General features: G+C 55.9%; 108 protein-coding genes and 1 riboswitch (1 of these 109 running past the window's edge). Of the genes, 44 read left to right on the top strand and 64 right to left on the bottom strand.

The genetic code is table 11. The features are described 5' to 3' along the window. Window positions 1-13: 13 nt before the first annotated feature. Window positions 14-352: a hypothetical protein gene (locus U2949_RS13870; protein WP_321288354.1), complete on the bottom strand. Its 339-nt coding sequence runs from the start codon at window positions 350-352 to the stop codon at window positions 14-16. Between the two features lie 149 nt (window positions 353-501). Here U2949_RS13870 and U2949_RS13865 point away from each other — a divergent pair, with 149 nt between their 5' ends. Both U2949_RS13865 and U2949_RS13860 read left to right on the top strand, forming a co-directional pair. Next, window positions 502-1377, top strand: coding sequence for an alpha/beta hydrolase family protein (locus U2949_RS13865; RefSeq protein WP_321288352.1), 876 nt, complete (start codon window positions 502-504; stop codon window positions 1375-1377). A 33-nt stretch (window positions 1378-1410) separates the two neighbouring features. Then, a complete protein-coding gene (locus U2949_RS13860; protein ID WP_086068311.1) occupies window positions 1411-1881 on the top strand; it encodes a MarR family winged helix-turn-helix transcriptional regulator in 471 nt (156 codons plus the stop codon). A 195-nt stretch (window positions 1882-2076) separates the two neighbouring features. Here U2949_RS13860 and U2949_RS13855 read toward each other — a convergent pair whose 3' ends face one another. Continuing rightward, window positions 2077-3747: a 2-isopropylmalate synthase gene (locus U2949_RS13855; protein ID WP_321288403.1), complete on the bottom strand. Its 1671-nt coding sequence runs from the start codon at window positions 3745-3747 to the stop codon at window positions 2077-2079. Between the two features lie 285 nt (window positions 3748-4032). Here U2949_RS13855 and U2949_RS13850 point away from each other — a divergent pair, with 285 nt between their 5' ends. Then, a complete protein-coding gene (locus tag U2949_RS13850) occupies window positions 4033-4869 on the top strand; it encodes an AraC family transcriptional regulator (RefSeq protein WP_321288349.1) in 837 nt (278 codons plus the stop codon). A gap of 221 nt (window positions 4870-5090) precedes the next feature. Here U2949_RS13850 and U2949_RS13845 read toward each other — a convergent pair whose 3' ends face one another. The 4 genes from U2949_RS13845 to U2949_RS13830 form a co-directional block, all read right to left on the bottom strand. Continuing rightward, window positions 5091-5279 (bottom strand): hypothetical protein, encoded by a 189-nt coding sequence (locus U2949_RS13845; RefSeq protein WP_009454580.1) that lies wholly within the window; start codon window positions 5277-5279, stop codon window positions 5091-5093. Continuing rightward, window positions 5272-5820 (bottom strand): zeta toxin family protein, encoded by a 549-nt coding sequence (locus U2949_RS13840; protein ID WP_009454582.1) that lies wholly within the window; start codon window positions 5818-5820, stop codon window positions 5272-5274. Before U2949_RS13840 ends, U2949_RS13845 begins: the two co-directional genes overlap by 8 nt. A gap of 197 nt (window positions 5821-6017) precedes the next feature. Further along, the gene (locus U2949_RS13835; protein WP_009454584.1) at window positions 6018-6215 is read right to left on the bottom strand and encodes a YgaP family membrane protein; all 198 of its coding nucleotides are present in this window, start codon (window positions 6213-6215) and stop codon (window positions 6018-6020) included. An 88-nt stretch (window positions 6216-6303) separates the two neighbouring features. Continuing rightward, on the bottom strand, window positions 6304-6615 hold the full coding sequence (locus tag U2949_RS13830) for an ArsR/SmtB family transcription factor (RefSeq protein WP_026482752.1): 312 nt from the start codon (window positions 6613-6615) through the stop codon (window positions 6304-6306). A 119-nt stretch (window positions 6616-6734) separates the two neighbouring features. On the opposite strand from U2949_RS13830, the gene U2949_RS13825 reads away from it, so the two are divergent. Both U2949_RS13825 and U2949_RS13820 read left to right on the top strand, forming a co-directional pair. Further along, window positions 6735-7079 carry a carboxymuconolactone decarboxylase family protein gene (locus U2949_RS13825; protein WP_009454588.1) on the top strand — a complete coding sequence of 115 codons (345 nt, stop codon included), beginning with the start codon at window positions 6735-6737 and terminating at the stop codon, window positions 7077-7079. A 21-nt stretch (window positions 7080-7100) separates the two neighbouring features. Continuing rightward, entirely contained in the window at window positions 7101-7475 is a 375-nt protein-coding gene (locus U2949_RS13820) for a DsrE family protein (protein WP_321288343.1), read from the top strand. A 114-nt stretch (window positions 7476-7589) separates the two neighbouring features. Here the strand turns inward: U2949_RS13820 and U2949_RS13815 are convergent, their stop codons facing one another. The 11 genes from U2949_RS13815 to U2949_RS13765 form a co-directional block, all read right to left on the bottom strand. Next, entirely contained in the window at window positions 7590-8630 is a 1041-nt protein-coding gene (locus tag U2949_RS13815) for a hypothetical protein (protein WP_321288341.1), read from the bottom strand. A 4-nt stretch (window positions 8631-8634) separates the two neighbouring features. Further along, a complete protein-coding gene (locus U2949_RS13810) occupies window positions 8635-9825 on the bottom strand; it encodes an MFS transporter (protein ID WP_321288338.1) in 1191 nt (396 codons plus the stop codon). Next, window positions 9822-11015: an acyl-CoA dehydrogenase family protein gene (locus U2949_RS13805; protein WP_321288337.1), complete on the bottom strand. Its 1194-nt coding sequence runs from the start codon at window positions 11013-11015 to the stop codon at window positions 9822-9824. Before U2949_RS13805 ends, U2949_RS13810 begins: the two co-directional genes overlap by 4 nt. Beyond that, window positions 11012-12673 (bottom strand): class I adenylate-forming enzyme family protein, encoded by a 1662-nt coding sequence (locus U2949_RS13800; protein ID WP_321288335.1) that lies wholly within the window; start codon window positions 12671-12673, stop codon window positions 11012-11014. The genes U2949_RS13805 and U2949_RS13800 overlap by 4 nt, the downstream gene beginning before the upstream one ends. After that, window positions 12670-12933, bottom strand: coding sequence for a hypothetical protein (locus tag U2949_RS13795; RefSeq protein ID WP_321288333.1), 264 nt, complete (start codon window positions 12931-12933; stop codon window positions 12670-12672). Before U2949_RS13795 ends, U2949_RS13800 begins: the two co-directional genes overlap by 4 nt. Further along, entirely contained in the window at window positions 12879-14468 is a 1590-nt protein-coding gene (locus U2949_RS13790; protein WP_321288331.1) for a CoA transferase, read from the bottom strand. The genes U2949_RS13795 and U2949_RS13790 overlap by 55 nt, the downstream gene beginning before the upstream one ends. An 83-nt stretch (window positions 14469-14551) precedes the next feature. Next, window positions 14552-14824 (bottom strand): MoaD/ThiS family protein, encoded by a 273-nt coding sequence (locus U2949_RS13785; protein ID WP_003801260.1) that lies wholly within the window; start codon window positions 14822-14824, stop codon window positions 14552-14554. A 73-nt stretch (window positions 14825-14897) separates the two neighbouring features. Then, window positions 14898-15305, bottom strand: a complete 408-nt coding sequence (locus tag U2949_RS13780; protein WP_257723098.1) for a M67 family metallopeptidase — start codon at window positions 15303-15305, stop codon at window positions 14898-14900. 19 nt (window positions 15306-15324) lie between these two features. Next, window positions 15325-16497, bottom strand: coding sequence for a molybdopterin-synthase adenylyltransferase MoeB (gene moeB, locus U2949_RS13775; protein WP_257723099.1), 1173 nt, complete (start codon window positions 16495-16497; stop codon window positions 15325-15327). Window positions 16498-16657: 160 nt separating this feature from the next. Next, on the bottom strand, window positions 16658-17893 hold the full coding sequence (locus tag U2949_RS13770) for an MFS transporter (protein WP_321288329.1): 1236 nt from the start codon (window positions 17891-17893) through the stop codon (window positions 16658-16660). 5 nt (window positions 17894-17898) lie between these two features. Further along, the gene (locus U2949_RS13765) at window positions 17899-18933 is read right to left on the bottom strand and encodes a class I SAM-dependent methyltransferase (RefSeq protein WP_321288328.1); all 1035 of its coding nucleotides are present in this window, start codon (window positions 18931-18933) and stop codon (window positions 17899-17901) included. A 175-nt stretch (window positions 18934-19108) separates the two neighbouring features. On the opposite strand from U2949_RS13765, the gene U2949_RS13760 reads away from it, so the two are divergent. The 10 genes from U2949_RS13760 (at window position 19109) to U2949_RS13715 (ending at window position 31220) form a co-directional block, all read left to right on the top strand. Next, window positions 19109-20086 (top strand): helix-turn-helix domain-containing protein, encoded by a 978-nt coding sequence (locus U2949_RS13760; RefSeq protein ID WP_321288326.1) that lies wholly within the window; start codon window positions 19109-19111, stop codon window positions 20084-20086. Between the two features lie 315 nt (window positions 20087-20401). Further along, a complete protein-coding gene (locus tag U2949_RS13755; RefSeq protein WP_321288323.1) occupies window positions 20402-23584 on the top strand; it encodes a TonB-dependent receptor domain-containing protein in 3183 nt (1060 codons plus the stop codon). Between the two features lie 64 nt (window positions 23585-23648). Next, on the top strand, window positions 23649-24530 hold the full coding sequence (locus tag U2949_RS13750; protein WP_321288321.1) for a Slam-dependent surface lipoprotein: 882 nt from the start codon (window positions 23649-23651) through the stop codon (window positions 24528-24530). A gap of 115 nt (window positions 24531-24645) precedes the next feature. Beyond that, window positions 24646-26133, top strand: a complete 1488-nt coding sequence (locus U2949_RS13745) for a surface lipoprotein assembly modifier (protein WP_321288318.1) — start codon at window positions 24646-24648, stop codon at window positions 26131-26133. Window positions 26134-26589: 456 nt separating this feature from the next. Continuing rightward, entirely contained in the window at window positions 26590-27192 is a 603-nt protein-coding gene (locus tag U2949_RS13740) for an ATP-dependent Clp protease proteolytic subunit (protein WP_042479978.1), read from the top strand. Window positions 27193-27213: 21 nt separating this feature from the next. Continuing rightward, window positions 27214-27834: a glutathione S-transferase family protein gene (locus U2949_RS13735; RefSeq protein ID WP_257723106.1), complete on the top strand. Its 621-nt coding sequence runs from the start codon at window positions 27214-27216 to the stop codon at window positions 27832-27834. Window positions 27835-27936: 102 nt separating this feature from the next. Further along, window positions 27937-28344, top strand: coding sequence for an NUDIX hydrolase (locus U2949_RS13730; RefSeq protein WP_257723107.1), 408 nt, complete (start codon window positions 27937-27939; stop codon window positions 28342-28344). A gap of 191 nt (window positions 28345-28535) precedes the next feature. Continuing rightward, window positions 28536-28961, top strand: a complete 426-nt coding sequence (locus tag U2949_RS13725) for a DUF2946 family protein (RefSeq protein WP_257723108.1) — start codon at window positions 28536-28538, stop codon at window positions 28959-28961. 52 nt (window positions 28962-29013) lie between these two features. Further along, a complete protein-coding gene (locus tag U2949_RS13720; protein WP_083053694.1) occupies window positions 29014-29550 on the top strand; it encodes a YcnI family copper-binding membrane protein in 537 nt (178 codons plus the stop codon). 47 nt (window positions 29551-29597) lie between these two features. Next, complete coding sequence (locus tag U2949_RS13715; protein WP_321288314.1) at window positions 29598-31220, top strand: copper resistance CopC/CopD family protein; 1623 nt, start codon at window positions 29598-29600, stop codon at window positions 31218-31220. Window positions 31221-31236: 16 nt separating this feature from the next. On the opposite strand, the gene U2949_RS13710 is transcribed toward U2949_RS13715, so the two are convergent. Beyond that, the gene (locus U2949_RS13710; RefSeq protein WP_257723110.1) at window positions 31237-32118 is read right to left on the bottom strand and encodes a LysR family transcriptional regulator; all 882 of its coding nucleotides are present in this window, start codon (window positions 32116-32118) and stop codon (window positions 31237-31239) included. Window positions 32119-32239: 121 nt separating this feature from the next. Here U2949_RS13710 and U2949_RS13705 point away from each other — a divergent pair, with 121 nt between their 5' ends. Together U2949_RS13705 and U2949_RS13700 are read left to right on the top strand one after the other, a co-directional pair. Beyond that, on the top strand, window positions 32240-32854 hold the full coding sequence (locus U2949_RS13705) for a glutathione S-transferase family protein (RefSeq protein ID WP_109089615.1): 615 nt from the start codon (window positions 32240-32242) through the stop codon (window positions 32852-32854). A 26-nt stretch (window positions 32855-32880) separates the two neighbouring features. Then, on the top strand, window positions 32881-33291 hold the full coding sequence (locus U2949_RS13700) for a VOC family protein (protein ID WP_257723111.1): 411 nt from the start codon (window positions 32881-32883) through the stop codon (window positions 33289-33291). Between the two features lie 224 nt (window positions 33292-33515). Here the strand turns inward: U2949_RS13700 and U2949_RS13695 are convergent, their stop codons facing one another. Continuing rightward, window positions 33516-34745, bottom strand: a complete 1230-nt coding sequence (locus tag U2949_RS13695) for a glycosyltransferase (RefSeq protein WP_321288308.1) — start codon at window positions 34743-34745, stop codon at window positions 33516-33518. Window positions 34746-34833: 88 nt separating this feature from the next. Between U2949_RS13695 and U2949_RS13690 the strand changes: the two genes are divergently transcribed. Then, complete coding sequence (locus U2949_RS13690) at window positions 34834-35439, top strand: TetR/AcrR family transcriptional regulator (protein WP_257723113.1); 606 nt, start codon at window positions 34834-34836, stop codon at window positions 35437-35439. Between the two features lie 241 nt (window positions 35440-35680). On the opposite strand, the gene U2949_RS13685 is transcribed toward U2949_RS13690, so the two are convergent. From U2949_RS13685 to U2949_RS13665, 5 genes are all read right to left on the bottom strand, one after another. Beyond that, on the bottom strand, window positions 35681-36223 hold the full coding sequence (locus U2949_RS13685) for a TetR/AcrR family transcriptional regulator (RefSeq protein WP_257723114.1): 543 nt from the start codon (window positions 36221-36223) through the stop codon (window positions 35681-35683). After that, complete coding sequence (locus tag U2949_RS13680) at window positions 36220-36756, bottom strand: dihydrofolate reductase family protein (RefSeq protein WP_257723115.1); 537 nt, start codon at window positions 36754-36756, stop codon at window positions 36220-36222. Before U2949_RS13680 ends, U2949_RS13685 begins: the two co-directional genes overlap by 4 nt. A 192-nt stretch (window positions 36757-36948) precedes the next feature. Further along, window positions 36949-37335 (bottom strand): hypothetical protein, encoded by a 387-nt coding sequence (locus U2949_RS13675; protein ID WP_257723116.1) that lies wholly within the window; start codon window positions 37333-37335, stop codon window positions 36949-36951. A 16-nt stretch (window positions 37336-37351) separates the two neighbouring features. Further along, on the bottom strand, window positions 37352-37495 hold the full coding sequence (locus tag U2949_RS13670; protein WP_321288305.1) for a hypothetical protein: 144 nt from the start codon (window positions 37493-37495) through the stop codon (window positions 37352-37354). After that, window positions 37492-37746 carry a hypothetical protein gene (locus U2949_RS13665; RefSeq protein ID WP_321288303.1) on the bottom strand — a complete coding sequence of 85 codons (255 nt, stop codon included), beginning with the start codon at window positions 37744-37746 and terminating at the stop codon, window positions 37492-37494. The genes U2949_RS13670 and U2949_RS13665 overlap by 4 nt, the downstream gene beginning before the upstream one ends. Window positions 37747-37839: 93 nt before the next feature. Between U2949_RS13665 and U2949_RS13660 the strand changes: the two genes are divergently transcribed. Together U2949_RS13660 and U2949_RS13655 are read left to right on the top strand one after the other, a co-directional pair. After that, window positions 37840-38628, top strand: coding sequence for an AraC family transcriptional regulator (locus U2949_RS13660; protein ID WP_321288301.1), 789 nt, complete (start codon window positions 37840-37842; stop codon window positions 38626-38628). Between the two features lie 85 nt (window positions 38629-38713). Further along, the gene (locus U2949_RS13655; RefSeq protein ID WP_321288299.1) at window positions 38714-39637 is read left to right on the top strand and encodes a LysR family transcriptional regulator; all 924 of its coding nucleotides are present in this window, start codon (window positions 38714-38716) and stop codon (window positions 39635-39637) included. 57 nt (window positions 39638-39694) lie between these two features. On the opposite strand, the gene U2949_RS13650 is transcribed toward U2949_RS13655, so the two are convergent. Together U2949_RS13650 and U2949_RS13645 are read right to left on the bottom strand one after the other, a co-directional pair. After that, on the bottom strand, window positions 39695-40627 hold the full coding sequence (locus U2949_RS13650; RefSeq protein ID WP_321288297.1) for an NAD(P)H-dependent flavin oxidoreductase: 933 nt from the start codon (window positions 40625-40627) through the stop codon (window positions 39695-39697). Between the two features lie 3 nt (window positions 40628-40630). Further along, window positions 40631-41176, bottom strand: coding sequence for a cytochrome b (locus U2949_RS13645; protein ID WP_321288296.1), 546 nt, complete (start codon window positions 41174-41176; stop codon window positions 40631-40633). A 590-nt stretch (window positions 41177-41766) separates the two neighbouring features. Here U2949_RS13645 and U2949_RS13640 point away from each other — a divergent pair. The 8 genes from U2949_RS13640 to U2949_RS13605 all read left to right on the top strand — a co-directional run bounded on the left by U2949_RS13640 (window position 41767) and on the right by U2949_RS13605 (window position 48608). After that, window positions 41767-42144 carry a globin family protein gene (locus U2949_RS13640; protein WP_257723121.1) on the top strand — a complete coding sequence of 126 codons (378 nt, stop codon included), beginning with the start codon at window positions 41767-41769 and terminating at the stop codon, window positions 42142-42144. Between the two features lie 6 nt (window positions 42145-42150). Beyond that, on the top strand, window positions 42151-42540 hold the full coding sequence (locus tag U2949_RS13635) for a tautomerase family protein (RefSeq protein WP_257723122.1): 390 nt from the start codon (window positions 42151-42153) through the stop codon (window positions 42538-42540). A gap of 45 nt (window positions 42541-42585) precedes the next feature. Beyond that, a riboswitch (TPP riboswitch) is annotated at window positions 42586-42704 on the top strand. Between the two features lie 44 nt (window positions 42705-42748). Beyond that, on the top strand, window positions 42749-43222 hold the full coding sequence (locus U2949_RS13630; protein ID WP_257723123.1) for an NUDIX hydrolase: 474 nt from the start codon (window positions 42749-42751) through the stop codon (window positions 43220-43222). After that, window positions 43219-44043 (top strand): bifunctional hydroxymethylpyrimidine kinase/phosphomethylpyrimidine kinase, encoded by an 825-nt coding sequence (thiD, locus tag U2949_RS13625; RefSeq protein WP_321288293.1) that lies wholly within the window; start codon window positions 43219-43221, stop codon window positions 44041-44043. Before U2949_RS13630 ends, thiD begins: the two co-directional genes overlap by 4 nt. Window positions 44044-44416: 373 nt before the next feature. Next, window positions 44417-45136, top strand: coding sequence for a response regulator transcription factor (locus U2949_RS13620; RefSeq protein ID WP_035274335.1), 720 nt, complete (start codon window positions 44417-44419; stop codon window positions 45134-45136). Continuing rightward, window positions 45129-46493 (top strand): sensor histidine kinase, encoded by a 1365-nt coding sequence (locus U2949_RS13615; protein ID WP_321288290.1) that lies wholly within the window; start codon window positions 45129-45131, stop codon window positions 46491-46493. Before U2949_RS13620 ends, U2949_RS13615 begins: the two co-directional genes overlap by 8 nt. 141 nt (window positions 46494-46634) lie before the next feature. Further along, entirely contained in the window at window positions 46635-47084 is a 450-nt protein-coding gene (locus U2949_RS13610) for a tripartite tricarboxylate transporter TctB family protein (protein ID WP_321288289.1), read from the top strand. A gap of 3 nt (window positions 47085-47087) precedes the next feature. Continuing rightward, window positions 47088-48608: a tripartite tricarboxylate transporter permease gene (locus tag U2949_RS13605; protein ID WP_026482782.1), complete on the top strand. Its 1521-nt coding sequence runs from the start codon at window positions 47088-47090 to the stop codon at window positions 48606-48608. Window positions 48609-48952: 344 nt separating this feature from the next. Here U2949_RS13605 and hisI read toward each other — a convergent pair whose 3' ends face one another. The 7 genes from hisI to zigA form a co-directional block, all read right to left on the bottom strand. Further along, the gene (gene hisI, locus U2949_RS13600) at window positions 48953-49468 is read right to left on the bottom strand and encodes a phosphoribosyl-AMP cyclohydrolase (protein WP_321288285.1); all 516 of its coding nucleotides are present in this window, start codon (window positions 49466-49468) and stop codon (window positions 48953-48955) included. Then, complete coding sequence (fur, locus tag U2949_RS13595; protein WP_026482784.1) at window positions 49458-49916, bottom strand: ferric iron uptake transcriptional regulator; 459 nt, start codon at window positions 49914-49916, stop codon at window positions 49458-49460. The genes hisI and fur overlap by 11 nt, the downstream gene beginning before the upstream one ends. Window positions 49917-49941: 25 nt before the next feature. Beyond that, window positions 49942-51336 (bottom strand): dihydroorotase, encoded by a 1395-nt coding sequence (locus U2949_RS13590; RefSeq protein ID WP_321288283.1) that lies wholly within the window; start codon window positions 51334-51336, stop codon window positions 49942-49944. After that, a complete protein-coding gene (locus U2949_RS13585) occupies window positions 51333-51791 on the bottom strand; it encodes a SufE family protein (RefSeq protein ID WP_257723128.1) in 459 nt (152 codons plus the stop codon). Before U2949_RS13585 ends, U2949_RS13590 begins: the two co-directional genes overlap by 4 nt. After that, entirely contained in the window at window positions 51784-52059 is a 276-nt protein-coding gene (gene yidD / locus U2949_RS13580; RefSeq protein WP_257723129.1) for a membrane protein insertion efficiency factor YidD, read from the bottom strand. The genes U2949_RS13585 and yidD overlap by 8 nt, the downstream gene beginning before the upstream one ends. 149 nt (window positions 52060-52208) lie before the next feature. Beyond that, the gene (gene folE2 / locus U2949_RS13575; RefSeq protein ID WP_321288281.1) at window positions 52209-53126 is read right to left on the bottom strand and encodes a GTP cyclohydrolase FolE2; all 918 of its coding nucleotides are present in this window, start codon (window positions 53124-53126) and stop codon (window positions 52209-52211) included. 63 nt (window positions 53127-53189) lie between these two features. Further along, entirely contained in the window at window positions 53190-54407 is a 1218-nt protein-coding gene (gene zigA, locus U2949_RS13570) for a zinc metallochaperone GTPase ZigA (RefSeq protein ID WP_321288279.1), read from the bottom strand. Between the two features lie 919 nt (window positions 54408-55326). Here zigA and U2949_RS13565 point away from each other — a divergent pair. Next, window positions 55327-55992 carry an EcsC family protein gene (locus U2949_RS13565; protein WP_257723132.1) on the top strand — a complete coding sequence of 222 codons (666 nt, stop codon included), beginning with the start codon at window positions 55327-55329 and terminating at the stop codon, window positions 55990-55992. Between the two features lie 12 nt (window positions 55993-56004). Further along, window positions 56005-56727: a hypothetical protein gene (locus tag U2949_RS13560; protein WP_257723133.1), complete on the top strand. Its 723-nt coding sequence runs from the start codon at window positions 56005-56007 to the stop codon at window positions 56725-56727. Between the two features lie 412 nt (window positions 56728-57139). Here the strand turns inward: U2949_RS13560 and U2949_RS13555 are convergent, their stop codons facing one another. The 5 genes from U2949_RS13555 to metE all read right to left on the bottom strand — a co-directional run bounded on the left by U2949_RS13555 (window position 57140) and on the right by metE (window position 64337). Beyond that, window positions 57140-58852 carry an acyl-CoA dehydrogenase family protein gene (locus U2949_RS13555; RefSeq protein ID WP_321288275.1) on the bottom strand — a complete coding sequence of 571 codons (1713 nt, stop codon included), beginning with the start codon at window positions 58850-58852 and terminating at the stop codon, window positions 57140-57142. Between the two features lie 21 nt (window positions 58853-58873). Then, window positions 58874-59521 (bottom strand): TetR/AcrR family transcriptional regulator, encoded by a 648-nt coding sequence (locus U2949_RS13550; RefSeq protein ID WP_045931542.1) that lies wholly within the window; start codon window positions 59519-59521, stop codon window positions 58874-58876. 251 nt (window positions 59522-59772) lie between these two features. Continuing rightward, window positions 59773-60801: a methionine synthase gene (locus U2949_RS13545; protein ID WP_026482793.1), complete on the bottom strand. Its 1029-nt coding sequence runs from the start codon at window positions 60799-60801 to the stop codon at window positions 59773-59775. A gap of 28 nt (window positions 60802-60829) precedes the next feature. After that, window positions 60830-61807, bottom strand: coding sequence for a DUF1852 domain-containing protein (locus U2949_RS13540; RefSeq protein WP_026482794.1), 978 nt, complete (start codon window positions 61805-61807; stop codon window positions 60830-60832). Between the two features lie 238 nt (window positions 61808-62045). Then, window positions 62046-64337, bottom strand: a complete 2292-nt coding sequence (metE, locus tag U2949_RS13535; RefSeq protein ID WP_321288271.1) for a 5-methyltetrahydropteroyltriglutamate--homocysteine S-methyltransferase — start codon at window positions 64335-64337, stop codon at window positions 62046-62048. A gap of 111 nt (window positions 64338-64448) precedes the next feature. On the opposite strand from metE, the gene U2949_RS13530 reads away from it, so the two are divergent. Further along, window positions 64449-65390 (top strand): LysR family transcriptional regulator, encoded by a 942-nt coding sequence (locus U2949_RS13530; RefSeq protein WP_026482796.1) that lies wholly within the window; start codon window positions 64449-64451, stop codon window positions 65388-65390. On the opposite strand, the gene U2949_RS13525 is transcribed toward U2949_RS13530, so the two are convergent. The 3 genes from U2949_RS13525 to guaA form a co-directional block, all read right to left on the bottom strand. After that, a complete protein-coding gene (locus U2949_RS13525) occupies window positions 65387-65905 on the bottom strand; it encodes a MepB family protein (protein WP_035274339.1) in 519 nt (172 codons plus the stop codon). The genes U2949_RS13530 and U2949_RS13525 overlap by 4 nt on opposite strands. 138 nt (window positions 65906-66043) lie before the next feature. Continuing rightward, window positions 66044-66838, bottom strand: a complete 795-nt coding sequence (locus U2949_RS13520; RefSeq protein ID WP_026482798.1) for a TenA family transcriptional regulator — start codon at window positions 66836-66838, stop codon at window positions 66044-66046. A 644-nt stretch (window positions 66839-67482) separates the two neighbouring features. Further along, the gene (gene guaA, locus U2949_RS13510; RefSeq protein ID WP_321288268.1) at window positions 67483-69069 is read right to left on the bottom strand and encodes a glutamine-hydrolyzing GMP synthase; all 1587 of its coding nucleotides are present in this window, start codon (window positions 69067-69069) and stop codon (window positions 67483-67485) included. Between the two features lie 161 nt (window positions 69070-69230). On the opposite strand from guaA, the gene U2949_RS13505 reads away from it, so the two are divergent. Next, window positions 69231-70121, top strand: a complete 891-nt coding sequence (locus U2949_RS13505) for an alpha/beta fold hydrolase (RefSeq protein ID WP_321288266.1) — start codon at window positions 69231-69233, stop codon at window positions 70119-70121. Here the strand turns inward: U2949_RS13505 and U2949_RS13500 are convergent. After that, window positions 70118-70924 (bottom strand): AraC family transcriptional regulator, encoded by an 807-nt coding sequence (locus U2949_RS13500; RefSeq protein ID WP_321288263.1) that lies wholly within the window; start codon window positions 70922-70924, stop codon window positions 70118-70120. The two genes, U2949_RS13505 and U2949_RS13500, sit on opposite strands and share 4 nt — an antisense overlap. An 85-nt stretch (window positions 70925-71009) precedes the next feature. On the opposite strand from U2949_RS13500, the gene U2949_RS13495 reads away from it, so the two are divergent. Then, window positions 71010-71915, top strand: coding sequence for a DMT family transporter (locus tag U2949_RS13495; protein WP_321288261.1), 906 nt, complete (start codon window positions 71010-71012; stop codon window positions 71913-71915). A 956-nt stretch (window positions 71916-72871) separates the two neighbouring features. On the opposite strand, the gene guaB is transcribed toward U2949_RS13495, so the two are convergent. From guaB to U2949_RS13450, 9 genes are all read right to left on the bottom strand, one after another. After that, complete coding sequence (gene guaB / locus U2949_RS13490; protein WP_009457979.1) at window positions 72872-74332, bottom strand: IMP dehydrogenase; 1461 nt, start codon at window positions 74330-74332, stop codon at window positions 72872-72874. Window positions 74333-74375: 43 nt separating this feature from the next. Then, the gene (purL, locus tag U2949_RS13485; RefSeq protein ID WP_321288258.1) at window positions 74376-78437 is read right to left on the bottom strand and encodes a phosphoribosylformylglycinamidine synthase; all 4062 of its coding nucleotides are present in this window, start codon (window positions 78435-78437) and stop codon (window positions 74376-74378) included. Between the two features lie 232 nt (window positions 78438-78669). After that, window positions 78670-79263, bottom strand: a complete 594-nt coding sequence (gene greB, locus U2949_RS13480) for a transcription elongation factor GreB (RefSeq protein ID WP_009457980.1) — start codon at window positions 79261-79263, stop codon at window positions 78670-78672. A gap of 17 nt (window positions 79264-79280) precedes the next feature. Then, on the bottom strand, window positions 79281-80129 hold the full coding sequence (locus U2949_RS13475; protein ID WP_321288254.1) for a PHP domain-containing protein: 849 nt from the start codon (window positions 80127-80129) through the stop codon (window positions 79281-79283). 6 nt (window positions 80130-80135) lie between these two features. Next, entirely contained in the window at window positions 80136-81032 is an 897-nt protein-coding gene (locus U2949_RS13470) for an alpha/beta fold hydrolase (protein ID WP_257723264.1), read from the bottom strand. 121 nt (window positions 81033-81153) lie between these two features. Then, entirely contained in the window at window positions 81154-83622 is a 2469-nt protein-coding gene (locus U2949_RS13465) for a DNA internalization-related competence protein ComEC/Rec2 (RefSeq protein ID WP_321288252.1), read from the bottom strand. 202 nt (window positions 83623-83824) lie between these two features. Beyond that, complete coding sequence (locus U2949_RS13460) at window positions 83825-84658, bottom strand: TatD family hydrolase (protein ID WP_321288250.1); 834 nt, start codon at window positions 84656-84658, stop codon at window positions 83825-83827. Between the two features lie 73 nt (window positions 84659-84731). Beyond that, window positions 84732-85445: an ABC transporter ATP-binding protein gene (locus U2949_RS13455; protein ID WP_026482826.1), complete on the bottom strand. Its 714-nt coding sequence runs from the start codon at window positions 85443-85445 to the stop codon at window positions 84732-84734. Beyond that, entirely contained in the window at window positions 85438-86712 is a 1275-nt protein-coding gene (locus U2949_RS13450) for a lipoprotein-releasing ABC transporter permease subunit (RefSeq protein WP_009457991.1), read from the bottom strand. The genes U2949_RS13455 and U2949_RS13450 overlap by 8 nt, the downstream gene beginning before the upstream one ends. Before the next feature lie 42 nt (window positions 86713-86754). Between U2949_RS13450 and U2949_RS13445 the strand changes: the two genes are divergently transcribed. Then, the gene (locus U2949_RS13445) at window positions 86755-87702 is read left to right on the top strand and encodes a hypothetical protein (RefSeq protein ID WP_257723145.1); all 948 of its coding nucleotides are present in this window, start codon (window positions 86755-86757) and stop codon (window positions 87700-87702) included. Continuing rightward, window positions 87684-89393, top strand: a complete 1710-nt coding sequence (gene recJ, locus U2949_RS13440; protein WP_026482829.1) for a single-stranded-DNA-specific exonuclease RecJ — start codon at window positions 87684-87686, stop codon at window positions 89391-89393. Before U2949_RS13445 ends, recJ begins: the two co-directional genes overlap by 19 nt. 189 nt (window positions 89394-89582) lie before the next feature. Here the strand turns inward: recJ and U2949_RS13435 are convergent, their stop codons facing one another. Further along, entirely contained in the window at window positions 89583-90506 is a 924-nt protein-coding gene (locus U2949_RS13435) for a DMT family transporter (protein WP_257723146.1), read from the bottom strand. Window positions 90507-90853: 347 nt separating this feature from the next. Between U2949_RS13435 and U2949_RS13430 the strand changes: the two genes are divergently transcribed. Further along, window positions 90854-91786, top strand: coding sequence for a bile acid:sodium symporter family protein (locus tag U2949_RS13430; RefSeq protein ID WP_321288246.1), 933 nt, complete (start codon window positions 90854-90856; stop codon window positions 91784-91786). Between the two features lie 119 nt (window positions 91787-91905). On the opposite strand, the gene U2949_RS13425 is transcribed toward U2949_RS13430, so the two are convergent. Continuing rightward, window positions 91906-92817 carry a DMT family transporter gene (locus U2949_RS13425; RefSeq protein WP_021446707.1) on the bottom strand — a complete coding sequence of 304 codons (912 nt, stop codon included), beginning with the start codon at window positions 92815-92817 and terminating at the stop codon, window positions 91906-91908. 694 nt (window positions 92818-93511) lie between these two features. Between U2949_RS13425 and infA the strand changes: the two genes are divergently transcribed. From infA to lysS, 5 genes are all read left to right on the top strand, one after another. After that, window positions 93512-93784, top strand: coding sequence for a translation initiation factor IF-1 (infA, locus tag U2949_RS13420; protein ID WP_009458008.1), 273 nt, complete (start codon window positions 93512-93514; stop codon window positions 93782-93784). Between the two features lie 111 nt (window positions 93785-93895). Beyond that, window positions 93896-95605, top strand: coding sequence for a methyl-accepting chemotaxis protein (locus tag U2949_RS13415; RefSeq protein ID WP_321288243.1), 1710 nt, complete (start codon window positions 93896-93898; stop codon window positions 95603-95605). 111 nt (window positions 95606-95716) lie between these two features. Further along, window positions 95717-96821 (top strand): peptide chain release factor 2 gene (gene prfB, locus U2949_RS13410; RefSeq protein WP_321288241.1). Its coding sequence is split into 2 segments (ribosomal slippage): window positions 95717-95797 and window positions 95799-96821, totalling 1104 coding nucleotides; the frame shifts between segments, so codons are not numbered across the junction. 1 nt (window position 96822) lies between these two features. Continuing rightward, entirely contained in the window at window positions 96823-97560 is a 738-nt protein-coding gene (locus tag U2949_RS13405) for an SDR family NAD(P)-dependent oxidoreductase (RefSeq protein ID WP_026482834.1), read from the top strand. 11 nt (window positions 97561-97571) lie between these two features. Continuing rightward, on the top strand, window positions 97572-99095 hold the full coding sequence (gene lysS / locus U2949_RS13400; RefSeq protein ID WP_321288238.1) for a lysine--tRNA ligase: 1524 nt from the start codon (window positions 97572-97574) through the stop codon (window positions 99093-99095). A 163-nt stretch (window positions 99096-99258) separates the two neighbouring features. Here the strand turns inward: lysS and U2949_RS13395 are convergent, their stop codons facing one another. The 8 genes from U2949_RS13395 to uvrB all read right to left on the bottom strand — a co-directional run bounded on the left by U2949_RS13395 (window position 99259) and on the right by uvrB (window position 107118). After that, window positions 99259-100275 carry a Bug family tripartite tricarboxylate transporter substrate binding protein gene (locus U2949_RS13395; protein ID WP_321288236.1) on the bottom strand — a complete coding sequence of 339 codons (1017 nt, stop codon included), beginning with the start codon at window positions 100273-100275 and terminating at the stop codon, window positions 99259-99261. Between the two features lie 371 nt (window positions 100276-100646). Continuing rightward, complete coding sequence (locus U2949_RS13390) at window positions 100647-101525, bottom strand: methylglyoxal synthase (RefSeq protein WP_026482837.1); 879 nt, start codon at window positions 101523-101525, stop codon at window positions 100647-100649. Between the two features lie 6 nt (window positions 101526-101531). After that, window positions 101532-101855, bottom strand: coding sequence for a HesB/IscA family protein (locus U2949_RS13385; RefSeq protein WP_003801383.1), 324 nt, complete (start codon window positions 101853-101855; stop codon window positions 101532-101534). 54 nt (window positions 101856-101909) lie between these two features. Continuing rightward, on the bottom strand, window positions 101910-102293 hold the full coding sequence (locus U2949_RS13380) for an iron-sulfur cluster assembly scaffold protein (protein ID WP_321288234.1): 384 nt from the start codon (window positions 102291-102293) through the stop codon (window positions 101910-101912). Further along, window positions 102290-103483 (bottom strand): IscS subfamily cysteine desulfurase, encoded by a 1194-nt coding sequence (locus U2949_RS13375; RefSeq protein WP_086061378.1) that lies wholly within the window; start codon window positions 103481-103483, stop codon window positions 102290-102292. Before U2949_RS13375 ends, U2949_RS13380 begins: the two co-directional genes overlap by 4 nt. A gap of 33 nt (window positions 103484-103516) precedes the next feature. Beyond that, the gene (gene iscR, locus U2949_RS13370) at window positions 103517-103993 is read right to left on the bottom strand and encodes a Fe-S cluster assembly transcriptional regulator IscR (RefSeq protein WP_021446710.1); all 477 of its coding nucleotides are present in this window, start codon (window positions 103991-103993) and stop codon (window positions 103517-103519) included. 141 nt (window positions 103994-104134) lie between these two features. Further along, entirely contained in the window at window positions 104135-104626 is a 492-nt protein-coding gene (locus U2949_RS13365; RefSeq protein WP_026482840.1) for a low molecular weight protein-tyrosine-phosphatase, read from the bottom strand. 470 nt (window positions 104627-105096) lie between these two features. Continuing rightward, window positions 105097-107118, bottom strand: coding sequence for an excinuclease ABC subunit UvrB (uvrB, locus tag U2949_RS13360; protein WP_026482841.1), 2022 nt, complete (start codon window positions 107116-107118; stop codon window positions 105097-105099). Window positions 107119-107202: 84 nt separating this feature from the next. Here uvrB and U2949_RS13355 point away from each other — a divergent pair, with 84 nt between their 5' ends. From U2949_RS13355 to lexA, 3 genes are all read left to right on the top strand, one after another. Beyond that, entirely contained in the window at window positions 107203-108405 is a 1203-nt protein-coding gene (locus U2949_RS13355; RefSeq protein WP_009459106.1) for an amino acid aminotransferase, read from the top strand. A 71-nt stretch (window positions 108406-108476) separates the two neighbouring features. Beyond that, entirely contained in the window at window positions 108477-109037 is a 561-nt protein-coding gene (locus U2949_RS13350) for a GNAT family N-acetyltransferase (protein ID WP_026482843.1), read from the top strand. Between the two features lie 105 nt (window positions 109038-109142). Continuing rightward, window positions 109143-109802, top strand: coding sequence for a transcriptional repressor LexA (lexA, locus tag U2949_RS13345; RefSeq protein WP_026482844.1), 660 nt, complete (start codon window positions 109143-109145; stop codon window positions 109800-109802). 460 nt (window positions 109803-110262) lie between these two features. On the opposite strand, the gene lon is transcribed toward lexA, so the two are convergent. From lon to clpP, 3 genes are all read right to left on the bottom strand, one after another. Further along, window positions 110263-112728: an endopeptidase La gene (gene lon / locus U2949_RS13340; protein WP_026482845.1), complete on the bottom strand. Its 2466-nt coding sequence runs from the start codon at window positions 112726-112728 to the stop codon at window positions 110263-110265. Between the two features lie 273 nt (window positions 112729-113001). Beyond that, window positions 113002-114303: an ATP-dependent Clp protease ATP-binding subunit ClpX gene (gene clpX, locus U2949_RS13335; RefSeq protein ID WP_026482846.1), complete on the bottom strand. Its 1302-nt coding sequence runs from the start codon at window positions 114301-114303 to the stop codon at window positions 113002-113004. Between the two features lie 100 nt (window positions 114304-114403). Then, a protein-coding gene (gene clpP, locus U2949_RS13330; RefSeq protein WP_021446711.1) for an ATP-dependent Clp endopeptidase proteolytic subunit ClpP crosses the window boundary here: on the bottom strand, window positions 114404-114931 show its 3' portion. It continues 126 nt past the right edge of the window; only the last 528 of its 654 coding nucleotides appear in the window; its start codon lies beyond the right edge, outside the window — the gene reads right to left on this strand; the stop codon is at window positions 114404-114406.

The raw sequence follows: 114931 nt of genomic DNA, 5'->3' as shown, positions 1-114931 counted from the left end.
TCCTTTAATTTCCCTATATCCTTTCCCAACCATTTCCAGGTTCATCCGCGACTATTCCAGAAATCATTTCTATTACTTCCGAACGACTGACATTTTGCCCCTTCACCAAAGGGGATTCTGTCAAACGACTATTAAAATAGAGACGCCCAACATCTGTTAGCGAGTAAAAGCCATCACTATCTTTCAACAACCTAGAGTTTTCAAGATGCGTTCTATAGTTTTCCATAAATAACGAAATTTTGTATTTCTCTCCTGCCAGCAAACCAGTGACTTCTAATATTGCCTGAAAATAAGCCCTCATCTCTCTACTGTTTGATTTTGGAACACTAATCAATCTATTCAGTCGTCTCATGTAGTTCCCCTTTATCGAATAAGTCTGCTTTAGCTTATATTCAACTCCCTACTTTAACCACTCCTTATTATCCGTACCATAAAATAAGTTGACGTAAATATAACGCTCTAATAGCATCATTAACACGTTAACTATAATTAGAGACAAGCATGCAACAGGTGACGATTCAGCAGGCTGGCAAGGACCCGATCAGTGCGACGCTATGGCCTGCTGCTGATGCCAAAGCGAGCATCATCATCCACCCCGCCACAGCCGTTCCACAGGATTTTTATCATCCTTTTGCTGAGCATCTGAACAGCCTGGGTTTTATTGTTCTGAGCTACGACTACCGGGGCATAGGCCGATCTCGTCAGAAGGACATACGGCAATGCGATGTCTCCATGTCCGACTGGATGCTGGAGGATGCGGTTTACGTCACGGATTGGCTTACTCATCATTTTGAAGGTCTGCCCATTTTGGCCATTGGTCATAGCGTTGGTGGGCATGCGATTGCTATCTCCCCCGCGACACGTTCCGTGAAAGCGGCCGTCATGATTGCATCTCATGCGGGGATCACCGATTTGATCGAAAAGCCCATGGAGCGCTTTCGGGTGGGCTTGATCATGCGGGTGCTCACTCCTGTGCTGTGTGGTCTTTGCGGCTATATGCCGACTCGTCGTTTGGGCTTTGGCGAGGACCTTCCACGTGGCGTCATGCAGCAATGGAGCCGCTGGACGCAAAAGCCTCATTATTTTTATGACGACCCGCAGCTGGATGCCAAACAACGCGCCAGTCAGCTTGATATTCCTTTGCTGGTTATGGGTTTTGATGATGACCCCTGGGCCAATCCGCGAGCTATTTCCAGGCTGTTGGAACCACTAGGCAAGGCCCGTATAGAAAGGCATCAAATAGAGCACAAGCAGCTGGGTTTGGCGCATATTGGTCACATGGGCTTCTTTCGTAAACGCAACGCCGAGGCACTTTGGCCTATAGTGGTCGACTGGCTGATCGCACAAAGCGAATCCGGCCCTGCATCGAATTCCTGACGTCTAACCGATATCTATCCAGCCATCGCCACAATGAGCCAAAAATCACAGCCACGTTTTGTCTTTTTGTTGAACCATGCCCACAAGGCTTTGCAGCGCTGGATTCAGAAGCAGCCCTCGGCATGGACAGATATCAGCGCGGCCCAAGTTGGCATGCTGTTCCTGATTCGCTCTCAAGGCTCGGTCACGGTGGGAGAAGCGGCCAGCGCCTTGCAAGTGGCTCCGGCTGCGATTACAGGATTGTCCAAGCGCATGCAGGCAGCAGGCCTGATTCAACGCCTGACGGACGATGTAGATACGCGCAAAATTTGCCTGACGCTGACTCCCGCCGGAGAAGAAGCCAGCATCAAGGCCAAATCAACGTTGCAGGACTTGAATCAGCAACTATCCGACGGCTTTACGGAGGATGAACTGAAGGTGGTGGCACGCTGGTTAAGCCAGGTGGTGAATCTAGACCTGCCCACAGAAAAGAATGTTGATCAAAAAGACGAACTGCCTGCTTGATCGCATTTACTTGAATGTAAAGAGTGTCCGTTTTTCGTAAGCCAGGGACGTGAATGCGGTTTTATCCGCTCGCTATGTGAAGCATTCTTCAAGCAGAGTCGTCCCCTGACTCAGAGCCACTTACCCGTCAAAGGTGGCCCGCGCTGTTGTATTACACACAGAAGTTAGCGCGGCCCACCGCAGCTTGATGGCTGCTTATGCCTCCACCTCCTCGAAACGCGCCGCCGCATTCATCACCGCCATCACACTGGCCGTAATGATATTCGCGTGCTTGCCCACGCCAAATTTCGATCCAGGCACACCCGGCATGACCGCTTCCACAATCGCCATCGCATAAGCATCCGCACCAGAACCCAGGCTGCGCTCCTCGTAACTATCAATACGCAAAGGCAGGTTCAAGGCTGCCACCGTCGCCGCAATCGGCCCATTGCCCGTTCCGGTATAGGTTTCAGTCTCGCCATTGGCATTGACGCATTGCAGCTCTATACCCTGCTGCCCTTGTGCCTCATCGAACAGGCGATGCGCTCGGTAGCTATTGTTCCCCTGGCGCTGATTGGCTTGCAGATAGGTGGTCTCAAACAGTTCCCAAATCTGCTGGCTGTTCAGCTCCGTTTCGCTGGAATCGGCAATCTGCTGAACAATGGCACTGAACTCCACCTGCATGCGGCGCGGCATCACAATACCGTAGTCGCGTTGCAGCAGAAAAGCGATGCCTCCTTTGCCGGACTGGCTGTTGACACGCACGATGCTGTCGTAGGTGCGGCCCAAATCCTTGGGGTCGACTGGCAGATAAGGTACACGCCACAGGGCATCTTCTTTCTGCACCGCAAAACCCTTGGCAATCGCGTCCTGATGGGAACCGGAAAAGGCGGTAAAGACCAGATCGCCCACGTACGGGTGACGTGGGTGAATGGGCAAGGACGTAGCCTCTTCTGCGATACGCGCCACTGCCGAGATGTCAGAGAAATCCAGATTCGGAGAGACACCCTGGGTATACAGATTCAGGGCCAACGTCACCACATCCAGATTGCCACTGCGCTCGCCATTGCCAAACAGACCCCCCTCGACACGCTGTGCACCGGCCAGCATGGCTTGTTCAGCGCAAGCAACGCCCGTTCCGCGATCATTATGCGGGTGTACCGACAGGACGATATGTTCGCGCCTATCCAGATGGCGATCCATCCATTCAATCTGATCGGCAAAGACGTTCGCTGTCGTCACTTCCACCGTGGTGGGCAGATTGATAATCATGGGCCGCGCTGGACCCGCGTCCCAGGCATCAATAGCCGCATTGCAGACAGCCAGCGACACCTCCAGCTCTGCCATGCAGAACGTTTCAGGTGAGTATTGCAGCACCCACTCCGTTTCCGGGTGCTTGGCCGTCAGGCGCTTGAACACCTCCACATGGTGACGCACCATCTCGATGATTTGCGGCACCTCCATCTTGAAGACGATTTCCCGGAAAGCGGGAGCAATCGCATTGTAGAAATGCACAATCACACGACGCGCGCCCGCCACGCTGCGTACCGTGGTCTCGATCAAATCCTCACGCAGTTGGGTAATGACCATAGGCGTGACGTCGTTCGGGATCATGCCCTCGTCAATCAGTTGCCGGACGATATCAAAATCGGTTTGCGAGGCAGACGGAAAACCCACCTCGATTTCCTTGAAACCAATGCGGACCAGTTCCTGAAACAGGCGCAACTTACGGTCGCGATTCATGGGCTCGAACAGGGCCTGGTTACCGTCACGCAAATCAGTAGACAGCCACACGGGCGCTTGGCTCAGGGTACGCTGCGGCCACTGGCGATCGGGCAAATTGACGACAGGAAAGGGACGGTATTTGTGGGAAGGATCTGTCAGCATGGGAACCTCGAATATAGGGAATGACATACCTGGCTTCCCTACTCCAAGGAGCTGGCTACAGTCGGGGTCTGGGGAAACCAGGATAGGACCATTCGCGCACACAGGCGTACGGACCCCGACCGGATGTCAGGGCTAGTAGGCCTAGCGATAGCAAGTGCAAATGAGTCACGACAGGTTCAATCCCAAAGTGCTTGATGAAGACGATAAAAGCACTTTAGACTGCAAGACACTTGGCCTTCTATCAAAAAATAGTCATTTGTTTTATTTTTTTAGACATTCCTGAATATGGGCTACGCATCCCCTGAACGCGGTGGGCGGGCACTGGACTTGTCTCACTCCGATACCTCGCCCTTGCTGGTCAGCGGGGTAATCGAGCATTACCCGCCCGGGCATGAAGTGCCCCGCCATAGCCACCACCGTGGGCATCTTTTGTATGCCACTGAAGGCGTACTGCTGGTGCAGGCCGATACCGGTCAGTGGCTGGTGCCACCCACCACCGCCGTCTGGTTGCGACCCGGCGTGCCGCATCAGCTCAATGCCACCACCGCCGTGAATGTGCATGGTTTATTTATTGATGAGATTCTGGCCGCACAATTACCGGACCACGACTGCGTGATCCATGTCACACCACTGGTGCGTGAATTGATTGCAGCACTGGTGCGGGTGATTCCGCAAGAGAACCCGCCGTTACGAGACGCCTTACTGGGACAGCTATTGATAGAAGAGTTGCGCGTGCTGCATCCCCTGCCTTTTCATTTGCCCTGGCCGGAAGAGGAATTGATGCGACGGATTTGCGAAGACCTGGTGCGCTCGCCAGCCCAGCAAAAAACAATGGATGAGGTGGCGCGGCAATACGCCTTGACGCCGAAAACCTTGCATCGGCGTTTCCTGAAAAGCACGGGGATGAATCTGGGGAAATGGCGGCAACAGATGCGCTTGATGGCCTCGATCCAGTTTCTGCTGCAAGGCAGGTCCATCACGCAGGCGGCGCTGGAAAGTGGCTATGAAAGTTTGAGCGCTTATTCAGTAGCCTTTAAAAAGACCTTTACTTATCCACCTTCGGAGTTTCTGGCGACTTTGAGCCAGTACCCTGATACGGAGCATGATGTGGGCATGGTCTGAAGCCGATCTCGACGACAAGGATGTCTGGCAGATTGGAGTAACTACTTAGTCTGCCAGCCTGCTTTCTGGCTGATCCCATGCGCTATACGGATATTCATGCGGCCATCTTAGACTTGTCTACAAGACCCATCGCCCTCTTGAGTTCTTCACAAAACCAGCTGTTCAGCAGCAACAAAAGTACGGCGCGAGCAGGTCAGGGCCGCGATCGCAGCCCAGCGTCGTCAACTCTTGCAGACTTCCTGCCGCAGTTGCTCTGCCGAGAGCTTGATCATCTTGCCGTTCTCTACCAAGACCACCGAGGTATTGGTTTGCATGGCCACAAAACGTGCCGACTGCGCTGCACGCTCCAAGGCGGCCAACGAAGCACGCAAGTCCGGGTTTTTTGCTTTGGAAATATCTTCTTTATTCATCTTTCTCTCCCCACTCCAACAGGACTGGCACACTGCCTGCGTTATCGTACAAAACCCAATCATCCACGGTGTCCCGATAATGATGCAGGAAGTTCTTCATGCCAGCCGCAAAGCGGCGACGAATGACGGGTTCGGGGATGTTATGGCCACCCTGACGTACCCGTTCTGCCACCCGTGCGATCGCCATATCCGCATCGGGCAGACTTAAAAAATACAAGCTGACGCGATAGCCCTGCGCCTGCCATTTTTCAATATGGCGCACATAGCCTTGGCCAGACAAGGTCGTTTCCAGCGCGAAGCTCTCGCCCAGGCGAACCGCTTCTTTCAATTCGTCCAGCATCAAACGCCCCGCTTTGATGGCCGCGCTTTCTGGCGCAAAAGGCGACAAACCTGCAGCAATCAGATCTGCATTGATAAAACGCAGCACCTCCGCCTCGGCCGGGAGGAAAGAGCGCGCAAACGTCGTCTTGCCTGCCCCGTTTGGGCCAGCAATGATCAGAATCTTTTTGCTCTTGCCCGTGTCAGCGTTGTTGCCAGACATAAATACACCTAAACAATGTCCACATTGAACAGATTTGTATCATACATTGGCGAAAAGGCCAGCCAAGCGCCTTGCTTTGGCCGCCACGCATCCGCGAGACAAGGCGGGTTTTCAGGCAATAAAAAGGCTCCTTGAGCACAAGGAACCTTTTCAAGGAGCGGGCGGGAATGCCCCGCTACCAGGCCATAGCGACTGATCTATTGACGCTTTTTCAGCGGGCAGGTGCTCAGGCCCAGCATGGGGTACAGCGGGCAAAAACCGACCAGCCCCGTAATCAGAGGAATCAAGCCCAGCCAGCCCCACCAGCCGATGACGTTCGTGACTGCCAGCGCAATCAGCACCACACCCACAACGATACGAGCAATACGATCCAAACCACCTACATTGCTTTTCATGGCGAATCCTTTCAACAAAGAAGCAAGGGAAAAACGGGTCGGGCGATGGCTGGAAGGCGATGCGCCCTGCTCCCTGCGGCCTTCAGGCTCAGGGACAGAAAATATCTTTCAAGGTGCCAATCAACTTGGCGACGTTCGGGTCCTCAATGCGGTAATACAAGGTCTGCGCCTCGCGCCGGTAGCTGACCAGGCCTTCCTGGCGCATGCGCGCCAAATGCTGCGACAGGGCCGAGGGGCTTAACGCCACCATCTCGTTCAGTGCTCCCACACTCATCTCGCCTTGCTGAATCAAGAGACACAAAATCACCAGGCGTTTGGGATTGCCCACCGCCTGCAACAAAGCAGCCGCCTGATCAGCGCTCTCTTGCAACAGCTCGATGTCGGATTTGCTTTGGATCATGATTTATCCAGCTTTTCTTGCGCATTAATTTAGATAAATCTTAATTTAGCATATACTGAATTAATGCAGTCAACAATTTCAGCATTCCTTTGCTTTTGTTAATACGACAGGAGTTATGCATGAGTGAAACTAGCTACAAGCAACTGACCCAAGGCATTTCCAGCAATCTGGCGCAGCTACGTCAGACCCAGGCTGACGTGATGAAAGGGTTTGGAGATCTGGGCAAGGCCGCCATGACAGGCGGTGCCCTCGATGCCAAAACCAAAGAATTGATAGCCTTGGCAATTGGCGTAGCCACCCATTGCGAGGGCTGCATAGGCTTTCATAGCAAGGCCTTGGCGCAGATGGGAGCCAGTCTGGAGGAAGTACATGAAGCCTTGGGGGTTGCGATCTATATGGGCGGTGGTCCATCCGTGATGTACGCGGCCAATGCCGTTGCCGCATTCAATGAATTCAAGTCTTGAACCGAAACAAGGAGAATTGTGATGCCTAAACCCGCTGCTTTTGTATCGACGCTGTTCCATGCCCAGGGCAATCCCGACAAAGTAACCGTGGCCCTGACCATGGCTGTCAATGCGGTTCAGAAAGGACATAGCGCCTGCCTGATTCTGATGGCTGAAGGAGTCGCGCTGGGTGTACCCGGTGCCGCCGACCCCATCAATATTGGGGCCCCCTTTGAACCGGCAGCAGAGCTGTTGAAGAAATATCTGGAACAAGGCGGGCGCGTAGCCGTGTGCAAGTCCTGCATGCTACATAACGGCTTGAGCGCCGAGCAGATGGACCCACGTTTTGAGATCATTACCGCACCGGATGTGATCGACCTGTTGATGGGTGCGACCGGGTCTTTACAGATTTCCTGATACGCTGCATCGTCAAATGCAAAGCAGGCCAAAACCATCTCTTTGTTTTGGCCTGTTTGTTATCGACACGCCATACCCATATTCAGTAAAGCAAGCAACCGACCTGTAAGCGCATCAAGCCGAATGCGCCAGCAAAGCCTCCAGCAAAAAGAAGCTGGCGCATGCCGACTCCACCAGTTCAGTCTGCCCCGGCGCAACTTTATAAAGATGCCCCACAAAACGGCCGGTCTCAATTAACTCGGGAGTCAGCAAGGCATCCAGATACAGGCGCGATTGCTCCTGCAGCCATTCTTGTTCCGGCAGAATCTGCCACAGCTCATACATGGCCAAAGAAGCAATCGCCCAGGCCGAACGGTCTACCGGGCTTAACGGAGATCTCTGCGTCAAAAAGCCATGTGCAAACCTCCCCCAACGCTCATGCCAATATCGGCAGGCATTCAGGGCTGCTTGAGCATAGGACTTTCTGTCATACAAGCGCGTTGCGCTTGCCATGCCCAACATGGCCCAGGCCTGCCCTCGTTGCCAGGTTTCCGCACCCTGCTCGGCCAGCACATCATGCCCTCGCAACAAGACCGTATCGCGCCAGGCTCCGCTACGCTTTTGCAAGTAGCGCAGGCAAGCATCCACATGCCATTGTCCAAACTGACGTGCCACCGGCCCACCCTGCGCATCCAGCACCAAAAGCGTCGGAGCCAGAGCATCCACATTCAGCATGTGATTGCCTGCCTCCCCGCCCCCCATCCCGGACCCCAAGGGCCAGAAGCCGCTGGACGCATCAAAGCTGTTCAGCAAGGCTTGAGCAGCCTGATCCACATAGGCTTGCGCCTGTCTGTCACCATGCCAGAGGCTCCCAAGGCCAGAGCCATACCAGAACACGAAACTGCGATTGATGCTGGGCTCTTCCAGCCAGACTTGCAGCTTCTGACTCCAGTTCAGCGCCTGCTCCCTATCCTGCTCCTGACCACTGATCAAGGCACGTCGCCACCACAAGCCCGCCCAGAAGCCCCCCAACCAGGAGCCACGTCGCGACAAGGTCCATTGCTCGGACGAGGACTGTCTGAACAAGGGAAACTGCTCCCCACATTGCTCGGCAACCTGGTCCATATTCGCAAAAATGGACTCGATGCTGGCTGATCCCAATACCTCTACAGACATCCCATCATTCCCCTTTTGCCATACGACGAACCTGGTACAGAATCAGGCACAACAAGCTGGCACACACCAGAATGCCCATCAGGAAAGGCCAGGCAGCGGCAAAGCCTTCGGGCGAGCGCAGTAACACGCCAAACAGTGGCGGGCCAAAGGCAAAGCCGCCAAAGAACCCGACGGACAACAGCCCTGCCGTACGAGCCGGTGCCCCAAAGCGGACATCTCGCAGCAACATGCTCATGGCAATTGCATTGGTCGCCACCAGGGTCAGGCCAATGGCCAGCACCCCGGCTCCCAAGGGCCAAAGCCTGTCCGGCACGGCCATCATCATCAGCAACAAGGCCACAATCGGGATGACAAACAGGATGCCCAGCAACAAGGTTTCATCACCAAAGCGGGCAGCGATAGGCGTCAAGAGCACTCGGGACACAATCCCCATCACCCCAAAGCCACTGACCAGCATCCCTATCCAGTACGGCGACACGCCCAGCTGCTGCGCAAAAACACCCAGAAAAGTGATGAAGGACGACAGCACCAGACCCGCGCACAGCTGAATGGCCATCAACAGCCAAAGCTGTTGGCTGGGCCAGGGCAAGCGCCAGGACATGCTGCCAGCTGCGGTGCTGGCTCTGGCCGGCAAAAGCTGCAAGGCAAAATAGGACAGGCACAGCATGGCGGGCACCCACACCACAAACGCCCCCCGCCACCCCAGCTTGTAGGCCAGGGTGGGCAGGACCAGACCGGCCAGCAAGGCCGAAGCCTGCACGCCGGACTGCTTGATACCGACCAACCCGGCCTTGCGCTCTGCCGGTACCAACTGGGCAATGGCCTGATTGGTCACCGGGTTCGCCAAGGACTGCGCCAAGCCGCACAAGAGCAGAGCCGTCAGCACACCCCAGAAACCCGGCAACACCGCGATCAAACTAAAGGACATGGCCACCAGCAGGAACAGCAAAAACAAACCTTGCCGATTGCCCATGCGCTGCACCAAAGCCCCCGCCCACGGCGAGAGCAAGGCAGCCAGACCAAAGGTGCTGGTGGTCAACCAACCCAGTTGCTCGCGCGAGATGCCCAGATCCTGAATGATTTGCGGGCCCAAGACGCCGATTGCATAGAACACCATCATGGGCATGCCCATCGCCAGAGTCATCAAACTGGCCAGCACCCAAGGTGAACGACTTGCCCGTGTCGATAGCATCATGCGACTGCCTTGTTCATGTCTGCCGTCTCTTGAGTGGCGTAGTGGGCTTGCAGCAAGTGCTTGCCGACCGTGCTGATCAAGGCATCGTCCGCCCCATCCAGAATATGCGTGGTACGTGCTGTCCGGTAGATGCCAGACAAGGGACTCCAATCCGCCAGCCCTTCTGCCCCCATGATCTGGATAGCGGAATCTGCCGCCTCGCTGACCGCATCCGACGCCGCCAGCTTGGCCACATTCACCTCCACGGAATTGGGCAAGCCCGCATCGAACTTGACGGCGGCTTCACGCAGCAAGCACCGAGCCGAGGTAATGGCGCGATACACCTGATAGACCCGCGCCCGAACCAGTTGCTTGTCCGCCAGACGGGCCAGCTCGCCACGTTCCGAATGAATACGCTCGCACATGATTTCAAAGCTGCGTTGCGCCAAACCCAGCCATTGCACGGATCGCAAGATACGACCCAAAGCCAGGCGCTTCTGCATCAAGGCAATGCCCTGCCCGGCGCTGCCCAGAACATAGTCCTCCGGCACGGTCACATTGTTGAACAGCAGCTCGTTTTGCCCCTGATAACGTCCCAGCAAAGGCAAGGGACGCACGACCTTAAAGCCCGCCGCATCCGTGGGCACGATCACCATGGACAAGGACTCATTCACGGGACCGTCCGCGCTGCGCGCCACCACGGTCGCGAAGCTGGCCAGTTGCGCCCGGCAAATAAACCACTTGCGGCCATTCACATGCCATTGCCCGTCTTTCAGGCGAGCCTGACATTGCATGGTGGCCGGAATCGAACCAATGCTGTCCGGCTCGGACATGGCGTAGCTGGACACCGCATCGCCCTTGAGCAAGGGCGTCAGAAAGCGCTGTTTGACGCTGGCCGAGCCATGATGACTCAACATATACGCATCCAGCGTGGCATCTGCCCCGAAAATGCCGGGACCATATTCGGAGCGCCCTTCCTGTTCAGCCACAGGCAAGTACTCGACCAAACTGGCGATCCGACCACCGCGATGCATGGGGTAGAAACTGCCAAACAAACCCGCCTGTTGAGCACGACGTGTCAGGTCCAGAGTCAGCTCGCGGGCCAGATTATCCCCTTGGGCCAGAATGCCCTCATTAGGGATGATCTCGGTATCCACAAACTGCCGCAGCTTGCGGCTCAAGGCCGCGCTGGAAATGGCAAGGTGGCTCATGCTGCTATCCCCGCTGCAGTCTTGGCCCCGGAACCCAATGCAGCAGCATCAGCAGCCAAAGCGCGCTTGTCGATCTTGCCTGCAGGCGTCAGCGGCAGGCTGCGGTAAAAGCGCAGATACTCGGGCAGCTTGTTCACTTCCAGACCCTGCTCACGCAAGAAGTCGGTGATCTCTTTCAGCGAGAAACGCGGCACGCCTTCACGCACCGTCACGCACAAGCAAATACGCTGACCCAGATCCGCATCGGGAACTGGCACGCAAGCCACAGTGACTACATCCGGGTGAGCCATGACCAGGCCTTCAATTTGCACCGGGCTGATGTTCGCACCACCACGAATAATGATGTCTTTCTTGCGACCAGCCAGCACCAACTGCCCTTGGGCATTGATGTAACCCAGATCGCCCGTTTTCACCCAACCCTGCTCGTCCCGATACTGGGCATCCAGTTCCGGGGCGTTCACATATTGCATGGGGCTCAAGGGACCGCGTGCGGTGATTTCGCCTACTTCGCCTTGCGGCACTTCGGCACCCTCGTCATCAATCAGACGGATCTCGCACACTTGCGGATTGGGGGTCCCCACACTGCTCAAGACCACGTCGATGGGATCATCCAACGTGTTGTGGCAGTTCACACCATCGGCCGAGCCGTACAGACTGATGAAGCCGCAATCAAAGGCTTCCACGCAACGGCGTACCGTGGCTTCGTCAATGACTGAACCGCCCACAATCAAGCCGCGCAAGCTGGCTTTATCGGCCTTCTCCAGCTCGGGCGCTGCAGCAATACGCTGGAACATGGTGGGCACGCCCAGAATAAAGCTGGGTTTGAAGGCATTGATGGCGGCAATCGCACTAGGCACATCAAACTTGGGCAAGACCACCAAAGAACCACCCAACCAGCACAGCACGCCGAAGGTGGCCGTAGAGCCAAATGAAGAACCCAGCGGCACCAGATACATGCCGCGGAACTCCACATCATTGGGGGAAATGCGCTGCAGGAATCGACCACGCCCGCCCACCAGCGCATTATGCGAATAGGCCACCAGCTTGGGTTCGGACTCGGTGCCCGAGGACACCAGCAAACGCACGGGCGAATTGGGTGACACCACCGACAATTCGGACAAGGCCAAAGGCTCGCCCTCGAACAGGGAATCCAAAGTCATCCAGCCCGGACGCGATGGGCCTTGCACAATCAGGACACGCAAGGACAGCAGCGTAGGACGCAAGGACTCGATCACTTCGCACAAATCAATGCCTGCATATTCATGCGGCACAATCACCGCCCGTGCATCGCAACGACGCACCAGCGATTGAATATCCAGCTTGCCCCGTCCGGGTGGGAAAGGCGCGACAATCGCCCCCAAAGCAGCGGCGGCCAGATCAATGGCGCAGCACACCCAATGGTTGCTGAGCTGATACGCCACCACGTCTCCCGCCATAATCCCTGCCCGACGCAAGCTGCCTGCCAGACGCAGAGCCGCGTCCATCAAGGCGCCATAGCTGATATTGCCTTGCGGCGAGAGCACCGCCAGCTTGTCCGGATGAGCCTGGGCTTTTTCCGCGAACAGCGTAAAGACCGGCTTGTTCGGGTAGGTACCGTCCTCTATCCAGCGTTGGCGCAATGACGCAGGGACCAGATCGATGATGCCAGCGTGATTCATAAAAACCTCCAGGGAGAATTAACAGACGAATAGCCCTTGTCATGGAAATGGGACGCCAGGCGTGGATCAGCACGCAGTTGCGCCAGATTGCTATGGACACGGCGGGCCGGTATGCCCAGCACATCCAGTTGCGCTTCCAGGCTCAGGGCAGACTGGGACAGAAGACGATCCGGCAAGACCGTCCAGACGGCATCGGGCGACACATTCAGCCACCCGGCCAGGGCATGCAGATGCGTTTGATCCTGGCAGTCGATGACCATGAAACCCTCGCCCGTCTGGAAAACCGCCGACACGCCGGTTTTACTGATGGGAGAAACGGCCTGGGCCAGATGATCGGCCGTGGCCAGCAAGGAGCTGTCGACCCGCTCAGGCCCCGGCGCAGCAAGGCGGCACTGATACCCAGCGCGGCCATCACCCCGCCCAGCACATCCAGCACCGTAAACAAAGACCCACCCCGTGCATCCGAGGTTTGAGAAATGGTGTGAGCAATGCCCGACCAGGCTTGCACCGTGAAGTCCGTACCCGGCGCGTCCACTTGCTCCTGGCCCCAACCGCCCGCATAGGCGTAGACCAGATCCGGGCGCACCGCGTGCAGGTCCTGGGCATCCAGTTGCAGCTCGGCCGCCTTGCCCGGTGCCCAGTTATGCAGGAACACATCGGACTCGCTCACCAGTTCGTAAATGGCCTGGCGGCCTTGAGCCGACTTGATGTCCACTTCCTGCACCGTCTTGAACTGATTGAGCGCATCAAAGCGCACCGAGCAGCCATCCACGCACGGCGGCATGGCACGCAAGGGATCGCCACCGGGTGGCTCCAGACGAATCACCTCCGCCCCCAGCAGCGCGAGCAAGTGACCGGCAATAGGCCCTTGAATCCGACGGCAGGACTCCACCACCCGCAAACCGCGCAGGGGCAAATCAGCGTTGGACGGCAAGGTGCGCAATGAGCCGGGCGCGGCATGAGTCTGATGCTGCCACAGACCGGCCAAGGCCGCGTAATCACTATCGCTCTGGCGTTGAGCCGGTGTACGTACCGGCAAGATGGCCATGCCGGTCTGCAAGGCCAGTTCCTGCAAACGGGCAAAGTTCAGGGTTTGCAGGCTGCTTAAACACGCCGCTGGCATGGGGCACACCGCCTTGGCATAGCGCAGCAAAAAAGCTTTCCAGGCCTGGCCAGCCAGATCAGCCGGCACACCCACCGCTTCCCAAAAGGCGCGCCAGGGTCGGGGGTCCAGCGTTTCCAATTCAAAGACCACGCCATCCTGCGAAATAAAGGGTGGCCGCAAGCCGGGATCGTAACTGCCTGCCAATAACTGTTCAGGGTCCTGAGCCGCCGTTGCCCCAGCCAGATACTGACCGATACTGAGCAAGCCACAACCCAAGGGCGAGACCGACACCGTGGAGAAACGTCCGCCACGCAACTGACCCAAGGCGGCCGCCAAGGTCGCCTGCAAGCTCATGGCTGAACTGAGTACAGCCAGATAATCCAGACCCAGCGTGCCCGACGGGCCACTGGAGCGTCCATGCACGGACAAGATACCGCTGGCGGCCTGCATGCTCAGCTCGCTGATCGCGGCTTGCGTCATGCCACCTGCCTCGGTTTCCAGACGCGTGCTAATCGTTCCAAAATCAGGCGAATGCAGGCTGAATGCTGCTTCGTCTTGCTGGCCTGCGGCTTGCTCGGACAAACCCAGCAATCGGGCCTGACGGCTCAAGGCAGCGGGCAAGCCCTGCCAATACGGGGGCTGTGAGCCCATCTGCCAACGTAATCCGCAGCCATGTAGTAATTCAGACATAGTTCCAAACCAGAGTGATGCGCACGCCAAGTGCTGATTGCAGAAACCAGCACTTGCACCATGAAAATCCAGACCAGACGGTCTTAGCCCCCTGCTACGGCAGGCAGTACGGTCAGGCTGTCGCCAGCACGGGTGGCGGTTTTCAGGCCATCACTGAAACGGATGTCCTCTTCGTTCACGTAAATGTTCACGAAACGATGCAGGTCTTCGCCGCTCATCAGGCGTGCCTTGATGCCGGGAAACTGACCTTCAAGATGCTCGATCACTTCGCCTACCGAAGCGCCCTGGGCCTGGACTTTCTTCTCGCCGTTCGTCAGTGGACGCAGCAAGGTCGGAATAGAGACTGAAATGGACATGCTTAAAACTCCTTTGAAATAGTGGTTTCCAACAGCCGGGACGCACGCTCCCTTGGGGGAGCGACGCTGTTCCCTAGACAATCACAATGGTTTCTTCGGTCACACCGCCATCGATAATCCGGAAGGAACGAACCGGCACGGTGGCCTGATCCCAGGTGGACACGATCAGGTAATGCAGTTCGGGATGGCCCGCAAAATCAATGTCGTCCTTACTGGGAAAAGCCTGGCTGGCGGTGTGGGAGTGGTAGATCACGCAGCACTCCTGATCGTCCTCATCCAGACGGCGGTAGACCTGAAATTGCTCGCGCGAATCGAACTGATAAAACACCTCCGAGGCCGCCCGGTTTTGCATGGGCAGCACGCGTTCTGCGATCAGCGAACCCTCCTGGGCGGCAATCAGTCCGCATGCCTCGATGGGGTGATCCTGCTTGGCATGATTCAAAACTTGCTCCAGGGCAGAACGACGAATCTGCAAGGCCATGATGTGCTCCCTCCCGGACTTAGTAAGACGCCAATTCGGGAGCGACCTGCTCCACCCAAGCCAGCACGCCACCTTCCAGATTGCGCACCTTGGGAGCATTCAACTTGATCAGCTCTTCGCACACGGTCCTGGAACGCGCACCGGAGCGGCACGAAATCACCAGATCCGCATTCGGACCAAAAGCAGCCAGAATCTCGGCGGCGACGGTGGGAGATTTGGGCATCAGAATCGCGCCAGGAATGTTCACGATTTCCCATTCATTGGGATCGCGCACGTCCACCAGGACAGGGGCCTGCTCTTGGTCCAACAGCTCTTTCAACTCCAGCACAGTCATGACAGGCACGGGGATGGCCATGGCATCAGCCGGTGGGTTCAGGCCGCAGAAGGTTTGGTAATCGCCCAGCTCGGTCACGGGCTTGCGATTGGGCAGGCGGCGGATGGGCAGTTCGCGGTAGCACATATCCAGTGCGTCGTAAGCGATCAGGCGGCCGATCAAAGGATCGCCAATGCCGGTAATCAGCTTGATGGCTTCGGTGGACATGATGGAGGCAATCGAGGCGCACAAGACACCAAACACACCGCCCTGCGCGCAAGAAGGAGCCAGCTCGGGCGGTGGGGGCTCGGGGTACAGGTCGCGGTAGTTCAAGCCTATGCCACCAGGTGCGTTTTCCCAGAACACCGAGACCTGGCCTTCAAAGCGGAAGATCGAACCCCAGACATAGGGTTTATCGGCCAGCATGCACGCGTCATTGACCAGATAGCGGGTCGCAAAGTTGTCGGTGCCGTCCAGAATCAGGTCGTAGCGCGAGAACAGTTCGACCGCCATCTCCGGCTCCAACCTGTCGGTATACGTTTCTACCTTGATATGGGGGTTCAGCTTGTGAATCGCCCGTTTGGCGCTTTCCACTTTCAGCTCGTCAATGCTGTCTACGGTGTGAATGATCTGGCGCTGCAAATTGGATTCATCCACCCGGTCAAAGTCGATGATGCCCAGTGTGCCCACCCCGGCTGCGGCCAGATATAGCAAGGTAGGTGAGCCCAGGCCCCCTGCCCCGATGACTAGCACTTTGGCATTTTTGATGCGGCGCTGGCCTTCCATGCCCACATTGGGAATCAAGAGGTGACGGCTATAACGGTTAACCTCTTCGCGACTTAAAGGCTCACCGGGCTCAACTAATGGGGGCAAGGTCATAATGACTCCTGGTTAAATACATATGAATACGAACAAGACTTATTCTCAAATATGACCGAAAATGACACAATAGCCTTTGAGTTCTAATTTCTATGCGAAACGGAGCAAAAACGATGAACGCCAGCGCAACCTGCACACGCTGGCGTTTTCAGGCCCTGACTTACTGGCTACGCAGCAAAACTTCGGTACTGGCACCGACGCTTTGACGCACACGCCAAGCCAGTACAAAGGCAAGCAGAACGCCCAGGGTAAGCACGCCCAGCATGACAAGCTGGCCGAAACGATCCAGCACGATACCGGCGGCAATGGGAACGGCCATACGGGCCAGGGTGAAGATGGTCGACTGCAAACCGTAGTCCGAGGCATTGCGCTGTCTACGGGTAAAGAACATGGTCAGCCCAAAAAGCAATGCCGACACAGCCCCCATGCTGGCCGCAATCAACAGGGCACTGCTGATCAGCCACACCGGCCCCAGCTTGGCCCAGACCGAGACCATCAACAGAATCAGGGATAGCAAGGCCGCCAGCAGATAAATCGGAATGGCACGCGCGGCACCCAGAAATGACGCCAAACGTCCGCCAATCAGGCTGAACACGGCACCGGTAATGCCACCGGCAATCCCTACCGTCCAGGCCACCTCTTCCAAAGGCATGCCCTGGTCCAGCATCAAGGGTTTCAAGTAGAACCAGACAGCACCAATAAAGGGGAAGCTTGTCAGTAGCAGGCTGGTCCATTGCCTGGCACCTTCCTGCCCGAAAAAACTGACCCAATCGGCGACGAAACCGGGCAGTGCCTGCTCGGTCTCAGCCGCTTGCAAGCCGGCTTGGGAGCGCAAAAAGACAAAGGGCAAACAACCAATCACCAGCCCCAGGCCCATCAAGGCAAACGGTGCCTGCCAACCCCAGCGGGCCTGCACCAGCACCATCACTCCCGCCCCGACGATCGCGCCCAGAAACAAGGCGGCAGAACGAATACTGCCTGCACGCAACTGCTCGTCTCGCGGCAGGTATTGCACCGCCAAGGCATTCAAGGGGATGTCCATCCAGGTCGCCACAATGCTGATGGCAAAGGTCAGGGCAAACAGCAGGGTCCGCTGATCAATCAGATTCTCGCGGCCTATGCCTACATACAAAGCCAACAACAAGACCGCCATCAACCACAGCCAATGCACAAAATGCCCACCGCCCAGGCGGACACGCTGCACCGGCATGGCCAGCACCAGTTTGAAAATGGCGGGCAAGGCCGCCAGCTGGAACAAGCCTATCTCGGTGCCGGACCAGCCGTGCTGGCGCATCACCAGGGGCATACCCAGCATCAGGTAAATACTGGGGACAGCCAGCACCAGATTCATCCAGCCAAACAGCAGCTGCGCCCCCCATGCTTTCCACGTCTTCATTCTCATCACCCTTTGCACGCCTTGCGTGCAATCAATGCAGTGACGGGCGCAACCGGAAAGCGCACCTCATCAAACTGCTGAACATCATCAAATCCGGCTTGTTCCAGCAACTGGGCCAACTGCCCTTCCGGCAGCACCTGGCGGCCTTGCATGCGCATATGCAGGTAGTAATGCAAAATCCGTCTGGCCTTGCTGACCTCGGTATGCACTTCGGCGTGACAGCACACCAGCACCCCACCGGGGCGCAGCGCGCGATACAGACGGGCCAGCAAAGCAGGAATATCCGGTACAAAATGCAGCACGGAAGAGCACCAGATCAGGTCATAATCCGCCCCGAAATCGTCCACCAGCAGATCACCAGCCAAGGTACTGACACGCGCTTCCAGACCGGCATCAAGAATTTTTTGCTGGGCGACGGCCGCCGCCGCTTCGTACTCGAACACCACGGCATTCAAGTCCTGCTGCTCTTGCGCCAAGGCGATGGCTACCAATCCTGGCCCACCACCCAAATCCAGCAGACGTTGCGCCTGCCAGAACTCCGGCACGGCTCCAAAAATTTCACAGGCCACCTCGGCCGTCACCGCCGTTTGTTCCTGGGCAATTTGCGAACGTGCCGCCGCTGCCCAGCCTTGCTGAATCAATGCCGGATCCGCGGGAGGCGATTTGCCATTACGCAGCAGCTCATCGAGCTGATTGCCCACCTGACGCAAGACGCCATGCCGAAACAGCAAGGCATCGCCACAATATTGCGCCGAACCCGGATTCAGATATCGCGCCGTTTGCGGCAGGCTGCGATAGCGTCGCTGACAGGTCCACTGACACTCCAGCAGCTCCAGACTCCACAACAATTCCAGCAGGTAGGCGGTGTTGTCGGCGTCCCACTTGAGTACAAGCGCAAGTTCCTCCGCAGCGATAAACTGATCCAGATGCGCAAACACGCCATACCCCAAAGCCAGGCTCAAGGCATCTGCACTTAGACCCGCCAATTGCGCGTCCCAACAGGCTTGCAGAGCATGCGACTCCAGCAATTGCTCCGACAAAACGACTTCTCCTAGCGATCGATCCAGCACTGTTTTTTACCTCCGTGAATTTCACAATGGCCCTTCCCTCTGCCATCACAGCTAGAAATGATATATATTTAATGAGAATTATTTGCATTAAGATCTATGCTGAACGGAGCAATTCATATGCGAGGCGCTTTTAGCAGGAGAAATGATGAACACGCGCAAATTTGGCTATCGCTTAACCACGGATGAACCCAGGTCATGCCGCGCTCTGAGCGATGGCCGAGTCCGGCTGCAACTACCCGAAGAGCTGGGCCACTGCTATTCCGAATGCGTGGAACTGGAACAAGGGTTCTTGTTGGGCCGCTTGCACTACCACCCCAGCCGATCGCTGGTTGAGGAGAGCAACGGCCCGCACGCGGGCCGTGTCATTGTGGTGACGGTGGGTCTGCAAGGACAGTCGGCCTATCAGGGTCGGGAGAGTTCAGATCTGCTGTTCAAGGCAGGCCATACCACGGTGACGGCTTTCCGATCCCTGCGGGGGGAACGCCACTATCAAGAGGACCAGTCCGTATCGCAATTACGGCTGGTCATCAGCGAGACGGCCTTGAACAAATACGTGGGCCCGGAACGCGCAACCCAGTTGATGGATTGCGTGGGACTGCATCGTCTGTCTTTTCATGCCAGCAGCCAGGCCACCATGGCCCATGCTGCGGCACTGGCACGCTATATGCAGCCGTGCACCCCGGAGCAGCCCATTCATCACCACAGGCTGAATCTGCAAATCCATGCACTGAGCTTGCTGGCCGAGCAGTTCAACCGCCTGGCCCCGCCCGACGCCCCCAATAACGCCCCGTTATCGGTAGAAGATATTCAGCGGGTCGAGCGAGCACGCGATTTGCTCAGCTCGCAACTGGACCAGCAAATCACGGTGGAGTATTTGGCGACGACGGTGGGCATTAACGAGCACAAACTTAAAGAAGGTTTTCGCTATCTGTACGACAACACGCCTATCGGCCTGCTGCTGGAACTGCGTATGCGCAAAGCCTATACCTTGCTGGAGTCCGGCCAACAAGTGGCCCAGGCCGCCTGGCAAGTCGGCTACAAATACCCCAATAATTTTTCCGTCGCCTTTACGCGCTACTTTGGCCGCTCGCCCAAATCCATTTTTGGCAACAAGCGCGCCTAAACCCTTGTAATTCCGCTGTTTTCGGCCTCTGCATTCATAGAGGCCCACCCTTCTTTCGGGCCGCCTCCTGCGGCCCTCTCTCTGAAAAGTTCCCCTCCTGCTTTGACAAATTCCTGCAATTGCAGCGGATTTCCGGTCCTGCATAGGAATTGCTCCGTCCTGCATATCAATCTAAGTGATAATTATTCTCATTAATGTGAATAATATCCCCGTGCCTTTCCTCACCTTTTGAGACAAGTGGTGAGCCTGGCCAGCAAACGGGAAGTATTTCCTCACGACAGATTGTTATTTTCGCACGGAGCCCTGGTTCGTTTTATGTCCGCTACCCTTTCACCCTACACAAAAAAACACGCGCTCAAGCCGCTGGTGTATGCCTTGATTCTGGCCTCCTGGGCCGGGCAGACACAGGCCCAAAGCGTGGGCAGCGCCCCACCCTCCTCCCGTCAGGACGAGAGCCAGGAAGACACGGACAGAGCCACTCGCCTGGACACTATTACCGTCGTGCGTGAAACCCGCGATGAAGCCGGCAAGGCCGATGTCTTCGAGAAAGACGTCTCCAATGTGTACGCCGGCAAAGAAGAAATCGAGCTGTACAAGGGCAGCTCCGTGGGGGACTTGTTCAAGGGTTTGAACGGTGTCTATGCGGGGGACTCGCGCAACAGCGGCGCGCTGGACCCGAACATTCGCGGTATCCAGGGTGAAGGCCGAATTCCACTGACGATTGACGGCACGGAACAGGCAACATCGGTCTGGCTGGGACCGGCCGGGGTGGCCAACCGCAACTATGTTGATCCCAATATGATCAGCAGCATTCTGGTGGAAAAAGGCGTGTCGGCAACGTCGGGGGCCAGCGGGATTGGCGGATCGGTGCAGATCCGCACGCTGCAGGTGGAGGATATTGTCAAACCGGGCGAGAGCTTCGGGATTGAGCTGAAGGCGGAGACAGCGACGAATTCGACCAAGCCGAATGAGCGTTCATTCGGAGTGTTCGGTAAAGACTACAGGGACATCCCTGGCGCAGTATTTGACAAGAGTGGTACTAACGGCGTCATTCTGCCGGGATCCGTTTCGCCAGAGCGTATGCCTAAAGAAGGCAATGGCGGCAAGAACTTCAACTTCGAAGACCACTCCTATCGCTTGGCAATCGCAACCAAACAAGAGAACTTTGACCTGCTGGCTGCATACAGCTACCGCAGTCGCGGCAACTATTACAGCGGTAAAAAGGGTAGCGAGAAGTACGAGCACGACTCATGGCAGGAAGATGCGAAGAACGATAAAAGGCCGGGCTTCTCATCCCCAAGCATCAGCTACATCGCCAAATATTTCCGCCCCGGTGAAGAGGTCCTGAACACTTCCAGCGAACTGGAAACCACCCTGCTCAAGGGAACGCTGCGCTTACCTCACGATCAAGCCATTGATATGAGCTACATGCGCAGCAACCATACCTTTGGCGAGAGTGTGCCTTGGAACGTGGTCTGGGCCGTGCATGCGCTGGATGGTCAGGGCGAAAAAAAGATTCTGCAAAACGAGAACCCCTATAGCAAGGTCAAACAAGACACCTGGAATCTGAACTACTCCTGGAACCCCGAAGGTAACCGTTTCATCAACTTGAAAGCCGGCGCCTGGATTACCCAAAGTGACAGTGCTCGCCATCAGAACGGTGACGTTATCTATGGCACTCAAGGCGACGGGTGGAATGGTCGGGATAACGCGTGGGATGACTATACGGACTGCCACGTCCTGGGCAGAGATCTACCCATGTGTGCCAACGTCCCTACGACTCCACCCGATAAAGAATCCAATGCGGATGGTCGTTTCAACATTGTGCCTCGCGCCTTGCAAATTACCGATCACCGTCGCACAGGTTTGAACCTGAGCAATGAAATGACTTTGCACCCCACTCTGGACTTGAGCTTGCAAGCGGACTTTACGCGCGAAAAACTCAAACAGCATGACGCTTCGGAAAACCTCACGCACCTGACTGAACTGAACTGGGGCGTAAACCATATGGGGCCGCGTTCGGGCACCCGCCAACAATGGAACTTTGGTTTTAATTTTGATTGGCGCCCGATCGATTGGTTGCAGGTGAATGCTGGCGCTCGTTACAGCGACTATTGGTCGTATGACGACAAGCTGGCCGAGATGCGTAGCCAGCAGCATAAGGATTGGGCTATTAGGCCCGCTCTGACGGGCTACAACTATCACGTAAAACGCTTGATGACGAATCAGGAAGTCGCTGATTACGAGGGGAAAATCATTGAAACCAAGCTCCCCATTTACAAACAATATGAAGAAGACTGGCAATTCATCTCGGACCTCGACCCAAGCTTGTTAGAAGCTGTTTTTGGCCATACGACAAAACAATCATTTGAAGACTATCTCGGTAAAGCTTTCCATGAAGGCAAGGTGAACGGCTATCGCTACACAGACGAAACAGTTTTTGTACCGTCAGGCGACAGCCACAAAGATTTTGTGGCCAACAACCCGTTCACAAATGGCGAGATTAATGCAAGCGAAAAAGTGACTGATGCACAAGGTCAAAAGGGCACAGCTGATAAATATATTGCGTCGAATGCCGACCGGACACCGGTGTATCAAGACGAATCTGAAATACCCAATAAATGGGAGGAACCCAAAAAGCAGAAAGATCATGCATGGGTTCCCCATATCGGACTGACTGCCTTTATCACAGATGATATTCGTGTGTATGCACGATATAACGAGTTTGTCCGTTTCCCTAGTCTGTTTGAGTCCTCCATGGCGATGACAGGCAGCAGCAAACGCTCCACAGGTGTCGCAATTAGCCCGGAGCATGCCTATAACTGGGAAATCGGTTATGCCCACAACCTGAGCAGCTACTTCCCCAGCCTGGACTATGCAGACGTCAGGATCAATTATTTCAATAACCGCATCAAAGACTATATAGACCGAGACTGGGACTTCAATGTCGTCCAATTTGCCGAGAAAAAAATGTCCGGCATTGAACTGCAAGCTCGAGTGGATAGCGGTAAATACTTTGCCAACTTTGGTGGTACGTATCGCCTGAAACAACAGCTATGCGACCACGATTACGCGCGAACCTTCAGCCCTATCCCAGGAGCAGCAAGTGGCCGTGAAGTTCCAGGCTGCATGGATGGGGGATTCCCAAGGACATTTGCCAGAACCAGCCTGCAACCCCAGTACTCACTGAATCTGGATGTGGGTGCGCGTCTCCTGGAAAAGAAACTATTGCTGGGCGCACGCGCCGTTTATCACAGTGCTGCCAAAAATAAAGATGAGGGTGCTTTTGGCGCTATCGGCTGGGCCTATAACCGCGCCAACTACTGGAACCCGATCCTGGTCTTCGACGCCTACGCCAGCTATCAGGTGCAGAAGAACCTGAATGTAGATGTGGCGATCAGCAATCTAACCAATCAGTACTACCTAGACCCCATGGCCCGCACCTCTATTCCGGCCCCTGGACGGACAGTGCGCGTCGGTATGACAGCACGTTTTTAAGTTAATCAGTTTTTTTGGTCGTTTTCGTAAAAACGCCCTTTTTCTTCACTTAATGGAGTTCGTAATGAAAGCAAGTCTGAATGTACAAAAACTGGCTATTGTTTCGGCTTTCCTGCTGGCCTCCGCCAGCAGCTTCGCTGCCCCGGTAGCTGGTGGTGCTTCAAAGAAATTTGTAGTGGCCGACAAAGAGTCCACGATGATGGCTAAAGGCGAGGCAGGCATCTCCATGCCCGGCACCGATCCTTACAACGCGAACCCAGCCGATCAGTCGGGTGTGGTCAGCTTCAAGAGCGGTCCCATTTGGCAAACAAACCAGGTCTTAAGCAACACAGATGGCCATGGCTATATTCAAATGCCTGTAGGCACCAAGATCTCCGAGACATGGCGCCACACTATTAGCAGCGGCGTAGGCGCAGGCACCCAAATCTACGCCTACCGCCAAATGAACGACCCACTGACAGGCTACCCACACTTCGGTGGTGAGGTTGTCGCCAAAGTACCAGGTCAAGAAGTGTATTTTGGTGAATGGGCTCCTCGTGTAGCAAACCCCAGCCAAGGCAGCAGCACGGACCTGAATCTGAGCCATGCTGACCGCACGGTGTTCTACACTGGCGAAAACCCCACCACGGCCATGCCTAACCTGGTCAATGCCAAGTACGACGTTGTAGGTGTCAACCAATACAACCCCGGCACCCAGGCTGGTATCTCCAAAGGCACCCTGACCGCCAACTACGGTGGTGGTACAGGTACCCTGGCTGGTCTGGTTGGTACGGTAGTTTTCAATGGCACGACCATTAACTCCAATGGTACTTTCGCCAAGAACTTCACCGACTCGTCCAAAATTGAAGGTCAATTCTACGGCGCTGCTGCTGATGCGCTGGCTGGCATTTACTACAACACCCCAGGTGGCTCTGGCGACATGGCCTTCGGCGGTGCCAAGCAGTAATCCGCCTCTGACAACACCCTAGTGTTGCCATAAGAAAAGGGGGATCGACAAGCTCGATCCCCTTTCTCTCCGGACCCTGCGTCCATCTCCCCTTTTTCTTGCAAGGTTTTCATTCATGCATGGGCGAGCCCTTCCCCTTTTGTGCCTGCTGCTGGCCATGGCATCCAGCGCGGTGCAGGCCAACGACGACGATACGCGCCGACTTCTGAATCAAATCGACCGAAATCTGAACGAACGCGAACGCTCCCATTTAGTGGAAGAAACCCCGCCCGATGTGGACCCATCAGCCCTGATCACCATCAACGGCACAACCTATAGCGTCGATGCCACGCTGACCGATCTGGAACCGGCCATTTATGTCGCCATCAATCTGCAGCAGTGGGCCAAGGTGGATCAGTTTGTAGAAAAGTATCAGGAGCTGCCCGGCCACAACCCTGCCCTGGTGCTGATGGCTCAAGGGATGGTGGCCCGTAGCAAGGACAATCACAGCCTGGCTATCAGCAAGCTGCGCCAGGCTCAGGAAAGCGATCCGAACATGATGCGCGCCAAGCTGGAACTGGCCCGCCTGTTGTTCGAGGACTATCAATCCAGCGAAGCCAAGGAGCTGTTCAGCCAGATTTCCTCTGCCGGTATTCCTGATGAAGTGCGCCCGGTGATCGAAGGCTTCCAGGGTGCCCTACAAGACCGCAATGCCTGGCACGGTTCCGCCTCGATTGGCTTGGGCTACAACAGCAATATCAACAAAGAAAACGGCCAGGAAGACACCTTCTTTACCTGCTATTTCTTTGGGTGCTTTCCGTCGGTGCGCAAGATGCCGGACCCGGTCAAATCCACGGCCATGGTCTACGACCTGACCTTGAACCGGCGCTTCCAGCTAAGCGGCAACCACAATCTGCTGCTGCGCGGTCTGAGCTACGGCAATCTGTACGACAAGCACAAGGAAGCCGAGCCCAAGGACATTTATTACAGCGACAACACCAGCATTATTTACGCGGGCTACAACTATCAGGATGCTAAAAACGATCTGTCGATTACGCCCTTGTTCGAGAACAATTACACCAACCGTCGCACCAGCTATCAGTCCTGGGGCGGGCGCGTGGACTGGAAGCACAATCTTAGCGACAGGCTGCAAGTAGGCGTGAATACCCAGCACAAGAGCCTGTCCTACAAAGGCGATTTACGGCAGTACTTTGAAGGCGTCAAAGAGAACCAGATAGGCTTGTACGGCTCGTATCTGATCGATGCAAAAACCGTGGTCTACGGGGGCCTGAATTACACCCGTAATCTGCAGTCTCAACAAACCGCACAAAGCCGCAGCTATATGGCAAACCTGGGAATTTACAGAGCCTTTGATGCGGGCTTCAACATCAACGCCACGGCACTGTACCGGCAGACTCGACACGATGCCGCGGACTTGTTCCTGGGCGGGCTGCGCAAGGATCGCCAGCAGATTTATATCCTGAACGTGGGCATGCCACGCTTCGCCTTCAAAGGCATTACGCCCAATCTATATGTGAAGCACACCTTCAACAACAGCAATATCGACTGGGCATTCAAATACAAGCAAACCGAAGTCGCGCTGAAGCTGGAAAAGCGTTTTTAAGCAGGGACTTCTTCGACCTTGGCAACTGATCGAGTGCCGTCCCCTTTTAGCATCAAGTGCCTGAAGCGACAGGTATCTTTTTTAGTGGCAGGGAGCGTCGTGTCATTGTTGAGAGAAGCGCTTCCAATGATGTATCGGGGTCCTGTGGCAAGTCTCCATGCCTAGCGGCAGCGTGTAGATCAGCCCTTCCCGTAATGCTGGTCCAAGAGACAGGACTATAAGGTCTTGTTCCCTGGATAAAACACGCAACAAGCATGAGACTATGATGAGCTTGCAGGGCCGACCGCCCTGCATTTGCTTTGTCTGCTTGCGTTGCGCCCTATTGCGGCCCCAGGCCCGGACAAAAAAAACCACAAAATTTGCCAAGTGAAAGCCCGGTTGACCATCAGCCGGGATATAGTCGAGCAATCGATTTTCCTTAGCAGACAGAATACTTATCCCTTGGAGTCTTTCCCCATGCTTGGCCAAGAAAAAGAAACTCGCTCTGATACCAGCCCTCAAGACAGCGCCTTTCTGGAAGAAAAAGCCTTCCGCGCCCGTACTGTGCTGGTCTTTGGCACCATCACGGATAAGCTCGCCTCGGAAACCGTGCGCAAGCTGCTGGCGCTGGATGCCGAATCCACCGCCCCCATCACCATGATCGTGTCCTCGCCCGGTGGGCACCTGGAATCGGGCGACGCCATCCATGATGTGGTGCGTTTTATTTCCTCGCCCGTCACCATGGTCGGTACCGGTTGGGTTGGCAGTGCTGCCACCCACCTGTTCCTGGGTGCGGCCCGCGAGCGCCGCGTGTGCCTGCCTCAAACCCGTTTTCTGATTCACCAACCTAGCGGTGGCGCCGGTGGTCAGGCCAGCGATATGGCCATTCAAGCGCAGGAAATCATGAAAGCGCGCGAACGTATCGCTCAGGTGATTGCCCGTGAAACTGGCCAGCCTATCGAGCGTGTGCGTGACGATATCGAGCGCGACAAATGGATGGGTGCCGAGGAAGCCATTGAATATGGCCTGATCTCGCGCATTATCGAGCGCCGTGACGAACTACTGCCCGCCAGCAAGTAAATATCACCTGAGAGCCCCATCATGCTGACTATTCTTGGCAGAGAATCCTCCATCAATGTGCGCAAAGTCATGTGGACCTGCGCGGAGCTGAATCTGGAATTTGAGCGGCAGGATTGGGGCATGGGTTTCAAGGACGTGAACACGGACGAGTTCCGTGCGCTGAATCCCAACGCAAAAATCCCCGTCCTGCTGGATGGGGATCGCGTGCTGTGGGAGTCCCATACCATTGTGCGTTATCTGGCCAATCGCCAGTCACCAACGGCCTTGTATCCGCAAGATGCCTGGCAACGCGCCAAAGTGGATCAATGGCTGGACTGGCAAGCATCCGAACTGAACCCGACCTGGACTTATGCGTTTTGGGGTTTGGTACGTCAATCGCCCAAGCATCAGGATGCAGCACAAATTCAGGCATCCCTGGCGGCCTGGACGAAGGTAATGTCGATTCTGGACAAGCACTTGGCGCAGACCCCAGACTATGCCGCCGGATCGGAGTTCAGCTTGGCCGATATTATTCTGGGCCTGTCGATTCACCGCTGGCTGAATACGCCATTTGATCGTCCGGTGCTCAAAGCGACCGAAGACTACTACCATCGCCTGGCTTCACGGCCTGCCTTTGTAGAGCAATGTGCCGGTTTCCCCTAAGCACCGCATTGCCTTGCCTGACCAAAGCCGCCTGCTGTGTTCGCGGCTTTTTTTATGCGTGACTAAACATCGCGCCCCTTTTACCAAACGCGAGATGTAGACATGGACGAAACCATCCGAGTGGGCTGCGGTGCAGTCATTATGCAAAACGGCAAAATCCTGCTACTCAAACGGGTGCGCGCACCGGAAGCCGAGCACTGGGGTATACCGGGTGGCAAAGTGGACTGGCTGGAGACACTGGAGCAGGCCGTCACGCGGGAAATTGCGGAAGAAGTGGGCCTGCGTCTGGAGAGCCTGGAGCTGTTGGTCAATGTGGACCAGATTGATACCGACAAGAGCGAGCACTGGGTAGCGCCAGTCTATTTGGTGAACTCTTTCACCGGCCAAGCCGTAGTGCAGGAGCCTGAGAAACACAGCGGCATGGACTGGTTTGCCTTGGACCAACTGCCAGAACCTTTGACGGTGGCGACCCAGGTGGCGGTGGCTGCAATCAAAAAACGTATAGCGTGAAACCGTTAAGTCAGAGACTGCACTAATACTGAGGTGAACGACAGGACCACGAACAAGGGCAAGGGCAACAGCAAAGGCAAGCCAGCCGAATCCAGTCCCAGTCCCAGTCCCAGTCCCACTTATAGTTTGGCGCCAGATAACTGGCAAACGCCGCATCAGTCAGCCGCCGGTTTTGTAATATACTTTTCCGCATGCGCGCCCTGGGTCCCCGTTTCGTTTTCCGCGAAATCCGAGTTTGGCAACTTCTGTTTTGCCTGGCTCTGCTGGCCTACGTCTGTCGCGCCATCGTCCCCGCGGGCTACATGCCTACCCGCTCTGCACAAGACAATGGCTTTGCCATTACCTTCTGTACCGCAGGTAATCCAGCCAATACACTCTGGATTGATCTGGTCGGCCAGGATGGTCAGGCGAATTCCGATACGCATCCAAACCAGCAGGATTGTCCCTTTGGCATCGCGGCGTCACCCGCCTTATTGCCGACTCTCGACACACCAGTTCTGATCAGCCTGATCACGTATCGGCCGGTTTTACTGGTCGAAAGCAATCAAACCCGGCCACCGCTACCTGCACAAGGCCCGCCTTTAGGTTCACGCGCCCCACCCTTGCTCCTCGCTTGATATGTCTCCGTCCTTGGACGGTCTCTCTTTTTCTATCTAGCCGAGGTTTTCCATGTCGATTTCTTCTACGTCTTTCCGTGCCACTCTGGGCATGGCTGCTGTGCTGTTCGCCTCTTCTGCTGTTGCCCACGTTTCCCTGCAAACCAAGCAAGCCCCGGTAGGCAGCAGCTACAAGGCTGTTCTGTCCGTGCCGCATGGTTGCAAGGGCTCTGCCACCACCAAAATCCGCGTCCGCATTCCCGAAGGTGTGGTCGGTGTCAAACCACAACCCAAAGCAGGCTGGACGCTGGAAACGGTAAAAGGTGACTACAAGCAGGCCTATACGCGTTGGGGTGCCAAGGTCAGTTCCGGTGTTCAGGAAGTGGTCTGGGCTGGCGGCCCCTTGCAAGACGAGCACTATGACGAGTTCGTATTCATCAGCTACCTGGCCGATGAGCTCAAGCCCAATAGCACGCTCTACTTCCCGGTTGTTCAGGAGTGTGAACAAGGCGTGGAACGCTGGATTGATCAAGCAGCTCCGGGCACCAAGGAAGCCGCTGACCATTCCGACGCCCCTGCTCCTGCGCTGCAACTCTTGCCCAAGCCTTAAACACCCAGGCGGCTGGTGCCCTTGGGCATCAGCCTGAAGGAGATCTTATGCAAACGCATACCCTGCGTGGGCAGGCGTGTTGCCACCCACTGGTCGTGTTGCTGATTGCCTTGCTGTTGCTGGCCTGGGCACCAGTTCTGTATGCCCATGCGTCCCTGGTGGCCAGCAAACCCGATAGCGGCACGGTGCTGGCCCAGGCTCCCCGAACGGCCAGCCTGAGCTTCAATGAGTCTGTCTCGCCCTTGCTGATGAAACTGATTCGTCCCGACGGTTCCTCCGAGGAACTGGGGGACGTTCTGCTGCAAGACCAGCGGCTGGAACTGGCCTTGCCGCCCATGGAGACCGAAGGCACTTATGGGCTGAGCTGGCGAGTCATTTCTGCTGACGGCCATCCCGTAGGCGGGACGCTGACGTTTTCCGTTGGGACACCCAGCGCCAATCTGGTGGAAGGTGCCAGCAGCAATACCCTCAGAAACAGCCTGATCTGGCTGGCCCGACTCCTGGGCTATCTGGGTCTGTTTACGGGGATAGGCTGGGTGATCTACCGCGCCCTGATCCCGACATCAAACGACGCATCAAACCCGCAAAGTCGTATCGCGCCGCGCATGTTGGCTATAGGTGCCGTCGCCTTATTGCTGAACCTGGGCCTGGTCGGTGTCGATGCGCTGGACTTGCCCTTGTCCGCCTTGTTCAGCACGGCGGCCTGGAAAACGGCGGCATCCACCTCGATGGGCTTGGCGGTGCTGCTAGGCTGGGTCGCCCTGGCCTGTGCCGCCCTCTCCTGGAAAGCAAGAAACGTCACTAGTCAGAAATGGCTGGCTGTTTTGGCGCTGATTCTTTTGGGCGCTTCTCTGGCTTCCAGCGGCCATGCCAGCACGGCCGATCCCGCCTGGCTGTCCCGGCCCAGTGTCTGGCTGCATGTCGTGGCGGTGACACTCTGGATTGGGTCCTTCCTGCCTTTGGCCTACGCGCTTCAACATGCTCAGGAATCCCGCTTGCTGACGCTGTTCTCTCGCTGGATTCCCGCCGTCCTGCTGATCCTGATTCTGAGCGGAGCTGCGCTGATCTACGTGCAATTCGATCAGCTCGCCTCGCTATGGGAAAGCCGATATGGTCAAGTGCTCAGCGCCAAGCTGATTCTGGTTCTGCTCTTGCTGGGCCTGGGAGCCTACAACCGCTATCGCCTGACTCAAGCCGTCTTGCAACAGCGTAGCGATGCTCGGCAAGCTCTGCGACGTGTGGTTCGTCTGGAATATGTGTTGGTAGTGCTGATCCTGGCCGTGGCCGCTTTGTGGCGCTTTACCCCACCTCCACGCGCCTTGGCCCAGCTCGTCCCACCCACCATTTCCAGTCATATCCATACCGAAGCAGGCATGGCGGACTTGCTGTACATCCCGGCTACAACACAGCACCCGGCCATTCTGACCGTCTCTTTATACGAGCCGGATTTCAGCCCCTTGAAGGCTCAAGAAGTAGAGGTCATTTTCAGCAACCCGCAGGCCGGGGTGGAGTCCATTACCTTTCCGGCGGAACTCACGCGTCAGGATCAATGGGAGGTAAGCAATATCCAGCTACCGCATCTGGCCAGCTGGAATATTCGTATTCAGGTGCTGATTTCAGACTTTGAACGTATTCACCTGGATAGCACGCTGAATCTGCAAGCCGACTAAAGCCGGCGTCCCGAACTCAGAAGGGTTTCATATAACGCTTGGTGGCCTCGATAAAGGCGCGAACATTGGGATGATGTTTGCGCCCGCCTTCAAACAGTAAAGACACGGGCAAGGCTGGCGCTTCATCATCGCGTAGCAAAGGCTCCAGCCGCCCGGCCTCTATCTCGCCCGCCACCTGATAAGACAGGGTGCGCAACACACCCAGACCCGCTACCGCTGCGGCAATTGCCGCATCCACATGGCTGACGGACAGGCGCGGCACCCCACCCGCACGACGCACCTCATCCAGCCCCCAACCGCGATGCGGCCCGCCTTCATCCTCGACCCAAATCAAATCGTGATGCCGCAAATCTGCCAATGAAGCCGGTCTGCCTTTACGCGCCAGATAGTCGGGACTGGCACTGAACACACGCCGAACTTCTCCGACCGGCACCACATGCAAGGAGCTGTCCGGCAAGTCGGCAATGCGGACCGCAATATCTATCCCTTCCTCTACCAATCGCACCAGGCTGTCGCGCAGAATCAGGCGAATTTGCAGTTGTGGATGCAGGCGCAACAACTCCAGCACCACCGGCATCACATACATTTTTCCGAACATGACCGGGGCCGTGACCGTCAGGGTGCCGCTGGGTTCGGAACGGCTCCCCTGCACACTTTCCACCGCCTGATCGATCTGGGCGATCCCTGCCCGGCAGCGCTCCAGAAACAGGCTGCCCTCTTCCGTCAGCCGCACGCTGCGCGTGGTGCGCATCAGCAATTGCACGCCCAGGCTGGCCTCCAGCGCTGCGATGGTACGCGATACCGTGGTGGGCGACATATTCATGCGCCGCCCGGCCTCGGCAAAGCTGGCCTGCTCTGCCACACAGATAAAAGTACGTAGTGTTTTCAGCCTGTCCATACGCCCCACCATCAAAGACTATGCTCAATAATCGCAATAATGAAGTGCAATTTTAGGCGATTGTTTCCCACTGCCATAGAAAGCAGAATGAATACCTCTTGTTTATGACTGGTGAACTGCCATGAAGCTCTATCACTACGCCCTGTCCGGCCACGCCCATCGCGCCGCCCTGTTTCTGTCTTTAAGCGGCTTGCCCCATGAGTTGATCGAGGTCGATATGGCGGCCAAGGCGCACAAACGGGCGGAATTTCTGGCCCTGAATGCCTTTGGGGAAATTCCCGTACTGGATGACGATGGCCAGATCATTGCCGACTCGCTGGCAATTCTGGTCTATATCGCCCGCAAGATTGGCCCCTCACACTGGCTGCCCAGCGATCCGTATCAGGAAGCGCAAGTACAGCGCTGGCTGTCCGTGGCGGCGGGCAAGATTGCCTACGGCGCCTGTGCGGCTCGATTGGTCACCGTGTTTGGTGCCAGCTTCAATCCCGAAGAAGTGATTACGCGCGCCCATGCCACCTTGGCTACCCTGGAACACAGCCTGAAAGACCAGCGCTGGATTGCCGGAACCGAAGATCCCACGATTGCGGACATTGCCCTGTACAGCTATGTAGAACGTGCCCCCGAGGGCAATGTGGATTTGTCCGCCTATCCCCGCGTTCAAAGCTGGCTGCGCCAGATCGAGGCCTTGCCCGGCTTTATTCCCTTTCAGAAAACCCGCGCCGGTCTGCAAGCCTGACGACGCCCTTGGAGCCCAAACACATCATGAACTTCAACAAACTGGAGCTGGACCATATAGGCATACGGGTAACGGACCTGGACATTGCCGAAGCCTTTTACGCCAAGCTGGGTTTTCTGCGCGACCCCGACGAGTTTGCGCCCCAGGCCAAAGCCTGCGGCCTGGTTCACACCAACGGAATGCGTATTCACTTGATCTATAACGGCCTGGCCGCAGAGGAAGGTAATGTGCTGCTGGATGCGCCTGTGAAGCGGCCCGGCTACACCCATGCCGCCTTCATTATCGACAGCATGGACAAGTTGCTGAACTGGCTGGAGCGGGAGAAGATTCGCGTCAGTGAAGGCCCGGTGATGATGGGGCATGGCCGTCGCATGGTCTGCTTCATCCGCGACCCGGATTTGAATGTGCTGGAATTTAACGAGATTCTGGCGGCCTAGTTTGGTACGCAACGTAGGTGCATAACAGCCCCGGCAAGTATTCAACGCTTGCCGGGGAGTTGCTCCAGCTTTTTCTGACAGACCTGAGCCGCCCTGAATTACGTTGACACTTCCCCTCCATCAAAGAAGAGTCAACGGAGACAAGGAGTTCGACAGCTTGATACGCAAGAGACCCGCCCCTTTATCCAGACCCTTCTCTGTTTTGCCAACAAGTCAGCCTCCGACTAGCGCATCAAGGCTTCGATCGCCGCAATGGCCACCTCCACCCCATCTTCCTTCTCCATATCCCGCGCGATGTCTTGAGCACGGGCCCGCACAGCGTCTTGCTGAACAAACTCCAAAGCCGCTTTCAGCTGAGCACTATTGACCCGTTTTCCGGACAAAGGCTCCGGCGCCACACCCAATAAGGCCAGCCTGTGTGCCCAGAAAAACTGATCGCCCGCAAAGGGCAAGACAATGGACGGCACACCCGCTCTGGCTGCTGAATGCGTAGTGCCCGAACCGCCATGATGAATCACAGCGGACATGCGGGGGAATAAATGCTGATGCGGCACCTCGCCCACCTTGAAGAAGTTGTCCGGCAAGACCGCCTCTTGCATCCCACTCCAACCGGGGCTGAACACCACGCGGCGACCTTGCATGGCTTCAATCATCATTTCAACAAAGTGCACACGATCAAAACCGGCCATGCTGCCAAAGCCTATATAAATCGGTGCCTCCCCCGCTGCCAGGAAATCTTCCAGTTGCGCATCCATCGTCCAGTCCTGTGCCGGCATGATCCATTGACCACACAGCCGCGCATTGGCGGGCCAGTCTTTGGGGGGAGCCAGCAAGCTGGGGGAGACCCCGTACAACATGGGATGATCGGACCAGACCTTGTTCTGAGCGGGCAGCCCGCAGATCTGCTGCCGTGCCTGATTGGAGACCCGCTTGAACGCCCGCCACAGCAATGCATTCACCCATTCATGGCTACGTTTGTTCAAGAAGCACGGCACCTTGTTCAGTGGCAGAAAGGGAGACGGAAAATCGGCAGTGGGAGTAATGGGAATCAGCCCGGTGCCAATGGCCTTAATGCCGCGACGCTCTGCCACGGACAGCCCCACAAAAGCGGCCAGACCCGAAACGATAATCGCGTCACAACCCTCGCTGGCATCCAGCACTGTTTGCATCCAGGATGGGGTATTGGCATTGGCAATCGCCGCCAGCGCCTTGGCCGTTTGCTGAAAACCGCCCTTTTCCTGCACCGCACTGGACAGAATCTGCCCAGGCATCAGGGCCTGCCGTATATCACCAGCCAGGGGTAGGCAGGGCACACCCAAGGTTCGAGCAGAACCTAAAGTGCCACCATCTGCCAGCAGGCAGACCTTATGCCCCGATGCCATCAAACCCGCCGCCAATGTGGCAAGCGGACGTACATCCCCCTCGGTACCGTAAGTCACAAGCGCAAATTTCATGATCTGGCCTTGTTAGCGATAGCAGCAATGGCATCATAATATTGCACGTCGTATACTTATGCAATTCGTATACTTTTCAAGAAATGCCATGATTGCAGACCACGATCCAGGCCGCCGGGAACGCAAGCGCTTGCTGATGCTGGAGCAAATACGCCAGACAGCAGCCACCCTGTTCGAGGAACACGGCTACGAGGCCGTCACCATGGAACAGATTGCGGACGGGGCCGACATCGCCAAGCGCACCTTGTACAAGCACTTCCCCAGCAAAGAGGCGGTGGTGGCGTTTCATGTTGATGCGCAGCTAAAGCAGGATCTGGCCTATCTGCAACATGAAGTGGCTCAATGCCCTACGTTTCAGACACAGGCTTTGTGCATACTGCGTGCCTCGGCAGACTGGTGCACGCAGCACCCTGAATTTTTGAAAGCCTATCTACGCCATCAATTGCTGAATACAGGCACAGCCAGCAAGGATAGTGACATCACTCAAACCTGGCAGGCATTGATTGCCTTGGCCCAAGGCTCCGGGGAGTTGGATCCCTCGCTAAACCCCGAACAATTGGCCCACTGGTTTCACCACCTGTATTTCGGAGCCATGCTGCGCTGGCTGAATCAGCCCGAGCTGTCCCTGCATCAGGAATTCGAGGCCATGACCCAGTTGTTCTTGCATGGCGCAGCAGTAAAAGGCACGGCATAAAAAAGGCAAGAAACACCCCTGCCTTTTGGTGGCTGGCCTGGCTGATCAGGATAAAGTCGCGTCATCGTGAATAGCCCGGCAAATCAGAATCAAGTCGAGCCATCATGACTAACCAGGGGAATCAGGATCAAGCCGTGCCATCATGACTAGCCAGACAAATCGGAATCAAGTCGCGCCATCATGACTAGCCAGACCAATCAGGATCAAGCCGTGCGATCGTAGCTAGCTAGACGAATCAGGATCAAGCCGCGCCATTCAGCGCGATCAACAAGCGATCCAGGGCCTGCTCATAAACACGCTGCGCCGCTTCATCTTTCGTAATGGAGGCAGGCAGGCCGCTGCCATGAGCATGGTCAATCAAGATGCCCAGCCATAACTCCGGCTCTGCCGTGCAATCGGCCAGCAAGCTACGCAGGCGCTGGGTAATCTCCTGCGTCACCCCGGCAAAGGCTTGCGGATCGTTGAAGATGGCCACGGTCAAATGCGGGTGACGGCTCACTGCCTGGTGATAACGCAGCAAAATCCGGCGCAGTTCCAAGCCTTCCTGCTCCTCCAGACCTTGCAGAACCTGGGCATACACCCGGTCGGACAAGGCACGCAGCAAACCCGCCCGATCCGGCACGTGGTTGTACAGACTCATGGGAGTCACGCCCAGGCGGGAAGCCAGGGCCCGCATGCTCAAGCCTTGCTCGCCGCCCTCGTCCAGCAGCGCCAGGCCAGCATTCAGAATATCGTCCACAGTCAGGCCGGTGCCTCCAGCCGGACGCCCTCGCCCCCGACTCATGGCTTGAGCTGATAACGCGATTGCACCAGACCGGAGGGAAAACTCTGGCTGGAAAGCAAACGCCAATCCATATCCTGATTCACACCACCAAACAGTCGGCGGCCTTCGCCAATCAGGACCGGCATGGTGGAAAGAATCATCTCCTGCACCAAACCGGCACGCAAAAAAGACTGGATAAGCTGGCCACCATCAACATAAATACGCTGCAGGTTTTCTGCCGCCAATTGCTCCATCAACTGCTCGGGAGTTTGCCGGGAGAAACGGACTTTGCCTTGCAGATGTTCAGGAACCGGCGTGTCGGCCAATTGCCTGGACAAGACCACGACAGGCAGTTCGTAAGGCCAGACGTCAAAAGTCAGGACTTTCTCGTAGGTCCCGCGCCCCATGACCACCGCATCCTTGTCCGCAATAAAAGCCATATAGCCGTGGTCTTCTGCAGGATCACTGCGCTCCAGCAACCAGGCAATATCGCCATCCGGTTTGGCGATGAATCCGTCCAGGCTGGTTCCGATGAAAACGTGTGCTGTGCTCATAATTTACCCTTTATATATATACAGTGTATATTTTATAGATAAATCAGCAACTGGAAATAAAAATCTGCATCCGGCCCCTCTCCTGCTTTGACGCTGTCTGTTTTAGCCCACGCAAAAACAGGCCGTATCACACGGCCTGTGGTCCCTCCTTTGAACTTGCCCCAGCTCTCAGGCAAGCGTGTCGCCTGCGATTTAGCGGGCCAGCAAACGGCTGGCTTCAAGCCGTGCTTCGCCCTCATCCACAACAAAACTGAATTGCAGGCCCAGCACCCGGCCCAAGGTCTGTTGCGCCAGACGTGCGGCAGCGGGAATGGCCCGCCCCTTGCTGATCACCACCATGCCAGCGCACAAATCCTTCAAGCGCTGCTTGTTCTGCTTGAAGAACAAGGCACGTTGCTTGCGATCTTCGTGGCTTTCTTCATGGGTATGGTCTTCACCGCCCATTCTGTCGGTCAACAAGACAAAGCGTTGGCCCCGATTCAACAGGGCTTCCAATTGATCCTGTGCCTGTTGCGGTGTTTGCTGCGCGCTGTGTTCTCTTAAAAACACCAATGGAAACTGCGTATCATCAACTTGCATGAGCGGCTCCTTGCCATCAATAAAGACAGCCAATATCGAAGCGGCGCACGCCCAGATGCGGGACACCTCCAAAGGCATGCATCAAACCGCTGGGTAAATACAACCAGGCAGTGTCGCGCAACAAATACGGTCGAACCGTTGCGCTTTCACCTCTCATCACAGTCTGGACTCCACAAAATCGCGCAGTTGGGGATCTCGAATCTCCAGGGCATCAAACAAACCTAGTGCTTTCAGAGCCGGCAAGGCCGCCACAATATCGTTCAAGGCGCGCTGGCGTTGAGCATCGCTGACATCAGGCTGGCGCAAGGCGGCAGCATTAGCCAGAAACGCGCCTACCGTGCCTTTGCGAATGGTGGCGCCATCAATCTGAACTTCACTGGCGTGATCGGGAAGAATGTCATGGGCTTGCATGTGTCACTCCTTTATTCATCAAGGTTTTCAGTGTAAGCAGAAAGGTTTTGGCAGCTGTACACTATATCGGTCAATAGATAACAAAATTACGCCATGCCTGAACGCAAGATTGGTTTGCACGATTTTCTGAACTTTCCCGAGCACCCCGTCCTGTTCGCCGTCACCGGCAACCATGACTCGGAGCTGTCCTCGCGCCCCCATCAACACGCTCGCGGGCAGTTGTTCGGCTCCCTGCGCGGCCTGCTTTCCGTTGGAGTGGAGGACGCCGTTTGGGTGGTACCCGCCATCCATGCCGTCTGGCTGCCGCCGCACGTCCTGCACTCGGGCCAATCGCATGGCCCTTTTCATGGCTGGAGCGTCTATATAGACGAAGCGGCCTGCGCCGATCTGCCTTCCCAGGCCTGTACCTTGCGCACCTCCGGCCTGCTGCGTGAAGCCGTGCTGCGCGCCTGCTCCTGGGATTTGATTCCCGCCGCGCCCTTGCCCCAAGCCCAGGCTCATATTGCCTCCGTCATCCTGGATGAAATCCACAGTCTGCCCATCGAACCTTTTGGGCTGCCGCTTCCCCAGGACCCGCGTTTGCAACGCATTGCCCGCGCCCTGATTGCCGACCCCAGCAACAATCAGGGCATGGAACATTGGGCCGACTGGGCGGCGGTCAGTCTGCGCACCTTGAGCCGCCGTTTCGTGACAGAAACCGGCTTTAACTTCACCGCCTGGCGTCAACGCGCCCGCCTGATGCGCTCCCTGGAAATGCTGGCAGCCGGCGCCCCTGTCGCCACCATTGCCTACGATCTGGGGTATTCCAGCCCCAGTGCCTTTATCAGCCTGTTCCGACGCAGCTTTGGTCACACCCCGGCGAACTACCGCAATCAACTGTAAGTCCCGCTCCCAAAGCGCTTTACGACTCATCAGGAATGCCATAAAGTGATTGAGTAGAAACCCAAACATCACTTTCAGACATGGGATGACCGAGATGGAAATGCGCCAGTTACAGATTTTTTGTGCGGTTGCCGAGCATGGCAGCTTTACTGCCGCTGCCCAGAAGGTGCACACCGTGCAATCGAACGTCACCATGCGCATCAAAGAACTGGAGGCCGAACTGGAACAGCCATTGTTCATACGCCAGAAAAGTGGTGTGGTGCTGACTCCCGCTGGCCATACCTTTCTGGCCTACGCCCGCCGTATCTTGCAGTTGACCGATGAAAGCCGTGCCGCCCTGCAAGACACTGGCACTCCCAGCGGCCTGCTGCGTCTGGGCTCCATGGAGACCACGGCCGCCATCCGTCTGCCCCAGGTTCTGACCCAATACCGCGAACGCTATCCCCAGGTTCAATTGTCCTTGCAAACCGGCACCACGGCCGAGCTGATCAAGGCCGTAGAGACTCACCAGCTGGACGGTGCATTTGTCGGTGGCTTTCATCAAAACGCGGCCCTGACTCAAGAGGAAGTATTTGAGGAAGAACTGGTGCTGGTCAGCAGCAAGGCGGTGGATTCGCTGGCAGCCCTGATTGAAAAAATTCCCCAACAAACCGTACTGGTCTTTAGAACCGGCTGCTTTTACCGCTCTACGCTGGAACACTGGTTTTATCAGGCCGGGCTGGTGCCCAACCAGATCATGGAAATGGGCACACTGGACGGCATTCTGTCCTGCGTGGCCTCGGGCATGGGCATTACCTTGCTGCCCAAAGCGGTCGCCCAGAACAGCAGCTTGCGCCTGCCCGTGCAATGCCACGAACTGCCGCCTGACCTTGCGCGGGTAAAAACCGTGTTTATCCGTCGTGCTGATGCCAATCCTGGCTCGGCCCTGCGCAGCTTTGTGGCCCTGGCTCAAGCGCAGTTCGCCCAATTACCCAAACTGGATCAAGGCGAAGCCGCACTGTTGAGTTGACCGGTCAGCCTGTGGGTCTGTCCAGCCACGCCGCACAGGCTTTGCCGCAGTAAAGCGTCAGGACAAGCCCAAGGCCAGCTCCGCGACCCGCTCTGCCGCAGGCACAATGCTGTGGATCTTACCCACGCCCTGACCGGCATACAAAGACAGTTTCCTGGCCATTGTGTCCTTATCAATTGCCCGCGCTCCGCCCCCGACCAGACGCAGCACATTCCACTTGTCACGGTTGGGAATCACGCGATGCGGCGTGCCATAGGTCCAGCCAAAGGAATAGCCGGTGCGATATTCCGTATCGTCCGTGCTGGCTTCCAGAATCTTTTGCTTGTAGAGCGGGTGCGCGTTGGACTCCTCGCTAGCCAGAAAGGCCGTGCCCACCAACACGCCGGAAGCCCCCAGACTCATGGCCGCCCGGACATCCTGGCGGGTCGTAATCCCGCCTGCAGCCAGTACGGGACGACCTTGCGCACAGTCCAGAATCGCGGGTAGCAAAGACATCAGGCCAATCGTGCCGCGATTCAGATGGCCACCACCCTCACTGCCTTGGGCGACGATAATGTCGGCCCCATGCGCAATCGCTTTGCGAGCCAGAGCCGCCGTGCCAGTTTGTACCATCACGATCATGCCGGCGTCTTTGGCACGGGGAATCATGTCGGCGGAATAGTCCTCGGCATAGAACAGCGACAGGATGCGAGGCCGCTCCTGCAGGATCACTTGAAACTGGGCCTCGAACACCTCCGGGCCACCAAACTGCGGCACCACATTCACCCCGAAAGGCTGGTCCGTCAGTGCCCTGGTTTCCCGCAGCCACTTACGCAGCATCAAGGGAGCCAGACGCAAGCCACCCAGCACACCCATCCCACCCGCGTTCGCTACCGCCGCCACCAATTGCGGCCCGGAAATCGCAGCCATGCCCGCCAGAAAAATCGGGTACTGCACACCGCACATCTGCGTGATGACATTACCTGCAAAGTTTCGATTTGCTTCGCTCATGATTTACAACTCCACCTGTTTGCCCAACATGCGACGCAAGGCCAGATTCTTCAGTACAAAATGGTTCTTGAATGCCCCGAAAAGGTGTAAGGCCAACCCCGCCAAAAAGGCTGTGGCGCCAATATTGAACAGCACATCAACCACGGCTTTGACCTGCTCACTCGGGCTGATCAAGGTAGGCAAAGCCAGACCACCAGGAAGCTCCACCGCCACGCCAGCCGCCGCACGGGACAGCCAGACGGCGACGGGCAGCAGCACCATCGCCAAGGCCAGGGCTGTCGCCACGGAACGGGCCACTATTACCTCCACCGGGTTGGGCGAACCCGCCGGCAAGGGGTGAAAAGAGGTCACCCGCGCCCAGAAGCGGTAGATGGAAATCAGGAACAACAGCGTCCCCAACAGATTTTGCAGCTGTACCAATCGCGCATCGCCGGGGCTTTGGGCCATGGCCACCCCCAAGCCCAGAATGGAAAACAGCAAGGCCGCAACAAGCCAATGCAGCACAATAGTGATGGGCGAGAACCTGAGTCCGTTGTCTCGCAATTGCATGATTAGCTCCTTGAAAAGCTCACCGGGGGCAAGTCCTCTACAGTGCAATACCGAGAGTGATACGTCGTGAGCCACCTGCCCAACAGGTACAAGCGGCCAGTTTCGGCAGTCAGCTTGTCGCCTGCAGGCCTGGGCCTGTGTCACAGTGGCCTCAGAGCCTTGGCTGCGCCAAGAACCGTCGTTGAGAAGCCCTGACGATAGGCGCAGCAACTGATCAAGTAAAATGATGAATACTGATTGATAAAATCTTTTTTAGTGATTTATCAACAGGAGATTCTTCTCAGAACGCCACGCGGCAGGCGTGCATCCTTCATCATCAAGCCGTCCAAGGGCAACGAGTAACACCCGCTGTAGTTCGCAAGAAACCGCAGGCTCGTCCAGGCCTCGCCTACATGAATCTCTTTCTTATCATTATTAGTGATTCATAGAATCATTATTCATCATTTTACTTGATTGATTCAGTCTTCTATCTTCCATATCGATAGCCCTGCTATCCCGCCCTCAAACCAGGAGACTGAAACCATGACTCGCCCCGCTGCCTATCTTGAACACTGTAAAAAAAGCCCCGTCTTGCCCGGCTTTTGAATTTTATGGTGACGGACGCTCAACGTGACATCATCAGGACCGCTGCCCCGCTGCTGGCGAGCGGCAGCAAAGCCCTGACCACCTATTTTTATGAATTGATACTGCACGACTCCCCACCGATGAGCCTCTTGGCCAGCCAGATCGCCAACAATCACCTCGCTCTACAGATCCAGCCCGAGCATGACCCAATGATGGGCCCTTGCCAGCTGCAAGCCATACGCGAAGAGCTGATCGCGAGGATGACAAGCAACGAGCTCATAGATGGATGGGTCGCCGCCTATCAACAGTTGTCGAATTTGCTAATCGAAGCCGAACGTCTGATTTACGACGATATGGCTATCAGTTCCAGCGGCCTTGCAGACCGCAGTCTCAATCAAGAATGAACCATCATGCCACTACTGAAATTTGATCTGATCCAAGGCCGCAGCGACGAGGAACTGCGCCTGCTGCTGGACACCGCGCATCAAGCCATGGTGCAAGCCTTTGATGTTCCCGCCAGCGACCGCTACCAGTGCGTCACCCAGCATCGTCCCGGCGAGCTGATACTGGAAGACACCGACCTGGGCTATCCGCGTAGCGACAAGGTGGTACTGCTGCACATCGTGTCCCGCCCCCGCAGCGAGAGTCAAAAAGTTCAATTCTACCGTTTGCTGGCAGAGCGGCTGGAGCAGAACTGTAGCGTCTCGCCCAATGATCTGATCATCGCTCTGGTCGAGAACAGCGATGCAGACTGGTCCTTCGGGCGTGGGCGAGCGCAGTTTTTGACGGGGGAGTTATAGGCTAAAGACAGGTATACTCGCCCAGACCGTTTTTACAGGAACGGTCTTTTTACCGAGGGGAGCCTGGCGAGCAGGCTGAGAAACTGCCCGAGCAGATTGCACCGCAGTGACCCGTTGAACCTGATCCGGGTCATGCCGGCGAAGGGACGGGTATGTACCTGCTCGCCGCTTGCTGCCGGATGGCTATCCTTGACTAGGAGTTGCTATCTTGTCTTCTGACCACTCTCCCTCCCCCGTCGGCCCGGTTGCCGCCACCCTGGCTGCCCTCATCCATCAAGACCGGATTTTGCTGATACGTCGCGCCAATCGCCCCGATGCAGGACGTTGGGCCTTTCCCGGCGGCAAGATTCGCGCGGGCGAAACCATCATGGCGGCGGCCCATCGGGAACTGGCCGAAGAAACCGGCGTACAAGGCCAGGCCATGCAGATCTTTGATGCGTTGGATGTATTTGACCGCGAACCCAGCGCCACACCTTTGGCCTATTCGCATTTCATTCTGATTGCCGTGCTGTTCCGCTGGCAGCAAGGCGAGCCACAAGCGGGCGATGATGCTCTGGACGCGCGCTGGTTCAGCAATGCCGAATTGGACAGCCTGGATGTGGCACACAGCTTTGATGTAGTCCGAGTTGCCCGTCGGGCACTGGCATTGGCTGCCACTCAAGCTCAAGCAGGCCAAGCATGATTCCCAATATCTTGAGTATTGCGGGCACGGACCCGACCAGCGGTGCCGGTATTCAGGCTGATCTGAAAGCCATGTATGCCTTGGGCGCTTACGGCATGAGCGTGATTACCGCCGTGGTCGCGCAAAACACCCAGGGTGTGCGGCGTTTTGTGGCGCTGGAGCCGGATTTTGTGGCGGACCAGTTGGATGCGGTGTTTGAGGATGTGCGCGTGGATGCCATCAAGATCGGCATGATCGCCACTGCAGGGATTGCGGAAGCAATTGCAGACCGCCTGCACCATCACGGCCTGGACTGCCCGATTGTGCTGGACCCGGTCATGGTCGCCAAAAGCGGGGATCGTTTGCTCAGCCCCGAAGCCGTGTCCGTCGTGCGCGACAAGCTGCTGCCCATGTGTACCCTGCTTACCCCCAACTTGCCCGAAGCGGGCGATCTGCTACACAAGCCGGAACCCGCCTCGCTGCAAGAGATGCACAGCATTTTAAGCGAACTGTGCTTGCTGGGCCCTGAGTGGGTGCTGTTAAAGGGCGGCCATGTGGACGGCCCGGACAGTGTGGATTTGCTGCAAGGCCAGGGGCAAAGCCATGTTTTTCAGTCGCCCCGCATCCCGACACGCAACACGCATGGCACGGGCTGCTCGCTATCCTCCGCCATTGCCGCCCTGCTCCCGGGCCGCAGCGTACCGGCTGCGGTGGGTTTGGCCAAGGAATACCTGAATGGCGCTTTGGCCGCTGCCGACAAATTGCAGATTGGCTTGGGGCAAGGTCCGGTCCATCATTTCCATGCTTTGTGGCCGCAGACAGAGCCTATACGAAGACCGTAAACCCAGAAACAGGGCCGACCCTGCATTTGGCAAGCCAATCCTACCTGTCCCACATCGCCTTCGCCCAGCGTTTAGGCTACACCTTGCAGGCGATGTTCAGCCGGGCCTACAAGCCTCTGAAAGGACAAGCTCCCGGTGCAGTTCTAGATTTTCAGCCCGACAGCCCCCGAATTTTTACTAGAATAATGTGCTGACTAATTACTCCTATAATTCAGAGCACAAACGGGTTTAACAGGATGAAGTAATTTTTATATTTCCTGACATCAAACATTACCGTTTTGTCATGTTCGCCTTATAGTCGGCATCAGTCTTTTTGATCAATCCATTTCTTTAATGGATGAATCTGCCATTTCATAAAGCTCCGGGAAGCCAAATGTGGAATTGTTTACTGATTGAAGATGACCGGGAAAACGCCCGGTATTTAGTGAATGGCTTATCCGAGCTGGGTTATTCGGTGGTAGCCAGTCATGATGGCGTTTCCGGTTTGGAGAATGCCATGAAAGATGTATGGGATGTGATTATTCTGGATCGCATGTTACCCAATAATGTTGATGGCCTTTCCATTCTTTTTACCTTGCGATCTTTAGGTAAAAAAGTTCCTGTTCTGGTATTAAGCGCCTTATCCGGCGTAGACGATAAAGTAGATGGTTTAAAAGCCGGAGGCGATGATTATTTAATCAAACCCTTTTCCTTTCAGGAATTAGCCGCCCGCCTGCATGCCCTGATACGCCGCAGCAGTGACAGTGCGGAAATCAAGAATTTGCAGGTGGATGATCTGGTCATGAATATCCGCAACCAGAAAATCTCCCGTGGGGACGAAGTACTGGAGCTGCAACCTCGCGAAATCAAGCTGCTGTCCTACCTGCTGATGAACAGCCACAAGATCGTTACCCGCACCATGCTGCTGGAAGTCGTCTGGGGCTATAACTTCGACCCGCAATCCAATGTGATTGATGTGCTGGTCAGCCGTTTGCGGCGCAAGGTCGACAAGGAAGGCGCGACGCCCCTGATCCATACCGTGCGTGGCCGTGGCTATGTACTGAGCGACAAGGACAGCATCGACGGATTCAAGCTAAAGCGCTGCGATGATTGATTTCATCAAACGCCTGTGGGAGTCCACCTCCTTCCGGCTGACCCTGAACTACAGCATCCTGGCCATCTTTACCACGCTGTTTTTAATCGGCTTTTTCTACGTCCAGGTGTTTGGGGCCTTGCGCGACGAGCATCTGCGGCAGATTAACGTCGCCGTGCAGCGACTTAGTATTGCCTACGAAGTGGGCGGGCGCGAAGAGATCCTGCGCATGATCGAGCTGACCCTGTCAGACCGGATTGATTCGGGCCAGGAAATCTATCTGCTGCTGGATGAATTCAACCACACCCTGGTGGGCAATATCAGCGAAATTCCCGGCCTGAACAACCTGCCAGAACGACAGGTGGTGGAAGTGCAGATCAAGCATATCGACGCGCTATCCGAAGGCAATGTCCGCGTCACCAAACTGTCCGGCGGCGAAACCCTGGTGGTCGGCCACGAGCTGGGCACCTTGAACGAGCTGCGCGCCATGCTTAGCCGCATCATCGTCACCTCCATGATCCTGGCCTTGATGCTGGTGATTCTGGGCGCCTATGTGTTTAGCAATGAGCTGAAATACCGTGTGGGCCGCATCCGCCTGCTGACGGAACAGGTGGGTGCGGGGGATATTTCCAAGCGCATCACCTCCGAGAGCGAGGACGTCTTTGGTCTGATCCACCACGACATCAACCGTATGCTGGACAAGATCGAGAGCCTGATGCAAGGCGCGCGGCATATCTCCGATACCGTGGCCCACAATATCCGCACCCCGCTCACCCGCATCGTTGGCAAGCTGCGTGAAACCCAGAACTTGCCCGGCGTCCCCCCGCATGTCCGGCAAGCACAGCAAGACGCGATTGAAGAAGTAGAGAACCTGAGCGTGCTGCTGGGCAAGCTGCTACAAATTGCCGAGCTGAATGCCGGTGTGCAAAGACAGAACTTCAAGGCCTGCAATCTGGAAGTGATTGCCGAAGACGTTCTGGACCTGTACAGCTTTTTCGCTGAAGAAAAAGGCGTCACGCTGCAGAAAAAGAAAATCGATAGAGCCATTATTAATGGTGACAGCAATTTATTAGCCAGCGCTTTAGCCAATCTGGTGGATAACGCTGTTAAATACGCCCATTCCCATGCCAGCGTTGAAATTAAAAAACGCTTTGACAATAAAATCTCCATCATTGTGGAAGATGATGGCCCGGGATTACCAGAAAGCGAATATGAAAACGTAGGCAAGTATTTTTATAGATTCAATAATGATAGTGAAGGATTTGGATTGGGATTAACCAGCGTTGCTGCCATTATTGAATTGCACCGGGGCCAGCTGATTTTCTCCAAAGGAATATCCGGCTTGAAAGTCACCATTGTGCTGCCTGTTCAAGCCTGACCAAGCCATTCAAACATGACCAAAAGGTAATGAAACTGTCACCCTAAGCCCTCTCCTGCTCCGCTAAGCTAGCCTCATTTTTAATCGCTCTTTTTCAGGGTTTATAAAAATCATGCTTGCTTTAGGGGAATGAGGAGATTCATGAGCAGACAAAAATATTATTCAGCTGGCCTGATGGTGGGAGTAGGTGTATTTACCGTCCTGATGGGACAGAAATACTCCTTGGGCACCATGGCCCGCATGGGACCGGGTTACTTCCCGTTTCTGCTGGGCATCGTGATGATTGTGCTGGGCGCTCTGTACCTGTTTGTAGAGACCGCCGCACACGGTGATGAGCAGGAGGAAGACTACGGCCCGCCACAATGGCGTGGCTGGCTGGCCATTGTGGGCGGCATCATCGCCTTCATTATTCTGGGTCGCTACGGCGGACTGGTTCCCGCCACCTTAGCCCTGGTGTTCATCTCTGCCATGGGCGACAAGGAACATTCCTGGCTCACTGCCCTGCTGCTGTCCATTTTCGTGACGCTGCTGGGTGTGGTTATTTTCTCCTGGGGGCTGGAGCTGCAATTCCCCCTGTTCACTTGGGGCTAAGCCATGGAAATTCTATCTAACCTGATGCACGGCTTTAGCGTTGCCTTTCAACTGGACAACCTGATGTGGGCCGTGTTTGGCGTGTTCATGGGAAACCTGATCGGGGTTCTACCCGGCATGGGCGTGCTGGCAGCCATCTCCATCCTGCTGCCCCTGACCTACGCCATGACCCCTACCGCCGCCCTGATCATGCTGGCCGGTATTTACTACGGCTCCCAGTACGGTGGCGGCATTACCTCCATCATGCTGAATCTGCCCGGTACCGCCTCGCACGCGGTGGCGTGTCTGGACGGCAACCCCATGGCCCGCAACGGCAAGGCCGGATCGGCCCTGTTCATGTTGATGTTGTCCTCCTTTTTTGGAGCCACCATCGGCATTCTGGCCATGATTCTGTTCTCGCCCGCGCTGGTCGATATTGCATTCAAATTCGGCCCGGCTGAATACTTTTCCATGATGATGCTGGGCCTGCTGGCCGGCGCCACACTGGCCAAAGGTTCTGCCATCAAGGGCGTGGCCATGGTCGTCATGGGTTTGATCTTTGGCGTGGTCGGCACGGATGTGAATAGTGGTGTATCGCGCTTTGACTTCAATATTCCGGAACTGCAGGACGGCTTGCAGATTGTGGCGCTGGCCATGGGCCTGTTCGGTATTGCGGACTTCCTCAAGAACATCAACCGGATCAATAGCGGCCACACCAAGGCCATTGGTAAAGTCTCCACCCGTTCCCTGCGTCCGGAAAAAGGCGATATCAAGCAATCCAGAGGCGCTCTGGTGCGCGGTACTGCGATTGGTGCGGCTTTCGGGATTCTGCCCGGCACTGGCCCGACCATTGCGTCTTTCATTGCCTACGCCACGGAAAAGAAAGTTGCCAAGAACCCCGAGCGCTTTGGACGTGGTGCGATTGAGGGCATTGCTTCGCCCGAAGCCGCCACCAGTGCCTCTACCCAGACCAGCTTCATTCCTACCCTGAGCCTGGGTATTCCCGGCGACCCGGTCATGGCCTTGATGCTGGGCGCGCTGATCATTCACGGCATCCAGCCCGGCCCGCAAATGGTGGTCGAGCACGCCGATATGTTCTGGGGCCTGATCGCCAGTTTCTGGGTGGGCAACATCCTGCTGCTGGTGCTGAACCTGCCCTTGATCGGTATGTGGGTGCGCCTGCTGTCCGTGCCCTTCAAGTACCTGTACCCCGCTGCCCTGTTCTTTGTGTGCGTGGGTGTCTATAGCACCAACAACAACCTGTTCGATGTGAATATCGTGCTGCTGTTTGGGGTGCTGGGTTACTTCTTCATGCGCCTGCGCTTTGAGGCGGCTCCCTTGCTGCTGGGCTTTGTATTGGGACCGATGGTGGAAGAAAACTTCCGCCGCGCTCTGCTGCTCTCACGTGGTGATCCAATGATCTTCCTGGAGCGCCCGATCAGCATGGTCTTTATCATTGCCTGCATCTTGCTGATGCTGGGACTGAGCTACTCGTTCTGGCGCTCGAATAGCCAGAAGAAGCTGGGAGCCCTGGCCAAGGCTTGAAGCTCTGACAACAACTAATCATGGGAAGATCAGGTAAACACAATGCTTTTACCGCAGCTTCCATAAGAAAAAGCCGGGCAAAAGAGCCCGGCTTTTTCGTGCCTGCCCCTATCCAGGACTGCAACACGCCTCGACAGGATCGGCTGCATTCGCCAGCAGGGTGGTGCTTTGCGACGCGACATTGACGAACCAACGCTCGCAGGAAGCCTTGCGGACCTTGGCGGCGGCGTATCGGAAGCATCGCTCTACCCGACAGACGGGGGCTGCATCGTCCTGATCAGCACGGGCTCGCCCGACCAGAGGCAAGCGTGAAGTTCGCCCAGCCCCACCTGCATGAGCCCCCTTTAAAGCACGGTGGGATTGGGCACATCCCCATACACGGCTTTCGGATCAAAGGTCTTGGCAGACTCCACAAAAACCAGATCCTGACCCTTGCTATGCTCGACACCAACCGGCACCTGTCTATAGAAACAGGAGTAATAGCCTACGTGGCAACTGGCTCCGGAACCGGCTACCCGCACACGTAACCACACCGCATCCTGGTCGTCGTCGATACGCATTTCTTCTACCGTCTGCACCAGTCCACTGCTGGCACCTTTATGCCAGAGCGTTTGACGCGAGCGGCTCCAGTAATGTGCTTCACCGGTCTGTATGGTCTTTTCCAGGGCTTCCCGGTTCATGTAACCCAGCATCAAGACCTCGCCATTATTAGCGTCTGTCGTGATGCAGGCAATCAGGCCCTGCTCGTCAAACTTGGGGGCCAGTACGTGGCCCTCCTCCACCTGCTCTACCGAGATTCGGCGACTTACTTGTACTGCCATATTGTCAGCAGACCTTGTGCCTTGTCCTTCAGTCTTCATGTTTTCTCCTTGTCATCATGGGTTCCTGGCGATACTCACAATCCGGCTTCAGGCAGCGTCCGTACACCACATGACTATGTTCCATAACCTGAAAGCTCCGCTCTTGAGCAATCATTTGTTGTCGCTGCTCGATAGTCTCATCATGAAACTCCTGCACACGCCCGCAGTCCGTGCAAATCAGGTGATCATGGTGTTCGCCATCGTCCAGCTCATATAGCGCCCGGCCGGATTCGAAATAAACCTGCTTTAGCAAGCCTGCCTGTTGCAGCTGGGTCAGCACCCGGTAGACAGTCGCCAGGCCAATCTCACTGCCTTGTCGGATCAGTTGGCGATACACATCGTCTGCCGTCAAATGACGAATGCCGAGGGCCTGGAATATCTCAAGAATCTGGATACGAGCCGTCGTCACCTTCAGGCCTCGCTCTTTAAGCTCTTTTGAATCCGTCATGACGTACTCCCTGCTGAATGGACGACTAAGTAACTTCCAGAAAACGCAGCGGCCTGCCTTGCGCCTGCCCTTCCAAGGCTTCATCACGAACCACACAATGGCCGCGCACAATGGTGTGAATCGGCCAGCCCACAACTGGCATGCCGTCGTAGGGAGACCAGCCGCTGACGCTGGCAATCCAGTCATTGCGGACGCGGCGGCGTGCCTTCAAATCCACAATACTGAAATCCGCATCAAAACCCACGGCTATGCGTCCCTTGCCTTCCAATCCAAAAATCCGGGCAGGTCCGGAACTGGTCAAATCCACCAGACGTTGCAAACTCAAGCGGCCTGCGTGTACATGGTTCAACATCACGGGCAGCAAGGTTTGCACGCCAGTCATGCCACTGGGTGAGGCGGGATAGGCTTGCGACTTCTCCAGCAAGGTATGAGGTGCATGATCGCTGCCAATGACATCGACCACGCCCGAACGAATCGCCTGCCACAGCGCGTCTTGATGAACCTGCTCGCGCACCGGGGGATTCATTTGCGCCAAACTGCCCAGACGCTCATAGCAGTTGGGGGCTTGCAGGCTGAGATGATGCGGGGTCACTTCTACCGTTACGCGATCTTTGTGCGCGGCCAGAAACTGCATTTCCTCTGCGGTAGACACATGCAACACGTGCAATCGGCGCTTCACCTCTGCCGCCAGCCGAACAATGCGTCGGGTGGCCTTCAAGGCGCTTTCCACATCACGCCAAACCGGATGTTGGCGCACGTCTCCGCTATCCAGGGCGATATGTTTGCGTTCACGCAGCCTGGCCTCATCCTCGGCGTGTACTGCCAGCCGTCTGCGACCATGACGCAAGATGCGACGTAACACGTCGTCCTCATCCGCTAATAGGTCTCCAAAGGAGCTGCCCATAAAGACCTTGATGCCTGCGCAAGCTGGGAGCTGTTCCAGTTCCTGCAAGGACTCGGCATTCAAGGCAGAGCCACCGATATAAAAGGCGTGATCACACCAGCATCGGCCTTGAGCAGCATCCAGCTTGGCTTGCAAATCAGCAGCACCCAAGGTCAAGGGATGGGTGTTGGGCATTTCAAAAACCGCCGTCACGCCGCCCAGGACTGCACCCCGTGTACCCGCTTCCAGGTTCTCTTTGTGCTCCAGCCCCGGCTCTCGGAAATGCACCTGACTGTCAATCACCCCTGGCAAAACATGCAGGCCATTAAGGTCCAGCACACAGTCTGCACTCCAGCCGGGCAGCAAATCACCAAGAGCCGTAATCCGGCCTTGTGCACAGGCGATGTCGAGACGCTCGGCCCCATTTGGAGTCATTGCCGTAGCGCCACAGAGCAGCAAATCGGCATGGCGCAAATTATGCTGCCTGGCGATCTCTGCAGCCTGGGAGGTAGAGGCCTTCGGGATTACTGGCGTCATGGTTTTACCTTTGCGGCTTCTACATCCAGAGCGTCTTGTGCTGTCAAACGAATCCGCTCCATCATGTGAAACAAACCATTGGCGCGATTCGGTGACAAGTGCTGCTCCAGTTCAATTGCCCGTAAAAAGTCAGGGGGATGGGACAGGATTTCTTGCGGCAAACGGCCCGAGTACACCTGCATCAATAAAGCCAACAAGCCGGTGACGATGGCGGAATCACTACGGGCCTGAAAAAACAACTTGTGATCGCGCAATTCAGACACCATCCAGACCTGTGCCTGACAGCCATGCAAACGGTTCGTCTCGGTACGCCATTTCTCCGGGAAGTCCGGCAAGGAGCGCCCCAGATCAATCAGATATTCGTAGCGCGCCATCCAGTTACCCAGGCACTGGAAGCTGTCCACAATGAATTGCTGGGCTTGGGCTATGGGCTCTTGTGCGGCTTCCTTATCCACGGTCATCTCCTGAATGCTTGGATGTGTGGCTATCCTGATCACCAAGAGCCGGAACAGGGTCGTGCCCGCCCGGATGCCAGGGGTGGCAACGGACAATACGCCGTGCGGCCAGCCAAGTTCCTTTGAAGGGGCCATGCGTGCGCAAAGCCTGAATCGCATACTGAGAACAAGTCGGATAAAAACGGCAGCGTGGCCCCAGCAATGGGCTGATAAAAAGTTGGTAGCCGCGAACCAGCAGGACCAGGATAGAGACAAGAAAGGCTTTCATCGCCGCTCCGAAAGACGGGAGCGAAGCATCAGGTCAGACGGGCTGATCGTGATCTTGCTGGCCTGCTCCAGCAGCAAGAAAGTTTGATGTTGCCGCTGTTTGTAGCAAGGATCAATAAGGGCTAAAACACTCATAGCACCACGCCTTCCTTAAGCCCTGAAAATCTCTGCTGACAAAGGAGTCTTGAACGCCACCGCGTCATGGGGATGCAGGCTCTCCAGATGGCGGACCTGAATACCAGGGTTCTGATAGCCCGCCAAGGCCGCTTCTATACGACGCGCTGCGTCCTCCACAAACATCAGGTTCTGGCCATTCAAGGCCGCAAAGGCCTGTTCGTCAGCCCGTTTTACGGCGGTTTGCAAGGGTGTCGCCAATGACTCTTCAATACGATCGATCAGCGCCAAAAGCCCAAAGTCCTCACAGTTTTCCGATACTTGAATCTGAACCAGAGCCTGACTGCGTTGGCTATGGGGAGTGGCCAAACTGGCGCGCTTGTGCAACCAGGCCGCTACCTCATCTGCATGCAAGACAGGCTGCTTTCCAAAGGCCTGCATAAAGCCCTGTTCAATCAACTGCCGAGCCAGCGCAGCCGAACAAGGACAGGTCGACGAATAAGCTATCTGAACCTGCACCTTGCACACAAAGATATCGTCCGAAAGCCTGGCCTCCAGCACGACGGGATAGGATTTCCAGCCGGCCAGACTCTGCGTCACCAAGGCAGGCCGTCGCACCAGTAAATCAAAGCTGAAACCCAAGCGCGCACAGCGCGTACCGCAGTCCTCCTGGCTCTCCACCATGCTTTGTAAAAGACGCCGCAGCCTCAACGGTGACAAGGCTTGCTCTGGTGGCACGTCATTCAGCAAGCGGTACAGTCTGGACATGTGTATCCCTTTCACATGCGCCAGCGGCAAATCAACCTGGGCATCCACACGCGCATGAAGTTGACGCGTGTAGCCCGGTTCGACCACGGTAATGGGTAAATCGACCCCCTCCATACCTACCCAGGACAGCGGAGTCAGGCCATAGCTGGAATCGTTCAAAGCCGGGTCAGGAAGTACAACAGTCATACTCAACATCCAATCAAAAGGTCTTGCTCAAGCCAGCAGGAGCTTGGCAAGACCTCAATTCCATCAAGGCCAGTCTGAAAACGGATTCGTCCATGTTGTCCAGGTGCTGGGGCCGCTGGCCATTTCTTCATCGCTTAACAGGCAGGCATCGAAACGGGCGCGCAATGCGGCCTCATCCATATCCATGCCAATCAGAACCAGCTCCTGACGCGCGTCCCCAACCCGCTCATCCCATTTTTCCTTGATCAGGGCTACCGCTTCGGGGTCTTCCGGCCAACGCTCGGGCGGCATGGAAGCCCACCAGTAACCCGCCACGTGATAACGAGCCACCGCGCCAGCCTGTGACCAGGAACCCGCCAGAGTCGGGAAGTTCGCCAACCAGAAAAAACCTTTGGAGCGCACCACGCCCGGCCATTCGCTTTCAACCAATTCCAGAAAACGCTGTGGATGGAATGGACGGCGGGCGCGGTAAACAAAGTTGCCTATGCCGTATTCCTCCGTTTCCGGGGTGTGCGTGCCGCGCAATTCCTGCAACCAGCCGGGGGCTCTGGAGGCTTCTTCAAAATCAAACAAGCCGGTGTTGAGTACACGCTCCAAGGGCACCTTGCCAAACTCGGCCGTCTCAATACAAGCGCGAGGATTCAGACTGTTCAGAATCGCCATCAGGCGTTCACGCTCTGGTTCACTGATCAAATCAATCTTGTTCAGAACCAGCACATCACAGAACTCGATCTGCTCAATCAGCAAGTCCACAACGGTACGCGCGTCTTCTTCACCCAGGGATTCGCCACGGGACTGAATGCTGTCTTGCGAGCTGTAATCGCGCAGGAAGTTAAAGGCGTCCACCACCGTAACCATGGTGTCCAAACGCGCGACTTCACCCAGGCAACGGCCATCCTCGCCCTCAAAGGTGAAGGTTTCAGCCACGGGCAGTGGCTCTGAAATGCCGGTGGACTCAATGACCAGTTGATCAAAACGCCCTTCCTTGGCCAGACGGTCGACCTCCAGCAGCAAGTCCTCGCGCAAGGTGCAGCAAATACAGCCGTTGCTCATTTCCACCAGCTTTTCATCCGTGCGCGAGAGCTCGGCACCACCATCACGAACCAGAGCGGCATCAATATTGACCTCGCTCATATCATTCACGATGACGGCCACGCGGCGGCCTTCGCGATTGTTCAGGATATGGTTCAGCAAAGTCGTCTTGCCCGCCCCCAGAAAACCGGACAAAACTGTTACGGGAATGCGGGCTGCGGGATCGACCGGCGTGTTATCGAGGTTCATCGTCATTTCTCTTCATCCTTGGGCATCAATGGGCGGTTCCTTGCACAGGATTCTCGTCAATTTTGATATGTTATAACATAACAATAATTAACCAAGAAAAAACCCTCTTGCAAGGAGGGCTTGACGACCAGGACGGAGAAACGGGTTCTCACGGGACGATTTTGCAAGTGTATGACACGTACTCTAAGCCTGTTTGCACTACTTGCCACTAGTTGAACAAGGCAGCCATACCCGCGCATGATAATTAAGCACATCAAGATGTTCTAGTATCTGAACGCCGATTTCTAGATGATGGATAGGTGGAACCTTGTCGAAAGTACTTAACGTCCCTTTGATCGGCACGTAGATGTCTCGCCTGTCGGTGTTCTTCCTCTCCCCCACCACGCTATGCTTTATCAGCTTAAGTCTTAGTACACAAATAGCAACTTATTCAATATAAACAACGTGATACCGTTTAACATTCCCAGATCGGTGCTGCTGGGCCTATGGTAAAGGAAGACGTCTTGCATGCCCTATGAGGCTGGACCTGAGCAACTCATTCTAGAGCACTAATAATCAGCGAAAGCTGGGACTTGAAGTTCGCAGAGGGCACCACAGTGCACCAAACTTCATAAAAATAAAACAAGCCAGAAGTGCGTTGAAGCAAGAAGACACAATCAATCCGATAGGCTCGACTTCAAGCTCTACAAGCCTCATCAAAAATATCCCTTCCTGAACAGGTAAGTGTAACTAGCAAAGAGTCCACCCTCTCGTGAACACTCTTGAATCCCCGACTACAAATACCAACAAAGTAACTTACAAACTAGCCACATATCGCTTTTTTATGTCATCATTCGGCGACAAAAAGTTACACAATGACATTTTATAAGCAGCCTAACCAGGCAAAAAGAAAAATTTAGGAGCGCATGTGGCGAACAACATGACGTTGAGCAAACTCAACGATGCATTAGACTGGGCCTACGACAAAGCAATGAATGGCATCCCTGGAACTGGCACAGCCAAAGAGTTCGCGGATGAGTATCACAAGAACAATAACAATAAGTTGGATGCCGCCAACTCGATGATTCGTTGGCAAAATACCAAAGCAGCTACTTCAGGGTTCCTAACTGGATTGGGAGGTATTGTGACTCTGCCCGTAGCTATTCCCGCAAACGTTGCGAGCGTTATGTATGTGCAGTTGAGAATGATTACTGCTATTGCCTACCTTGGAGGGTATGACCCAAAAGACGATCGAGTCAAAGCTCTGGTCTATGCCTGCCTAGCTGGAAATGCAGCGAAAGACATTTTGAAAGATGTTGGTATTGTGATTGCAACTAAAGTTGCCACTAACTACGTTAGCAAAATCAGTGGTGCCACTTTAATTAAAATTAACCAAGCAGTAGGGTTTCGGTTGCTAACTAAATTCGGCACAACAGGAGCCATTAATATTGGAAAAGCTGTGCCTTTGTTCGGTGGAGTCGTTGGTGCAACCTTTGATTCCGTAACGACCAATACAATCGGCAATATCGCTAGAGACCTCTTCGTTAAGAACCCTGCCCCTCTATCTGCGGGTAATGAGGCGGGCCGTACCCCAACCATTGTCTAAATTCCATTTAGATTGATTACCTCCACCACTATGCAACAAACACGAAGAACAAAACTACATCATAACGCAAATCAGGCCATCTTAGTTCTAGAGTGCCCATGGATATTAGACGAGCAAGATAGCAATCGAAGTAGCGTACTGCCATTTGTAGAAGGGATCGCTAAGATGGCTGGAGGAACAGATGTTTTTCACGCTAATTTTTATGATAAAAATAGTTTCATAAAAGCTCTCTCCATATTATGCAGCGTACGGTTTGAAAATGCCATTATTTACATTGCTGCGCACGGCAATGAGAAGCACATTGGAAATGTAAAACTGAATGATATTTTTTCAAAAATTGGAGAATACTCAAAAAAATCCAACATTACAGGCCTAATGCTCGGATCCTGTTTTACTGGAGCAAACATGGCGTCTCCCCAGTCCACCTTGCAAGGCACGAATCTATATTGGTGCTGTGGCTATTCTTCCAGTAGTGAATGGCTATCCGGGGTTATGATTGATTGCTCCATAATTTCAGAAATGATTAACACTGAAAATATCTCCAAAAATAATCAAAATGATTTTATAGAATTATTCTCTAAAGCTCTTGCTCCATTCTCCCCTAAATATATTATTGGAGAAGACAGCAAAAAAAACCCTGTTACGCTTGATGAATCAATCAGAGTAGTAACTCAACCCAGCGGCCAGGGATTAAGGGCAAAAGAAATAACAAAAAACATATTTAAGAAAAATTAATAATTAAAATCATAAAAAAACCCAATACTGCTTGGCTCATGTACATGCTTATTAACGCCAATTCTTGATATGCGTACCCCCGATCTTTTCCCCCTAAGTTGTCTCTACTGAGACAAAGCCATCCGATAACCTCTCGGATGGCAGCCCTCCCTCCTCGAGCGGGCCACGTTGGCATACACCACTGCTCCCAGGAATAGGGATGAGTACGATAGAACTCCAGCAACCAACGGAGAGCCCCTAAAATCAAACAGACAGTATTAACACACGATCTAAAGGAACCTTACCTAACTCGGTCGTTTGAATAAAAAACGCAAAGATTCGAATAACTCAAAATGGCCTTAAAAAACTAGTGCACTGACTCATCTTCAAATGAACCTTGCCCAAAACCATCACATCGCAGAACTCAAACTATTCAATCTAACACCATCGCCCGTCGCATAATATTCTGTGCAGTCTCCGACGAGACAATCATTCCCAAGGTGCCGTAATGCGCTCCCCAAGCTCCAAGCACCCCGAAGCTGCGCGTACTTAGAAAGACATCCGTCACTTCTTGAGAGCTATAGCGCAGCAGCTCGGCCGCCTGCAAGACGCGGGCGACGGCTTCAGTCATGGGGCGGGCCAGGAACTCGTCCTCGATCGCCGCTCTTAACAGACGCTCGGTATGCTGCACCAACGCATCGAAGCGCTTGTCCTGCCCGGCCAAGGGTTTGAGTTCATTGAAAACCGCCTCTACCGTGCGCGGGTCCCTGATCATGGCGCGCCGCACATCCATGCACATCATATTGGCCGTCCCTTCCCAGACACTGTTCAAAGGGGACTCTCGATACACACGGGCCATGGGATTTTCTTCGATAAAACCATTACCGCCATGACACTGCAAAGCCTCGTTCGCAATAGAGGGCGCGCGCGAGCAATTGAAGTATTTAGCCGCAGGCGTGGCCACCCGAGCCAACAGCCTTTCATGTTCACTGCTTTGCATCAGATCAGTGGCCTTGGCGACTCGCAAGGACATCAAGGTTGCCGCTTCCACTTCTACTGCCATATCCGCCAGCACATTGCTCATCATGGGCCGATCGGCAATGGAGGTTCCAAAAGCCTTGCGTGATGTCGTGTGACGCACAGCCAAAGTCAGCGCCTGCCGCATCAAACCTGCGGAACCAATCGCAAAATCCAGACGCGTTAGATGCGAGTGCGACAGGATTTCCCGAATACCGCGCCCTTCTTCCCCCACCCGAATCGCCAGCGTGCCAGCATATTCCACTTCGCTGGACGCGTTGGAACGATTGCCCGCCTTGTCCTTCAGACGTTGCACAAAAAAGCGGTTATAGCTGCCGTCCGGCAAGGTACGGGGCAAGAAGAAACACGTAACACCGCCATTGACTTTAGCCAGCGTAAAAAAGCCATCAGACTGCGGCACTGAACAAAACCACTTATGTCCCGTCAGCTCATACCAATGCGCTGTAGCGCCGTGATAATCCGCGCTATGGGAGAAGCGCGCAGTAGTCTGCGTCTCGCGCAAATCTGAGCCGCCCTGCTTTTCTGTCATCGCATAGCCAATGACCACCGAGGGTTTGTCCCCCACTTCGCGACGACTGTATTCATAGCGCGTCCCCTTGAGCTTATCCGCCCAGATCGCCAAAGCAGGTTCAGCCTCGAAACCGGCATACGCCGCATACGCCATGCCGGTCGGACAGCCCGTACCATGCTCCACCTGATTCCACAGATAGGACAAGACCGCACGAGCGAAGTGGCCATTTTTCTCTTGCGTACGCCAGCTTAAATTCGGCACCTCGTGCTGCCAGGCCAGGGTCATCAACTCATGCCAGCTGGGGTGAAATTCCAGCCAATCAATCCGGTTGCCGAAACGATCATGCGTTTTAAGTTCAGGGATATGACGGTTCGCCAAACGGGCCAATTCCTGAACATTTTCATCACCAGCCACCGCCCCCAAGGCCTGACAACGCGATGCAGCCCAAGGGGCTTCACGGCTGATGGCGTCACGTAAAACCTGATCGCCCGTAAAAGCATTGAAACCACTGGCGGGCAAAGCCTGGTTCAAAACCTGATGCGTGCTGTAACGGTCTTGGGGCGCATTCAAAATGCTGGGGGAAAGCGGCTGGTTCATATTTGTCTCCGAACTGTTTTTCTAAGACGTGGCAGAAGGGACTGCCACGCTGGCGCACGCCATCTGGGCAATCTGGTCAGCCAGCGCGGCCACTTGGCGCTGGTAACTGTCCGTGCCATCGTGCTGCTGACGGCTTAAAGGAGAAAGCGGGCCAATCAGCCCTTCCATGAAACCGCCCACAATGACGGTAGCCGCAATATCGGGCTGCACATCCTGGCGCATTTCCTGAGCGTCCTGACCTGTGGAAACAAGGGAGTGGATGACCTGGCTGATCGCGGCGCGATACACCAGACGAGCCGCGTCGATTTCCTTGTCGCAAGGCTCGGCAATCAAGGCATAGGCCAATCGAGGATTACGCATGGCACGCTTCACGAACGTGGAGACAGCGGCATGCAGGCGCAGCATGGAAGAACCATCCGCCTGCGCAATGTCCGTGAGCACATCCACCTCACGCTGTGACACCAACGACAGGACTTCTGCAAACAGCTCGGCCTTGGAGGGGAAGTAACGATAGACCGTCCCGGTGGCAATACCGGCTGCGGCCGCCACACTGGCTACCTGCGCTTCCTGCCAGCCACCTTCACTGACCAAAACGCGAGCAGCTTCCAGAATACGGCTGCGATTGTCTTGCAGACGGGCTTCAACGGCGGGGGTTTGACGATAGGCCATAAAGAAGTGAACTCTGATTCATTACATGAGTGAATCCTAGTTCATTTCTTTGTGATGGACAAGAATTTCTTTACCCAGAGCTGTCAGAAGACTCACCTACTGGGCTTGCAGGCTGCTTGGGAGTAACTGTTATTTGAAGCGACCAAATAAGCAACCCCAATAAAACTGCCCCCAGCAACAGCGATGGCAAAGCCATCAATACTGTTTGCTGGGGGCAGTCTGAACTCGCTAGCGTGCAGGCATCAAGCCTATCAGGCCGACAGTTCCTTACGAACGATTTCAGCACCGGCGCTCAGGGCATGCAGCTTGCCACGGGCCACGGCGCGTGGCAAAGGTGCCATCCCGCAGTTGGTGGAGGGGTACAGCTTGTCAGCGTCCACAAACTTCAGCGCCTTGCGCAGTGTGTTGGCCACTTCGTCAGCGGTTTCAATCACGTTGGTGGCCACGTCAATGGCGCCAACCATCACTTTCTTGCCACGGATCAGTTCGATCAAATCCATGGGAACGTGGGAGTTCTGGCATTCCAGGGAGATGATGTCGATCTTGGATTGCTGCAGCTTCGGGAAGGACTCTTCATACTGACGCCATTCCGAACCCAGGGTCTTTTTCCAATCCGTGTTGGCCTTGATGCCGTAACCGTAGCAAATGTGCACGGCGGTTTCGCACTTCAGACCTTCAATAGCACGTTCCAGCGTAGCAATACCCCAGTCATTCACTTCGTCAAAAAACACGTTGAAAGCAGGTTCGTCAAACTGAATGATATCCACGCCTGCGGCTTCCAGCTCTTTGGCTTCCTGGTTCAGGATCTTGGCAAATTCCCAAGCCAGTTTTTCACGGCTCTTGTAGTGGTTGTCGTACAGCGTATCGATCATGGTCATGGGGCCGGGCAGCGCCCATTTGATCGGCTGCGAGGTTTGCTGACGCAAAAATTTCGCATCATCCACAAACACGGATTTAGGACGAGTCACGGCACCCACAACGCTTGGAACGCTGGCGTCGTAACGGTCACGGATACGCACGGTCTCGCGCTTTTCAAAGTCCACGCCTTCCAGATGTTCGATGAAGGTAGTGACAAAGTGCTGGCGGGTTTGCTCTCCGTCGCTAATCAGATCAATACCGGCGTGCAATTGTTCTTGCAAGGACAAGCGCAGTGCATCTTTCTTGCCTTCGACCAGGTCCTCACCTTCCAGTCTCCAGGGCGACCAAAGTTTCTCGGGTTCAGCAAGCCAGGAGGGTTTAGGCAAACTGCCAGCGGTGGAGGTGGGTAGCAATTTTTTCATAATAAATAACCTTGTTGTTTTTGATGAATCAAAGCGCGTAACTGGCTGCCCATTGATCAAGAATAACTTTGTATGGCTTGATAAAACTTTCTTCGGTAAACCGGCCCTGCTCAACCGCCAGACGGCTACGTTCTTCACGATCGTAGACAATTTGCGTAACCGAATGATCCGCATTTTTCAGGCTGGGCTGATAGCGCATTCCTGCTGCTGAATTGGCATTGTAAATCTCGGGGCGGTAGATTTTCTGGAATGTCTCCATCGTGCTGATGGTACTGATCAATTCCAGATTCGTGTAGTCACTGAGCAAATCACCACGGAAGTAAAAGGCCAAAGGCGCCACGCTATTTGGGGGCATGAAATAACGAACCTGCAGACCCATTTTCGCGAAGTACTCATCGGTCGGCGAAAACTCGTTTTGCTGGTATTCAACACCCAATACCGGATGCTGATTACCCGTGCGGTGGTAGACCTTGCTGCTGGATACGCTCAGGCAAATCACGGGGGATTTGTTGAAGTTTTCCTGATACAGCGTGGAGTTCACGAAAGCCTTGAACAACTTGCCATGCAAATCACCAAAGCCCTCTGGGGCGCTGAAACCATTTTTGTTCTTGTTGTGCTCCAGCAGAACCACGCTGAAATCGTAATCACGCACATATGAAGAGAAGTTGTTGCCCACGATCCCTTCAATACGCTTGTTTTCCTTGTGGTCGACGATATTGGTTTTCAGGATTTCGATGGTAGGGAATGTAGAGCCATTGCCTTCAACATCAATATCAACAGACACAATATCCAGTTCAACCGAGTAACGATCCCCATTCGGGTTGTCCCAATGGGCCAGATTGTTGAAGCGATTGTCGATCATCTTCAGGGTATTGCGCAGGTTCTGCTGACGGCTTTCACCACGGGCCAGGTTGGCAAAGTTGGTGGTGATGCGTGTGTTGTCGGATGGACGGTAGTTTTCATCAAAACGGATGCTTTTGATGCTGAACGCGAATTCTTTGTTCATTTTTATGTATGCCCTAATTTCTGATTTCAATCTCGAATTTATTTTCAGCCAAGTCACTGATCTGGAAAAATAAATTCATCTTATTTATGTACATGTCGCGCTGTTTGTCGGATCTGCTTTGCGGGCTGTACTGCTTGCTCTCTTCTTCCTGGTGAAGCCAGAAAACAGTGTTGAATCGCCCTCAAAAAAAGTCCCGGCATTTGGCCGGGACCTTCCGCCAAACTCACTCCTGATCGGATCAGGTACTTGCCCGCAAGGCTTTCGCTGCGGCCACCATATTGGTCAAAGCTGGAATCACCTCAGCCCATTGACGTGTCTTCAGACCGCAGTCGGGGTTCACCCACAGACGTTCTGCTGGCACGCGCTCGGCGGCTTTTTTCATCAAATTCACAATGTGCTGCTCGGTCGGAATATTGGGCGAGTGAATGTCGTACACGCCAGGGCCGATCTCGTTGGGGTACTGGAAGTTTTCGAAGGCTTCCAGCAACTCCATGTCCGAACGGCTGGTTTCAATGGTGATCACGTCCGCATCCATATCAGCGATGGAGGAAATGATGTCGTTGAATTCCGAGTAGCACATGTGTGTGTGGATTTGCGTCTCGTCACCCACGCCGTTGGCGGTGATGCGGAAGCTTTCCACGGCCCAGTCCAGGTAGCTCTGCCATTGCGATTTACGCAGTGGCAAACCTTCACGCAAGGCGGCTTCGTCGATCTGAATCACATGCACACCGGCCTTTTCCAGATCCAGCACTTCTTCGCGAATGGCCAGCGCCAGTTGCAGGCAAGAAGCCGAACGAGGCTGATCATCACGCACAAAGGACCAGTTCAAAATCGTCACAGGGCCGGTCAACATGCCCTTCATGGGCTTTTGGGTCAGCGACTGGGCGTAGGTGATCCATTCCACCGTCATGGCTTGAGGACGACTGATGTCACCAAACAGGATGGGTGGTTTCACGCAGCGCGAACCGTAGGACTGCACCCAACCGAACTGGCTGAATGCGTAGCCGTCCAACTGCTCACCAAAGTATTCAACCATGTCGTTGCGCTCGGCTTCGCCGTGCACCAACACGTCCAGACCCAGTTTTTCCTGCTCACGCACGCTGCGCTCAATCTCGGCACGCATTGCGGCCTGATAGCTGTTTTCGTCCAGACGACCGGCCTTGAACTCGCTACGAGCACGGCGGATTTCTACCGTTTGCGGGAAAGAACCAATCGTCGTGGTGGGGAATGCGGGCAACTTCAGGAATTCAGCTTGCTTGGACGCACGCTGTGCGTAGACGCTCTTGCGCTTGCCCAGCTCGGCCGAAATACGAGCCACCGCTGCTTTCACCGCAGGATTGTTCACCCGGGGTGAGTTGCGGCGGGCAGTCAAAGCGGCCAGGTTCTCGGCCAGCTCTGCCTTGACGGCCTCACGACCTTGGCTCAAGGCTTTACCCAATACCCGTAGTTCGCCCAGCTTTTGCAAAGCAAAGGCCAACCAGGACTTCACATCAGCATCCAGCTTTTGTTCGCTATCCAGATCAACCGGCACGTGCAGCAGCGAGCAGGAAGGAGCAATCCACAAACGATCACCCAGTTGCTTGGCGATGGGCTCAACCCAGTCCAACACGGCGGTCAAATCTGTTTTCCAGATATTGCGACCATTGATCACGCCCAGGGACAAGACCTTGTCGTCACCCAAAAGCTTGAGCAGTGCATCCACGCCATCACGATCATTGATGGCATCCACATGCAAACCGGCGACAGGCAAGCTGGCGGCCAAAGCAGCATTTTCCAGCAACTGACCAAAGTAAGTGGCTACCAGCAACTTCACGCCAGCAGCTTTCAGTTGCTGATAAGCGGTCTTGAACGCCTGCTGCCAATCGGCATCCAGCTCCGTAACCAGAATAGGCTCGTCAATCTGCACCCACTCCACGCCTGCTTTGGCCAGCGTATCCAGCAATTGGACATACACAGGCAGCAAGCGATCCAGCAGGGCCAGCTTGTTGGATTCGTCCTTGGCCTTGCCCAGTGCCAGATAAGTCACGGGACCAATAATCACAGGCTTGGCTTTCACGCCTTGAGCCTTGGCTTCAGCCAGTTGCTCCAACAAACGCGAGGCATCAAGCTTGAACTGGGTGTCAGCCGTAAATTCGGGGACGATGTAGTGATAGTTGGTGTCGAACCATTTGGTCATTTCACCGGCAGCCACACCGCCGCAGCAGGCGCTGTGATCTTCCAGACCTTTGGCCGAACGACCGCGGGCTACGCGGAAGTAGTTATCCAGCTCATCACCATGAAAGTCCTGCACACGTTCAGGCAAGTTGCCCAGCAAGAAGCTGGCATCCAGCACCTGATCGTAAAAAGAAAAATCACCCACGGGCACCAGATCCAGACCGGCCTGGTTCTCCCAGTGCCGCTGGCGCAGTTGAGCGCCCAGCATCTTGAGTTCGTCACGCGAAGACTCGCCCTTCCAATAGGACTCCAAGGCGAACTTCAGTTCCCGTTTGGCGCCAATGCGCGGAAAGCCAAGATTATGAATCGTCGTCATGTGCTGCTCTCAATAGGCCAGTGGATTAAAGAATGACTTGCATTGTAGGAAGCCGTATCAATGAAGTAAAATGGTCTTATCTCACCAACCCATGAATATCACTCACGTATCATGTTAGAGCGCATCCACCTGGCCGTTGTGCAGCAAGTTGACAAGCAAGGGTCCCTGACCGCCGCCGCTGCCGTGCTGCACGTTACCCAATCTGCCCTTAGCCACACCATGCGGAAACTGGAACAGCAACTGGGCACAGAAATCTGGCGTCGCGAAGGCCGCAGCCTGCAACTGACTCAAGCCGGGCAGTATCTGCTGGCCGTCGCCAACCGCGTCCTGCCGCAGCTGGATCTGGCCGAAGAGCGCCTGGGCCAGTTCGCCCAAGGCGAGCGAGGCTCGCTGCGTATCGGCATGGAATGCCACCCCTGCTATCAATGGCTGCTGAAGATCGTCTCGCCGTACCTTAGCGCTTGGCCGGATGTGGACGTGGACGTGAAGCAGAAATTCCAGTTCGGCGGGATTGGCGCGCTGTTTGGCTATGAAATTGATCTGCTGGTTACCCCAGACCCGCTTTACAAGCCAGGCCTGAAGTTCGAGCCCGTGTTCGATTACGAGCAGGTGCTGGTGGTCAATAAAGCTCACGCGCTGGCCAAGGTGGACTATGCCAAGCCCAAGGACCTGGACCGGGAAGTGCTGATCTCCTATCCGGTGGACATAGACAGGCTGGATATCTACAACCAGTTTCTGCTGCCCGCAGGCATCGCCCCCCGACGCCACAAGGCAATTGAGACGACGGACATCATGATGCAGATGGTGGCCAGTGGACGTGGGGTCGCCGCCCTCCCCCGATGGCTGGTGGAGGAGTATGCGGAGAAGCTGGATGTCGTGCCGGTAAGGTTGGGCAAACATGGCATCGCCAAGCAGATCTTCCTGGGGATGAGGGAGACGGAAACGGTGATTGATTATCTGCAGGCGTTTATGGAGCTGGCTCGGGGGTCCGGGCCGAGTGGTATTGGTATGCAAGTCAGCCCTAAAGCCTCAGCTCAAGACGGTACAAGCTAAAGGGCTAGAAAGAGCTTGCGTACCAACTCTGGCGATTGGGCCGTCCCATCAGCAGCAAGCGGAAGGAAGTACTCCGTCTGCCACCGTTGCGTCCGTATGGCTTCTTTAGCTGTCGGGACAACCCATGGTGGGTAGACACGAATGGCTCTTTTCCCGCCCTTCCCTTCACAAGACATGACGCCTTTCTCAAGCAAGAGCTGCTTGCTGAAAATAAACTGCCCCCCGTGATCTGCATCAGCAACACTGATCACGACAAAATCCACCTTGTCTGCAATATCAAGGGGCATGATTTCACTGTCCGGCGTCGGCCGCTTCCAGAGCGTCACAAACTGCCCAAGCTTGGTCGGCGTTGTTTTCGCGACCCGAAAGACGATGGTATGGCTATCAAGGCCGAAACGAAAAGCTCCGTACTCTGGGCTTTCGGCTTCGGGTTGTGGAAAATGCGTTAGCTGCATGCCTGCCGGAGCATAGATGTCTCGGATTGCTGCACTTAGCTGATCTAGAAAGAAGTTCAAGGAGATTTTTCTTTAAGTAATAAGGGTTCCAGTGCGCCCTAGCGACATTGCACAGGAAGTGCGCATAAGCCGCAACGCAGAACGCTTAAAAGCAAGCGCTCGGCAATGGCAGGTTGATCTCGCCATTGCCAGACAGGCTCAGGCCTCGCTGGCTACCGGCACCGGCTGCTTGCGAGAGTTCGCTGAGGCATTTTCCAACTGCATGCACCGCTCCAGGAACAGGAACATGTAGTCATAGCTTTTGCACACGGCCTGGCGCAACTCCACCTGCAACGCCTTGCTCGGGTTGTTCCCGGCCAGCGTGCAGACGATTTCCAGAGCTTCCCACGGGTGCGCATCATCGTACTGGGCGTGCATCTTCAGCCATTTCATTGCGCGCTTACGCTCTTCTTCCGGGAACGCCGCAGCATACACGCCGGTCGAACACACCACCGCAGACCACTCGCCCGTGGCCCCTTCAATGGCGTAATTAGTGGCGGCAATGGCCACGATCAGCGAATCGACTGAGCTGGTGTGCCAGCACCAGTGGCTCAGCGCGTGCAGCTCAGGCGGCACGTTCTGAGCCTGCAGCTCCTCCAAGCTGACACCGTGGGCGCGAGCCCAATCCACCCAATAATCGGCATGGTTAAGTTCCACGCGAATATTGCGCATCAGCCAGCGGCGCGCCATGTCCTCTCCTGGATGGCGGGCAAACTTGGTCTTGGTCAGGTTCTGTGCCATGTACAAGGCAAACTGTTCGACCACCGGCCAACCACCGATTACGTAATGACGCATCGTGGCCGCACTGAGCTTATTGTCGCGCATGCGCTGGTACAGCTCATGCTCTACAACGCGACGTTTGCTCTCGCTACAGTCCTGAATAAGCTGCTGCGCCCAGGCGGGGTAACTGGAGGCTTCCATAAGCGGGCCGGTTCTGTTGAATGTATCGATCACTATCTAGCTCCTTTTGATGTGATTGTGTACAGACCAGAAAGAGTTTCACCGGAATGTACCGGGCGCCTCGGATGAAAAAGATCGCGGCCGCACAGGTCGACGCAACAGGCTGTCATGGGTAAACAACTGCGGTTGTTCGATCAGGTCGCCCTGTGCGCAGTCTATCTCAATCTCCGGCAAGGTCTGCTTGGTTAGGTGACTACAAAACCAGAGGCTATTAACTCGCGAGTGAACTGCTATCTCCGGAGCACCTCGCTCCACAATGTTGTTAGTCAGCGCTCGCCAGTACGCGTGCGTAATGTCAGCCAGTTTCTGGTTGCCAAATTTCGGCCTTAACTCTCGTCCTAAATTAAGCGTCGCCTCTCGCGGATGGAATCAACCATTTGGTACCCATGTAGCTATTTTTCAGCCCAAACCCCGATCGTCTCTGCATCCCTCGCGGCCCTTTTCTTTGGCCTTCTCTTTGGCTGGTGACTTCCCAACGGCGATCATCTTTTTTGCCCCACCGAGCCGTTACCGGGCTTCCGCCTGGGCAATGCGAAAACTTGCCAGATAGTGTTAGGCTGAAAACGAAAAAAGCCCGCAATTACGCGGGCTTAGCGGCATTTAATGCCTTCATGTGCCTGGCAGAGCCAGACTCGGGATCACTCCCACTCAATCGTCGCTGGCGGCTTGCTGCTGACGTCGTACGTCACACGGTTAATGCCACGCACTTCGTTAATGATGCGACCAGAGGTGCGCTTCAACAAGGAGTATGGCAATTCAGCCCAGTCAGCCGTCATGAAGTCGGTGGTCTGCACGGCACGCATGGCAACCACGTACTCATAGGTACGAGCATCGCCCATCACGCCTACGCTTTTCACAGGGAGGAAAACGGTGAAGGCCTGGGAAGTCAGGTCGTACCAGTTCTTGCCGGTTTCTTCGTCAACCGTATTGCGCAGCTCTTCGATGAAGATGGCATCAGCTTGACGCAGCAAGTCTGCGTATTCACGCTTGATTTCACCCAGGATACGAACACCCAAGCCTGGGCCTGGGAAGGGGTGGCGGTAGACCATTGCTGGTGGCAAGCCCAGGGCTACGCCCAGTTTGCGCACTTCGTCCTTGAACAGTTCCCGCAGGGGTTCCAGCAGTTTCAGGTTCAGCGTGTCTGGCAGGCCACCCACGTTGTGGTGGGATTTGATGCCAGTGGCTTTACCGGATTTGGCAGCGGCGGATTCGATTACGTCCGGGTAGATTGTGCCTTGGGCCAACCAACGGGCGTTGCTGAGTTTGGCGGCTTCTTCCTGGAAGATTTCCACGAATTCACGGCCAATGATCTTGCGCTTGGCTTCTGGATCGGTAACACCGGCCAGTTTGCCCAGGAAGCGGTCAGAGGCGTCGATATGGATGATCTTCAAACCCATATTGTCGGCGAAGGTGCTCATGACTTGCTGGGCTTCGTTCAGACGCAGCAAGCCGTGGTCCACGAATACGCAGGTCAGCTTCTCGCCGATAGCTTGGTGGATCAGAGCGGCAGCAACCGAGGAATCCACACCACCGGACAGGGCCAGAATGACTTCTTCGTCGCCGACTTGTTCGCGGATATTGGCGATAGCCTCTTGCACGTAGTCCGGCATGTTCCAATCGCCCACGCAGCCGCAGATGTCGCGCACAAAGCGTTCGAACAAGGCGCCGCCTTGAACGGTGTGGGTGACTTCAGGGTGGAACTGGACAGCGTAGAAGCCGCGGTCTTCGTCGGCCATACCGGCGATGGGGCATGTTGGGGTGGAAGCCATCAGCTTGAAGCCGGGAGGCAAGGCGGTAACTTTATCGCCGTGGCTCATCCAGACTTTGAGCATGCCGTGGCCTTCTGCCGTGGCGAAATCCTGAATACCGTCCAGCAGCTTGGTGTGGCCGTGGGCGCGGACTTCGGCGTAACCGAATTCACGCTTGTCCGAACCTTCGGTAACGCCGCCCAGTTGGCGGGCCATGGCTTGCATGCCGTAGCAAATGCCCAGAACGGGTACGCCGGCTTCAAACGCAGCGGCGGGAACTTGCAGAGCGTCTTCGGCGTAGACCGAGGCGTGGCTGCCCGACAGAATGATCCCTTTCAGGCCTTCTTGGGAACGGATGAATTCATCGCTAACATCACCGGGGTGAATCTCACAGTACGCACCGGCTTCGCGTACGCGACGCGCAATAAGCTGGGTGACCTGGGAGCCGTAATCAAGAATCAGAATTCGCTGGTGCATGAAAGTATCGAGCCAATAATAAAGCGGTAAAGGATCTATTTTACGCTGTGTAGCGCCGCTTAGGGAGTCGCAGAAATACTCCAGGCCGAAATTGTCCTGCATCACTGGCATTCATGCGGCAAGGCAGCTACAGTACATGCAGTCATTTTGGGAGTTTCAGCATGTCTTCGAGTCGTACCCCTTGTCCGAGCGAACTTAATGAACACCAGGAATCCCGACCTGCACAGACCACACAACAACAAGGCGGCGGCAGCTATATCCCTGCTCCCGGCCCCTCCGGTGCCCGCCCGCACAGCTTTGCCTATGAATGCCAGGAAGATACGGACGAAGTCTCCGACAGCCTGACCTTTGTGCTGGTTCACGGTGCCTGGCACGGTGGCTGGTGCTGGTCCCGCCTGGCGGCCCGGCTGCAGGCCAAAGGGCATAAAGTCTATACCCCCACGCTAACCGGCTTGGGCGAACGCAGCCACTTGCTCAGCCCGGACATCACCCTGAATACCTTTGTGGACGATGTCGCTAATTTGATACGTTGGGAGGAACTCTCCAACGTGGTTCTGGTGGGCCACAGCTTTGGTGGACTGGTTATTAGCGGCGTAGCCGACGTCATGCCGCGCTGCATTCAGCAACTGATTTACCTGGACGCCTTTATCCTGCCAAGCGGCACCAGCACTTTCGACACGCTACCGGAAAAGATTGTCGACAGCATGGTAGCCTCTGCCGGGAAAAACGCCGTTCCCGCCGTCCCCCCTCCTCCTCTAAGCGCCTTGGGCCTGCATGCCACGGAAGATCTGCACTTTGTCGGGAACCGCCTGACGCCACAGCCGCTCAGCGTCTACCGCTCTTCCCTTCGTTTACAGAACCCCGTCATTGGCAATGGCCGTCCCTGCTCCTATATTTCTTGCACACAGCCCACGTTCAGAGGGGTCGATACCTCGCGCGAATGGGCCCGTCAGCAAAAAGATTGGGAATTCCGTGAACTGGAAAGCGGGCACTGCGCTTTGATGACACACCCCGACATGCTGGCCCGACTGCTGCTGGAGCTGGCGGACTAATCCGCTTCGTCCACGCTGTCTTTAGAGCGATAAAACTCTCTGGGAGTAACCCCGAAATGCCGCCGGAACACGGCGGCATATGCGCTTTGGCTGGCATAACCGTGCTGCAAAGCCACTTGCACAATAGGCTCACCGGCTGCCAAACCTTCCAGAGACCCCAGCAAGCGAGCGAATTGACGCCATTGCCCAAAGCTGATGCCGGTATGGCGACGAAACAGGCGGTGGAAAGTTTTGACGCTCATGGCCAGTTGCTTGGCCCAGGCCTCTGCATCCCTATCATCATCGGGGCGGGCCTCCAGATGCCGACACACCAGTAGCAAGCGCGGCTCTTCGGGCCAGGGCAGATGAAACGGCAATACAGGCAGCTCGCGCAATTCATCCAGCAATAAGCGCATCACGCGGCCATCACGACTGTCTTGCGCGTACACCAAAGGAATTCGACTGGCCTCCAGAATCAGCTCTCGTAGCAAAGGGCTGACATCCAGCACACAGTTACGCGCTGGCAAGCCCGGAGCGGCATCCTCATCCACAAAGATCGTGCGCATTTTGACCTGTCCGCGCATGCGAACCGTATGAGGTCGCCCCGGTTGCAGCCAAACGCCACGACTGGGAGGCACCACCCAGCGTCCTTCCTGGGCGTCGATCACCATCACCCCTTGCACGGCGTACAAAAACTGCGCCCGTACATGCTGGTGCTCTTGAATAAGATGGCCGTCCGGATAGTCTGCCGCCAAACCACTAATGGGCATCTTGGCCAGCTCGACAGGGATATGAATAAGAGGATCAAGCACAAGCTGTCCCATTTACGCTAATTCAAGTCAGTTTAGCGAAAGACAGGCAAGCCGGTCTACAGCGAGCATACGTCTTCTTTATTGATGGATGCTTCCAATGCGCAACTATGCCTATCCGCTGGTGACCATGCTGCTGTGGTCCGGCAATGTAATTGTTTCCAAAATGGCGCACGGCCTGATCGCCGCACCTGCCATGAGTTTTTATCGAGTCGTGCTGGCGCTGGCCATCATGAGCCTGTTTGCCGCTCGCCCTGTCTGGCGACACTGGCACTCGATCCGCCCCCAACTGCCCAAACTGCTGTTTCTGGGATTTCTGAGCATGGCGTTTTATCAATGCCTGTCTTACTGGGCAGCAGCCAGTACCAGCGCCACCAATATGGCCGTGATTACCGCATTGACACCCCTGCTGACCCTGTTGACCACACGTTTGCTGCTGCCAGGCTCTGGCCCTCGCGGCATGCTGCCCGGTGCCCTGCTGGCCTTGTTTGGAACAGTCTGGTTGATTAGCAGCGGCCATCCCATGCAACTGCTAAGCCAAGGAGTCCGCTCTGGCGACTTGCTGATGCTGACAGCGACATTAAGCTACGCCTTTTACAGCGTCTTTTTGAAGAAATGGCATATCACTGTGCCAGCCTGGCAATCGACCTATCTTCAAGCTTGGGGAGCCTTGATCACCCTGCTGCCCGTCTTCTTCTGGCTGCCAGCAGAACAAACGCAATTGAATGAGCAAACAGTCCCCCTGATCCTGTACGCAGGCATCCTGGCCTCCGTCCTGCTGCCCTACTGCTGGATCCAAGGCATCACACGCTTGGGCCCGGCCCGATGCAGCCTGTTCCTGAATATCCTGCCCTTCATGACCGCCATGCTGGCCATCCCATTGCTGGGTGAACAGTTGGGCGCACACCATGTGAGCGGCGGACTGCTAACCCTGGCGGGGGTGATTCTGGCTCAATGGCCGCCTCAACAATGGCTGTTCAAAACCAAAACAGCCCCTGCTAAATAAGAAATATGGGAGTCTTATATCCAACTCCTGCTATGAACTGATTTGCCAGCTATCGACCACTAATTTGTGAGCTAACGAGTGACGAACTAATGAACTGAATAGCTGAATAGCTGAATAGCTGAATAGCTGAATAGCACTCTTAGGGTAAGCGCACCCCGCAGTATCCAAAGCAAAGCGCCCCGTCATAAACGGGGCGCTTTTTATTATTTAGAGTTCTCTGCATTCCCATCCCTCCCACACCATAAAGGGTCGCTCCCTGAATGGAACAAGGGCTACACAACACCAGCCAAGATAGGAATAACAAAGGCTGAGATAGCAGTAGTTACTGCTGTTGCTGTTGCTGTTGCTGTGGTCTTGACGGTGACGGTAGCGATTGTGTAGAGCTCCGACCAAACTGCCAACAAACAAAAATTTTTAATACCTATTTTTAGCCATAAGGAAGACTGCTTTCCCTAGCCTCCTTCCTCTCATCAATAGACCTCTCTACTCCCTCTTCCTTATTACAAACCTTCCTCCCATCAAGCTACGATTTCCCACCCACGCTCTTTCCAAAAACCAACACACCAACAAAAACCCTAAGCGCAAAAAAACAAGCGGGGCTATATATTTCTCGATCTGAGCCTCTTGCGGCCTGGGTGGGGACGCGGGGCGAGTCAGACTGCTTGCCGCGGGCGGTGTCGGGATACGGGATGCAAGCACTCTGCTGTTTGAACCCGACGCTTGTGATTGGTCCGGGGGACCAATCACCGGGTGAGTTCAGAGTGCGCCCGTATCTCGACACCGCCAAGGGCACCGGTGCGCAGCACCGGCAAGCGGTCCGCCCCGCGTCCCCACCCAGGCCGCAAGAGGCGTCTATCCTGAGTCCACCCCCTACCCCACAACACAAAGGCGATACAAAAAAAAAAACCGCCAACCCAAAGGCTGGCGGCTTCTGGCATGCAAGAGACTAGCCAAGATCAGTCAGCGCGGTAGTTCGGCGCTTCCTTGGTGATCTGTACGTCATGCACGTGGGACTCACGTACACCCGCAGCCGTAATCTCCACGAACTCGGCCTTGGCGTGCAATTCCTCGATGGATTTGCAACCGCAGTAGCCCATGGAAGCACGGATGCCACCAACCAGTTGGTAAATAATGGCAATAACACTGCCCTTGTAAGGCACGCGGCCTTCAATACCTTCTGGAACCAGCTTGTCAGCGTTGTTCGAAGGATCCTGGAAGTAGCGATCAGCCGAACCATCGACCATGGCGCCCAAGCTACCCATACCGCGGTAGGACTTGTAAGAACGGCCCTGGAACAGCACCACTTCACCAGGAGATTCTTCAGTACCAGCAAACATACCGCCCATCATGCAAGCGGAAGCGCCAGCGGCTAAAGCCTTGGACACATCGCCGGAGAAGCGGATACCGCCGTCAGCAATCAAAGGTACGCCCGTACCTTCCAATGCCTTGGCAACATCAGCAATAGCCGTAATTTGAGGAACACCCACACCGGCCACGATACGAGTCGTACAAATAGAACCAGGGCCAATACCGACCTTGACACAATCTGCACCGGCCTCGACCAGAGCGCGAGCGGCATCAGCGGTAGCAATGTTGCCGCCAATAACCTGAATGCGAGGGAAATTCTTCTTGACCCAGCGAACGCGCTCGATAACGCCACGGGAGTGACCGTGGGCAGTGTCCACCACCACCACGTCCACACCGGCTGCAGCCAGTTTCTCGACACGTTCTTCAGTACCGTCACCCACACCGACTGCGGCGCCGACGCGCAGCTGACCGTGGCTGTCTTTGCTAGCCAGAGGGTGCTCGGTGTTTTTGACAATATCCTTAACCGTTGCCAGACCGCGCAGCTGGAACTGATCGTTAACGATCAGCACACGTTCCAGGCGATGACGGTGCATCAGGGCCTGAGCTTCGTCCAGCGTGGCGCCTTCGTGCATGGTGATCAAACGCTCTTGAGGCGTCATGACATCACGCAAAGGCAGATCCAGGCGGTCTTCAAAGCGCAGATCGCGGTTGGTAACAATACCCACCAGCTTGCCGGCCTCAACCACAGGCAAACCGGAAATACCGTGCTGACGCTGCAGGTTGATGGCATCGCGCACCTTCATGGTGGGCGTCACAGTAACCGGGTCAATCACGATGCCGAACTCGTGACGCTTCACACGTGCAACTTCACGTGCTTGAGCATCCGCCGTCAGGTTCTTGTGGATGATCCCGATACCGCCTTCCTGTGCCATGGCAATAGCCAGGCGCGCTTCGGTTACCGTGTCCATGGCAGCCGAAACCAGCGGGATATTCAGGGTGATGTCCCGCGTAAAGCGGGTGAGCAAGGATGTATCGCGAGGCAGAACCTCGGAGTAAGCGGGAACCAACAACACATCGTCGAAGGTCAGTGCTTTCTTGATGAGACGCATGCTTTTATAACTCCGTCCAAAAATCGATTATACGCGTAAGCAATTACGCAATCCAGACCCGAGCGTTGCGAAACATCCGCATCCAGGGAGTAAATCCACCATTTGCCATCTGATCAGCACCCTGATCGGCGGCGCCCCACTGCTCTGGCGTCCAGGACATCATGACGTTGCGCGTCACGCGTTCCGGGTGAGGCATCATGATGGTGAAGCGGCCATCTGCCGTGGTTACACCGGTCAAACCGTAAGGGCTGCCGTTGGGGTTCAGCGGGTATTGCTCCGTGCGCTGACCGCGGTGATCCACAAAATGAACTGCAGCCGCTACCTTGGATGCATCGCCCTGACGCTGGAAGTTCGCAAAGCCTTCACCGTGAGCCACGGCTACTGGCAGGCGTGTCCCTTCCATGCCCTTGAAGAACAAGGATGGCGAAGCGGCGATTTCCACACTGGAGAAACGAGCCTCGTATTTTTCCGACTGGTTACGGGTAAAGCGTGGCCAGAATTCCGCACCCGGAATCATGGGGGCTAGGGCCGCCATCATCTGACAACCATTACAAATACCCAGACCGAAGGTGTCGCTGCGACCGAAGAAGGCAGCAAACTGATCGGACAACTGATTGTTGAAACGAATGGTCTTGGCCCAGCCTTCACCGGCGCCCAGAACGTCGCCGTAGCTGAAGCCACCCACAGCCACCATGCCCTGCATGCCTTCCAGCGATGCGCGGCCCGACAGCAAGTCGGTCATGTGCACGTCAACGGCTTCGAAACCGGCTGTGTCAAAGGCCCAGGCCATTTCGACCTGGCTGTTGCAACCCTGTTCGCGCAAGATGGCAACGCGTGGGCGTTTGCCGGTAGCGATGAAGGGAGCAGCAATATCTTCTTGCGGGTTGAACATGACACGCGGCGAGATGCCTGGGTCTTGCACATCTTCCCAGCGATCGAATTCAGCCTGTGCGCAGGCGGGGTTATCGCGACGCTCCATGATGCGGCGGCTAACTTCACTCCACTGTTGTGCCAGTTCCACACGAGGGGCTTGGTAAATGCAAGCACCATCGCGGTAGAACTCGACCTGATCGGTCTTGTTCAGGCTACCAATCACGTGGGAGTGAGCCGACAAACCTGCCTCACGCAGAATTTGCATGACCTGATCACGCTGAGCCAATGGCACCTGGATGACAGCACCAGCCTCTTCGTTGAACAAGGCGCGCAAGGTAATCTCATCACGCTGCACGGAAACCTGTTCGGCACGAATCTTGTAATCGCCCCAATCGGCAGCATGAGGGTCGATGGTCAGCATGTCCAGATTCACGGACACGCCTGTGTGACCGGCAAACGCCATCTCGGCCACGGTCGCGGCCAGACCACCGTCGGAACGGTCATGGTAGGCCAGGATCAGATCCTGGTCGGCCAATTGGCGAATCACCTTCACAAAAGCCAGCATGGCTTCGGCGTCCTGCATATCGGGTACGGACTGACCAACCTGATTGAAGGCGTGAGCCAATACGGACGCACCCATGCGTTGCTTGCCCTGCCCCAGATCAATCAAGACCAGAGCGGTATCGCCTACATTGGTTTGCAGTTGGGGGGTCAAGGTGCGGCGCACATCGGCCACTTGAGCAAAAGCGGTCACCACCAGGGAAACTGGCGAAATCACCTGACGGGACTCTCCGTCCTGCTCCCAGCTGGTACGCATGGACAAAGAGTCCTTGCCCACAGGAATGGACAGGCCCAGGCTCTGGCACCACTGGCTGACAGCCTGAACCGTGTCGAACAAGGCGGCGTCCTGGCCGTCTACGCCGCAAGCGGCCATCCAGTTGGCGGACAATTTGACGTCTTTCAGGTCACGCACATCGCTGGCGACCAGGTTGGTCAGGGCTTCAGCCACAGCCATACGGCCGGAGGCTGCAGCGTCAATCATGGCACTAGGGCTACGTTCGCCCATGGACATGGCTTCGCCACGCACGCCTTCAAAGTCAGCCAAGGTAACGGCGCAGTCGGCCACAGGCACCTGCCAAGGGCCAACCATCTGATCGCGACTGCACAGGCCACCCACGCTGCGGTCGCCAATGCTGATCAGGAAAGTCTTGTTGGCCACGGTGGGGTGACGCAGCACCCGGTGCATGGCTTCGGTCAAAGGAATAAGCGTCAGATCCAGCGGTTCGGCCACGCCCTCCAGACGCTTGACGTCACGTTCCATGCGCGGGGCTTTACCCAGAATCACATCCATAGGCACGTCAACAGGACGCTCCTCGATGCTCTTGGGGGTGTGCACGTCGTCCACGCCGGGCAAGCCTTCGCCGAAAGTCACGCGCAATTGGCGCTCTTCGGTAGCCACACCCACGACGGCAAAGGGGCAGCGCTCGCGCTGAGCAATGCGCTCGAAACGCGGTAGATCCTTGGGCAGAATGGCCAGGACGTAACGCTCCTGGGATTCGTTGGACCAGATTTCTGCAGGCGACAGACCGGACTCTTCCAGAGGAACGCGAGTCAGTTCAAAAATAGCGCCACGCTCGGCATCGTTCACCAACTCAGGAAATGCGTTGGACAGACCACCCGCCCCCACGTCGTGGATGGCAATAATGGGGTTGTTTTCGCCCTGTTGCCAGCAGCGGTCGATCACTTCCTGGGCACGGCGTTCCATTTCCGGATTGCCGCGCTGCACAGAGTCAAAATCCAGTTCGGCACGGTTGGCACCCACGCCCATACTGGACGCAGCACCACCACCCATACCAATACGCATGCCGGGACCGCCCAACTGAATCAACAAGGCACCCACTGGAAGCGGATCTTTGTGAGTCAGGCGATCGTCAATCGAACCCAGACCACCGGCAATCATGATGGGCTTGTGGTAGCCCCAGCGCTGATCGCCAGCCGTTTGTTCAAAAGTACGGAAGTAACCCAGCAGGTTGGGACGACCAAATTCGTTATTGAAGGCGGCACCACCAATCGGGCCTTCAATCATGATGTCCAGGGGGCTGGCGATACGGTCAGGAATACCGTGGGAGTCTTTTTCCCAAGGTTCCATTTGTTCAGGAAAGCACAGATTGGACACGGTAAAACCAGTCAAACCCGCTTTGGGCTTGGAACCACGGCCTGTTGCGCCTTCGTCGCGAATCTCGCCACCGGCACCAGTAGATGCACCAGGGAAAGGAGCAATTGCGGTTGGGTGGTTATGGGTTTCCACCTTCATCAAGGTGTGAACCAGTGCTTCGTGGCGCTGATACACGGGCTCGTTGGCCTGATCATCAATACCGGCGTGGAACAGAGTAGCGGGGCCGCCCGTCATGATGGCGGCGTTATCCGCATAAGCCACCACGGTATTTTCTGGTTGAGCCGCGTGGGTTTCACGAATCATGCCAAACAAGGTTTTGCCCTGGTTTTGACCGTCAATTACCCACTGTGCGTTAAAAATCTTGTGACGGCAGTGTTCGCTATTGGCTTGCGCGAACATCATCAGCTCCACGTCATGCGGGTTACGACCCAGACGTGTGAAAGCATCCATCAGGTATTCAATTTCGTCCTCGGACAGCGCCAGACCCATTTCCTCGTTGGCCTGCTTCAAGGTCGCCACGCCGCCGCCCAAAACATCCACGGTCTGGATAGGCTTGCCTTCCAGTTGGGTGAACAGCTCCTGACCGTCAAAGTCCAAACCAACCACGGTTTCGGTCATGCGGTCGTGCAGCAAGGCAGCCAGTTGTTCCAGCTGAGCCTGATCCAGTTCCTTGGCACCCAACAAGCCACGCTTGGGGGTGATGATGTAACGCACGCCACGCTCGATACGGCGTACCGCTTGCAAACCACAGTTATGGGCGATGTCAGTCGCTTTACTGGCCCAGGGCGACACGGTACCCAAACGAGGAATGACACGCAGAACCAAGGCGCCTTTAGGCGGCTGAGGATCCAGCGCAGGCAGACCATCGTCCAGCAGGTCGCTGAGATGCTGACGCGCACTGGCATCCAGGCCGGACTCTTCAGTCCAGACATAGTATTCGTGCAGGGCAAGAATGTCGGCAACAGGCAGTTGACGCTGCTCGACACGCTCTAGCAAACGCTCACGACGAAATGCGGAGAGCACGGACGAACCGGGAAAGTACAGGATTTGGCTCACGATACGGGAGGGGCAAAAAAGGTGGGAGAAATAGAAAACACGCCATTTTAACCGGAAGCGACACAAGAGGTCACATCGGTAAATGGCGTGCACAAAAAGGAAAAATTCAGTTCAAACAAGGGAGCCGCAAGCGGGGTTGGAGACACAGCAAACCCGGCAAGCTCGACAAGACGTCTTGAGGGGCCGGAGCGATTCGCGCCCCGTAATCTCCAATACGGACCCGGTACGGCGTTCAAATCGGGCTGTCTCCATCCAGATCAGGGGCTGGCGCGGGCTCGGGATAGGACACTTCCAGAATATCCAGTTCTTCCTTGCCGGCGGGAGTGCGCAACACCACGGTGTCGCCTTCACGTGCCTTGATCAAGGCACGGGCCACCGGCGAAATCCAGCTGATGCGGCCTTGCAGGGGTTCAGCTTCGTCCACCCCCACAATGGTGATGGTGAACTCTTCGCCCTGGCTATCGCTATAAACAACGGTTGCTCCAAAGAACACCTGATCGGGATTGGGCTGCAAGCCGGGATCGACCACTTCGGCAATTTCAAGACGCTTGGTCAGGAAGCGGATACGGCGGTCAATTTCCCGCAGGCGTTTTTTACCGTACAGATAATCGCCGTTCTCGGAACGGTCCCCATTGGATGCCGCCCAGGAGACGATCTGCACCACCTCGGGACGTTCCTTGTTCATCAAATGGCTCAGTTCACCACGCAAACGGCGATAACCCAGGACCGTCATGTAATTCTTGGTGCCACTGGGTAGTGCACTGGCCGGGGCGTCCAGATCGTCATCGTCGTCCTGATCGGACTCTTTCACAAAGGCTTTATTCATCGTTTTCAAGGCTCCTGCTAGAGCCACTCCTGCCAAACGGGTTTCAATCCAGAGGGCAAAGGCGGTAGACCGCCTAAATCAACACGCCCTTCGCTGGGACCATGAAAATCCGAACCACAGGACACTTCAAAACCATAGCTGCGTGCTACCTGGGTATACACACTGTATTCCTGCGGAGTATGACTGCCTGTCAGCACTTCAATACCTACGCCACCCAGTTCCAGAAACCGGGTGTACAAGGCGTGGCTGCGGGTGCCATCCAATTCGTAACGTCCGGGGTGGGCAATAATGGCCTTGCCGCCAGATGCCCGTATCCAGCCCACCGCTTCTTCCAGGCTGGCCCAGACGGTTTCTACGGCGGCGGGCTTGCCATCCGCCAAGTAGCGGCGAAAGGCCTCATTCATATCAACGCAGTAGCCTTGCTGCACCAGAAACCGCGCAAAGTGCGTACGGCTGATCAGTTCCGGGTTGGCCGCAAATGGGACTGCCCCTTCATAGGCATCGGGGAAACCCAGATTTGCCAAGCGTTCGCCCATTTTTCGGGCGCGCTGCTCGCGACCAGCACGCACATCATGCAGTGCCTTTTGCAAGGCAGGATGGTCCGGGTCCACGCCCAGGCCAACAATGTGGATAGTCTTGTTCGCCCAAGTGACGGAAATTTCTACGCCGTCCACGAAGCGTATGCCCAGATCCTCGGCATAGTGCCGGGCCAGTTTCAAGCCACCAATTTCGTCATGATCCGTCAGGGCCCACAGTTTCACACCGTTGGCATACGCACGCGCGGCGAGTTCCGCGGGGCTGAGCACACCATCTGAATAGATGGAATGGCAATGCAAATCAACGGGCAAGCGGGCCTGAACACTCATAAGGGGCTATCCAGCTAGAAAGTAGTCGATGTGGTCGATTTGCTCGGCATTGCGCAGCATGGGCGCATGCCCCACATTGGGAATAGTCACCAGTTGCGAATTGGGATTACGTTGCAACATTTCCTGGGCCGCTTCTGGCTTCAAGAGATCGGACTCTTGGCCGCGCACGATCAGCACCTTATCCGGCAAACCCTCATAGGCAGCCCACAACAAAGCCTGTGCAGCCTCCAGATCCACATCTGCCTGCTGAGCAAAGGCTTGCGACAGGCGCAAATCGTAATGGCGACGCCATTTGCCTTCGTGTTCCACAAATACATGACGGGACATATCCGCCCACTCCTCGGCGGAGTGCTCTCCGAAGGAGGCCGAGACGGAACGCACATATTCCACCGCCTGCTCGAAGGTATCAAACAGCACGGACTGGCCAACGTACTCGCTGATGCGCTGCAGGCCTGTCATGTCCAGCGCGGGGCCTACATCGTTCAAAACAACACGACCCAAAGGCAACTGCAAGGGCTCAGCACCCAGACCAGGTCCGGGGCGAGCCGGACGCAGCAAGGCTGACATCGCCTGCCCCCCTTGCAAGCCCAAGGCAATCAAACCGCCCATGGACGTGCCCACCCAATCCAGCCGTGCTGGCTGCAAACGGGCAATCAGCACCAGCATGTCGGCAACGTATTGAGGGATGGCGTAAGCGGACGGATCAATCAGCCAATCAGAGCGGCCACGTCCAACAATATCAGGGGCGACCACGCGGTAGCGCTTGGACAGGCGCTGGGCCAATTGATCAAAATCCCGGCCTGTACGCGTCAAACCATGCACGCACATCAAGACCTGGTCGTTAGTTGGATCGCCCCACTCCCAGTACGCCATGCGGTGCGTGCCGGAGGCACTGGCACACATAACCCAATTAAGGCGCGGCTCCTGAAGATCAGTTGTCATGAACGCTCAGACCAGAATTTGACAGATAAAGGACTATTGTAGCCCAGCCCGAGGGCTTTACTGTGCCGTTTCTGTCCTGCCCTCAGGGTGGTGCCGGGGGCTGCCAGTAACGGGCGTAACGGTCCCGCTCTCCAAAGTAAAACAGGGCCGAGGGGCGTGACTCCACCGTCAAGGCGCCCCATTGATCAGTGCGCAGGAATAAAGCACCGGAGCGTTCCCAACGAGCTTGTACCAGTGGATGCGGATGGTTGAAACGGTTCCACCAGCCCAATTGAGCGATGGCCAAGCCTGCCTGTATGTGTTTGACATAATGCGCCCCAGAAGAAGTCCGGGAGCCGTGATGCCCAACCACCACCACGTCGATAGGCCCCAAACCTGCTGCCACAATGGCCTGCTCTTGTGCCACACCCGCATCACCCAAAAGCAGCGCGCTGTGTCGGGCACCTTGAACTTCCAGCACGCAGCTAATGGCGTTTTTATCTTCCTCGCGACCATAGACGGCCTTGAAGCTGGCCTCATCTGCGGGCGGCCACCAGAACCGGAAACGTACGCCGTCTACCTCCCAGTACGCATCCTGCTCGCAGCGCAAGACTTGTGCCGGGCGAGTCGTGGAGCCAGTGGCCAAACCCAGCAAACGCTCTTCCCGACTCAAATGGGCGTCCAGGTCAAAGCTGCTATAGGAGCGGCTCACGGGCACCGCCTGCAATACACTGCGCGTCCCGCCCACATGGTCCATATCGGCATGAGACAGCACCAAGGTGTCTATCCTCCCTATTCCCTTGGCTTTCAACCAGGGGGCAATGCTGCGCTTGCCCTCATCAGAATCAGGGCCGTAGCGGTTTCCTACATCGAACAACAACACCTGATTACGTGTACGCAGCACCACCGCACTGCCCTGACCTATATCCAAGGCAAACAAGTCCCAGTCCCCCTCCTGTAACAAGGAAGGTCGTAAAGCCAAGGCAGGTACCAGTAGAGACAGGCCGCTCAAACGGGACACAAAACCTTTAGGCAAGAGCAACAACAACACTCCCAGCAAAGCCAGAACTGTCCAGGCCCAATGCTGGGCAGGCACCGGCATACTGGCAAGGCTATGCTCCGCCAACCAGACCGTAGGCTGCATGGTGAAGTCCAATACGGTATGAGCAAGATAGGCGACAGACTCGCACCAGACCGGCGGAGCCTGCAATGCCGCCAAAATCAGCAAGAGCAACACCAAAGGCGTCACAACCGAGCCAATCAAGGTGATGGCATACGCATTCGCGGGCAAGGAAGCCAAGGATATTTCATGGAACAAGGGGGCCAGTGCGGGCAACAAGGCCAAGGTAATCAGCACCTGCAACTGAGTCGCAAACCAGATCCGCCGCCCCCAGCGCTGCCACCAGGAGCCCGGCTGCGGCACCTGCCCCATCAAAGAGCCAAAGGCGAACAGGACCGAGACAGCAGCAAAAGAAAGATAAAAACCGGTCGTCAGCCCCGCCCAAGGATCGTGTAAAACCACAAACAGAGCTGCAATCAGCAAAGTCCGGCTGGCTCCGAAGTGCAAGCCCCAAAGACGGCAGACACCCAGCACCAGCAACATCAAAAAAGTACGCTGAGCAGGAACACCCCAGCCTGCGATCACGCAGTAAGCGCCCGCCCCGGCAACACCTACCCAGGTCGCGGCGACCTGGGCGGGAATCTGCTCAGCCAATACCCAACGCCCCCAGCGGATACGTCGCCAGCACCAGGACACCAAGGCAGCCAACAAGACGGCCAGGAACGTAACGTGCGTGCCGCTGATGGAGACCAGGTGCGTCAGGCCACTGCGATTGAAGATCAGCCAGTCCGATGCGGCAATACTGGCTTGATCACCCAAGGACAAAGCCAGCATCACCCCGCCCCAGCGTCGTTCCTGTACGTAGGGCATCAAGACGCTGCGCAAATGATGACGCAGACGCTCCGTCCACGTGGGCCAGGACTGCGCCGGATCGAAGTCTACTTGTTGTGGCTGACCCCGAACGCTGCCCACGGCCCGCCAGCCTTGAATGATGGCATGACGTTCTGCATCAAAGCCGTGCGGGTTACGGGCCCCTTGAGGTGGGCGCACCAGTAAGGACATACGCCAGCGTTGACCAGGCATCAATTCCGGAAAGTTCTGTACAGCCGGCTCACGGTATAGAGAATGATGACCTGGAGCGGCAGTCCAGCGAACCAGAATCTGCTCAGGCAAACCGGGCGGCTGAGAATTCAGGACTCGGGCCTGAAACTGCCTGTAATTCGGCCCGGCCTGCACCAGGGATTGAATCTCCAGTTCTACGCGACTGACTTTATTGATGTCGGCGACGGGGACGGATTGAGCCAGCCGGTCCTGTATGTGCCAAAGGCTATAACTGGCTCCCAAGCAGGCAAAGACCAGAACATAAGCAAAAGAGAAACGCTGTGCCAGCAAGATGCTCACAACCACAGCACCCAGCCACGGCCAAACAGGCAGGGCCAGATACGAGGGTTTCAGGAAATGGGTAAATGTGGCTGCGGCCACAAAAGCGGCTAAACATGCGCGCCCTAGCATGGGCTCTGCCCTGCCATCGCGACCTCCACGCAAATCTATAGCGTAGAGCTCAGGGCTGATTCAAAGAGTCAGCAAAAGGACACGTTGCTCACATCGGCTTGTACCGATAGGCAAGAAGATCCTCTTAGCTCAAAGATGGGCCACGTGAAAAGGCACAGGAAAAAGCAGTCCCGACAAGCAGTTCAAAAAATCTGAACCCTAGCTAATACCCCTGGCTAGACAAAAACATATCCAGCCTCGGCAAGACTCGTCGCGCCGTGGCACCGGTCTGGCTAATGACATCATCCACGTCCATCCCCCGCAGCTCCGCAAGACTTTCCGCGACTCCCTTCACTTCGGCCGGTTCATTACGAACCGAGGCCAGTGGCGTTCCCGGCTCCACCAGCCAGGACGGTGCCAAATCCGGTGCATCGGTCTCCAGCACCATATCGGCAAGACTCATGTCCTGCGCCAGACGGCGAATCTGCTTGGCACGGCCAAAGGTCATGGCCCCACCAAAACCCAGCGCACAGCCCTGACGCACAAACATCTGTGCCTGCTGCTCGCTACCGTTAAAAGCATGGGCGATTCCGCCTACTGCCGGAAACTGCCGCAGATATTTCAGTACCCGATCTTGAGAGCGACGCACATGCAGCAGCACGGGCAAGCCATGGCGTTGCGCCATAGCCAATTGGGCCTCATACAGCCACTCCTGATGGCGACTGGCCTCGTCGGTTTTCAGCGCTGGCACAAAGTAATCCAGACCGATTTCACCCAAGGCAACAAAACGCGGGTCGTCCAGACGCAGCCGGATTTCCTGCTCCAGGGCCTCCAGATCCGCCTCCCCCGCCTTGGGTGTAAACAAAGGGTGAATACCCAGCGCGTACACACCACCGGGCGCAGCCATAGCGGTCTCGCGGGCAGCCTGAAAATCGAATACACCGACGGACGGCACCACAATCGAACGTACACCTGCCGCGCGGGCGCGCTCAATGACCTGCTCTCGATCTGAAGCAAATTCGGGAGCATCCAGATGACAGTGCGTATCAATAAGCATAATGAAACTCCCCACAAGAACCAGCCTGCAAAGGAGAGGGTCACGGTATTACAGACCGTGACCCTGCCGGCTATCAAGACCGGCGCTCGGCCCTGATTTCCTGAGTCAGGTAGCCTTTGTCCATGACCAGCTGACGATGGGCCAGGGAAGCCAGGGCCTGGTCATGAGTCACGATGACAAACGCCGTGCCGAATTCTTCATTGACCCGGCTCAACAGCTCAAACATGCCTTCAGCGGTATAGCGGTCCAGATTACCCGTAGGCTCGTCCGCCAGCACGCAGGCAGGCCGTGTCACCAAAGCACGCGCCAAGGCCACTCGCTGACGCTCGCCCCCCGACAACTGCCCCGGATAATGATGTACGCGCTGGGACAAACCCACTTGTTCCAGAACCTGCTGAGCCTGTTCACGCGCCTCGGCACGCTTCATGCGGCGCACGATCAAGGGCATGGCCACATTGTCCAGCGCATCAAACTCGGGCAACAAATGGTGGAACTGGTACACAAAGCCCAGCACCTTGTTGCGCAGCTGACTGCGCTCGCTTTCATTCAGGCTTTCCGTCTGGGTGCCGTTGACCTCGATACTGCCGGTATTGGGCTTGTCCAGCAGGCCCAAAGCATGCAGCAAGGTACTTTTACCCGAGCCGGAAGCGCCGATAATAGCCACCATCTCGCCACGACACACTTCCAGATTCACCCCGGAAAGCACTTGAATGCTGTTGCCACCTTCCTCGTAGTGGACGCTGACATCGCGCGCGCGCAGCACGGTTGGAGCGATAAGATCAGTCATGACGCAGCACCTGTGCAGGTTGAAGCTTGGAAGCACGCCAGCTTGGGTACAGCGTGGCCAGGAAGGACAAAACCAGCGAGACAATAGCAATCAGCACAATGTCATAGACCTGCGGATTGGAAGGCAATTCGCTGATGAAGTAAATCTGCTGAGGCAGGAATTTACGGCCCATCAGGTTTTCAATAAAGGGCACGATCACGTCGATATTGTAGGCAATCAAGGTACCTAAACCGACGCCCAGCAAGGTACCCACAACGCCAATCAAAGCACCTTGCACCAGGAAAATACGGGCAATCTCGCTGGGGGTGGCACCAATAGTGCGCAAAATCGCAATATCCGACTGCTTGTCTTTCACGGCCATCACCAAAGAGGACAGCAGGTTGAAAGCCGCCACGGCCACAATCAGAGCCAGGATCAGGAACATCATGCGTTTTTCAGTTTGCACGGCGGCAAACCAGGTGCGGTTATTGGCTGTCCAGTCCGACACCAGTACGTTGCGCGGCATTTTGCTGGCCAACTCCTGAGCCACCATGGGGGCCTGCTGCATATCTTTAATACGCAGACGCACACCACTATTGCCGCTGTCGCGGAAAATCTTGGAAGCATCATCCACGTTCACAAAAGCCAGGCTGGCATCGTATTCGTAATAGCCGGAGGAAAACACACCGGTTACCGTGAACTGGCGCATGCGCGGTGAAAAACCGGCTGGCGAGATCGAGCCTTGCGGAGCCATCAGCATGATCGTATCGCCCGTGCTGACACGTAGCTGATTGGCCAACTGCTCGCCCAGCACGATCCCGAAAGTGCCTGGCTGCAGGTTTTCCAGTCGGCCCATGACCATTTGCTGGGCCAGCTCGGACACCTTGCTTTCCTGATCAGGCTCAATGCCGCGCACCTGCACGCCCATCAATTGATTGCTGCGCACCAGCATGCCCTGCCCGGCCACATAGGGGGCCGAGCCCACCACCGCTGGATTGGTCTGGGCTTTTTGAGCCAGCGACTTCCATTCATTCAAGACTTGCTGATGATCGGCATTGCGCACAATTAGTTCAATATGCGGCAAGACCGACAGCATGCGGTCACGCACCTGGGTCTGAAAGCCGTTCATGACAGACAGCACGACAATCAGCGCGGCTACCCCCAGGGCAATCCCCGCCATCGAGCTGCCCGCAATAAAGGAGACGAAACGGTCTTTTCGTCCCCCACGCCGTTTGCGGCCCTTGGCCAGGCCTGCATACCGCGCTCCAATCCAAAATTCGTATCCCATGCGAGCTGCTATCGCCTCAAAGAAAACACTACAATCGCTGTCATGCAGATCGTAATCAACGGTGCGCTGCCGGAACCGGCCATCGCGCGCGAACTCATCAAACACTTGCCCCAGACGGCGCCTTCACTGGTTCAGTTACTGACTCAGGGCAAAGGCACGCTGTCGGTACGCGACCCGTCCGAGGACCTGTGCACGCCAGCACAAGCCTGGCTTTTGCACGCCCACGGCTTTACGGCGCACCAAGCCCAGCATCTTAGCGCAGGTCTGGCCCCTTTGCGGCTACGCCAGTTGAAACAAATCCACTCGATGGCACCTGAAGAAGCTGTCTGGCTGGCAGAGCTGGTGCACATTGCCCCCTCTCGTGAGGGCGCCATGCTGATACCCAGCGAGCAACTGGCCTTGACTCAGTCCTACAGCCGCGCCTTGCTGGGGGCCATTCGCCCTTATCTGGACGAAACCGGCTTTCAATTCGAGTACATCAGCCCGGCCTTGTGGCGTGTCACTCCACCGGCTGATTTTACGGTGCAAGCGGCCTCCACAGAACTGGTCAGCCAAAGCAATTTGAATAATTGGTGGACACAGGATGTGCAAACCCGCCCCTGGCGTCGTCTGATCAATGAATTTCAAATGCTGGCCTTTGCCCTGCCCGATAACCACGAGCGTGAACAGGCGGGTCTACCCAATGTGAACAGCTTGTGGCTGTTTGGCGGAGCGTCCTGTCAGCAATTAGGCCCCGAGCCTACCGGGCTGCGCATTATTGATGATTTGCAAGACAGCCTGATACGACAAGACTGGGGGCTTTGGCTACAACAGCTGGCCGAGCTGGATCGAACCGTGCTCGCCCCCCTGGCCGCAGGGCCCATGCCAGAACTGGTGTTGACCGGACTGGACCGCTACGCTCACGTCGGTCCCGCCTCGCGCCGCATCTGGCCCCTGTCCCTGTTCAAACAAACCTCTAACTGGAGTCAGTGGTGGTCACCCCTATCCTGAAAAACCGTCCCGCTCAAGAAGCCGCCAGCCACGCCCTGAAACAGGCCGGGATTCACGACTTAATGGCCCGTCTGCTGGCCTCTCGGGGTGTGACGGACGCCGCCCAGATCGATCCGGCCTGGCGCAACATGATTCCGCCCAATATGCTGACCCAAGCGCGTGAAGCCGCCGTTTTGCTGGCCGATGCCATTGCCCGCCGGGACCGCATGCTGATCATTGCCGACTACGACTGTGACGGCGCTACCGCCTGTGCAGTCGGCCTGCGCGCGCTGCGCAGCATGGGCGCAGTCGTGGACTTTCTCGTTCCAAACCGTTTTGAAACCGGCTATGGCCTGTCACCCGCCGTGGTCGAACTGGCAGAGCAACATCCCTCGGGCAAACCGGATCTGCTGATTACCGTGGATAACGGCATTGCCAGTATTGATGGTGTGGAAGCCGCTCATATGGCGGGCATGAAAGTTCTGGTCACAGACCACCACCTGCCCGGCGATGAGTTGCCCGATGCCCTGGCGATTGTGAACCCCAATCAGCCCGGTTGTGAGTTCCCCTCCAAGAACCTGGCCGGTGTGGGCGTTATTTTTTACCTGATGCTGGCTTTGCGTGCCGAGCTGCGTCAGCGTGGGGTATATGAGGCCAATGCCGGCCCACGCCTGAACGAACTGGCCGACCTGGTTGCCCTGGGGACCGTGGCCGACGTAGTCAGCCTGGATGCCAATAACCGCCTGATCGTCACCCAAGGGCTGGAGCGCATGCGCAAGGGCCAGATGCAGGCTGGGCTGCGCGCCCTGTTCCAGGTTGCTGGCCGCGATCCTCGTCAGGCCAGCGCCTTTGATCTGGGTTTTGCCCTGGGGCCACGCATCAACGCCGCCGGTCGACTGGCCGATATGGCCTTGGGCATACGCTGCCTGATCACAGATGACGAAGACGAGGCCGCTAATTTGGCTCGCGAACTGGAGGACATGAACCAGGATCGCCGCTCGATTGAGCAGTCCATGCGCGAAGAGGCCCTGCGCGCAGCCGAACTGGCCGAACCGGACACCAGCGCAACTGTGTGCGTGTTCCACCCCGAATGGCACCAGGGCATCGTCGGCCTGGTCGCCTCGCGTTTGAAAGAAAAATACTGGCGCCCTACCCTGGCCTTTGCCCAAGGCGACGAAGGCGAGATCAAAGGTTCGGGCCGTTCTATTCCCGACGTACACCTGCGCGATGCACTGGATCTGGTGTCCAAACGCTATCCCGGTCTGATTCTGAAGTTTGGTGGCCACGCCATGGCGGCCGGCCTGACGATTGAAGAGGACAATTACGATGTGTTTGTGCAGGCCTTTGAAGAAGCCGTACAGGAACTGACCGGCCGCTATCAATTCGATCCCATCATTGAAACCGACGGTTCCCTAGAGCCCGAGCACATCAATATTACGGTGGCCGGAATGCTGCAAAAACAAGTCTGGGGCGCCGGTTTCCCGGCTCCTGTTTTCCGCGACAACTTCTTCGTACGCCAACAACGTCTGCTCAAGAACAAGCACCTGAAGTTGAGCCTGGAGCGCAACGGCGAATACTTCGATGCAATCTGGTTTAATCGCGATACGTTATTGCCGGAGAATATCGAAGCGGCCTATCGCCTGGATCAAAACGAATGGAACGGGAACGTCAGCGTGCAATTTATTATTGAATATGCACAGGGGCAGGACTAAGCACTATCGCTATCGCCCAGTGTCCCTTTCCCGGAACCGCTGCTTTTGCAGCGGTTTTTTTAATTAAGACTAGCTTTGAATAGAACCAGGCTTGGCATCCCAGCTACGCATGACTTCTGTAATAGCCGCATCCAATACAGTCCCGATACGTCCATCCCGCGCCTATGTAAAAAGCTGCGCCTAATCTTCTTAAGGCGTTTGGGACTTCGACCGAGCCGGCAAAGTCGCCAGCACCAAACCCGCCAAGGCCAGTATAAAAGCGTAAACATGCACAGTAGTGAAGCTCTCCCCCAGCACGAGCACACCCACTGCTGCGGTACCCAAGGGCATCAAGACCATAAACACCGCGGCTTGCGAAGCAGGTACGGAACGTACGCCCGTCATCCACAGCCAGACCGTCCAGACGCTGGCCGCCAAGGAATAAAACACCAGCAAAGGCCAGATCCAGCCTGCCGGTGCCGTGAAATCGAAATCCCAGGCGGCGTATAAACCTAGGGGCGTAATCAGCGCCAGGCTACACAGATTGATAATCGCGCTGATGCGCTTGGGACTAAGCACGGCGGTCAGGCGCTTGCCTATGACCGCATAAGCCGACTCGCACAGGACGGCACAAAAGATCAACGCATTGCCCAGCCACATTTTTCCTGGGTCCAGCTGATCCACACCGTGATCATCCGCCTGTACCAAGGCCAATAAGGCAATCCCGCCCATCCCCAGCGCCAGTGACACCCAGGTGCGCGGCCCTATGCTTTCTTTCAGGAAGTACCAGCTGAACAAAGCCACCATGCCGGGAATGGCAGACAAAATAACGCCAGCAGAGACCGCGCTGGTCATGCTGATGCCCGTCACCATGCACAGCGTGAACAGGAAATTACCCAGGAAGGATTCCAGAAAAATCAGGCCACGGGTACGCAGATCCAGTGCGGGTTCGGCCGCCGGTTTGCGCAGCCAACGCAGCATGGCTATCGCGCCAATGCCAAAGCGCAGCCAGGCCAGCAAGAACACCGGCAGTGCCGTTACCAACGGCCGTGTCAGGGCGATATAACTGCCCACCAAAGACATGGACAAGGCCAAACAGGCGTATGCCGCCAGACGTGATCCCGCTCTATTCACCAACCCTCTCCTAATACACACATTTGCAAGGCAGCTAATCAAAATACCACGGCGGCCAAGGTCTACAATACGCCCGAGCTCGGCCTTCCAGGATAAAAAACATGGCCTGCCATGTTGTCCGTTTCGCTCACCACCACCTGTACCCCTGACCTTACCCAGATCTGCCCGTACAGCCCCGTGTTGCCAGCGCTTTATCCCACCCCATCGGAAAGTCGCGTCGCCAGCCCTTAAGCAGGTCTGCGATGGACGGCCCTACACCCGGCCCGACCCATGCTGCTCCCCATAACAGACTAATCCGCACCGCGCCGGCCTACCGGCCAGCCGTGCTCCTTGAAGGATATTTCATCATGCAGGCTATCGCCCGCCTGAGCCGTTTTGTTGGCAATACCTTTGCCATCTGGGTTCTACTGTTTGCCGTTCTGGCCTATTACTTTCCCGACCACTACCGCTGGTTAGGCGCTTATATTGTTCCACTTCTGGGCATCATCATGTTCGGTATGGGGCTGACCTTGTCGCGCCAGGACTTTGCTGAAGTGTTTGTACGCCCTGGCCGTGTGGCTATTGGCGTTCTGGGTCAGTTCATTATCATGCCTGCCTTGGCCTGGTTTCTGACCTACGCCTTTTCCCTGCCGCCTGAATTGGCCATTGGCGTGATTCTGGTGGGCTGCTGCCCCGGTGGCACCTCGTCCAATGTGATGACTTTTCTGGCGCGTGGCGACCTGGCCCTGTCAGTTGCCATTACCTCAGTCACCACCTTGCTGGCCCCTATCGTCACCCCCGCCCTGATTTACTTCCTGGCCAGCCAATGGCTGGAAGTCAGCGCCTCGGCCATGTTCTGGTCCATTGTTCAGGTGGTGATTTTGCCGATTGCCCTGGGCATTATTGTGCAGTCCCTGCTGGGCGAGAAAATCAAAGCCGGTGTGGCGGCCCTGCCCCTGGTTTCTGTCGTGGCCATTGTGGCTATCGTGGCCGCTGTGGTGGCAGGTAACCAGTCCAAGATTGCGACCAGCGGTTTGCTGGTGTTCTCCGTCGTGGTTCTGCACAACATGCTGGGCTACGTCCTGGGCTATCTGCTGGCACGCTTGAGTGGCATGCCTTTGCCACAGCGCAAGACGCTGGCTATTGAAGTAGGCATGCAAAACTCCGGCCTGGGTGTGGCTCTGGCCAGTGCCCACTTCTCGCCATTGGCCGCCGTGCCCAGCGCGATTTTCAGCGTTTGGCACAATATTTCCGGTCCCTTGGTCGCGACAATTTTCCGTCGCATGGGCGATGGCAAGTAAACACCTGCAGCCACGTGCAAGGACTTGAACCCGAAGTCCAAAAAATAAAAAGGGACGCTCTACCGGGCGTCCCTTTTTTTCATCCCGAGTGTCACAAGACACCCGCATCCGCTCAAGCCTCAGCTTTTACGCGAAGACACATAAATCCCGCCTACGATCAGCAAGAAAGCCGCTCCGTGGTAGAGCTTGGGGGTATCGCCCAGAATAAAGACCGACATCAAGGCGGCAAATACAGGCATCAGATTGACGAAGAAACCGGCCGTCGCCGCGCCCACTCGCTGCACAGCCACCCCCCAGCATCGCAAAGCGATCAAGGCCGGACCAGTGCCCACGTACAGAATGGCCAGCAGCAATCCCCAGGACCAGTCGATATGCCAATCGGTAAACTGCCACTCCATGGCGGCAAAAGCACCCGACCAGATCAAACCGAAAAACACTTGTGCCATCACTACCGTGGCCCAGGTTTCTGCGATAGCACCCTCATGGCGGCGCGTGCTGAGCATCCAGCTATAGATCGCCCAGGCGATAGTGGCTATCACCATGTACACATCACCCGGCACAAAACGGAAGGCCATCAGCTCCTGCCAGTCCGCACGCGTCAGCACCAGCACCACACCCAGCAAGGACATCAAGCCACCCACCAACTGACGCCCATTGACGGTGGATTTAAAGAACAGGCGTCCGATTACCAGCATCCAGAACGGCAAGCTGGCGTTGACTAAAGTCACGTTAATGGGGGACGAGCTTTGCAGTGCCAGGTATTGCAAAGCGTTATAGATCCCTATGCCCAGCAAACCCAGAATCGAGTAGCGTTTCCAGTTGGTCCACAAATTACTGCCCCGTCGCAGCACTTGTCGTCCCACAAAAAGCAGAATGGTGAACGCTACCAGCCAACGGAAGAAATTCAGGGTAATGGGCGGAACCTGATCATGAATCAGGCGCCCCACAATGGCGTTACTTGCCCACAAGATCGTGGGTAAAACCAGTAAAGCCGTCGTGCCGGGGGTCAGTTTCTGAGTACTCACAAGCATGTCCTAAAAAACGGCAACGGCGCATGTGATCCCTCCTCAGGTCAACTCTGCGCCGTTACGATTGGCCTAGTATATAGGCAAGCATGCCCTGCCCTCTACGCCTTTACCTGCCTGCTTGTGACGATGATAACTGGTCAATCTTTGACCAATCCATAAATATTATTTATAATCATACAATTGTCACGTCATGGCGCTGATTGAATTTTATTGGCCCATCCCATCCACGCTCGTCTGACTTTAGCAACATCAGATGCAGCTACCCAGGGTAAATCGACCTTGAAACACCCCCACTTTTGGGAATAAAGCTTGATCCGATCAAGCGCCCCAAGTGCATTACTTGGCACCACAACCAGCACCTTTAACCGCAAGGGCCTGTCCCGCGCGTCGTTATGCAGGTCTCTGTTCCTGGCAAGTATTCGTGTTTTTGCCCGTTTTTCAGGTAGGCAGACCTTGCCTGCCCCGGCTGGATCCCCCTATGAACGGCGGGCGTGTTTTCAATTTGATCCACCTGACCCTGTCTGGAACCAACCCTTCCTGACAGACACAGATTCACCCCGATTTTTATGGGCCTAGTGCAAGGCTGGACTTCAGACACCGCTTGTCCGGTTTGTCGGTCTGCCTTGTTTCCAAGCCCGTCCCCGTCCCGCCCAGCAAGGCCAGACGGGAATTATTATTTTTAAAGGAGTCCCGATTTATGGCCAAAGAAGAGCTACTTGAAATGCAAGGTTCCGTCACCGAAATCCTGCCTGACTCGCGCTTTCGTGTCACCCTGGACAACGGTCACGCCGTTATCGCCTACACCGGCGGTAAAATGCGCAAGCACCACATCCGTATTCTGGCTGGCGACAGCGTCACCCTGGAAATGTCGCCCTACGACCTGAGCAAGGGTCGCATTATCTTCCGCCACCTGCCCAAGCGTATTGGCGCGCCTACCTCTGCCCCTCGTCGCACTCCCCACCGCCGTTAAGACATATCGCCACACCCCTGTCACAATTAGATGCAAAGATAGGCGCGCCTGACAGGGGTGCGACAAGAGCCATCAGCGCTCGGGCGCACCCCACATCTTGTGGGAGTCGCCTTGAAAAAATTACTGACGCTCAAAACCGGCTTCATCGCCTATTTTGCAATTCTGAGCCTGTTTCTAATCCTGATGCTGATTGCCCTGCAACATTTGAGCAGCAGCATCGAACAGCGCAAGCATCTGGAAGCCCAGCGCCACCAAACGACGGCGCTTAGCAAAGACTTCAAACGCATCAGCGAATTGCTCAGCCGTCAGGCCATCGCGTTTGTCTCCAGCGAGCAAATTGAATTTCAGGATAATTTCCGCCACCTTCTGGCGGTGTTTACGGGTGCCCAGGCAGATCAGGATGGTGTCACCCTGGCTATGCTGGACCGTTTCAGGGATCTGGAGCTGGAGCCGGCTGTACAGGACCTGCTACGCTCTGCCTACGAGCAGACCCTGGCACTTAGCCAGGTTCAGTCCGAGGCCATCCAAACCGCCAGCGGCCAGTTTGAAGATGGTAACGGCGCTATCCGCATCGCCCTGCCCAATGCCTTGATGGCCAAAGTGCTGGTGTTCAGCCAGCAATACATTCAAGCCTCCACCCAGATCACCAACACGCTGGATCAGTTCGAGCACCAGTTCAGCGAGCGCCTGGACAGCTCTCTGGATCAGGCGGGCCGCAGCAGCGACCGCGCGTTCAGCCTGGCATTGGCAGCGCTGGCTCTGTTCTTCATGGCCAGCACCATTGCCCTACGCCTCTTGTATCGCTCCATCAAGCAGCCGTTGGATCAAGGGGCTAATCTGGCCAAGGAACTGGCCCAGGGCAAGCTCAATGCGCAGCTCAGCGTACGTCGCCATGATGAGTTCGGGACCTTGCTTACAGCACTGAATGGCATCGGCCAGGGCGTACAGACCGTGGTGCATCAGATCCGCGAACAAACCGGCTTGATACGCGACGGCTCGCATGCGATTGTGCTGGGCAGTCAAAACCTGAGCGAGCAAATTCTGGATCAATCCGCCGAACTGAATCAGACCGTCAAGGCCATGAATCAATTGGCTGACACCGTGCGCCAGAACGCGGAGCAGGCCCAAACCGCCGATCATCTGGCGCAGGACACCTCCAGCCAAGTAGCACAAGGCAATCAGGCCGTGCGCAGCCTGCTCGATACCATCAACGCGATTGCCGACAGCTCGAACAAAATGAGCGAGATCACCAAACTGATCCGCAACATTGCCTTCCAGACCAATATCCTGGCCCTGAATGCTGCGGTAGAAGCCGCCCGCGCCGGAGTCCATGGTCATGGCTTTGCGGTTGTTGCTGCCGAAGTACGTAACCTGGCTTTACGCTCTACTGACGCCTTGCAACAGATTTCCACCCTCATTTCCAGCTCAGTCGAACAAACCGAGCAAAGCTCAGTCGCCGCTCGTGGCATGGCGCAAATCATGGCCAACACACAACACAAGGTTAATGAAATGCGCAGCATTGTGGCTGATATTGCCCAAGCTTCTCAGGAGCAGGCGACGCATATCGACTACGTTAACCAGGTCATGACGCGCCTGGACCAGCAAGGCCAGTCCAACCGCCAACTGCTTGAACACAGCGCCCACACCGCTCAGGAGCAGCTGGAGCAAACCACTTTGCTGGCCCAGGTGGTGGCGCATTTCAGTCTGGATAGCGATCTTTTCGAGTCCGATGCTCCTGCCCTGCCCGCCGTCCCCAAGCAGCCTTCTTACCGATCCGTGTCCGCCTATCGCACAGCCACGTGCACAATGTCCGGTTCCTGAGCGGCCAATACGTGCCATAGGCCTCCGATAAGGGTAAAATCGGAAGTTTGCCGCGCGCCGCCTTGCTGGCTGGCGCGGATGGCACCTCAAATATAGGAAAGCCGCTGAATCATGGAATCGGAACGACTTAATCAACTGGAAGCCCGCCTTGCCGATTATTCGGAGCGGGAAAATGCCTTACGGAGGTATCTTTGACTACGATGACAAAGCTCATCGTTTGCACGTAGTCAATGCCGAACTCGAGGACCCCAACGTCTGGAACAATCCTCAACACGCTCAGGATCTGGGCCGAGAAAAGAAAAGTCTGGAAAACGTAGTGCATGTGCTGGACGCCTTGCACACGGGCTTGAAGGATTCGCAGGACCTGTTTGAGCTTGCCGCGATGGACGATGACGATGCCACTATCGCCGCCATCGAAGAAGATTGTGCCGCCATGGCCAGCCGTATTGAAGAGCTGGAATTCCGCCGCATGTTCTCCAACCCTGCTGACCCGCTGAATTGCTTTATGGACATTCAGGCCGGTGCGGGTGGTACCGAAGCCCAGGACTGGGCCTCCATGCTGTTGCGCATGTATGTGCGTTATGCCGAACACAAGGGCTTCAAGGCTGAAATTCTGGAACAGTCGGACGGTGACGTTGCCGGTATCAAATCGGCCTCCATCAAGATTGAAGGCGATTACGCCTACGGTTTTCTGCGCACTGAAACCGGCGTGCACCGTCTGGTTCGCAAAAGCCCCTTTGACTCCTCCAATGGCCGCCACACGTCTTTCACCAGCGTGTTCGTCTACCCTGAAATCGACGACTCCTTTGAAGTCGAAATCAACCCGGCCGACTTGCGTATCGACACTTACCGCGCCAGTGGTGCCGGTGGTCAGCACATTAACAAAACCGACTCGGCCGTTCGTATTACGCACGAGCCCAGCGGCATTGTGGTGCAGTGTCAGAACGACCGCTCGCAGCACCGTAACCGTGCCGAAGCCATGCAGATGCTGAAGTCCCGCCTGTACGAGCTGGAAATGCGCAACCGTATGGCCGAGCAGCAAAAACTGGAAGACTCCAAGAGTGATGTGGGTTGGGGTCACCAGATCCGTTCCTACGTGCTGGACCAAAGCCGCATCAAGGACTTGCGTACCAACTACGAAAGCTCCAATACCCAGAAGATTCTGGATGGCGACCTGGATGCCTTTATTCAAGCCAGCCTGAAACAAGGTATTTAATATGCACACTTCCACGCTGACTGTTCTAAGCGGTGCCTCTCGCGGTCTGGGCTTGTCCCTGGCACGTCAGGCACTGGCCGCTGGCCATCAGTTGATCACTTTGGCCCGCAGCGAACTGCAACTGGATGCGCCCCAAGGGGCTCATCAACATCTGCAAGTGGACCTGGCCAGCGCGGAAGGCGCACAACAGGCTGCCAAGGCTCTGCAAGCCTTGATCAGCCAGACACAGGCTCAACGCTACGTCCTCATTAATAATGCGGGCACGGTTGATCCCGTTGGGCAGGCCAGCCACCTGCTCGATGCCCAGGCCATTACACAGGCGCTGCAATTGAATGTCGCCAGTGTCATGAGCTTGACCGCCGCCTTTTTGCAAGGCGCTCCCAAGGATGCCCAACGCCAGGTGCTCAATATATCCTCCGGTGCTGGCCGCAAACCCGTCTCGGGCTGGGCCGTGTACGGCTGCAGCAAGGCAGCGCTGGATTTTTATACGCAGACCCTGAAGCTGGAAAATCCCGAGCTGGCCGTTTGCTCTCTGGCCCCTGGCGTGGTCGATACCGATATGCAAGGCCATATCCGTAGCCAGTCCCGCGACCAGTTCCCGAACCTGAGCCGCTTTATCGACCTGCATCAGCAAGGTCAGCTCAGCAGCCCGGACGATACGGCCGAGCGCATTTTGCGCCATCTGAACAGCCCGGATTTTGGCCAGCACGTCCTGGATGACATCCGCCACTACGAATAAGTACTGACACAATGACTGAACCGCTAGACACTTCCGCACCCGTCGTAGACGAAAACCGCCTGATCGCCGAGCGTCGTTCCAAACTGGACCGCCTGCGCGAAAGCGGCATCGCCTACCCCAACGATTTCCGCCCTGACGCCCACGCTGCCGAGCTGCACAGCCAGTACGGCGAACAAGATAAGGATGCCCTGGCCGCAACCAATAAAGTCGTGAAAGTAGCTGGCCGCATGATGCTCAAGCGTGTCATGGGTAAAGCCAGTTTTGCCACGCTGCAAGATGCTTCCGGCCGCATCCAGATCTACCTGGACAAGGCCGCACTGGGCGAAGAAAACTACGCGGAATTCAAGGGCTGGGATATCGGTGACATCCTGGCCGTGGAAGGCACGGTCTTCAAAACCAATAAGGGCGAGCTGTCCGTACATGCTTCCAGCGTGCGCCTGCTGGCCAAGTCCCTGCGCCCCCTGCCCGACAAATTCCACGGTCTGGCTGACCAGGAATTGAAGTACCGTCAGCGCTACGTAGACCTGATCATGGGTGAAGATACCCGTCAAACCTTCCTGGCCCGCAGCAAGGTCATGAGCAGCCTGCGCCAGCACATGGCCCAGGCCGACTTCCTGGAAGTGGAGACCCCCATGCTGCACCCCATTCCGGGTGGCGCATCGGCCAAACCCTTCATTACGCACCACAATGCGCTGGACATGGAAATGTACCTGCGTATTGCGCCCGAGCTGTACCTGAAGCGTTTGATTGTGGGCGGTTTCGAGCGCGTGTTCGAGATCAACCGCAACTTCCGTAACGAAGGCGTCAGCCCTCGTCACAACCCTGAATTCACCATGATGGAGTTCTACGCAGCCTACACGGATTACCAGTGGCTGATGGACTTCACCGAAAACCTGATACGTGAAGCCGCTATCAGCGCTCGTGGTACCGCTACCCTGCAGTACCAGGAACGCGAGCTGGATCTGAGCCTGCCTTTTGATCGCCTGACCATTACCGGCGCCATCATGAAGTACGCTCCTTCCTACCAGATCGAACAGCTGGAAGATATCCAGTTCCTGCGCACTGAACTGGCTCGCCTGAAAGTGGATGTGAACTCGCCGCCACTGCGTGATGCCGGTCTTGGCGCCTTGCAGCTGGCTCTGTTTGAAGAGACGGCAGAATCCAAGCTGTGGCACCCTACTTTCATCGTGGACTACCCCGTGGAAGTGTCGCCACTGGCTCGTGCCTCGGACACCCAGGAAGGCATTACCGAGCGCTTTGAGCTGTTCATTACTGGTCGTGAAATTGCCAATGGTTTCTCGGAGTTGAACGATCCTGAAGATCAGGCCGCACGTTTCCAGGCCCAGGTTCAGGCCAAGGACGCTGGCGACGAAGAAGCCATGTTCTACGACGCCGACTACATCCGTGCGCTGGAGTACGGTATGCCTCCTACAGGCGGCTGCGGTATTGGTATCGACCGTCTGGTCATGTTGCTGACCGATAGCCCGGCTATCCGTGACGTGATCCTGTTCCCGCACCTGCGTCGCGAAGACTAATCAGTCTCAAGCAAGAAAAACGCGCGGCCTTAGCCGCGCGTTTTTCTATGCATCCTCGCCCCCGCATACACATACGCAGATACGCAGCTATTCTGCCCGGTCCCGGAACAAACTCCCACTCCAATCTCATCATTGACCAGCCCTACACCTGTAAGGGCAGACTTCATTCGGGCTTGATGCCAGCAGTTGCCGCCACTTTACGAAACAGGGCAATATCACGTGCCACGATCTGATCCAGAGACTCAGCCGAATCAGGCGCGATCACAAAGCCCTGCTCCTCCAATGGCTCAGCAAATTCACGTGAACGCAGTACAGCCGTGATATCGCGATTTAACACCTCAACTACCTTATCGGGCGTGGCACGTGGCACAAAGACGCCCTGCCAGCTTTCGATCACGAAATCAGAAACACCCAACTCATGAAAAGTGGGAACATCCGGTAAAACCTTCGAGCGGTCCGGTGAGGTCACCGCCAGAGGGATGAGTTCACGCTTCTGAATGTTCTGGATTGTTCCAGAGATATCAATAAGCGCCCCGTCCACATGCCCACCTAGTATATCCAAAATAGCGGGGGCCCCTCCCGCGTAGGGAATGTTATTGGTTTGCGTACCCAAACGCTGGTTAAGCATCTCGACGGCCAAATGATAAATACTGCCGTAGCCAATCGGCAGCGCTGCAGATACTTCGCCAGGCCGACGCTTGAGTAGCGCCACGTAATCATCGAAGTGATTAACGCCCAGCCCTGGCCGCACCACCAGCACCTGCGAATTAACAATAGTGCGGGTCACGCCACGGACCTCCGTCTCGCTATAGGGCAGCTTGCGACCGAGGGCAGCGTTGATCGCAAGCTGATCGCCACTAGACAACAGGGTATGCCCGTTTGGGGCTGCACGAACTACCCGGTTGACGCCAAGGCTGGTGTGAGCGCCGGGCACATTATCCACGATCACCGTTTGTTCCCACAATTTGGCCAGATTTTGCGCGAGCATCCGTGCGATACGATCAGCATTGCCGCCCGGATTCACCGGAACAACAATACGCACAGGTCCGGAGGGAAACGTATCGGCCTGCTGCGCACGTGCCGGAGCCGTGGCAGACATAGCACCCAGAGAAGAAACAGGAACACCAAGCCGGGCGGCGATACCCGCACCGGTCGCTTTCAAGATCATGCGTCGATTCAAGCCTACCTCCAGTATCCACAGACTGCCCCATTGATCGGGCGACATTGTGTTGCAGTGCTTGCCAAGCACGAACTTTAGTCTAGAGAGCCCCCGTGCGCGAATCAAGCTGCCCTCGTCCCGGCCGTTACTAAAGCGGCTATCAGCGACTTTCGCGCAGCCTGAACACTTGCTCGGCGACACATCATACGGGAATGAAAAAGGACGCTCGAAAGCGTCCTCTTTTTATTGCGAATCCAGGTTCATAGCTTCACCGCGTTGCACCTGTGCTGCGAGTACGATGTGCTGGCTCTGTTTTGCTCTTTTAGCCTCAGGAGCCTCATCCAGCGAGTTTGTCCTTGCTGCTTCGTTACCCCTGGCCTATTTCCCGGCAACTAATCCACCGGCAGACGCATCACCGCCTGTGCCCATTTATGAGCCACCTCAGGCGAAGAAAAACACGAAGCCTTGTCTGCCACCACGCGCACCGCACGCTCCAGCAGCTGGATGTCAGCCTCGTGCTGACGCGCAACGTGCGGGTCTTCAAAGAAGATGACACGTTGACAACGATTTTCCAGCACCAGCTCGGCAATTTGTGCATCGCCGCCCAAAGGTCCACTTAGATATGACTGAATCCAGGGTGTGTCCTTGGGCCAGCCTTTGGACCAGGCCAGCTCGTTCAACAGGCGGCTTGTCGTCCCGGTTCCCACGCGTTGGCCAAAGCGAGACAGCAGATCAAAATGCTTGTCGGCAAACTCAATCATCTTGTCCTTGAGTGCATCGTGCGCAATCATGGCCAGGGTTTGATTAGGGAAGTCAAAAATACGTTTGCAGCTGGAATCAGGCCACAAGCCGCGGCTGACACGCTCCACTTCAATCCATTCAATTGCACCCATCAGGGTCGAGATGAAAGGACGGCCATGCGTGATGCATTGGCGCTTGAGCGCCAGTGCTTCCGGGAAAATGGAGGAAGGGTCTACCGGGTCTATCAGATAAATGGCGCCATCAAAAGGCGGCGTACCATCCGGGCTTTGCGTGACCCGGGCCACCAGCTTCATCAAGCCGCCATCACGACCATAAGGATAACGAACCAGGCCGCCATAGCCTTCCAGCAGGCCCGAACGCTCGATGGCATTACAGGTACGACCGACCGTATAAAGCTCAACTTCCAATTCGCGAATACCGCTGGCTGAGCGCCGCAACCACTGAAACAAAGCCGCATCTGCCGAATCATGGTGCAATTGATTGGCCGCCAAACCGAAACGTAATGACATGAGTTCCTACACGGTAAACGATTCGCCACACCCGCAGGAGGCTTTCTCGTTTGGATTGATGAACTTGAAACCTTCATTGAGGCCATCACGGCCATAATCCAGACGCGTGCCGTCAATAAAGGGCAGGCTTTTAGGATCAACAAACAGTTTAACGCCGTGCTCTTCAAACAGTTGATCGCCTTCAACCGGCTCATCAACAAAATCCAGCTTGTAGGCCAGACCCGAGCAACCGGTCAGCCGTACACCCAAACGTAGCCCCAAACCGCCCCCGCGTTTTTTCAAATGACGCTGGATATGTTCTGCGGCGGGCTGAGTAAGAGAAATAGACATAATCTTTTCCTTTCTATAAACCTGAAAGAATATTCAGCCTTCAGGCTTGGACAACTAAAACGCGCCTTTGTTCTGTACCGAGGCAATGGCAGCCTGAACCGCCTCCTGGGCCAACAAAGCACAATGCACTTTGACCGGCGGCAATTCCAGCGCTTGCTGTACATCCGTGGACGAGAACTGGGCCGCTTGCTCCAGACTGCGACCCTGCAGCCATTGCGCCGCATAAGAAGCGGCAGCGATGGTACAGCCACAACCATAAGCCTTGAAACAGCTATCCTGAATCTGGCCCTGCTCCGATACTTTGAGCTGGATCCGAATCAATGCCCCGGTTTCGTGACTTCCTGCTTCCCCCGTGCCTACGTCAGCATCACTGCTGTTCATGACACCCGCATGACGCGGGTGCAGGAAATGCTCCATGACAGCGTCACTATATCTCATTGCGCGAACTGCTCCGAAGCGGGCTCGCTCCATAAAGGAGAGATGGCCCGCAATTGTTCAACCACACGACGGATGGCGGCAATCGTGTCATCAATGTCCTGCTCGGTCGTGAAACGGCCAAGGCTCAAGCGCAAGGAGCTGTGCGCCAACTGATCGCTGCGACCCAGTGCCGTCAACACATAAGACGGTTCCAGACTGGCCGAGGTACAGGCCGAACCACTGGACACCGCCAAATCCGTCAGAGCCATCATCAGAGCTTCGCCCTCGATATGATCCACGCTGATGTTCAGGTTGTGCGGCACACGCTGATCCAAGGTGCCATTAAGGAACAGGTCAGGGATAGACTGCAAGCCAGCCCATAGACGATCTCGCAGCGCGGTGATGCGCTGATTGTCTTGGTCCATCTCCTGGGCAGCCAGCTCAAAAGCACGCCCCATACCCACAATCTGATGGGTCGCCAGCGTGCCAGAACGAAACCCGCGTTCATGACCACCACCGTGAATCTGCGCCTTCAGGCGCACCGCCGGTTTACGACGGATATACAAGGCACCAATTCCTTTGGGACCGTAAGTCTTGTGGGCAGACATGGACATCAAATCCACCGGCCACTCCTGCAGATTGATCGCAACCTTGCCGGTGGCTTGGGCGGCATCCACATGGAACAGCACCTTGTGCTCCCGGCAAATTGCCCCCAGGGCCTGCACATCCTGAATCACGCCAATTTCGTTATTCACCAACATGACCGAGGCCAGGATGGTGTCGGGGCGAATGGCTTGCTCAAACGCCTGAGGATCAATCAAGCCACTGGGCAGGACATCCAGAAAGGTGACTTCAAACCCTTCGTCCTGCAAGGCCAGACAGGTGTCGAGCACGGCCTTGTGTTCCGTACGGACGGTAATAATATGGCGGCCCTTGGACTGATAAAACTGCGCGGCACCTTTCAGGGCCAGATTGATGGCTTCGGTAGCACCGGAAGTCCAGACGATTTCTCGCGGCTCTGCCCCGACCAGGGAGGCAACCTGACGACGCGCCTGATCCACGGCTTCTTCCGCATCCCATCCATAAGGATGGCTGCTGGAGGCGGGATTGCCAAATCGTTCCGTCAACCAGGGAATCATGCTGTCGGCCACACGCGGGTCTACCGGTGTGGTGGCGGCATAATCCATATAGATACGCTGAGCGCGACTCATACAAAACTCCGGGTCAGTAGCGGATCTTGCCCACTACAAAGTACATTCTTCTGGCTGGCCGGCTTCCTGAGCGGCCAACTTGAGCTGACGCAGACGCTGCTGATCAACCAAGTCCTGTAGCGAGACAGAATCCAGATAATCGACCATTTTACGACTAAGCGTCGCCCAAAGCTCGTGAGTCATGCACTCGCCTTTCTGCCCATTTGTGCCCTGCTTGCAATTACCCTTGCCACCGCATTGGGTGGCATCAACGGGCTCATCGACCGCAAACACAATGTCAGCAACGGTGATGTGGCGGGCCAGACGCGCAAGCGTATAGCCACCACCCGGACCACGCACACTATCGACCAGTTCATGGCGGCGCAACTTGCCAAACAACTGTTCAAGATACGAGAGCGAGATACCCTGTCGCTGGCTGATGCCTGCGAGCGTCACCGGTCCACTTTGCTGGCGCAGCGCAAGATCGATCATCGCGGTTACGGCGAAACGCCCTTTTGTCGTCAAACGCATGATAGTTTCCTTGCCAAAGGCGAAAGCGGCCGGACTGCCAAAGGCAAATCCGACCAATTTGGTCCAGTATAGCAAATACAGGGGAAACTACCGTGCTTGAGCGTGTGTTTTTACACTTATACTGAAGTGTTATGTAGCCACTCAGGCAGCACGGTAATTGGGGACGCGCTTGCGAACCAGTTCGAACACGCCCTGGCAGGCATCTTCGATATAGTCCATGACCTTATTAAAGCCATCCTGGCCGCCATAATAAGGATCGGGCACGGTAGCCGCTTCATAGTCAGTGGCAAAGCGCATCAGCAGCATGAGCTTGTGACGGTAAATGGGAGGACACATTTGCTGCAAGGCAGCGTGGTTTTCCCAGTCCATGCTCAAGATAAGGTCGAAGTTGCGAAAGTCCTCGCGCTGGACCTGTCGGGCCTGATAGGTAGAGATGTCATAACCGCGTTTACGAGCGGCTATCTGTGCGCGTGTGTCAGGATGCTCGCCAACATGAAAGCCATGCGTGGCGGCTGAATCCACCAAAATAGCCTCCGACAAACTGGCCTGGTCGACCAGTTGGCGCAAGACACCTTCGGCGCTGGGGGAGCGGCAAATATTCCCTGTACAGACAAACAGAACCTTACTCATAATGCGTCAAAGTCTGCGGGAAAACCCCAAATAAGGCAAGACGAAACCGGGGTGAAAACAGGCCCCGAAAATCGCCTTGAAAGCAGCAAATCCGTATCGTTTGGGGGCTGCCAATAAGAACCGGTCGCAGCTGCTTGAAGTCTGGAACAAACCAAAGGCGCAGCACCGTTTGCTTAGCGGATACACCACTTTCTCGGGATGAGATAAATCAAGCAATACACCCGAGTGATGAAAGCCGGTAGCGGAACCGTGTTTTTTCTGTACTTTCGTCCAAGCTTAGTTGCAATTATGCAACAAGCATCATCAAAGATGGAATTACCCCGCTTTTGCTGGAGGGGCGTCAAGCGCGAGTGGAACCGAACAGGCAATCCGGTTCCAGGCGAAGGTCGCCACTTCAGTCCAAGACGGACTCCAACGAAGTCGCCTGCTCCCTTCCCCTACACCAGAAGCACCAAGTCCAAGCCATCAAGCCATCAAGCCATCAACAGTTTGGTCTTCAGTCTTTGAAGCTTGTCGCGTGCGGCAGCGGCTTGCTCGAACTCCAGGTTGCGAGCGTGGTCCATCATCTCTTTTTCCAGGCGCTTGATCTCGCGTGCCGCAGCCTTCTCGTCGCGAATCAACTCGTCCGGCACATCCTCGCGCAAGCTGGCGGTTGGGTCCGAGGCAACAACACCATCAATCAACTCACGGACGGCCTTGTTCACGCCACGCGGCGTAATGCCATGCTCTTCGTTAAAGGCGATCTGCTTGGCACGACGGCGCTCGGTTTCTTCGATGGCGCGATGCATGGAGTCCGTCATTCTGTCGGCATACAGAATGGCTTTACCGTTCAGGTTACGCGCTGCCCGACCTATGGTTTGAATCAGGCTGCGCTCGGAACGCAGGAAACCTTCCTTGTCCGCATCCAGAATCGCTACCAGAGACACTTCGGGCAAATCCAGGCCCTCGCGCAGCAGGTTGATCCCGACCAGCACATCGAAGACGCCCAGACGCAGATCCCGGATGATCTCGGCCCGTTCCACCGTATCAATGTCCGAGTGCAAGTAGCGTACGCGAATACCGTTCTCCGACAAGTATTCGGTCAGATCCTCTGACATGCGCTTGGTCAGCGTTGTCACCAATACACGGTCTTCCTGCGCAGTACGCAGCTTGATTTCACCCAGCAAATCATCGACCTGCGTGGTAGCCGGGCGAACCTCGATTTCCGGGTCCACCAGTCCGGTAGGTCGCACCACCTGTTCAACCACATTGTCTGCATGCTCTTGCTCGTAGGCAGCGGGTGTAGCCGACACGAACACGGTTTGCGGCATACGGCGTTCGAACTCTTCCAGTTTCAGAGGCCGGTTATCCATGGCCGACGGCAGACGAAAACCGAACTGCACCAGGGTTTCTTTACGCGAGCGGTCACCGCGATACATGGCGCCCAACTGTCCGATAGTGACGTGGCTTTCATCAATAAACATCAAGGAGTTACGCGGCAGGTAGTCGATCAGCGTCGGCGGCGGATCGCCGGGCGCAGCACCTGACAAGTGGCGAGAGTAGTTCTCGATGCCTTTGCAAAAACCCAGCTCTTGCAGCATTTCCAGGTCAAAGCGGGTGCGCTGCTCCAGGCGTTGAGCTTCAACCAAATGCCCTTCCCGCGTCAGAAATTCCAGACGCTCGCGCAGTTCGAGCTTGATGGTTTCAATCGCTCTCAACACGGTTTCGCGTGGCGTCACATAATGCGAGCTAGGGAACACGGTAAAGCGATTCAGCTTTTGCACGACCTTGCCTGTCAGCGGATCGAACAACTCCAGCTCTTCAATCTCGTCATCAAACAGGCTGACTCGCAAGGCCAGCTCCGCGTTTTCTGCCGGGAAGATATCGACCACTTCACCACGAGCACGGAATATCCCACGCTGAAAATCCAGATCGTTACGCTCGTACTGCATGGCGACCAGACGCGCCAGCAGCTCCTGCCGGGCAATACGGTCGCCCTTGCGCAGCGTCAGCACCATCGCATGGTAGTCGCCGGGATTACCAATACCGTAAATGCAGGACACGGTGCCCACAATAATGGTGTCCGGCCGCTCCAGCAGGCTTTTGGTAGCTGACAGGCGCATCTGCTCAATGTGTTCATTGATGGACGAGTCCTTTTCAATAAACAGATCGCGCGACGGCACATAAGCCTCGGGCTGGTAGTAATCGTAGTAAGACACGAAGTACTCCACGGCGTTGCGTGGAAAGAACTCGCGCATCTCGGCGTACAACTGCGCCGCCAGAGTTTTATTGGGCGCCAGAACAATGGCCGGGCGCCCTGTGCGAGCAATAATGTTCGCCATCGTATAGGTCTTGCCCGAGCCCGTTACCCCCAAAAGGGTCTGGTACATCAAGCCATCATCAATCCCCTCAACCAACTGCTCAATCGCCGCAGGCTGGTCGCCAGCAGGCAAATAAGGTTGGAAAAGTTTGAAGGAACTCCCCGGAAATTCTTGAAAGGCAGGCTCAAATTTCATGCTAGACACACTTTAGGGTAAGCCCGTATTATCACATTAATGCTTTGTTTTTCTACCTTTCTGCACTAACGCCCCCATATCATCATGACATCGCTCTTCGAAACCGTCGAACTGGCTCCACGCGACCCTATTTTGGGTTTGAACGAACAATACAATGCCGACGAACGCAGCGGCAAAGTTAATCTGGGGGTCGGTGTTTACTACGACGATCAAGGGCGTATCCCGATTTTGCAGGCTGTTCAAAAGGCTGAGGAAGCCATGATGAGCAAAGCCGCCGCGCGCAGCTACCTGCCTATCGAAGGTATCAATACCTACAATCTGGGTGCTCAAACCCTGTTGCTGGGCGCCGACTCCCCCATCATTGCCGAAGGCCGCGCCTTGACCGTGCAATCCCTGGGCGGTACCGGTGCACTGAAAATCGGTGCTGACTTCCTGCAGCAACTGCTGCCCCAGTCCGAGGTTTACATCAGCGACCCAAGCTGGGAAAACCACCGCGCCCTGTTCGAGCGCGCTGGCTTCAAGGTCAACACCTACGCTTACTACGATGCTGCTACACATGGCCTGAACTTTGACGGCATGATCGCCTCACTGCGCGCCATGCCTGCCCAGTCCATCGTGGTCCTGCACGCTTGCTGCCACAACCCGACTGGCGTGGACCCCAGCATGGAACAATGGGCCCAGATCGCCGAACTGATCAAAGAGCGTCAACTGGTTCCGTTCCTGGACATCGCTTACCAAGGCTTTGGTGCCGGTCTGGAAGAAGACGCCAGCGTGGTGCGTTTATTTGCCAAGCTGGGCCTGTCCATGTTCATCAGCTCCTCGTTCTCCAAGTCCTTCTCGCTGTACGGCGAGCGCGTTGGCGCCCTGACCCTGGTTACTTCCAGCAAGGACGAAACTTCCCGCGTACTGAGCCAGGTCAAGCGTGTGATTCGCACCAACTATTCCAACCCGCCCACACACGGTGGCAAGGTTGTGGCCACGGTACTGAACTCGCCTGAGCTGTTTCAAACCTGGGCGACTGAACTGGCTGGCATGCGTGATCGCATCCGCGAAATGCGCGCCCAACTGGTTGCCAAGCTGAAAGAGCACGGCGCTACCCAAAACTTTGACTTCGTGCTGCAACAGCGCGGCATGTTCTCCTACTCCGGCCTGACTGCCGAGCAAGTGGAACGCCTGCGCCAGGAACACGGCATTTACGCTGTCAGCAGCGGCCGTATCTGCGTTGCTGCATTGAACAGCCAGAATATTGACGTCGTGGCCAAGGCCATCGCTCAAGTCCTGAAGTAAGCTGTCGCTCACTACAGCCCCAACGCCCTTCTTCGGAAGGGCGTTGTCGTTCCAGCCCTTGGAGCACTACCATGACAGACACGATTTCCCTGAACACCGAACGCCTGATCTTGCGCCCCTGGAAAGCTTCCGACCTGGAGCCCTTTTTCCGCCTGAACAGCGATCCCCACGCGCTGCGTTTTTATCCGGCCACCCTGGACCGTGAGCAAAGCGATGCCATCGCCCGGCGCAGCCAAAGCCTGATCGACGAGCATGGCTGGGGTCCCTGGGCAGTCGAGCTGAAAGAAAACGGCGCTTTTATTGGCATGGTGGGCTTGAACCGCCCGACCGCCGATCTGTACTTTCAGCCTTGCGTGGAAGTTCTTTGGCGTTTGCTGCCTGAATACTGGGGCAAAGGCTATGCCACTGAAGCGGCAAGAGCCTGCATGGACTTTGGTTTTGACGAACTGGGCCTGGATCAAATTGTGGCGTACACCGCTCAATTGAACTTGCCTTCGCAGACCGTCATGCAACGCCTGGGCATGACAGAACAGCCCGGCACTTTTGAGCACCCTGGTGTACCGGCGGGCCACAAACTCGTCCCCCATGTGCTGTACACCCTGGACCGCAAGGATTGGCCACAGCCCGCATGAGCAGCCCAAAGGGTCAAAAATTAAGCCTTTAAAGCCCTCACCGCTTGCAAAAACGTAAACTGTAACGCACAATCTTTACTGTATATATATTCAGCAGACAATACTATGACCGCCAAGCTCACTGCACGCCAACAACAAGTGCTGGACATCATTCGTTCTGAAATCGAACGGACGGGTTTCCCTCCCACTCGAGCAGAGATTGCTCAGGTGCTGGGTTTCAAATCCGCCAATGCGGCCGAAGATCATTTGAAAGCTCTGGCCCGCAAAGGCGCTATCGAGCTGACTGCCGGCGCCTCGCGCGGCATACGCCTGCTCGGTACGGATACCCGCGAAAGTGCTGCTCCCAGCAGCAACGCATTGGCCAATCTGGCTGACGCCCTCTTGCTGCCCATTATTGGTCGCGTGGCTGCCGGTAGCCCCATTCTGGCCACCGAGCATATCGAGCGCGAGATTGGCGTCGCCCCTACCCTATTCACCCAAACGCCTGATTACCTGCTGCGCGTACGCGGCCTGAGCATGAAAGACGCGGGCATTTTTGACGGCGACCTGCTGGCCGTCAAGAAAGCCAGTGAAGCACGTAATGGGCAGATTGTGGTGGTACGTATTGGCGACGATGTCACCGTCAAGCGCCTGTCGCGCTCCAGCAATCAAGTAGTCCTCTTGCCCGAGAACCCGGACTTTGAACCCATCATCGTCACCGACCCGGATTCCCTGTCTTTGGAAGGCATTGCTGTGGGTCTGATTCGCACCAGCCCGCTGCATTAAGCCGTCCCTCTCTAGGCCACCAAAGCTGTTTTGCAGGCTTGGGGCTTCTGATAAGAGAAAAACCCCATATACCGTTTGGTGCATGGGGTTTTTTATTGGTCCGAGTGCATGCTCGCTATACAGGTTTGAACAGATTAAAGGTGACAGGCGCTTTGACTATGACTGTCGCGGTATGTCTGCAGTTGCAGTCATGGTGGCAATCGCGTGTATAGCCATACCTAACCCCCTACGTACCTACATGCCTACATGCCTACATGCCTACAGCAAGAGTTGAGCAGCCGTAAACCTCTCGCGCAAGCTTGCGACCCTCAACTCCCTCAATATCATTGCCCAAAGATCTGGCTCCCACTGCAGTCATTATGACTAACCTCAAAGCCACGATCAGTCTGACCAAAATGTAAACAGGCTACCTTGAACCCAAGGTAGCCTGTTTCACTGCTTGCTTACTATTGCTGGATGCTTAGTGCTTGAAGGACTCAGAACCCGCGCCAGCAGCACGCGTGGCTGCCAAGGCCTCAGCGGCCAGACGAGCTACTTCTTCGTCGCTCAGAGGCGTTACAGCGTCTTGCAGGGCCACTTCCAGTACACGATCAATCCAACGCACAGGGATAATCTCCAGCGTGTTTTTCACGTTATCTGGAATATCGGCCAGGTCCTTGATGTTTTCTTCCGGGATCATCACGGTTTTGATGCCACCGCGTTGCGCTGCCAACAGCTTCTCTTTCAAGCCGCCGATAGGCAGAACTTCGCCGCGCAAGGTGATTTCACCCGTCATGGCCACATCGGCACGAACCGGGATACCCGTCAGGCTGGACACAATAGCTGTAGTGATGGCGATACCGGCCGATGGACCGTCCTTGGGCGTGGCGCCTTCAGGAAAGTGCACGTGCAGGTCACGCTTTTCAAACACGCTATTGGCAATGCCCCACTTCTGAGCACGCGAACGTACGACTGTGCGAGCCGCTTCGACCGATTCTTTCATCACATCGCCAATCGAGCCGGTGCGCAGCACATTGCCTTTACCGGGCATATCCGCGACTTCGATGGTCAGCAACTCACCGCCCACCTCGGTCCAGGCCAGACCCGTCACCAGGCCAACCTTGTTCTCTTTTTCGGCCAGGCCGAAGGAGAAACGACGTACACCCAGGTAATCGTTCAGATTCGCCGCATTCACGACCAAGGTTTCCTGGGTCAGTGGTTTGTTGCGAGCCGCCCGCGTACCGGCTTGTGGATTGGCCACCAGCAGCTTGCGAACGACCTTGCGGCAGATCTTGCTGATTTCACGTTCCAGGGAACGCACACCCGCTTCACGGGTGTAGTAACGCACGATGTCGCGCACGGCATCTTCGGTCACTTCCAGCTCGCCATCGCGCACGCCGTTGTTCTTCATCAGCTTGGGCAAGAGGTAATCGAAAGCAATACGCACCTTCTCATCTTCGGTGTAACCCGACAGACGAATCACTTCCATACGGTCCAGCAGGGCCGGTGGAATGTTCAAGGTGTTACTGGTTGCCACGAACATCACATCGGACAAGTCGTAGTCCACTTCCAGGTAGTGATCCTGGAAGGTGTGGTTTTGTTCAGGGTCCAGAACCTCCAGCAGTGCCGAGGATGGGTCGCCACGGAAATCCGCGCCCATCTTGTCAATCTCGTCCAGCAGGAACAGCGGGTTACGTACACCCACCTTGCTCATGTTCTGAACCACCTTGCCCGGCATGGAGCCGATGTAGGTACGACGGTGACCGCGAATCTCGGCCTCGTCACGTACACCACCCAAAGCCATACGAATGAACTTGCGGTTCGTTGCCTTGGCAATGGACTGTCCCAGCGAGGTTTTACCCACGCCTGGAGGGCCAACCAAACACAGGATTGGAGCCTTCAGTTTGTCGACACGTTGCTGAACAGCCAGGTACTCGACAATACGTTCCTTGACCTTCTCCAGACCAAAGTGATCCGCATCCAACACTTCCTCGGCATTGCTCAAGGAGTTGTTGATACGGCTCTTTTTGCGCCAAGGCAGGCCAACCAGCGTTTCAATATAGTTACGCACCACGGTTGCTTCGGCTGACATCGGCGACATCAGCTTGAGCTTCTTCATTTCCGATTCGGCTTTCTTGAGCGCTTCCTTGCTCAGTTGGGCCTGCTCGATGCGTTTTTCCAGCTCCTCAACATCAGCGCCTTCTTCGCCTTCGCCCAGCTCTTTCTGAATCGCCTTGACCTGCTCGTTCAGATAGTAGTCGCGCTGGCTCTTTTCCATCTGCTTTTTCACACGGCCGCGAATACGCTTCTCGACCTGCAAGATGTCAATTTCGCCTTCCAGTTGCGACAGCAGGCTTTCCAGACGCTCCAAAGCCTTGGGCGTTTCCAGCATGCCCTGTTTTTGCTCCAGCTTCAGAGGCAGGTGAGCAGCGATGGTATCGGCCAGACGGCCAGCATCATCAATCCCGGTCAGGGAAGTCAGAATTTCCTGAGGGATCTTTTTATTCAGTTTGACGTACTGCTCGAATTGACCCAGCACGGCACGACGCAGGGCTTCGGTTTCAGCCGCGTCACCGGAGTCGCCAGGCACTTCGACCACCGAGGCCATGAAGTGGGTTTCAGCATCCTGTACCTGAGTGATTCGGGCACGCTGCAAGCCTTCCACCAGCACTTTTACCGTGCCATCGGGCAACTTGAGCATTTGCAAAATACTGGCCGCACACGCAATTTCGTAAAGATCCTCGGGAGCGGGATCGTCCTTGCCTGCGGACTTTTGCGCCACCAACATAATGTTGTTGCCGGACTCCATTGCCAGCTCAAGAGCTTTGATCGAGCGAGGCCGGCCAACAAAAAGCGGAATCACCATGTGAGGGAACACCACTACATCGCGCAAGGGAAGCAGCGGCAGCTCAATAGGTTCCGTAGAAAGAATCTGGCTCGCAGACATAGTCATTTCCTATAAATGTCCTTAGACGCAAAAGGGAAGCCTGGGCTTCCCTTTCACGGTTTAACCTGTTGTAGCTCAGATTGTGGCGAATTTTGATATTTCAAGTAGGCCGAACGAACATTAGAACAGAACTTTACAGAGTTAAAGAGAGACAAGCCCTTATGCCTGGTGGTCTTCATAGGTCCACTCCTTTCTCCTTACCTTCGCCTGTCGCCCTGTCCCGCCTGCACCTGTCCGACCGCAGCCAGACAGGGCACAAACGAGGAGATATCTCTAAGCTACTGCGTTTTTCAAGGGCGACTCAGTGTCACTGGCTTCACTATCGGACAAAGGGCGACCCAAAATCAATTCGGGTTTACTCTTTCCGACAATAGCGTCCTCGGTCAGCACCACTTTGCTGACGTCTTTACGCGAAGGCAGTTCGTACATGGTGTCCAGCAGTGCTTGCTCGACAATACTGCGCAGACCACGAGCACCGGTACGACGCTTGATGGCACGCTGGGCTACCGCACGCAGGGCTTCGGGCTGAACTTCCAGCTCTACGCCTTCCATGCTCAGCAGCTTCTGGAACTGCTTGACCAAGGCATTGCGCGGCTCGGTCAAAATGCGGATCAGTGCGTCTTCGTGCAACTCTTCCAGAGTGGCGACCACAGGCAAACGCCCCACCAGCTCGGGAATCAGACCAAACTTGATCAGATCCTCGGGCTCGGCTTCCGAGAACAGCTCGCCTACACCCCGTTCGGACTTGGCTTTCACCGAGGCTGAAAAACCAATACCGGATTTTTCTGTACGGTCACGAATCACCTTCTCCAGGCCATCAAAAGCACCACCCACAATGAACAGAATGCTGGTGGTATCCACCTGCACAAAGTCCTGGTTGGGGTGCTTGCGGCCACCTTGCGGAGGCACCGAAGCGACTGTACCTTCGATCAGCTTGAGCAGTGCCTGTTGCACGCCCTCGCCCGACACATCGCGGGTGATCGAAGGGTTATCCGACTTGCGGGAAATTTTGTCGATTTCGTCGATGTAGATAATGGCGCGCTGCGCTTTTTCCACATCGTAATCGCAGTTTTGCAGCAGTTTTTGAACGATGTTCTCGACGTCCTCACCCACGTAACCGGCTTCGGTCAGCGTGGTGGCGTCAGCCATCACAAAAGGCACATCCAGCATGCGGGCCAGTGTTTGGGCCAGCAGCGTTTTGCCCGAACCCGTAGGGCCGATCAGCAAGATATTACTTTTGGACAGTTCCACATCGTCACGGCCTGGCTTGCCGTTACGAATTCGCTTGTAGTGGTTGTACACCGCTACGGCCAAGGTGCGCTTGGGCATTTCCTGGCCAATAACATACCCATCCAGAAACTCTTTGATTTCCTGGGGGGTGGGCAATTCTTTACGTTCACCATCAGGAGTGGCGCCCGCAGCTTCGTCACGAATGATATCGGTACACAGATCAATACATTCGTCGCAGATGAACACGGACGAAGGTCCAGCGATCAGTTTCTTGACCTCATGCTGGCTTTTATTGCAAAACGAGCAATGCAGAACTTTCTCGTCGGCCGATTTCTTTTCGGACATAAATTTAAATTTCACTTCAGGATGGTAAAAGGACGGGAACAAGTCCCGCCCCCGAACAGCCATAGTACTGCTTCAGATCGATCCCCGTGGGGACAGGTGATTACTCGTCACGAGTGTTCATCACCTTGTCGATCAGGCCATAGGCCACAGCGTCTTCAGCTGCCATGAAGTTGTCACGCTCGGTATCCAGCTCGATACGCTCGACAGGCTGACCGCAGTTTTCGGCCAGGATCTTGTTCAAGCGTTCACGCAGGCTCAGGATTTCCTTGGCCTGAATCTGGATATCGGAAGCCTGGCCTCGCGCACCGCCCGAAGGCTGGTGAATCATGATGCGCGAGTTAGGCAAGGCAAGACGCTTGCCCTTGACGCCCGAAGACAGCAAGAAAGCGCCCATGCTGGCAGCCATGCCGGTACACAATGTCGAGACTTCCGGCTTGACGAACTGCATCGTGTCGTAGATGGCCAGGCCTGCATAGACCGAACCACCGGGCGAGTTGATGTAGAGCGAAATATCCTTTTCAGGATTTTCCGACTCCAGAAACAGCAGCTGGGCCACAATCAGGTTGGCCGAGTTGTCATGAACCGGGCCCACCAGAAAGATGATGCGCTCGCGCAGCAGGCGGGAGTA

Origin of the sequence: Alcaligenes phenolicus (genome assembly GCF_032063905.1) — a bacterium.
Classification (GTDB): Bacteria; Pseudomonadota; Gammaproteobacteria; order Burkholderiales; family Burkholderiaceae_B; genus Alcaligenes; species Alcaligenes phenolicus.
This window is presented reverse-complemented; position numbering and strand designations above follow the sequence as displayed.

What these genes read in the sequence shown, in the direction of transcription:
- U2949_RS13870 (WP_321288354.1), bottom strand. Translation starts at nt 352, where the DNA reads ATGAGACGACTGAATAGATTGATTAGTGTTCCAAAATCAAACAGTAGA.
- U2949_RS13865 (WP_321288352.1), top strand. Translation starts at nt 502, where the DNA reads ATGCAACAGGTGACGATTCAGCAGGCTGGCAAGGACCCGATCAGTGCG.
- U2949_RS13860 (WP_086068311.1), top strand. Translation starts at nt 1,411, where the DNA reads ATGAGCCAAAAATCACAGCCACGTTTTGTCTTTTTGTTGAACCATGCC.
- U2949_RS13855 (WP_321288403.1), bottom strand. Translation starts at nt 3,747, where the DNA reads ATGCTGACAGATCCTTCCCACAAATACCGTCCCTTTCCTGTCGTCAAT.
- U2949_RS13850 (WP_321288349.1), top strand. Translation starts at nt 4,033, where the DNA reads ATGGGCTACGCATCCCCTGAACGCGGTGGGCGGGCACTGGACTTGTCT.
- U2949_RS13845 (WP_009454580.1), bottom strand. Translation starts at nt 5,279, where the DNA reads ATGAATAAAGAAGATATTTCCAAAGCAAAAAACCCGGACTTGCGTGCT.
- U2949_RS13840 (WP_009454582.1), bottom strand. Translation starts at nt 5,820, where the DNA reads ATGTCTGGCAACAACGCTGACACGGGCAAGAGCAAAAAGATTCTGATC.
- U2949_RS13835 (WP_009454584.1), bottom strand. Translation starts at nt 6,215, where the DNA reads ATGAAAAGCAATGTAGGTGGTTTGGATCGTATTGCTCGTATCGTTGTG.
- U2949_RS13830 (WP_026482752.1), bottom strand. Translation starts at nt 6,615, where the DNA reads ATGATCCAAAGCAAATCCGACATCGAGCTGTTGCAAGAGAGCGCTGAT.
- U2949_RS13825 (WP_009454588.1), top strand. Translation starts at nt 6,735, where the DNA reads ATGAGTGAAACTAGCTACAAGCAACTGACCCAAGGCATTTCCAGCAAT.
- U2949_RS13820 (WP_321288343.1), top strand. Translation starts at nt 7,101, where the DNA reads ATGCCTAAACCCGCTGCTTTTGTATCGACGCTGTTCCATGCCCAGGGC.
- U2949_RS13815 (WP_321288341.1), bottom strand. Translation starts at nt 8,630, where the DNA reads ATGTCTGTAGAGGTATTGGGATCAGCCAGCATCGAGTCCATTTTTGCG.
- U2949_RS13810 (WP_321288338.1), bottom strand. Translation starts at nt 9,825, where the DNA reads ATGATGCTATCGACACGGGCAAGTCGTTCACCTTGGGTGCTGGCCAGT.
- U2949_RS13805 (WP_321288337.1), bottom strand. Translation starts at nt 11,015, where the DNA reads ATGAGCCACCTTGCCATTTCCAGCGCGGCCTTGAGCCGCAAGCTGCGG.
- U2949_RS13800 (WP_321288335.1), bottom strand. Translation starts at nt 12,673, where the DNA reads ATGAATCACGCTGGCATCATCGATCTGGTCCCTGCGTCATTGCGCCAA.
- U2949_RS13795 (WP_321288333.1), bottom strand. Translation starts at nt 12,933, where the DNA reads ATGGTCATCGACTGCCAGGATCAAACGCATCTGCATGCCCTGGCCGGG.
- U2949_RS13790 (WP_321288331.1), bottom strand. Translation starts at nt 14,468, where the DNA reads ATGTCTGAATTACTACATGGCTGCGGATTACGTTGGCAGATGGGCTCA.
- U2949_RS13785 (WP_003801260.1), bottom strand. Translation starts at nt 14,824, where the DNA reads ATGTCCATTTCAGTCTCTATTCCGACCTTGCTGCGTCCACTGACGAAC.
- U2949_RS13780 (WP_257723098.1), bottom strand. Translation starts at nt 15,305, where the DNA reads ATGGCCTTGCAGATTCGTCGTTCTGCCCTGGAGCAAGTTTTGAATCAT.
- moeB (WP_257723099.1), bottom strand. Translation starts at nt 16,497, where the DNA reads ATGACCTTGCCCCCATTAGTTGAGCCCGGTGAGCCTTTAAGTCGCGAA.
- U2949_RS13770 (WP_321288329.1), bottom strand. Translation starts at nt 17,893, where the DNA reads ATGAAGACGTGGAAAGCATGGGGGGCGCAGCTGCTGTTTGGCTGGATG.
- U2949_RS13760 (WP_321288326.1), top strand. Translation starts at nt 19,109, where the DNA reads ATGAACACGCGCAAATTTGGCTATCGCTTAACCACGGATGAACCCAGG.
- U2949_RS13755 (WP_321288323.1), top strand. Translation starts at nt 20,402, where the DNA reads ATGTCCGCTACCCTTTCACCCTACACAAAAAAACACGCGCTCAAGCCG.
- U2949_RS13750 (WP_321288321.1), top strand. Translation starts at nt 23,649, where the DNA reads ATGAAAGCAAGTCTGAATGTACAAAAACTGGCTATTGTTTCGGCTTTC.
- U2949_RS13745 (WP_321288318.1), top strand. Translation starts at nt 24,646, where the DNA reads ATGCATGGGCGAGCCCTTCCCCTTTTGTGCCTGCTGCTGGCCATGGCA.
- U2949_RS13740 (WP_042479978.1), top strand. Translation starts at nt 26,590, where the DNA reads ATGCTTGGCCAAGAAAAAGAAACTCGCTCTGATACCAGCCCTCAAGAC.
- U2949_RS13735 (WP_257723106.1), top strand. Translation starts at nt 27,214, where the DNA reads ATGCTGACTATTCTTGGCAGAGAATCCTCCATCAATGTGCGCAAAGTC.
- U2949_RS13730 (WP_257723107.1), top strand. Translation starts at nt 27,937, where the DNA reads ATGGACGAAACCATCCGAGTGGGCTGCGGTGCAGTCATTATGCAAAAC.
- U2949_RS13725 (WP_257723108.1), top strand. Translation starts at nt 28,536, where the DNA reads ATGCGCGCCCTGGGTCCCCGTTTCGTTTTCCGCGAAATCCGAGTTTGG.
- U2949_RS13720 (WP_083053694.1), top strand. Translation starts at nt 29,014, where the DNA reads ATGTCGATTTCTTCTACGTCTTTCCGTGCCACTCTGGGCATGGCTGCT.
- U2949_RS13715 (WP_321288314.1), top strand. Translation starts at nt 29,598, where the DNA reads ATGCAAACGCATACCCTGCGTGGGCAGGCGTGTTGCCACCCACTGGTC.
- U2949_RS13710 (WP_257723110.1), bottom strand. Translation starts at nt 32,118, where the DNA reads ATGGACAGGCTGAAAACACTACGTACTTTTATCTGTGTGGCAGAGCAG.
- U2949_RS13705 (WP_109089615.1), top strand. Translation starts at nt 32,240, where the DNA reads ATGAAGCTCTATCACTACGCCCTGTCCGGCCACGCCCATCGCGCCGCC.
- U2949_RS13700 (WP_257723111.1), top strand. Translation starts at nt 32,881, where the DNA reads ATGAACTTCAACAAACTGGAGCTGGACCATATAGGCATACGGGTAACG.
- U2949_RS13695 (WP_321288308.1), bottom strand. Translation starts at nt 34,745, where the DNA reads ATGAAATTTGCGCTTGTGACTTACGGTACCGAGGGGGATGTACGTCCG.
- U2949_RS13690 (WP_257723113.1), top strand. Translation starts at nt 34,834, where the DNA reads ATGATTGCAGACCACGATCCAGGCCGCCGGGAACGCAAGCGCTTGCTG.
- U2949_RS13685 (WP_257723114.1), bottom strand. Translation starts at nt 36,223, where the DNA reads ATGAGTCGGGGGCGAGGGCGTCCGGCTGGAGGCACCGGCCTGACTGTG.
- U2949_RS13680 (WP_257723115.1), bottom strand. Translation starts at nt 36,756, where the DNA reads ATGAGCACAGCACACGTTTTCATCGGAACCAGCCTGGACGGATTCATC.
- U2949_RS13675 (WP_257723116.1), bottom strand. Translation starts at nt 37,335, where the DNA reads ATGCAAGTTGATGATACGCAGTTTCCATTGGTGTTTTTAAGAGAACAC.
- U2949_RS13665 (WP_321288303.1), bottom strand. Translation starts at nt 37,746, where the DNA reads ATGCAAGCCCATGACATTCTTCCCGATCACGCCAGTGAAGTTCAGATT.
- U2949_RS13660 (WP_321288301.1), top strand. Translation starts at nt 37,840, where the DNA reads ATGCCTGAACGCAAGATTGGTTTGCACGATTTTCTGAACTTTCCCGAG.
- U2949_RS13655 (WP_321288299.1), top strand. Translation starts at nt 38,714, where the DNA reads ATGACCGAGATGGAAATGCGCCAGTTACAGATTTTTTGTGCGGTTGCC.
- U2949_RS13650 (WP_321288297.1), bottom strand. Translation starts at nt 40,627, where the DNA reads ATGAGCGAAGCAAATCGAAACTTTGCAGGTAATGTCATCACGCAGATG.
- U2949_RS13645 (WP_321288296.1), bottom strand. Translation starts at nt 41,176, where the DNA reads ATGCAATTGCGAGACAACGGACTCAGGTTCTCGCCCATCACTATTGTG.
- U2949_RS13640 (WP_257723121.1), top strand. Translation starts at nt 41,767, where the DNA reads ATGGTGACGGACGCTCAACGTGACATCATCAGGACCGCTGCCCCGCTG.
- U2949_RS13635 (WP_257723122.1), top strand. Translation starts at nt 42,151, where the DNA reads ATGCCACTACTGAAATTTGATCTGATCCAAGGCCGCAGCGACGAGGAA.
- thiD (WP_321288293.1), top strand. Translation starts at nt 43,219, where the DNA reads ATGATTCCCAATATCTTGAGTATTGCGGGCACGGACCCGACCAGCGGT.
- U2949_RS13620 (WP_035274335.1), top strand. Translation starts at nt 44,417, where the DNA reads ATGTGGAATTGTTTACTGATTGAAGATGACCGGGAAAACGCCCGGTAT.
- U2949_RS13615 (WP_321288290.1), top strand. Translation starts at nt 45,129, where the DNA reads ATGATTGATTTCATCAAACGCCTGTGGGAGTCCACCTCCTTCCGGCTG.
- U2949_RS13610 (WP_321288289.1), top strand. Translation starts at nt 46,635, where the DNA reads ATGAGCAGACAAAAATATTATTCAGCTGGCCTGATGGTGGGAGTAGGT.
- U2949_RS13605 (WP_026482782.1), top strand. Translation starts at nt 47,088, where the DNA reads ATGGAAATTCTATCTAACCTGATGCACGGCTTTAGCGTTGCCTTTCAA.
- hisI (WP_321288285.1), bottom strand. Translation starts at nt 49,468, where the DNA reads ATGAAGACTGAAGGACAAGGCACAAGGTCTGCTGACAATATGGCAGTA.
- fur (WP_026482784.1), bottom strand. Translation starts at nt 49,916, where the DNA reads ATGACGGATTCAAAAGAGCTTAAAGAGCGAGGCCTGAAGGTGACGACG.
- U2949_RS13590 (WP_321288283.1), bottom strand. Translation starts at nt 51,336, where the DNA reads ATGACGCCAGTAATCCCGAAGGCCTCTACCTCCCAGGCTGCAGAGATC.
- yidD (WP_257723129.1), bottom strand. Translation starts at nt 52,059, where the DNA reads ATGAAAGCCTTTCTTGTCTCTATCCTGGTCCTGCTGGTTCGCGGCTAC.
- folE2 (WP_321288281.1), bottom strand. Translation starts at nt 53,126, where the DNA reads ATGACTGTTGTACTTCCTGACCCGGCTTTGAACGATTCCAGCTATGGC.
- zigA (WP_321288279.1), bottom strand. Translation starts at nt 54,407, where the DNA reads ATGAACCTCGATAACACGCCGGTCGATCCCGCAGCCCGCATTCCCGTA.
- U2949_RS13565 (WP_257723132.1), top strand. Translation starts at nt 55,327, where the DNA reads ATGACGTTGAGCAAACTCAACGATGCATTAGACTGGGCCTACGACAAA.
- U2949_RS13555 (WP_321288275.1), bottom strand. Translation starts at nt 58,852, where the DNA reads ATGAACCAGCCGCTTTCCCCCAGCATTTTGAATGCGCCCCAAGACCGT.
- U2949_RS13550 (WP_045931542.1), bottom strand. Translation starts at nt 59,521, where the DNA reads ATGGCCTATCGTCAAACCCCCGCCGTTGAAGCCCGTCTGCAAGACAAT.
- U2949_RS13545 (WP_026482793.1), bottom strand. Translation starts at nt 60,801, where the DNA reads ATGAAAAAATTGCTACCCACCTCCACCGCTGGCAGTTTGCCTAAACCC.
- U2949_RS13540 (WP_026482794.1), bottom strand. Translation starts at nt 61,807, where the DNA reads ATGAACAAAGAATTCGCGTTCAGCATCAAAAGCATCCGTTTTGATGAA.
- metE (WP_321288271.1), bottom strand. Translation starts at nt 64,337, where the DNA reads ATGACGACGATTCATAATCTTGGCTTTCCGCGCATTGGCGCCAAACGG.
- U2949_RS13530 (WP_026482796.1), top strand. Translation starts at nt 64,449, where the DNA reads ATGTTAGAGCGCATCCACCTGGCCGTTGTGCAGCAAGTTGACAAGCAA.
- guaA (WP_321288268.1), bottom strand. Translation starts at nt 69,069, where the DNA reads ATGCACCAGCGAATTCTGATTCTTGATTACGGCTCCCAGGTCACCCAG.
- U2949_RS13505 (WP_321288266.1), top strand. Translation starts at nt 69,231, where the DNA reads ATGTCTTCGAGTCGTACCCCTTGTCCGAGCGAACTTAATGAACACCAG.
- U2949_RS13500 (WP_321288263.1), bottom strand. Translation starts at nt 70,924, where the DNA reads ATGGGACAGCTTGTGCTTGATCCTCTTATTCATATCCCTGTCGAGCTG.
- U2949_RS13495 (WP_321288261.1), top strand. Translation starts at nt 71,010, where the DNA reads ATGCGCAACTATGCCTATCCGCTGGTGACCATGCTGCTGTGGTCCGGC.
- guaB (WP_009457979.1), bottom strand. Translation starts at nt 74,332, where the DNA reads ATGCGTCTCATCAAGAAAGCACTGACCTTCGACGATGTGTTGTTGGTT.
- greB (WP_009457980.1), bottom strand. Translation starts at nt 79,263, where the DNA reads ATGAATAAAGCCTTTGTGAAAGAGTCCGATCAGGACGACGATGACGAT.
- U2949_RS13475 (WP_321288254.1), bottom strand. Translation starts at nt 80,129, where the DNA reads ATGAGTGTTCAGGCCCGCTTGCCCGTTGATTTGCATTGCCATTCCATC.
- U2949_RS13470 (WP_257723264.1), bottom strand. Translation starts at nt 81,032, where the DNA reads ATGTGTGCCAGTGCCTCCGGCACGCACCGCATGGCGTACTGGGAGTGG.
- U2949_RS13465 (WP_321288252.1), bottom strand. Translation starts at nt 83,622, where the DNA reads ATGCTAGGGCGCGCATGTTTAGCCGCTTTTGTGGCCGCAGCCACATTT.
- U2949_RS13460 (WP_321288250.1), bottom strand. Translation starts at nt 84,658, where the DNA reads ATGCTTATTGATACGCACTGTCATCTGGATGCTCCCGAATTTGCTTCA.
- U2949_RS13455 (WP_026482826.1), bottom strand. Translation starts at nt 85,445, where the DNA reads ATGACTGATCTTATCGCTCCAACCGTGCTGCGCGCGCGCGATGTCAGC.
- U2949_RS13450 (WP_009457991.1), bottom strand. Translation starts at nt 86,712, where the DNA reads ATGGGATACGAATTTTGGATTGGAGCGCGGTATGCAGGCCTGGCCAAG.
- U2949_RS13445 (WP_257723145.1), top strand. Translation starts at nt 86,755, where the DNA reads ATGCAGATCGTAATCAACGGTGCGCTGCCGGAACCGGCCATCGCGCGC.
- U2949_RS13430 (WP_321288246.1), top strand. Translation starts at nt 90,854, where the DNA reads ATGCAGGCTATCGCCCGCCTGAGCCGTTTTGTTGGCAATACCTTTGCC.
- U2949_RS13425 (WP_021446707.1), bottom strand. Translation starts at nt 92,817, where the DNA reads ATGCTTGTGAGTACTCAGAAACTGACCCCCGGCACGACGGCTTTACTG.
- infA (WP_009458008.1), top strand. Translation starts at nt 93,512, where the DNA reads ATGGCCAAAGAAGAGCTACTTGAAATGCAAGGTTCCGTCACCGAAATC.
- U2949_RS13405 (WP_026482834.1), top strand. Translation starts at nt 96,823, where the DNA reads ATGCACACTTCCACGCTGACTGTTCTAAGCGGTGCCTCTCGCGGTCTG.
- lysS (WP_321288238.1), top strand. Translation starts at nt 97,572, where the DNA reads ATGACTGAACCGCTAGACACTTCCGCACCCGTCGTAGACGAAAACCGC.
- U2949_RS13390 (WP_026482837.1), bottom strand. Translation starts at nt 101,525, where the DNA reads ATGTCATTACGTTTCGGTTTGGCGGCCAATCAATTGCACCATGATTCG.
- U2949_RS13385 (WP_003801383.1), bottom strand. Translation starts at nt 101,855, where the DNA reads ATGTCTATTTCTCTTACTCAGCCCGCCGCAGAACATATCCAGCGTCAT.
- U2949_RS13380 (WP_321288234.1), bottom strand. Translation starts at nt 102,293, where the DNA reads ATGAGATATAGTGACGCTGTCATGGAGCATTTCCTGCACCCGCGTCAT.
- U2949_RS13375 (WP_086061378.1), bottom strand. Translation starts at nt 103,483, where the DNA reads ATGAGTCGCGCTCAGCGTATCTATATGGATTATGCCGCCACCACACCG.
- iscR (WP_021446710.1), bottom strand. Translation starts at nt 103,993, where the DNA reads ATGCGTTTGACGACAAAAGGGCGTTTCGCCGTAACCGCGATGATCGAT.
- uvrB (WP_026482841.1), bottom strand. Translation starts at nt 107,118, where the DNA reads ATGAAATTTGAGCCTGCCTTTCAAGAATTTCCGGGGAGTTCCTTCAAA.
- U2949_RS13355 (WP_009459106.1), top strand. Translation starts at nt 107,203, where the DNA reads ATGACATCGCTCTTCGAAACCGTCGAACTGGCTCCACGCGACCCTATT.
- U2949_RS13350 (WP_026482843.1), top strand. Translation starts at nt 108,477, where the DNA reads ATGACAGACACGATTTCCCTGAACACCGAACGCCTGATCTTGCGCCCC.
- lexA (WP_026482844.1), top strand. Translation starts at nt 109,143, where the DNA reads ATGACCGCCAAGCTCACTGCACGCCAACAACAAGTGCTGGACATCATT.
- lon (WP_026482845.1), bottom strand. Translation starts at nt 112,728, where the DNA reads ATGTCTGCGAGCCAGATTCTTTCTACGGAACCTATTGAGCTGCCGCTG.
- clpX (WP_026482846.1), bottom strand. Translation starts at nt 114,303, where the DNA reads ATGTCCGAAAAGAAATCGGCCGACGAGAAAGTTCTGCATTGCTCGTTT.